A 115,343-nucleotide genomic window follows, 5' to 3' on the forward strand; every position below is an offset into this window, starting at 1 on the left:
GACTCCACCGGCAGGTTGAAGTGCTGCATCACGCCGGGCAGGTCACAGAAACGTACGTCGACGAACTTCACGTCCTCGTTCTTGAGGTATCGCAGCAGTTCCTCGGGGTTGGCGAACACACATCCTCCTGGCACGTCCAGTTGGTGGCTAGGCTCCTGGCGACGCTATGGCCAGGGGGTTGCCCGGCCGTGTCTCCTTTGTTTCTGCCGTGTTACGTCCCTCGCGGAGCGTCATGACCGCCGCTCAGCGAGCGTCACGCACGCGTGGACCGGCGGCGACCTGTGCCGTTGTCGTGGCCATTGCAGCCAATGGTCGGAATTGGCGCGTCCGCCACGGGAGACGCTCCGCCCGCGGACCGGTGGCCCGAGAGATCTTGGAGGATTGGCGCCCCCGGAGGGGCCACAACTCTCCAAGATCTGGGGGCCGGGTCCCCGCTCACCGCCGGCGGCGGTCGGGAGGCGGGCTGAGACGGCTCGGCACCACGGCTGGCCGGTGGGGCTCACCGACGGCTTGGCTACCCTTGACCGCTGTGACCAACCCGCCTGCTCAGCGCCCGGTACCGCCCGCGACCGACCCCGCCTTCAAGCCGGCCGACCTGGGCCGCCGGTTCGGCGCGCTGGTCATCGACTGGGTGCTCTGCCTGCTGGTGTCGAACTTCTTCGCCGACCCGGTACGCGACGGGTGGGCCCCGGTGCTGGTGCTGATCCTCGTGTACGGGTTCTTCCTCGGCCTCTTCGCCCAGACCCCCGGCATGTACCTCACCCGGATCCGCTGCCTCTCCTGGACCGACGGCGGCCGGATCGGGGTGCCCCGTGCGCTGCTGCGCGGCGTGCTGCTCGCCCTGGTCGTACCCGCCCTGATCATGGATCAGCACCGCCGCGGCCTGCACGACCGCGTCACCAACGCCGTCATGACCCCCGCCTGACCATCCCACCCTGCGGGCGCCCGCGGGCCCCGCCCCGCCAGCTCACCCCCGCCCGCTCACCCCGCCCGCGATCTTGCACTTTCTGCCCTGGCAAAAGGCGTGAATGCCCCACCCGCGCGGCCAGAACCGCAAGATCGCGCAGGTGGTAGGCGGCACGCGCATGCGGTGGGCGGCACGCGCACGTGGGGGCGGGGGCGGCGGCGTCCGGGGCGGTTGCCGGGGGCGCGGTCCGGCGGGGATCCGGCGGGGAGATGCGAAAAAGGCCGGGCGCTTCGGCCCGGCCTTTCGTTTGGTGCGTCGTGCGGGGTCAGCGGCCCCGGGTCTGGCGGAAGGCGCCGCGAGCCGGGCGCATGTTCTTCGGGATCGCGCCCTTGGGCAGCTGCGGCCGGGCGGTGAGCGCCTTGAGCCGCTTGTCCAGCGCGTTGACGTCCTTACCGCTGAGGTTGCGGGGCAGCCGCATCAGCGTCATCCGCAGCTTGCGGATGGGCAGCTCGTCCTCGGACTGGCCGATCACGTAGTCGTAGAGCGGCGCCGAACCGATCACCTTGGCCAGCCGGCGCTTCTCCTGGCCGAGCAGGCCGCGTACCCGCTGCGGGTTGCCCTCGGCGAGCAGGATCACGCCCGGTCGGCCGATGACCAGGTGGACCATGTCCATCTGGGTGGTGGAGCTGACCGCCGGCGTGACCCGCCAGTCGCCCCGCATGCTCTCCATGATCTGGGCGGCGGCACCGGGCTGCCCCTCGGCGGCGTTCATCATCGCCCGGTTGGACCGCAGGTTGAGCACGATCAGCAGGGCGAGCAGGATGAACAGGATGCCGATCGGGACCCAGATCCAACCCCAGAAGATCACCGCCACCACGGTGAGCGCGAGCGGGATCAGCACCGCGGCGGCGGCCAGGGGCGCGAACCACCGGTCCTGCTTCGCGGTGAACTGGAACACCATCCCGATCTGCTTCAGCCGTTGGCCGAACGAGACCTTCTCCTGGGGCTTTGCCATACCGGGAAGTCTAGTGGGCCGCGCCCGTCCTGTTGATCCGCGTCCGGGGGTGCCGGCCGGCTGAGTATCTGATGGCTGCTCGGTGCCGGTGAGCGCGCCAGCGTGCACGTCTCACGCTCATCGCGAAGCTGGACGTGGCCAACCGGGTGAGGCCGCCGCGCTGGCCCACCGGCTCAACCTGCTCGGCGACCGCCGCAGGCTGACGTGGGTCGTCGAGGCGGCTACCGCGCGAACGGGGAGCGCGGCAGCGGGGGCCGTGGGGCGCCTCGGACAGGCGCCCTACCCGCCTGGCTCCACGCCGACAATCACCATCGTCATCACACCGTACTCGGCGGCCCACCTGCCAGCCGCGTTCCCAACCTCTCTGGTCAGTACACCTGGCCAGTGATCGGTAGCACGGTCGAGGAGACGCCGTGGCCGAGAACAAGGACGCACGTGCCGAGCGGCAGACGCGCAATCTGGCCCGGTAGGTGGCCCGCGACCCGCTCAGCGACGCGGGCTTGCGCCCCATTCGCACGGAGTGAGGGACGTCGGTTCGGTAACTTGCCGTTGCGGGGCCCCCCGGGCGTGGTGACCGTGGACACGGTGGGCGAGTGCACCTGCTACCAACCGTCGTTTGTAGGGAGATCTGCCATGTTCCTCGAGGTCATCATCCCCTGCTCGATGATCGGTAGGCCGATCGTTTCCGACGCGGCCGCCCGATGAGCGACCTCAGGCCAACGAGCAGTGACGGAGGGAGTCCGCGGCCGATCACGAACAAGTGGGGGCGGACCGTAGCGCTGTCCTTCCGGCCGGACGACGACGTCGCCGACCTGGTGGCGCAGTGGATCGCGGATTGTGATCGGGCCTACGCCCGTCACTCCGAGGCCACTGTCGGCGAATCGACCCGTAAACGGGATCTGACTGTGCCATGGGTGGCGGACTCCCGCACGTTCGCGATCGTTGCGCCGCCTATCGTCGACGGCCAGTCCCTCGCTGACCTGGTGGCCGATCAGGCGACATTTGTCGAGGAGTACAGAGACGCGGACCTGCCGGTTCGTTCGGTTGCGGTCATCGGTGCGACAGCTCCGGCTGATTTCGGCTTTTACCTCGGCCGAAACGGGTTCCCCGTCCGAGTGTATTCGGCGTCAACGTCCAGCGGATTGGTCCGACCAAGGACGGACGCGACGTTTCCGCGAGGTGGTTTCGTCGTCGAGGCCGGCGGTCATTTCGAGGTCTTCGGCGAGCTGACCCGCTCACAAGCCGACATCATCACTCGAGAGCTGGTTCAGTCACATCAGCTCGGCTGGCGCTACAACGCGAGCAGTACGGCAGAGGGGAGTAGTTTACCGCTTGGCGACCGGGCCGGGACGCTAGCGTTGATCACCGCCCTTTATACGGCCACTGTCGATCAGCTCGCGCAGGACCGCACCCGGCTCGATCTCACGCGACTCATCGCGGGGGCCAGGCGACACGAGCGCCCGGACATCGTGGTCCGTGCCGTGGTGGACCGGCTGCGCGCCGAGTCGAAGCTTGACCCGGTCCGCTACGTCGCCGACCAGGTGGGCGAGCGCGGCTCCGTACCACCGCACGTCCGGCGCCTGTACACCGCGATCGGCCACCACAACGCCGCTGGCGTACGGCCGGTGCGGTTTGCCACGGGACAACCGTTGCTGTCCGACGACGCTACTCGGCTACCAACTCGGCTTGTTGTACCGTCCGCCGAGGCGCGCTCCTCGGCCCTCGGCATTGTCGCGTCCTGGCTAGCCGAAGCGGCCTTCGACCGTTCCGGCAACGCCGAGGCCCCGCGATTGCCCGTGGCTCGGGTCGGCGGGTCCTGGGCCCGGCATGCCGCGATGGTCAAGGAGGAACTGCGACGGCTGATCTCAGGGAACCTCCGGGCGTTGGGTGTGCGTTCCGTTGAGGCCGAACGCCTGGTCGACCAGATCATGTCTCCTAGCCGGCCCGGCAGCGCCGGGGACAAGACCTTCGTGGAAGTAACGGAACAGAACACACCGCCGGCGGTGGGGTTTGGCCGGACCGTCACGGCGACTGGTCTGACGGCCGGCGTTCATACCGACGGGGTGGCTCTGGCGTTGTTTCGCGAAGCCGTCCGGCGTGAGCTGTCGCCGGGGGAGCCGGCGCAGACACCCAATCGGGCTGACCACCGCGCCGAGGCGGCGCGCGCGCATGACCTGAATCCAGACGACCGGCTGCTGTTGAACGAGATCGTGCGGACTTCCGGACCTGTTATCGCCGCTGAGTATGCGAAACTGCTGGCGATGCAGTCCGTGCGTCCTCGGACGCAAGGGCACGCTCTCACCCCGGAGAGTTTGAAAGAAAGGCTCGACAACCTGCGGTCCTCGGCCGCCGGCGGTCTGGACGTGCCGGATCCGACCGATCAGCGGGCCGCGGCTGCATCGCTCGTCACTGCTCTGCACTCCGGCCTTCCTCCCGCGTCGGCCGAGGCGATCCGGGCCGGCTGGGCACCCGTGAATTCGCTCACCGAGCTGGTGCGCATCGTGGGCCGTCCTGCGCGTCCCAGGTCTGAGAGCGACGCCTCTTCGAACGGTCCGAGGGTCGGGTTGGTAGGGCTGCACATGCCCGATGATCTCGTGCACGTCATGGCCGTGATCGCCACCACGGGCGGGGTCCGGTGGGTGCATCCATCGTCCACCACGCTCTACCCCGCCGGTGAACTGCCCGACGACGTCCGCGGCGCCCAGGCCGCCGAGGCGGTCCTGATCGAGATTGACGGCACGGTCCAGCCGCCTGCGCAGCCCGTTTCCGCTGAACCCACCAGCACCAACACATCGCCCGAACCGCAGCCGCGCCTGCAAGCCGTCGCTCTCGGCGGCGATGTGCTCCGAATGCTCGAGGACCTCCCCGCCGACGCGGACGAGCGAGACCGAGACCGGATATCCGCCGCACTGCAGTTCGGGAACTCAGTAGCCGCCCATCTGAGGGCGGAGCAAGCGGGGCAGAAGGCCGCCGCAGCCGATACGCCCGGCCACACAGCCGGAGACAGGTCGGTGGCCACCCTAGTAGAGCTCATGGCCTTGCTGCACGTGCAGCTGACCGCGATGCTCGGAGACCAAGCCAACCCGGGCGGCTCGACACCTCCCGCCCTCGCGGTGGCGGCGGGGCAACCGATGAGCAACCTATGGGAGGCCACGGGGCCGGACCTGCGCGATTTTTTCATCCGCCACGCCCCGGTCGTCCGGAATCTGTACGAGGCCAGCTTCGATGCCTTGTTCCCCAACTTCCGCGCGGACTTGGCAGCGGAACGCGAGCTGCCCGCTGGTGACGAGGTGAACCTGTGGACCGTTCCCCTCCTCGACCACACCACTGGTCTGCCCGTCGCTACTGCCGGGCAGATGGTGGAGGAACTGCTGCACCCTGATCCCTCCAGACACCGCCTTGACGCAGGCACTGGGGGCTTCACTCGGCCCGAATCGGCGGGCACGACACCGCCACCCGGGCACCTTTTGCTCCAAATCCGCGAACCACGCAGGCGGAACGCCCCGCCGGCGCGCGACATCACACCACCCCGGTCGCACCGACGAGTCGTTATGTCCGACAGCACGGCACTGCCATCGCCGAACTTCGGATATGACCGGCGTCCCGAACTGTCCGGCCGGAGGTCCCAGTCCGGCCCCTCGTCTTCCGGGCTGGCTCTGCCGGACAGCGGCGGGTTGGGCGGTCCGAGCCAGCTTCCGCCGCCGATGGCGCCGCGGACCCCAGTCGAGGCGCCGCTAAGCGTGCCGATCGCCCTGGTTCATTTGAATACCGTGGCGAATCTGTTGGCGGGTGGATCAGAGGTCGCAGACACCGAACGTGAACGTCGGTGGGCGGAGCGGGTCGTCGCCGACGAGATCGCCGCGCTGTTCGCTTCCGACCTTGCCGGCGGTACGGTTCCCGCCAGCGCGCTCGGTGCGTTGGCCGAGGTCGAGCCGGTGGCTGCGATGGGCGGCTACTTCCGGCTGGTGACACACCTCGTTTCGGCTGCGGCTGAGATCGCCCGCGACGGTCGCCCCAGCGTGCCCGTCGATTTGTTGCCGGCTGTCCCAGCTGGTCAGCTGTTCGCGGCGTTGCCGGAGGTGGCGGCCCGGTTCGTGGCCTCCCATGAACAGAGCATCCGGGACCGGATCATCGGTCATCTTGCCGCCGCGGCCAGGGGAGGAACCGCGGATCCGTCGGGCGAGCGCCTCGCGCAGAATCCGACGGCCACCGTCGGTGATCTGGTGGGCGTGTTCCTCGGCCGACCGGTACCCGAGATCGATCTGCGAAGCGCCCTGGGACTGCCTGGCCCGGCTGTTCCGGCGGCGGCAGCGGAGCCGGCCTCTGTGCCAGTCCAATTGCTGACGACCGGTCCGGGTGGCGTGACGGATGTACTGGAGCACGGCAACGCCGAAGAAATCGTGCGAGAATTCGGGCCGGACAGCGACGCGGCGGTCCGGATTGGGGAACTCGCACGGTCGGCCGACGGCCGCGAACATCAGCGGCGGTTGCTGGCCGCGGCACGGCGCGCACAGGCCGGTGAACTCGGGGCGCCCGGTGAAGCGGCGCTGATCGTTCTCGGCGCGTTGCGAGATCTGGCGGTGGAGCAGCCCACTCCCCATGCCTTCCGGTCGCTTCTCACGGCCGCCGAGGCCAGCACGGTCCTGGACGCCGTCGGCCGGGACATGGCCAGTCACCGCACACCAACGGCAGCGGCGGAAGCGCTCTCCATCCTGCACCGTGTCTCGGACCGGCTCAGCCGCAACGGTGCCGCAGGTTCGGTTGGGCACCCCGCCCTGGCACGGCTGGAAACGTCATTACCACCGCTGTTGGAATATTTGACAACGACAGCCGGCGACGGTGTCGTGGTGGGCGATCCGGCATCGCCCGACCCAGCGTCGCGGGGCACCCCTTTGGCTGTCCCGCGCCCGCCGGGTGCGCTTCTCGGCGGCATGCAGAGATCCAACCGATCACAGTCGCGATGGTTACCGCCATCCTCATCGAACCAGAACCCGCCATTGGTGGCGCCTCAGCCGCCCGCCCCTGTCAACTGGCAGCAGAGAATCACGGTTCACCTCAATCGAATACTGGAAACGCCGCCCAGAAACGTAACGCAGTTTCCAAGGTCAATCGGCCCCGACTGGTTCAGGATCACCGAGCCGGAAGCTCCGCCTCCATTCCTGCAGGGAGTCGAAATTCCGCCGCCTATGTACGTGGCGGATTTCCTTCGGCGCCTCGATATGCTGAATCCAAGAAGCTTCCCTCCTTCCTTCAGTAATCTTGCCGCCGCGTCAACCTGGCAGAATCAAGGTGCAGGAAGGCACACCGCAGAACAAAGCTGGGTCAAGAATTTGGTGGCCAGGCGGAACTTGGGTGCGGACGCAGTTTCTCGTCGCTCCGACGTGCCCAAGGTCGTTCATTCCATCTGGCTTGGCGATCCCCTTACCAGAGCTCGGGAGTCAACTAGCGAGTTCATGGACACCGTACAGGTACGCGCTCAACGAATGGCAGCCGTCGGTATCGTCACAGTCTTGTGGACCGACATACCGAGGGAATCGATCCAACGAGCGATCGCTAACCCAGGTGCGGCCAACTCGCATCTTCAGCGGCAAGTTGTGGAGATGGTCGAGTGGGGAATCCGCTCCAATGTCATATTCGTCAGCATCACCGAAGTTTCTGCTAGATTCCCCATGCGGCTTCAGCGTCACTTCCAGATGGAACTGGCGAAGCAGAGCGGATTGGGATGGGGGGCCGCATCTGATATTGCGCGCCACGAAATACTCTACCGGTTCGGCGGTGTCTATATAGACGGAGATAACCCGCTTCCGAGTCATCCGACGGCCGCCATCGAATTTTACAACGAGATTCAATCGCTCGCACAAGACGCTGGTCTCGGAATGAGAGTCATCGCCCACCTCAACACCGTCAATAACGACCTCTTCATGGCTACAGCCGGGCATCCGTTTACTCGTCTATACCTGGAAGCAATAGAGCGAAACTACGAACGAGTCCAGGTGGAATTGATTCCGCGCGAAGCGCACGAGCATGATCCCGACCCGAAGGTAAATTTCGACCGCGCCGTTAGGCGACGGTCCATCATGCACAGGGTGGGTCCAGAAGTGATGGTAGGGCTTATTGTTGAACTCGGTCTAGAACTTGCCGACCTGCCCAACATCACCACGATTGATCTTGATTTTGGAAACGCCTGGGTTCCTGATGTAACCTTCACAGCGAGGCGTCACTTCGGCGACGATGAAGTGCTGCAGGTGGCGCGCAGGGTGACAGCCACACTGGTTCGTGGCCTATACAACATTCCTGGGCTGCTTCAACTGACGGCTGTTGCAACCACCGTCAACGGCCTACCCGATCCGCCGGGTGCATGGCGGGCGATCATCGGAGTAATTCTTCGGCACCCGCAGCTTGTCCGTCTTGTTCGATCTGTGGCGTACCAATGGACCGAAGTCGCGCACGATCTCGTGCGGACGACTGCGTCCGTCGTCATACCTGCGGATGTGGTTCAGCTGCTGAATCCAACAGGAGGCGCGCGCGATCATAATCAGTTGACGGTTATGGATGTCAGTCCAACGACGAGAGCCGCAGTACTCGCTCGGCAAGCCCAAACATCTATGGCAAGCCCACATCCCGCGAATATCGGCGGCCCCGTGCTCACGCTGCCGCGCCGGACGCCCGGGGGCCCCGCCGTCGCCGGACAATTCGGCCGGTCCAATGCTGGCACCCCGCGCGGAAGGGACCAACGCGGTCAGCACCCGTTCGCGCCCTATCCGCCGGATATGTTCGGTGGAAATACCGAAGCGTTTCCGGTCGAGATCGACGACGGGATGGCCCGTGGTCTGGACGCCGCGATACTTGATCGAAGACGACAGGTCATTGCCGCGGGTAACGACCCGGCCCGCGATCAGATCCTTCAGGATCTGCTCCATTACCGGAGCAGCTGGGAACATGGACCGGATGCCGACCGCACCCCGACCGCCTTTCAGGCCGGAGTTCCGGACCCGGAAAATACGTTGGCTGCGCCCCGGCCGGAGGCAACCGCGCGGTCAGTGCCGTCATCGGGTTCACTGCGGGGGGCGCTCGCGGCAGCCATACGGGAGGACGCCCGTTCTGCGAACCTGCCGTCTACGCAAATCGACAGCGCCGCGAGGTGGTGGGTGCGAACGCGCGAACCGGTCGGCGATTCACTGGAGCGGCTGCTCGCTGCGGTCGACGACATCGGGAGGGATGCTGAAGGTCCAATCCTGGCGCCCGGATCCAGGGCGACGATTCTGTCGGGCATCTTCACTCTGCTGAGCGCTGATCCTTCGGGTGAGAGCAAGGTGGGCAAGGACATGCTCGAGAAGATCGAGCGGCTCAGGACCACCCTCGACGCCAGGACGCAGGCAGCCGCAGACATTCCCTCGGCGAGGGCGCACGACGCGTTGGGTCATATCGCGGCCCTCTTGGATGCGATGACGGAAGCAACCAGCCGCGCCCCGAGCATTGGCGGTGACATCGGCCGGAGGGATCAGCGTCCGTCGCTTGCCCCAGCGCGCTTCGACGCTTCACCGGCGGCCTCAGGACGAGATCGGGCTGCGCGATTTGCTGCGGGTCGGCGTGCGTTCCACCGTCCTCGGCCGGTCGCGGGCAGGTCGCCGGAGGAACTACATGCGATCGCCGACGATATCGCCCTGCGACAGCGAGGGCCTACTGACTGCGTCGCGCTAGCCGCCGACTACGGAGAGAGGCTGTATGGGCGTCGGCCTGGATTCGCTGCCTCCGATGAGGCGCCTTGGCCAGCTCGCCCTTCGGCTCCTTCCCACGCCGACGCCAGAAGACGCATGCTTAGCGACGGATTCTGGACCCATGTCAGTGGTTCCGAGGCCGTCGAGTCGGCTGTGTCCGGGATCGGACTCGGAGGCTCGGCTTTCGTGATCGCCACAAGGCCCGGCGACGACTACGACCATGCGCTCGTACTGCACGCAACGTCGGCCGGATCACGGTGGGTCGACCTTCAGGCGGACCGGAACGACAGGGTTCTTGCCCCGGGCGACCGGCCGGTGGCCGTCGCCGAGTCCATCGAGTTGCATGTAGCGCTCACCGATTCGACCGGTCGGGCACTGCCATGGCCGGACGGCGTTGCCACATCGTCCTGGTCGACGGCTAGTGCACTCCTCGATCCGCCGTCGAACCGCGCGGTCGGAACGTTCCGGTCACGGTTCAGGGAGCGGCCGAGTGACTCGTTCTTTCGACACCTGACCGACCGCGCCAGGCGGGTTCAGGAGGCCCGCGACCGCTCCGGTCGGCAGCCCGTCGCTGAGCGGCAGTTCGGTCTTGACCTGTTCGGGTTCCGGGATCCTTCTCCCACACCGGCGATCCTCCGTGGCGTCCGTCTGGCCGATGAGCGCACAGAACTGCTGAGCAGCTGGTTCCGGCGGCTCGACGTGAACGCCAGCGTCGCGACGCTTCCCCTCGAACCGACGCCGATCTGGGTCGAGGAAGATTTCGACAGCGAGCGGTGGTGGCCGGACCACCAGCCGCTGCAGCCGCTTCCCCCCCTCCCATCGCCCCTCGAGATGCCGCTTTTCATCCACGTCATCTGGCTCGGTAGTCCGGTCACCGAGACGAATCCGGCGACTGCCGTCGTCCGTCGCAATGTGGAGGATCTGAGCCGGACGGCGGCGGCAGAGGGATTCACGGTCATTCTTTGGACCGATGTCCCACGAGAACGTTTCCGGGAACGCACCGGCGAGGTGGCAGAGATGGGCCGGTGGATGAGGCGGCACGGCATAGTCGGGCTGCGGCCGGACGAGGTCTTCCACGAAGACGAGCAGATGACGCTTGCGGCGGAATATCGGTTGGAGGCCGGCCGAGGAACCGCGGCGGGCTACGCCGCTGCCAGCGACATTCTGAGACTGGAACTCAGTAGGTTCGGCGGGATCTACACCGATGGCGACAACCCGGTCCACAGCTTGACCGGGCTGAGGGAACTGCTGCGACCGCCAGGCTTCGGCGTGCACGCAAACCCACCGGGCCTGAACAACTCCGCCCTTTTCATGCCCCGTGGCCATCCCTTCATGACGCGCTATCTCGAAATGATCTCGAGCAACTACCGGCTCCGCCAGGACGAGCTCTATCCCGAAGCGCACTTTGTCGGCAATTCGCTCGCGGATCATCACGCTCACTACATCCAGGTCAGCGAGCAATCATATCGGCGTCGCTCGACCATGGAGCGTACCGGCCCAATCACTCTCGCATCGGTTGCCATGTCGTTAGGCATCCCGAATGACCAAATCCCTCGTATCCCCTCAACCTCGCTAGCCGTAGGAGCAGCGAACACCTGGCAGAGCGTCGTCCCCCGGCGTTTGCACCCGGAGCAGGCCACCCACGCGCTGGAGAACGCAGTCAGCGGTCTGGTCTGGGGACTGACGAATCGTCGTGGTGACCTTGACCTGGTCTCCGTGGCGCCGCTCATTCAAGGCTTGCAGGACCCGGACGCCGGTTGGGAGGGGGCCGTTCGGTTCATCCACAGCGTCCCGCGGCTACGTCTGCAGGTGCGGACAGTCACATACGCCTATCTGGAGCGCCCTGAAGAACTCGCGCTCTTTCAGCCCGCCGAGGTGACGGAGCTTCGTCTGCCCGATCCCGTGCGGGCCTTGCTGGGGCTCCCGCCGCACGGAACTCTGTCTGAATCCTCGGGCGTATGGCGCCGAGCTGCTTTCGGAGTGCCGGTCCCGTCGGACACCTGGTCCTACCTGACCGTCCCGTTTGTTTCGCGGCAGCGGAATCTCACCCAGCCGACATCCGAGATGCACGCGCTGGTCGAGCATCTCCGCGGTCTCGGGCGGCTCTGGACGAACATCGAGGTATGGATTGAAGGCGGCGGGTCGAGGGAGGGCAGCCCCGCTGGCATGGACCGGGCTAATTCGGTACGGAACGGCCTCATGCGTCTTGCCGGAGAGTTACCGATCACCTGGCATGAACCGACCAACCGGGGAGGGGGGGACAGCGCAGGTCCCCGCCCTCTGCCTGGTGACGAGAGCCGCAGTGTCGTGGTCTGGTGGACGGCGACCCTAAATATGCCGTCGGACAACGACGCAGTGTCCTTGATGTCTTTCGGAGCCGACCCGGATGCCGAGGATATGGTCGACCATCCTGTGCCCACGCAAGTCAGCAATCTTCATCGACTGGCGCAGGATTCGTTCGAACAGAACTTGACCGGTCGCGAAACCCTGGTCAATTTTTTGCGCACAAGATTCCCGTACGGTGTCGTACTAGACCGAGGTGCTTCCGGTGAGCCCACGTTCGATGTGAACGGGTTTGTCAATGACGCCCTTGACGGCCGAATTCCGGGCGTGCGTTCCACCGGAACGTGGGCGGCAGTGCGGGCCTCTGTCGAGCTGGCCGGCAGGGACGGCGTCGTACTGTTCGAGCCGGATCAGTTTCGGCCAGCCGGCGTTCTGCATGCCGCTGAGGGAACTGAAACGGAGGGCATTGAAATATGGCAAATCTCATTCTCGCCGGAGGGTCCGACCCTGGAGCGACTCAGCGAGGTCGACCCACCTCCGCGTCGCGTGATGGTCGTCGACCGCTGTTCCAATGTGAGGAGCTGAACATGTCGCCCTGCTGCGCCTGCTGCCGGGTATCTCCCGGCCGCCGAGAGGCCGATCTGGATCAGGAGCCCGACGCGCGGTGGGCGGCAGGGGTTAGGCGCGGGGGAGGTAGACGCGGTAGCCGTCGACGGTGACCAGGTCGAGGCTGCCGGGGGTCGCGCGCATCCGGTCGTCCAGTCGGGACGCCAGCGGTGAGCCGGTGGGCGCGACCCAGGCCGGGGCCGGGGACGCCGCCACCGCCCGCCGGTACGCGGGGTAGCGGTCGAAGCCGGGCCGCAGCGCGTCGTCGACCACCGCGCAGACGATGTCCTCGCCGCTGGCGAAGGTGAGCCGGTTGCAGGTCCAGTAGCCGGCGTAGACGTGGCGGACGCCGAGACCGCGCAGCGTGGCGACCAGGTCGGTGTGCCGGGCCTCGGCCGCGCGTGTTTCGGGAGCGGTCCCGGCCGCCCGCCAGGTCGCGTACCCGGTGGTGAGGGCCGTCGCGGCCAGCACGAGGGCGGCCCCGACCGCCGCGACGCGGGCCGGGAGCGCCGGCCGCGACGCGACGCGCCCACGGCGAACCGCGCTCCACAGTGGCCAGAGCAGGGCGGGCAGCGAGACGAGCAGGCAGGACAGGTAGCGGGAACTCTCCACGGGGGTGCGCGCGGAGGCGCTGCTGGCGACGTACACGGCGAGGGTGGCGGCCGCCGCCAGCGTCAGGGCGAGCCGGAGCGCGCCGCCGACCCGACCGGCCGGCGCCGGCCCGTCAGCGGCGCCGACGGGTCGCCCGCCGTGGGGTGCGCGCAGCGCGCGCCCGGCGCTGACCGCGCCGGCCACGAGCAGCACCGGCAGGGCGATCGCCCACCAGAGCTGCCAGGTCGCGCAGTGCCCCGGCGAGCAGAAGCCGGTGCCCAGCGGTGGGCCGAGCAGCAGGCCGCCGTGCAGCCGGTCCGCCCAGCCGGCCGGCACGTCGGCGCCGCCCGCGGCCAGGACCGCGGTGAGCGGGTTGCGGCCGGTGGCGAGGCTGTGCCCGAGCAGCGGCGCGGCGCCGACCAGCGCGGCCGACCCGAGCGTCGCGCCGGCCCACCCGCGCAGCTCCCGCCAGCGAACGGTGAGCAGCACCGCCCCGACGGCGACCACGTACGGCAGCACCAGCGGGTCGACCCAGAGCATCAGCCCGGCGAGCAGCCCCCACGCCGCCCAGCGCGGCAGCCGCCTGCGGGGCCGGCCGGCGCACAGGTCGTACGCGAGCAGGGCGAGAGCCGCCCCGGCGGTGTTCATCTCCGGGTAGCCGCCCCCGGCGATCAGCTGGTTCTTGACGATCCGGTCCGACCCGAACGCGAGCAGCACCACCACGAACAGGGCGAACCAGCGGTCCCCGGTGAGCCGCACCGTCAGCCGCCAGGCGAGCACGACGAAGAGCGCGTACAGCGCCAGCGTGGGCAGGCGCAGCCCGAGCACCGACGGACCGGTGAGGGCGAGCACCGGCGCGGCCAGGTACGCCTCCAGCGTCCCCATGTAGGCCTGGCCGTAGAACCAGATCGGGAACTCCTGCCCCCGGGCGATGTGCAGCGCGGCCAACCCCATCGTGGCCTCGTCGCTGTTCGTCGGCGGCGCGTCCCACAGCAGCAGCGTGAGCCGGTAGCCGACCCCGGCCAGCACCGCGAGCAGGGTCAGCGCGCCGGCCAGCCGGGCACGCCCGGAGCCCGGCAGCGCGCGGGGCGCGTCGCGGGGCTCCTGGCGTACACCGACGGTCATGGCCTGATCATGGCACCCGGCCGGCGCCGGGCGGCGCAGCCTGCGCGGCGGGTCAGCCGGCGGTGACCACGCTGCCCTCGCGGGCGGCGAGGGCCTGCTGGTAGAGCCGACCGGCCCGGTAGGAGGAGCGCACCAGCGGCCCGCTCATCACCCCGGCGAAGCCGATCTGCTCGGCCTCCTCACGCAGCTCGACGAACTCCTCCGGCTTGACCCACCGCTCGACGGGGTGGTGCCGGGCGCTGGGACGCAGGTACTGCGTGATGGTGATCAGCTCGCAGCCGGCGTCGTGCAGGTCGCGCAGCGCCTGGGAGATCTCGGCCCGCTCCTCGCCCATGCCCAGGATGAGGTTGCTCTTGGTGACCAGACCGGCGGCGCGGGCCTGGCGGATCACGTCCAGCGACCGCTCGTAGCGGAAGCCCGGACGGATCCGCTTGAAGATCCGCGGCACCGTCTCGACGTTGTGCGCCAGCACCTCGGGGCGCGCGCCGAACACCTCGGCGAGCTGCTCCGGCACGGCGTTGAAGTCCGGGATCAGCAGCTCGACACCGCAGCCCGGCTGCAGTGCGTGGATCTGCCGGACCGTCTCGGCGTAGAGCCACGCGCCGCCGTCGGGCAGGTCGTCGCGGGCGACGCCGGTGACGGTGGCGTAGCGCAGGCCCATCGTCACCACGGACTCGGCGACCCGGCGCGGCTCGTCGGCGTCGAACTCGGCGGGCTTGCCGGTGTCGATCTGACAGAAATCGCACCGGCGGGTGCACTGGTCACCGCCGATGAGGAAGGTCGCCTCCCGGTCCTCCCAACATTCGTAGATGTTGGGGCAGCCGGCCTCCTGACAGACGGTGTGCAGCCCCTCCCGCGAGACGAGCCCGCGCAGCTGGGTGTACTCCGGCCCCATGCTGGCCTTGACCTTGATCCATGGCGGTTTGCGCTCGATCGGCGTCTCGGCATTGCGGGCCTCGATCCGCAGCATGCGCCGCCCCTCGGGGGCGGGCGTCGCGGTACGCGCGGCCTGGCCGGTCGTCGGCGCGGAGTGCTCGATCGTCACGAAACCGAGCCTACGCCGCACGGTGGCCGTCGATGTAGGTCGGGCGACCGGCGTCACGCCCCGGAGCCTTGTGACGCCGCACACCGCGCCCTCGAAAAACGTCGTCACATTCCATCGGTGTCGGTGCTAGCGTTCCCGGCAACAGCGACGACGGAGCCGAGTAGCGGCCCGACCCGCCAGAGCAGAGAACCGCCGGTTGGTGCGAGGCGGTCTGGCGCCGGGCCCGCGAAGACCCTCCCGAGCTGCGGGAAGAACGGCGTCCGCGCCCAGTAGAGCCCGCCGGCTGGCCCCCGTCACGGGCGACGAACGAGGCTCCCGCTCCGGCGGGGGCGAAGGTGTGGTGGCACCGCGAGGTTCCCGCTCGCCCGCACCTCTTTGGGGCAGGAGTGATGCTCCGCCGCACGCGGCGGAGGCGTTGCGATTGATCAAGGAGGTAGCCGCGATGCAACGCATCCTGTCCGCCCAGCTCACCACCCGCGTCGGCGAGACCGTCCGGGTCGCGGGTTGGGTCCACCGCCGCCGGCTGTTGAAGTCGGTGGCCTTCCTGATCGTCCGGGACGCCGCCGGACTGACCCAGGTGGTGGTCACCGACCCGGCGGTCCGCGGTCAGGTCGAGGCGCTCACCGAGGAGAGCACCGTCGAGGTCGTCGGCACGGTGACGGCGAACGCCACGGCGCCCGCCGGGGTCGAGCTGACCGCCCCGACGGTACGGCTGCTCGGCGCGCCCGCCGAGCCGCCACCGTTCGACCTGTACCGGCCGGCGCTCACCGCGAGCCTGCCGACCCAGCTCGACCACGCGCCCGTGGCCCTGCGACACCCCACCCGGTCGGGTGCGCTGCGGATCTCGGCGGCGGCCGTCGCCGGGTTCCGGGCCGCGCTGGACGCGGACGGGTTCGTCGAGGTCCACACACCGAAGGTGGTCAGCTCGTCCACCGAGTCCGGGGCGAACGTGTTCGCGCTGGACTGGTTCGGCCGCCCGGCCTACCTGGCGCAGTCGCCGCAGTTCTACAAGCAGCTGATGGTGGGCGTGTTCGAGCGCGTGTACGAGGTGGGTCCCGTGTTCCGGGCCGAGCCCCATGACACCGCCCGGCACCTGGCGCAGTACACGTCGCTCGACGTCGAGCTGGGCTTCGTCGCCGACCACCGGGAGGTGATGGCCGTCCTGCGCGACGTGTTGGCCGGGATGCTGTCCACCGTTGCGGACCGGGCCGGGGCCGCGGTGGCCACGCTCGGGGTCGACCTGCCGGTCGTGCCGGCGCGGATCCCGCAGCTGCACTTCACCGAGGCGCTGAAGGTCGCCGGTGCGCCGGCCTACGAGCCCGACCTGGCCCCCGCGCACGAGCGGGCGCTGGGGGAGTGGGCCCGCCGGGAGCACGGGTCGGACTTCCTCTTCGTCACCGGCTACCCCATGGCGAAGCGGCCGTTCTACACCCACCCGGACCCGGACCGGCCCGGGTACAGCAACGGGTTCGACCTGTTGTTCCGCGGGCTGGAGCTGGTGACCGGGGGGCAGCGCCTGCACCGGCACGCCGACTACCTGGCGGCGCTCGCCGAGCGCGGCGAGCCGGTCGAGCCGTACGCCGGTTACCTCGACGCGTTCCGCCACGGGATGCCGCCGCACGGCGGCTTCGCGATCGGGCTGGAACGCTTCGTCTCCCGCCTGACCGGGGCGGCGAACGTCCGCGAGGTCACCGCCTTCCCGCGCGACCTGCACCGCCTGACCCCGTAATCGCGTCCTCCGCCGGTCCTCCGCCGGTCACGAGCTGAACGACCGAAAGGGTGTCAGCCGCGGCCGCGGTCCACAGTCGCAGCGCGCCAGCCGTGGCGGGTGGTGTGGGGGTGGCTGGTGGCGTGCGGTGGCGGGTGGCGGGTGGCGGGTGCGGTGCGGTCGGCGCTGTCGACCTGCCCCAGATCTGGGACAGGTCGACAGCGAGCCGGAGGGAACGGGGTGCGGCGGCTGGCCGCCGGCGATGAAAGGCGGCGCCGGGGCGGCCGACGACCCGGCGCCGAGGGGCGCGGGCGGCAGCGGACGTCGGGGTCAGGCGGGGCCGAGGAGGTCCCAGCGGTTGCCGGCGATGTCGCGGAAGACGGCGACCCGCCCGTACGGCTCGGTGCGGGGCGGACGCACGAACTCCACGTCCGCGTCCCGCATCCGTCGGTAGGTGGCCTCGAAGTCGTCCACCTGGAGGAAGAAGCCCACCCGACCGGCGACCTGGCGGCCGACCACGGCGGCCTGGTCGTCGCCGTCGGCGCGGGCGAGCAGCAACCCGGTCTGCCCGCCCGGCGGCCGGACCACGACCCACCGCTTCGGGCGGCCGTCGGTGGTCAGCGAGGGCTCGTCCTCGACCAGGTCGAAGCCGAGCACCTCGGTGAAGAAGGCGATCGCCGGGTCGTACTCGGCGACCACGAGCGTGACGAGGTCGATCCGCATCCGGGTCAGTCGGTGACGGTGACCAGGGTCGACAGGCGCCGCTCCACGACCGGCAGCACGTCGGCCACGGTGACCGGGCGGCCCAGCTCGGCGGTGAGGGACGTCACCCCGGCGTCGCGGATGCCGCACGGCACGATGCGGTCGTAGAAGCCGAGGTCGCAGTCGCAGTTGATGGCGAAGCCGTGCAGGGTGACCCCGCGGGCGACGCGGATGCCGATCGCGGCGACCTTGCGGGCGGGGCCGCGGTCGTCCTCCGGCACCCAGACGCCGCTGCGGCCCTCGACGCGGCCGGCGGTCAGCCCGAACTCGGCGCACACGTCGATGAGCATCTGCTCGGTGCGCCGCACGTACGCGACCACGTCGACCGGGTCGGGCAGCCGCACGATCGGGTAGCCGACCAGCTGCCCCGGGCCGTGCCAGGTGATCTTGCCGCCGCGGTCCACGTCGACGACCGGCGTGCCGTCGTTCGGCCGGTCCCACGGCTCGGTGCGCTTGCCGGCCGTGTAGACGCTCGGGTGCTCCAGCAGCAGGACGGTGTCGCCCTGCTCGCCGGCTACCACCGACTCGTGCAGCCGGCGCTGCTCGTCCCAGGCGGCCTGGTAGTCGAGGAGTCCGGCGCGGACGGCCGTGAGGCCGGAGATCATCGTGCTCACACCGTTCAGCGTAGTCCCGGAAAGGGCTGGCGGCGCTGGTGAGCCGCCTCACCGGACCCGCCCGGCGTCGTCGTGCGGCCCGGGCGCGGCGGCGGGGTCAGGCCGGCGGAACCCGCCACAGCCAGACGTCGTCCACCCGCTGCGGCTCGCCCAGCAGGGCGGTCGCGGTGCGGCGCACCGCCTCCTCGTCCACGTCGAACTTCGCCCCGTGCACCCGGTCCGGGAGCACGACCGCCTCGACCTGCCAGTAGGCCAGGTCGGCGCGGACCTCCCGCACCGTCCCGTCGGTGATGATCGGCACCAGCCCGGTCTTGCCGGCCTGGTCCATGAGCGCGCTGAGGGTGCGCGGCACCGGCCCGATCCGGCCGCGACCGTCCGGCCCGCCCGGGCCGAGGAAGAACCCGGCGGGGATGCGGAACTCGCCCTGCCGGTGCGCCAAGGCGTACGCCTGCCAGCGCTGGCCGTCCGGGTAGATGTCCACGGTCACCGGCACGGGCGTGAGCACGCCGCCGGGCGAGACGTGCTCCCGCCAGGTGCCGGCGGTGATGAACCGCGGAATGGGTTCCCGCTCGCTGGTCAGCAGCGGGGTGGGCAGCAGCGGCACGAGCGCGACCGCGAAACCGAGCGCCCAGGCCAGCTCCGTCGAGCGGTGCCGGGGCGGCCGGGTGCGCAGCCCGTCGACGGTGTACGCGAGCAGCAGCCCGATCACCGGCGCCACCACCAGGGCCAGCCGGGCGGGCAGGGCGGCGTTCACCACCGGCAGGTGGCCGAGCAGGTCGAACGGCATCGGCACGTCGGTGCGGTCCCCGTCGACCTTGGCCACCGGGCCCCAGGAGAGCACGGTGAAGACGACGGCGAGCACGCCCAGCCCCCAGAGCGTGGCCCGGCGGGGCGGATCGGCCCGCCGCCAGAGCGTCACGAAGCAGAGCACGGTGAGCAGCAGCAGTGGAATCCCGAAGAAGGAGTTCTCCTCGGTCGGGTTGGGGGCGAGCGAGGTGCCCAGTCCCGCTTGCCCGGCCAGCGAGCGCCGGGGGAACGCGCCGAACGCGGCGATGTCCTCGGAGTGGATCACCGGGTCGAAGCCGGTGCCGTGGAAGCGCTGCGGGCCGGCGAAGTGCAGCCACAGCGGGTACGCCAGCAGCGCGCCGGCGACCACCGCCGTCACCGCGAGCCCGCGCAGGAAGTTCGGCAGGGCGGCCCGGGCCTCGGCCCGCCGGGCCGGGTGCAGCGCCCAGACGGCCACGAAGACGCCGAGGGCGAGGGCGGTGAAGAACAGCCCCTCGGCCGCGATGGAGAAGGCGACCGCCACGAGGACGCCGAGCACGATGCCGTCGCGCAGCCAGTGCCCGGGCCGGCGCAGCGCGAACAGCCGCCAGATCAGCAACGGCACGAGCCAGCCGGCGGTCCAGTTCAGGTGGGCGTTGGCGTGCGACACCATGCCGGGGGAGTACGCGATGAACAGGCCGCCCACGGCGGCCGCGAGGCGGCTGCGGACGAACTGCCGGGAGAGCAGCCAGTACCAGGCGACCGCGGTGGCGGCCAGGTTGAGGGTGAGGATCACCAGGAACGTCACCGGCGGCCCGACGAGGTACGTCAGCGGCGCGAAGACCACCGCGTACACGGTGATCGAGGTGTTGACGGCGAGGTTGACCCCGTCCGGGACGTTGATCAGGTGGGTGAAGAACGGGTTCTCCCCGTGCGTGAGCGCGTTGCCGCCGAAGGCCAGCAGCCACTCGAAGAGCGCCTGGTCACTGGAGTTGACGGTGACCGTGCGGACGTTCGGGTCCCGCCACAGCCCGCTGGTGACCCAGACGGCCAGCGCGAGCGCGGCCAGCACCACGAGCAGGTCGGCGCGGCGGTCGCGGCCGGCGCGCGGCGGCGAGGCGGGTACGGGCCCGGTGGCCAGGGACGGGGAGGTCGGCACGCAGCGGACGTTACCAACCGGAACTGGACGTGCCGGTCATACGTGCAAGGAGCGCGTCGTCCCTCGTGTCGGCGCGCGGAGCGGAGATCGGGCGTGGGCGCCGCTTCCGCGGCGGACACAACGTCGACGGTGAATATGTGACCGTGGCCCATGTCACATCTCCGACACCTCGACGTAACGTCGCGGCAACTCGAAGGTGACTCAGTTCACACTCCGCCCCCGGGAGGCCGCCGTGCGTCGCTCCTCGTCCCTGCTCACCCGGCTGACCGGTGTGGTCGCCGGGCTCGTCCTGGCCCTGGCCGGGGCCGTCACCCTCGCCGCCCCCGCCCAGGCGGCCACCCTCACCCAGGTCACCAGCTTCGGCTCCAACCCGGGCAACCTCGCGATGTACGCCTACCGGCCGGACAACCTGCCGGCCAACTCCCCGGCCGTGGTGCTGCTGCACGGCTGCACCCAGAACGCCTCCGGCTACTTCGCCAACTCCGGCTGGCAGAAGTACGCCGACCAGTGGAAGTTCGCGCTCATCGTGGCCGAGCAGAAGTCCGGCAACAACGCGAACGCCTGCTTCAACTTCTTCGAGACCGGTGACACCGCCCGGGGCCAGGGCGAGGCGCTGTCCATCAAGCAGATGGTCGACCACGCCAAGGCGAACTTCGGCGTCGACGGCGGCCGGGTCTACGTCAGCGGCCTCTCCGCGGGCGGGGCGATGAGCGCGGTCATGCTCGCCACCTACCCGGACGTCTTCGCCGCCGGGTCGATCATCGCCGGCATCCCGTACCGCTGCGCCACCAGCATGGTCAACGCGTTCAGCTGCATGACCCCCGGCAGCGACAAGACCCCCGCCGCCTGGGGCGACCTGGTGCGCGGCGCCTACTCCGGCTACAACGGCCCCCGGCCGCGCGTCGCGATCTGGCACGGCACCTCGGACTACACCGTCGCCCCGCTCAACGCCACCGAGTCGCGGGACCAGTGGACCAACGTGCGCGGCCTCTCGCAGACCCCGACCGGCACCTCGTCGCTGCCCGGCGGCACCAGCCTGGAGGTGTACGGCAACGACGAGGTCCGCCTCTACCGGGTGTCCGGCATGGGCCACGGCACGCCCGTCGACCCGGGCAGCGGCGCCGACCAGTGCGGCACCGCCGGGGCGTACTTTCTGGACACCATCTGCTCGACGTACCGCGACGCGGTCTTCTTCGGCCTGAACGGCGGCGGCACCGACCCGACGCCGACCCCGACGGTGACGCCCACCCCGACCCCGACGCCCACGCCGACCGTGCCGGCGACCTGCGTCACCGCCAGCAACTACGCGCACGTCAGCGCCGGTCGGGCCTACCAGTCCGGCGGCTACGCGTACGCCAACGGCTCGAACCAGCGGATGGGCCTCTACAACACCTTCTACACCAGCTCCCTGAAGCAGACCGGCCCCAACTACTGGGTCATCGGCTGCTGACCCACCCCACCCAGCCCCCACCCCACTCCGACCAGCGCGTGATCATGAAGTTGTTGCCCCGACACGCCGATGTGGACGGCGACAACTTCATGATCAACGGGGCGAAGCGGGGCGGGGCGCGGGGGTCAGGTGGAGAGGGCGGCTTGGAGGGCGCTTCGGAGGTCGGGGTGCTGGTAGCGGTAGCCGGCGCGGGTCAGGGCGCCGGGCAGCACGCGGGAACTGGACAGGGCCTCCTGGGAGAAGCCGCCGAGGACGACCTTCAACGCGAGCGCGGGGATCGGCATGAACGCCGGCCGGTGCATCTGCCGAGCCAACTCCCGGGTGAACTCGGCGTTGGTCACCGGGACCGGCCCGACCATGTTGACGGGGCCGGCCACGTCGTCCCGCTCCAGCAGGAACGCCGACGCGCCCAGGAAGTCGGCCATCGACATGCACGGCCACCACTGCCGACCGCTGCCCAGCTTGCCCGAGACGCCCAACCGCATCGGCAGCAGCTGCGGCTTGAGCATCCCGCCCGCGCGGTCCAGCGGCAGGCCGGTGCGCAGCCGCACCACCCGGACGTCGGCGTCCTCCGCCGGCCGCGTCGCCGCCTCCCACACCCGGCACACGTCGGCCAGGAAACCCTCGCCCGCCGGGGCGTCCTCCTCGACCGCCCGGTCGCCGGTGTCGCCGTACCAGCCGACGGCCGACGAGTTGAGCAGCACCCGCGGCCGGTCCTCCGCCGGCAGCCCGGCGATCGTGATGGCCAGCGTGGTGGTGGTGTCCACGCGACTCGACCGGATCACCTTCCGGTACTCGTCGTTCCACCGCCGGTCACCCACCCCCGCCCCGGCCAGGTTGACCACCGCGTCGGCCCGCGCCACCACCGCCGGGTCGAGCTGCGCCGCCGACGGGTTCCACTGGCACTCGTCGTCAGCGCGCGGCGGACGGCGGACCAGCCGGGTGACCTGGTGCCCGTCGGCCGTGAACCGGTCCACCAGCCGGGTACCGAGGAAGCCGGACGCACCGGCCATGAGGATGCGCATGCCCATATCTTGGAGTACGGATGCGGAGCAGGCCGCGTTGAATCCCGACTCCGGTCACCCCGCCGACGCCGGGCGCAGGTCGGCCAGCAGCTGCTCGACCTCCGCCACCGCGTCCGCCGGCAGCGGGCCACGCGCGAGGGTCGCGGCGTTCTCGCGTACCTGCTCGACCGTCCGGGCCCCGGGGATGGGCACGGTCCGCGGGCTGCGGGCCAGCAGCCAACCCAGCGCACCCTGGGCGAGGGTACGGCCGTCGGAGGTGAGCGCCGCCCGGATCCGCTCGACCTGGGCCGACCACTGCGGAGTCGGCCGCCCGTCGGTGAACCAGACCAGCCAGTCCGGCGCCATCCCGCGTACGTCGTCGCGGCCCACCGCCCGCCGTGACCCGGTGAGCAGGCCCATCGCGAGGGGGCCCCGGTTCAGGCTGGCCAGGTCGTAGGCGTCGCAGACCGCCAGCATCGCCGCGTTGTCGCGCAGCACCGACTGGTCGTGCTGGATCGCGGCGCAGTGCGTCCCGGCCTTCGCGAACGCCTCGGCCGCGTCGGGGTGGTCGGTGCTCCAGCCGTACGCCCGGATCGTGCCCTTGGCGACGAGATCCTCCAGCGTGTCGACCAGGTCGAGCGCGGCGGACGCCGGCAGCTCGTTGATGTGCAGCTGGAACAGGTCGACGTAGTCGGTGCCCAGCCGACGCAGCGACTGCCCCAGGCTGCGCACCGCGTACGCCGGGCTGGCGTCGGTGCCGGTCCACCGGCGGGTCGCCTCGTCGGAGACGTTGCCGAACTTCGTCGCGATCACCGCGCGGTCCCGGCGGCCGGCGAGCGCCCGACCGAGGATGCGCTCGCTGTGCCCGGCCCCGTAGTTGCTGGCCGTGTCGAAGAGGGTCACGCCGGCGTCGAGCGCGGCGTGGATCGCCCGGACGGACTCGTCGTCGTCGACCTCGCCCCAGCCGAACGGCTGCCCGCCGTCACCCCACAGCGGCCCGCCGATCGCCCAGCACCCCATGCCGATCGCGCTGACCTCGATGCCGCTGCGCCCCAGCGTTCGTGTCGTCGTCATGCGTCCAGCGTCCCTGTTCGAGTGCGCGCGAAGTCAAGCCCTGGTCAGGCGACGGCGCTCAGGCGGGGCAGGAAGGCGCCCAGTGGGTCGAGAGCCTCCTGCCGAACGACGTACCGGGTGACACCCCAGCGGCGGCGATGCCCGGCCACCGCCGCGACGATCTCGTCCTCGGTGCCGATCAGCACGAACGGGGTGGCGAGCAGTTCCGTGACGGTCAGGCCGGTGTCGGCGGCCGTCTCGGCGGCGGCGGCCTCCGCGTCGTCGGTCACCACGACCTTCTGCACCAGCGCCTCCAGCTCCGGCGGCTCGGCGCGGCCCTCGGCGCCGGCCGCGACCTGGGCGAGCTGCGCCTCGATCTCCGCCTCCCGCCAGCGCACCTCGTGGGAGTGGCCGTCGGGCAGCGTACGGCCCAGGCCGGCCAGCCCGACGACGTCGGCGTGGGCGCCGGCCCAGCGCAGCAGGGTGGAGTTCGCGGTGCCGACGGTCAGTGGGATCCGCCGCCGCACCGGGCGGGGGTTCTCCAGCCGGGCACCGTGGACGACCAGGTCGGGCGTGTCCACGGTGACCTCCTCGCCGTCGAGCAGGGCGCGGGTGGCCTCGGCGACGGCGATGCAGCGGCGCACCCGGCCGGCCACGTCCGGTCGTTCCCGCCCGACGGCCCGCCACTCGGCGGGGGTGTGTCCGGCGCCGATGCCGAGCCGGGCGCGCCCGCCGGAGACCAGATCGAGGGTCGCCACGTCGGCGGCGAGGAGCATCGGCTCGCGGACACCGGCGTTCGACACGTACGAGCCCAGCCCGATGGTGCTGGTCACCGCCGCGGCGGCGGCCAGGGCCACGAACGGCGTGGCGACCGCCCCGGGATGGTCCGCGGCGAACAGGGCGTCGAAGCCGGCGGACTCGGCGCGGCGGGCCAGGTCCGCCCAGTCGGCGGCGTCGGACGGGTGGGCCTGGAGCGAGAAGGTGATCACGAGAGCCAGCCTGCCGGGTGTCGCCCCGCGCGGCCAACGATCCACGGCCGGTTCTGCTACCGGCAGAGCCCTGACCGGCGCGCCCCCGCCGGTGGGGCGTGGCGCCGCCGTCCGGGCGGGCCGGTGAGTGCGATGCGGGGGCGGTCAGGCGGGCCGGGTGCCACCGCCCCGGCCCGGCCCCCGCTCCTCCGGCTGGTCGTGCCAGGCGGCGCGGAACTCCACCTCGTGCGCCTCGTGGGTCGCCTTCTCCCGGAAGACCGCCTCGCGCAGCGCCCGCCGCGAGTCCGCCATCACCACCACCTCCACGGCCACCAACCCGACGCAGATCAGGGTGAGCAGCGCCAGCGCGGCGAGGGCCGGCAGGATGGCGCCCAGCGGAATGGCGGCGCCGAGCACCACCACCACGCCCACCCGCGTCCAGGAGAGCGTGCGCAGGGTACGCAGCTGGAACAGGATGCCGCCGCCGAAGTAGCAGGCGACGCCACCGAACAGCAGCGGAACGCCGGGTCCGTGGGTGGGTTCGCGCAGGCCGACGTGTGTGTCGGCGACCTGCCGGACGATCTCCTCGGCACCGAGGGCGAACAGGATGATCCCGGCGATCATCACCAGGTAGAGGTAGGCGTAGGCGTCCCGGGCCATGGCCACCCGGGGACGGCCCAGCGCTGCGTGCTGCGCGATCCGGGCGGCGGGGCCGATCACGTCGTAGTGAGCCCACCAGAGCGCGGCGGTGAAGACGATGCCGCACACCGCCGCCGCGACCGCCTCCCAGGTGACCGGTTGGCCGAGCAGGTTGCCGCCCACGCCGACCGAGATGATCGACTCGCCGAGCGCGATGATGAGGATCAGGTCGTACCGCTCGGTCCAGTGCTCGGCCGACTCGATCGTCCAGCCCCACGCGCCGGCGACCAGGCCGCTGCCGTACTGGAGCACGACGACGCTGAGCCAGAGCAGGTCGCGCACCATCATCGCGGTGTCGAGGTCTCCGATCCGGGGTGGGACCAGCGCGGCGGCCAGCAGGAGGATGGTGCTGAGCATCACCTCGGGGCAGTACCGCAGCAGCAGCCGGCGCTCGCCCGGCCGCTCCTGAGCGACGTGCCAGTAGAGCAGCAGGTGCACCCCGCGGATCACCAGATAGCTGATCGCGACCACCATCGGCCCGGCGGGCGTCTGCCTCGGGTCGGAGAACGCCTGCGGCAGGGAGAGCGCGAAGCAGAACAGCGCGGCCATCCCGACGACCATGAGCACGGGGACGAAGCCCTCACCGAGACGCACCCGGGCGGCGACCACGCTGTGGATCACCCAGCACCACCACAGCACCGCGAGGACCAGCATGGCGTGCAGCAGGCTGGAGCCGGTGATGTTCATCGCGGTGGCCCGCGTGATGATGAAGAACGAGAAGACGAAGACCAGGTCGAAGAAGATCTCGAACTTGTCGACCCGGGCGCCCGGCGCCACCGAGACAGCCGGGCCCAGCCGGTCGCGCCACCGGTGACCACCCACCGACCGAGTCTGGCAGCGGCCCGGGCGCCGCGGGGCCGGAATCGGCGCAGGCCAGGGGGCCTTCGGCGGCGTTCGGGGCGACGCGCCCCGCGGCCAGGGCCTTCGGCGGCGTGCGTTGGCGACGCGCCCGCGGCGATCAGGTCGTCGGTCGGCCCGTCCCGTAGCGCAGACCGTCCATCAGCAGGTCGAGCAGCCGGCCCGCCTGGTCTCGCTGGGCCGGCTCCCCGGCGGCCAGCGAGACCCCGCTCAGGCTGGCCAGCACGTCGGCCGCGGTCACGTCCGCTCGGACGCTGCCCGCCTGGGCGCCCGCCTCCAGCAGCAGGCCGAGGGCCGCGAGCAACCGGTCGCGGCTTCGCGCGAACGGGTTGGCGCCGGCGGCGATGACCAGCCGCAGCGCATCCGCCATGCCGCGCTTGGTGGCGAGATAGTCGACGAAGCGGTCCATCCACCCCCGCAGCGCCTGGTCCGGCGGGGACTCCTCCAGCAGCTCGGCCGCGGCGTCGCAGAGCTTGGCCAGCTCGTTGCGGTAGGCCGCCTCGACCAGCGCCTCGCGGGTGGGGAAGTGGCGGTAGAGGGTGCCGATGCCGACGCCGGCCTCACGTGCCACGGACTCCAGCGTTATCTCCGGCCCGCGTTGGGAAAACGCGCTTACCGCGGCGTCCAGCAGCCGCTGGCGGTTGCGTTGGGCGTCCGCGCGCAGCGGTCGGTGGCCGGTGTCCGGCACGTCGCCTCCTCGGACGTCAGGTCGGCCGTGGCCGGTTGGCAAACGGAGGGGCCTCCGGTTAGGGTCGCCTTAACGGAGGATCCTCCGCTTCTCATCGTAGCGGCCGGGCGGCCGCCCGCCGTCACCGACAAGGATGGATCATGACGAGCACACGCGTGAACACGCCCTTCTCCCGCGACACGACCGCCCGGGAGGTGGTCAAGGGCATCGACCTGGCGTGCCGCCGAGCCGTCGTCACCGGCGGCGCCTCCGGCATCGGCGTCGAGACGGCACGGGCCCTCGCCGAGGCCGGCGCCGACGTCACCCTCGCCGTCCGCAACCCGGACGCGGGTCAGGAGGCCGCCGCCGACATCACCGCCACCACCGGCAACGAGCACGTCCTGGTCGCCCCGCTGGACCTGGCCGACCTGACCTCCGTGAACGCCTTCGTCGCCAACTGGGACGGCCCGCTGCACATCCTGGTCAACAACGCCGGCATCATGGCGTCGCCGGAGATGCGTACGCCGCAGGGCTGGGAGATGCAGTTCGCCACCAACCACCTGGGCCACTTCGCGCTGACCACCGGGCTGCGCCCCGCCCTCGCCGCCGCCGGCGGCGCCCGGGTCGTCTCGGTCAGCTCCGCCGCCCACCTGCGCTCCCCGGTCGTCTTCGACGACATCCAGTTCGAGCGCCGCGAGTACGACCCGTGGCTGGCGTACGGGCAGTCCAAGACCGCCAACGTCCTCTTCGCCGTCGAGGCGACCCGGCGCTGGGCCGACGACGGCATCTTCACGAACTCGCTGATGCCGGGCGCGATCCGCACCAACCTCCAGCGCTACATCAGCGACGAGGAGCTGGACCGGATGCGGGCCGCCAGCGGCGGCGGCGCCGCGTACTGGAAGACCACCGAGCAGGGCGCCGCGACCTCGGTGCTGGTCGCCACGTCGCCGCTGCTCGACAGCATCGGCGGGCGGTACTTCGAGGACTGCCAGGAGGCCGGCCCCAACCAGCCGGGCACCCGCTCCGGCTACGCGCCGTACGCCCTGGACCCGGAGGCCGCCGAACGCCTCTGGCAGGTCTCCGAAACCCTTCTCCGCGCCTGACGCCCGCCCGCCCCGCGCCCTGGCGCCCCGGCGCATCACCGTCGAGGTGCGGGGCCCGACGCCGATCGGGCCGGGGGTGGAACGCGCGAGGGCGCCCCGGCGAACCGGGGCGCCCTCGCGGCGTGTTCAGCGGATCAGGACAGGCCCAGCTCCGCCTCGAAGTTGCCGGCCTCCAGCCGCTCCTTGACCGCGACCAGGAAACGGGCCGCGTCGGCGCCGTCGATCAGCCGGTGGTCGTAGGAGAGGGCCAGGTAGACCATCGACCGGACGGCGATGACCTCACCCAGCTCCGGGTCGTTGACCACGACCGGACGCTTCACCACGGCACCCGTGCCGAGCATCGCCGACTGCGGCGACGGCACGATCGGGGTGTCGAAGAGCGCGCCGCGGCTGCCCGTGTTGGTCAGCGTGAAGGTCGCGCCGGCGATCTCGTCCGGGCTGATCTTGTTGGTCCGGGTGCGCTCGGCCAGGTCGGCGATCCGCTTCGCGATGCCACCCAGGTTCAGGTCGCCCGCGTTGTGGATGACCGGCACCAGCAGGCCGCGCTCGGTGTCGACCGCGATGCCCAGGTGCTCGGCGTCCGGGTAGGTGATCGTCCCGCCCGCCAGGTCCATCCGCGCGTTGACGATCGGGTAGGTCTGCAGCGCCTCGATCGCCGCCAGGGCGAAGAACGGCAGGAACGACAGCTTCACGCCGTGGCGCTGCTGGAAGGCGTCCTTCGCCTGCGCCCGCAGCTTGGCGACCTTGGTGACGTCCACCTCGATCACCGTGGTGAGCTGCGCCATCTCATGCAGCGACTCCTGCATCCGCTTGGCGATCGCCGCGCGGATCCGGGGGAGCTTCTCGGTGCTGCCACGCTTGGCGCTCGGCTGCGGCTTGGCGGCCGGCTTGCTCGGCGCCGCGGCGGCGGCCGGGGCGGGAGCGGCCGGGGCCGGGGCGGCCTTGGCCGCCTTCGCCTTCTCCGCCGCGTCGAGGACGTCCTGCTTGCGGATCCGGCCACCCACGCCGGTGCCGTTGACCGTGGAGAGGTCGACGCCGTGCTCGCTCGCCAGCTTCCGGACGAGCGGGGTCACGTAGCCGGCCGCCTCCTCGCCGCCACCCTGCGCGGGTGCCGTCGGGCGCTGCGGCGCGGGCGCGGCTGCCGCCGGCACCGCGCGCTGCTCCGCCTGCACGGGCTGCGCCGAGGTCTCCGCCTCCGCCGACGGCTCGTTGTACGACATGCCGGGGGTCGGCTCGGTCGGCTTCGCCGCGGCCTGCGGCGCCGGGGCGGGCTTCGCCTCGGGCTGCGGAGCGGGCGCGGCCTGCGGCGCCGGGGTGGGCTCGGGCTTCGCCTCGGCCGGAGCCGCACCGGCGGTGCCGATGATCGCCAGCTCGGCGCCGACCGGCGCGGTCTCGTCCTCGGCGACCTTGATCTCCAGGACGGTGCCGGCGACCGGCGACGGGATCTCCGTGTCCACCTTGTCGGTGGAGACCTCCAGCAGCGGCTCGTCCACCTCGACGGTCTCGCCGACCTGCTTCAGCCAGCGGGTCACCGTGCCCTCGGTGACGCTCTCGCCGAGCGCCGGCAGGGTGACCGGGGTGCCGCCGCCCGACGGCGCCGGGGCGGCCTGGGCCTGCGGGGCCGGGGCCTGCTCCGGCTCGGGGCCGGTGCCCTCGGCGGCGGCCGTCGGCTCCGGGGTGGGCGCGGCGACCGGCTGCTCGGCCTGCTGCTGCGGCGCGGCGCCACCGGCGTCCTCGCCCTCGCCGGCGATGACGGCCAGCTCGCTGCCGACCTCGGCGGTCTCGTCCTCGCCCACCACGATCCGGGTCAGCACGCCCGCCGCGGGCGACGGGATCTCGGTGTCAACCTTGTCGGTGGACACCTCAAGCAAGGGCTCGTCGACCTCGACGGTCTCGCCCTCCTGCTTGAGCCACCGCGTGACGGTGCCCTCGGTGACGCTCTCGCCGAGCCGGGGCATGGTGACCGATACCGGCATGTTCTAAGACTCCTTCATTCCCCTGGTGCGATCTCGCCCGTCTGCCGCCGGACGCCGCGGAATCAGTTCTTGATCAGGCGTGCGAGTGCAGCGGCTTGCCGGCGAGGGCCAGGTGCGCCTCGCCCAGGGCCTCGTTCTGCGTCGGGTGGGCGTGCACGAGCTGCGCCACCTCGGCCGGGTAGGCCTCCCAGTTGTAGATGAGCTGCGCCTCACCGATCAGCTCACCGACCCGGGCGCCGATCATGTGCACGCCGACGACCGGGCCGTCCTCGACCCGGACCAGCTTCACGAAGCCGGTCGTCTTGAGGATCTGGCTCTTGCCGTTGCCGCCCAGGTTGTAGTTGTAGGTCTTCACCTTGTCGGCGCCGTACTGCTCCTTGGCCTTCGCCTCGGTCAGGCCGACGGACGCGAGCTCCGGGTCGCAGTAGGTGACCCGGGGGATGCCGGCCTCGTCGATCACGGCCGGGTTCAGGCCGGCGATCTCCTCGGCGACGAAGATGCCCTGCTGGAAGCCGCGGTGCGCGAGCTGCAGGCCGGGCACGATGTCGCCGACGGCGAACACGTTCGGCACGTTGGTGCGCAGCCGCTCGTCGGTGAGGACGTAGCCGCGGTCCATCGTCACGCCCTGCTCCTCGTAGCCGAGGTTGGCCGTGTTCGGGCCGCGGCCGACGGCCACCAGGAGCAGCTCGGCCTCGACGGTCTCGCCGCCGGCGATGGTCACCTTGACGCCGTTGTCGGTCTTCTCGACCTTCTCGAACGGCTTGCCGACCTTGAAGTTGATCTTCCGCTTGCGGAACGCGCGCTCCAGCGCCTTCGAGGACTCCTCGTCCTCGGCGGCGACCAGTCGGGGCAGCGCCTCGATGATCGTCACGTCCACGCCGAACGACTTCCACACGCTGGCGAACTCGACGCCGATGACGCCGCCGCCCAGCACGATCGCCGACGACGGGACCCGGTCCAGGACCAGCGCGTGGTCGCTGGTGATGACCCGCTCGCCGTCGATCTCCAGGCCCGGCAGGCTCTTGGCGTACGAGCCGGAGGCCAGCACGACGTTGCGGCCGGTGTAGCGCTTGCCGTCGACCTCGACGGTGTTCGGGGCGACCAGCTTGCCGGCCCCGGCCACGAACGTGATGTTCTTCGAGCCGTTCACCAGACCCTGCAGGCCCTTGTAGAGCCGGGAGATCACGCCGTCCTTGTACGAGTTGACCCCGGCCATGTCGACGCCGACCAGCTCGGCCTTGACGCCGAACTGCTCGGACTCGCGGGTCTGGTCGGCGATCTCGGCGGCGTGCAGCAGCGCCTTGGTCGGGATGCAACCGTTGTGCAGGCAGGTGCCGCCGAGCTTGCCCTTCTCGATGAGGGCGACAGAGAGGTCCAGCTGGGCGGCGCGTAGCGCGGTCGCGTAGCCGCCGCTCCCACCTCCGAGAATCACGATGTCGAAGGTTGCGTCGTTCGGCTCGCTCACGTCCAACTCCCAGGTCGCGTCAATGCATCGGGGGTCCGGAGGGGCCGCACGGGGCACACCCCACCTCGGTCATCTTGTCACCACCGGGCACAGGGCGCGTAGTGAGGTGCCCAACGACACGTCCCCGACACGTACTCTTGGCACCGTTGTCGATGAGGGATTGTGGGGGAGAGGTCCGTGGGGCTGTTCCGGCGGCGCAAGCAGGTGCGGGTCGCGAGCCACGACCGGGCCGCGGACCGCGCGGATTTGGAGCATCTTGAGAGCTTCGTCCGGACCCGGCGCGGCGTCGAGGCGTACATCGAGCCACGCACGACGGTCACCGAGACGACCGTGATGCTCATCGCCGACGACGGCGAGTGGACCCGCCGGCGGATCGACGGGCCGGACGGCGCCCGCCGGTTCGCGCACCGGATGGCGATCCCGGTCTACGACGTGCGCCTGATGGGCTACCCGCAGCGCATGCGCGACTTCAACGAGCGCCGCAAGCGCCGCCCCGAGCTCTACTGAGCCGCCCCTGATACGCGAGAAGAGTGGCCACCCCCGCGCGGGGGTGGCCACTCTTCGCCGTGAACGTGCGACGGGCTCAGCCGTTGGCGGCCACGTCGTCGATCAGGTGGAGCAGGGTGCGGACCGGGACGCCGGTGCCGCCCTTGGTCCAGTAGCCGGTCGGCTCACCGGAGTGGTAGCCCGGGCCGGCGATGTCGATGTGCGCCCAGGCCACGTCCTCGGCGACGAACTCACGCAGGAACACGCCGCCCTGCAGCATGTGCCCGGCCCGGTCCATCCCGGCGTTGACCTGGGAGATGTCCGCGACGTCGGAGTCCATGCCCTTGCGCACGTCGTCCGGCAGCGGCATCGGCCAGGCCGGCTCGCCGGTCGCGTCGCCGGCCGCGCGGACGCGCTCGCACAGCTCCGGGGTGCCCATCACACCGGCGATCCGCTTGCCCAGCGAGATCACCTGACCGCCGGTGAGGGTGGACGTCTCGAACAGGTAGTCGCAGCCGTCCGCGCAGGCCCGGGCCATGGCGTCGCCCAGGATCATGCGGCCCTCGGCGTCGGTGTTGAGCACCTCCACCCGCTTGCCGTTGAACATGGTGACGACGTCACCCGGCCGGTACGAGGTGCCCGACGGCATGTTCTCCGCCATCGGCAGGTAACCAGAGACCGCCACGGACGGCTTGAGCGCGGCAACGGCCAGCATCGCGGCACCCACCGCGGCGGCGCCGGCCATGTCGGACTTCATCTCCCACATGCCCTGGGCCGGCTTGATCGAGATGCCGCCGGTGTCGAACGTGATGCCCTTGCCCACCAGCGCCACCCGCTTGCCGGTGCCGCCGCCCTCCGGCGTGTAGGTGAGCTTCACCAGCCGTGGCGGGGCCTCCGAGCCCTGCCCGACCGCGGTGATGCCGCCGTAGCCGCCGGCCTTCAGCTCCGCCTCGTCGAGCACCTCGACCTCCAGCCCGGCCTCCCGGGCGGCGGCCGCGACGACCTCGGCGAACGCCGGCGGGCGAAGCTCGTTCGGCGCGGTGTTCACCCAGTCGCGGCTGAGCCGGACCGCGCCGGCCACCGCCTGGGCGCGGGCGATCTCGGCCTGCGCCGTGGCGTCGGAGGCGTCCGGCACGGAGACCAGCACCTCGGCCACCGGCTCCCGGCGGGTCGGCTGCGGCCGGGTCTTGTAGCCGGCGAAACGGTAGCCACCGAGCAGCGCGCCCTCCGCGACCGCGCGCAGTGCGGCCGCCGCGTCGGCGTCGTCCGGCAGCGGCAGGGCCAGCGCCACCCGCGGTGCGCCCGCGAGGGCCCGGACGGCGGCACCGGCGGCCCGGCGCAGCGTCTCCGGGCTCGGCGCGGCACCGGTCGGCTCGGCGCCCAGCCCGACCGCGACGACGAGCGGCGCGGTGACGGTGCCCAGCGTGGCCAGCTTGATCACCTCACCCGGCCCGCCGGTCGCGCCGAGCAGCGCCAGCGTCTCGGTCAGCTTGCCGTCGAACGCGGCGGCGATGCTCTCCGCGCCGCTGGACAGCAGCAGGGTGCCGGCGAGGCCGCTGGTGGCGTCCTGCGCTCCGGACTGGCTGTGCACGCCGATCACGATGGCGTCGACGGCGAGCTCGGCGGGGTCGGTGTCGACCAGGCTGAGGGTGGTGCGGGGCGATGTCACTGAAGCTACTCCGGGCGGGCCGGGCCGGCCGCGCGGACGCGTACCGGCGATGAAGGTCTCGGCGGCAACCTACCCGCCGGACGTCGGGGCTGTCCCGCCGACGGCTCCGACGGGTCCCGCCGATGCTAACCAGCGGCTCCGGCCCCGGTAAGTTGCCACCCATGACCGACGTGACCACCGACGCCGCCGCGACCCGGCTGCGCCGTTCCCCGCTGCACGAGCGGCACACCGCCGCCGGCGCCAAGTTCGCCCCCTTCGGAGGATGGGAGATGCCGCTGGAGTACGCGGGCGGCGGCGTGCTCCGGGAACACACGGCGGTCCGCACCGCGGTCGGCGTCTTCGACGTGTCGCACCTCGGCAAGGCGCGGGTGGCCGGGCCGGGAGCGGTCGAGTTCGTCAACGCCTGCCTCAGCAACGACCTGGGCCGTATCGGCCCCGGCCGCGCGCAGTACACCCTGGCCTGCGACGACGCCACCGGCGGTGTGGTGGACGACATCATCGCCTACCTGCACGCCGACGACCACGTCTTCCTCATCCCGAACGCCGCGAACACCGCCGAGGTCGTCCGCCGGCTGCGCGCCGCCGCGCCGGCGTCGATCACGGTCACCGACGAGCACGAGGCGTACGCGGTGCTCGCCGTCCAGGGCCCCCGCTCGGGGGAGCTGCTCGCCTCCCTCGGCCTGCCCACCGCGCACGAGTACATGAGCTTCTCCGCGGCCACCCTGGACGGCGCCGCCGGGCCGGTCGAGCTGACCGTCTGCCGGACCGGCTACACCGGTGAGCTGGGCTACGAGCTCGTCGTGCCCGCCGAGCACGCGGTCACCGTCTGGGACACGCTGTTCGCCGCCGGCGAGGCGTACGGGCTGCTGCCCTGCGGGCTGGCCGCCCGGGACACGTTGCGCACCGAGATGGGCTACCCGCTGCACGGTCAGGACCTGTCGCTGGACATCACCCCGGTGCAGGCCCGGTCGGGCTGGGCGGTCGGCTGGGACAAGCCGGCCTTCTGGGGCCGGGACGCGCTGCGCGCGGAGAAGGCGGCCGGTCCCCGGCGTACGCTGCGCGGCCTGGAGGCCGTCGACCGGGCGATCCCGCGTCCCGGCATGACCGTGCACGTCGGTGACGCCACGGTCGGCACGGTCACCAGCGGCACCTTCTCGCCGACCCGCAAGCAGGGCATCGCGCTGGCGCTGCTGGACACCGCCGCGAACCTCGCCGACGGGGATCTGGTCGAGGTCGACATCCGCGGCCGGCGCGCCCAGATGCGCGTCACCCGCCCCCCCTTCATCAACCCCTCGGTGAAGTAACCCCCCCGGCCCACCCGGCCCCCGCGCCGCCCCGTGATCAACAGGCGGGTGGGGGCCGGGGAGAGAGGGGCGGGGGTGGGCGGTCAGTTGTCGGCGTGGGGGCGTTGGCCGGCGTCGAGGACGGCCTGGGTCCAGCCACCCTCCACCACGCCGGTGCCGTCCAGCAGGGCCCAGTCGACGACGTCGGCGGCCTCGACCACCACCGGGGCGCCGATCCGCACGGTCGGGTCGGTGACCGCGTCGCTGGCACTCACCCCGACGATCCGCTCCGGGGTCTCCCAGGACGTGACGCCCGCCCAGACGTACTCGGGGCCGTCGTCGCCGGGCAGGCCGTACTTGACGACCAGCTGCGACTCCCGAGGCAGTCGGCCGTCGACGAAGCGGGCGCGGACCCCCTCCAGTCCCGCGCGCGCGGTGGCGATCGCCTTGCTCATCGCGTCGCCCGGGCGGGCGTAGCGCACGTCGGGCTGGATGCCGGCGAACAGGGTGGCGCACGCCGCCGCGTAGTAGCGGCCGTCCGGGCCGGGGTGCCCCGGCGGCGGGCGCAGGCTGAGGAACGAGTCGGCGTCGGGGTCGGTGGCCGGGTCCAGCTCCAGCCGCAGCAGCACCGGGGCCGTCGCGCCGTGCTGCTCCGGGTTGCCGTACGCCACGGCGATGTCGTGCCCGGTGACCGTGGCCAGCACCGGCAGCTGCACGAACGCCGGCACCTCCTCACCGGCGAGCCCGTCGGTCCACTCACGCAGCAGCCGCCGCGCGGTGCCCGTCATCACCGCGCCCCACGCCCGGGTCAGGTGGTCCGGCACACCCTGGGTCTGCAGCTCCAGCAGGCCGAAGCGGCGCAGCCCCTTCGTCGTGAACCACAGCCCGTCGGCGTCGGAGGAGTACGGCACCAGGATCCAGTCGACCAGCCGGATCCGGCCCTGTTCGTCGGGCAGGGAGCGCAGCGCGGCCTCCGGGGCGAGGAACTGCAGCCCGAACACGTCCACCACGTCCCCGTCGACCGACTCGGCGACCGCCGCCGCCACCGCCCGGGCCGCCCACTCGTGCGCGGGTGGCCACCCCGGCCGGTACTCCGCCTGCACCACGACCAGGTGGGTGGCGGCGGCCAGCCGGTCCAGCTGCGCCTCCGTGGCGCCGAACGCGGTCAGCAGGTCCGGCGGCAGCTCCGGAAACTCGCCGATCGGCCGGGTGTCCACGCTCATCAGCGGGCTGTCCAGCATCTGCCGGGCGAGCCCGTGCACCGGCTCGGCGAGCCGCCCGGCGAGCCCCGCCACGGCGCTCTTCGTGCTGACCCTCGGCAGACCCTTGACGGGCACCAGGTAGGTCGCGTTGAGCGACTCCGGGACCGGAACGGGCAGGAAGTCGTCCGTGATGAGCATGTGTCGTCCCCCGGGTGGCGGCTGCGCCGGTGCTGTCGAGCCGAACGCTACCCGGCGGGCCGGTGACCGTTCAGCCGGACAGCACCAGTCCCAGGTAGACCAGCGTGGTGACCACCTCGACGGTCGCGCCGAGAACGTCGCCGGTGATCCCGCCGAGCCGGCGTACGACATGGGCCAGCAGCGGCACCGCGACGGCGAGCGCGACGACGACGGTGAGCGGCCCCTGCCAGGGGCGGCCCGGAACGGCGGCGAGGGCGACCAGCGCGACGGCGATCGCGCCGACCACCGGCGTGAGCGGCGCGACGGTGCCCGCGACCAGTGTGCCCAGCCCGTCGGGCCGGGCCGCCGGCACGCCCCGCCGGCAGGCCAGCGTGACACCGAGCCGGCCGGCGGCGGTGGCGGTGACCACCGCCACGAGGACCGCCGGGCCGGGCCGCGTGACGAGGTCGGCGAGCGCCGCCGCCTGCACCAGCAGGACGACCACCAGCGCGACCACCCCGAACGGGCCGACGTCCGGCTTCTTCATGATCTCCAGCGCGGCGGGGCCGCTCCGGTAGGAGCCGAGCGCGTCCACGGTGTCGGCCAGGCCGTCCAGGTGCAGACCACGGGTGAGCAGGGCGGCGACGCCGACGGTCACGCCCGCGGCGACCAGCGGGGGAGCGGCCACGGCCAGGAGCAGGAGCACGCCGGCCAGGAGCGCGCCGAGCAGCGCGCCGACCACCGGCGCGAGCGTCATCGCCGTGCCGGCCACGGCCCGGTCGATCCGGCCCGCGCGGACCGGCAGCGTGGTGAACGTGGTGAGCGCCAGCCGTGCCCCGGCGGCGAGCGTCGGCTCAGCCGGCACGCGAGCCCGACGGGTCCGCCCGCTGCTCCTCCGGCTCGGTGCTGGTGGGGCCCGGCCCGGCCGGCTCCGGCTCGGCGAAGTCCGGCTCGTCGGTGGTGACCTGGTCCTCGCCCTCGTCGTCCGGCTCCCCGCCGGTCAGTGACGGGTGGGTCGGCAGGGCGGCGGCGAGCGCCAGCACCGAACGCAGCATCGGCAGCGCGACGAGAGCGTTCGCCCCCTCGCCCAGATCGAGCCGCAGGTCGAGCACCGGCGTGAGGCCCAGCACGTCGGCGGCCAGCTTCACGGCCGGGTCCCCGCCGTGGTCGGCGAGCAGGCACCAGTGCCGGGCCTGGCCGGCCAGGTCGCGGCTGATCAGGCCGGCGGCGAGCCCGACCGGCCCGTCCAGCATCACCGGCACGCGCCGGGCCGTCGCGCCGAGCAGCACGCCCGTGGCGATCGCGATGTCGCCGCCGCCCAGCTCGGCCAGCACCTCCTGGGCGCCCCGGGGCGAACGGCGGGTGCGGTGCAGCGCGTCGCGGACGGCGGCGCAGCGCCGCATCCAGGCCGCGTCGTCGATCTCACCGGAGTCGGTGACCACCCGGCCGAGCACCGCCGGCGGTTCCGCGCCGGCGGTGGCGGCGAGCACCGCCGCGGCGGCGGCCTCGGTGCCGGCGCCGCAGGCCGCCAGCACCAGCAGCTGTACGCCGGCCTCGGCCGCCTCCTCCGCCAGCCGCCAGCCGTAGCGCAGCGCCGACTCGACCTGCTCGCCGGTCAGCGCCGGCTCGGTCTCGATCGGTCCGGCCGTCGGCGCGTCCACCACCTGCAGGGTCGCCCCGCTCTCGGCGGCCAGTCGGGCCAGGGCTCCCCGGCCGGCGCGGGCCTGCCCGGCCCGACGTGCCGAGTCGCCGGGAACCGCGCCGGCGGCGGCTCCGCCGCCGTGGTCGCCGTTGAGCAGCAGGACGCGCACCGACGACCACGCGGCCGGGGTGGGGGTGCCCTGGGTGGCGGCGGCGAAGCCGACGACCCGCTCCAGCACGCCCAGCCCGGCACCGGGGACGTCGAGGGTGGTGAGCCGCTCGACGGCCTGCGGGCCGGCGTACTCGTCGGGCATCGGCAGCTCCATGCCGGGCTGGATCACCAGCCCGGTCGCGACCATCGGCAGCGCCATGGTCGGTGCGGCCCAGGAGGTGCTGCTCGCCGTCGGGGTCGCCGGCGGGGCGGGCGTCCGGACGTCGGGAAGGTTGACCAGCTCGGGCGTCGGTGCCGGCGCGGCGCCGTTGACCGCGGGCGGCGCGACGGCGGGGACCGGCGAGCCGGTGGTGCCGCGCGCGACGGGAACGGTCGTGGCAGCGCGCTTGAGCCAGGACGGCTGGCCGGCGACCACCAGGACGACCGCGTCGCAGGCGTCGGCGACCGCCCGGTTGGCGGCGCCGAGGGCGTCGGTGAAGGCCCGGCCCAGCGGGGTCGTCGGCACCAGGGACAGGCCGACCTCCGGGCTGACCACGACCAGCCGGGCCGGGCAGCCGCGGACCGCGGCGGCCAACTCGTCGATGGTCGCGGTGTCGTCGGCCGGTTGGTGCGCCGGGTCCAGCAGCACCGTCACCCAGCCGCCGAGGTCGTCGACGAGCAGGGTCTCGTTCGGCTCGGCGGAGGCGATGACGTCGGCCAGCCGGCGGGGGTCACCGGCGGTCTCCTCGGTCGTCCAGCTGCCCGGGCGCCGTTGCCGGTGCGCCGCGAGGCGGGCCGCCCACTCGGTGTCGTCCGGGTCGCCCTCCGGCGCGGTGGCCACGTAGCGGACGACCGGCGCGTCGCTGACCAGCGACTCGGCGAACTCGGACTTGCCGGACCGGATGCCGCCGAGCACCAGGACCGTGTTCCACCTGTCAACCGACATGCCCGTACCTTACGGCCGGGCGGGGGGTCGTCGCCTGCCGGCCCGGGCGGTCAGTCGCAGTGCTCGAACGGGCTCGCGTAGCTGTCCCCGCCTGCCGATCCGCCCCAGCGTACGCAGACCCCGGCGGCGCGGGCCCGCACCGGCCCGGCGTAGTAGTCGAACGAGCCGCTGTCGGTGGTACGCGCCTTGCCCTGGACCTCCAGGTACGCCGAGACGGCGGTGCGGGTGCCGACCGCGGTGTCCTTGAGGGTGACCGCGCAGTTGGTGCCGGTGCCCGCGTGGTAGAGCAGGTAGACCCGGCCGGTGCGCTGGCCGCCGCTGGTCAACGTCGCCGAGTCGATCACCTGGTAGCCGGAGCCGCACACCTGCGTCGCCGTGTACGGGTTGGTCTTTCCCGGCTTCGGGCTGCTGCTCGTCGGTGTCGGTCGGGCGCTGGTGCCGCCGGTGGGCCCGGTGCTCGGGGCGCCGCCGGCCGGTTCGCTCGGCCGGCCCGGCGTGCCGCCGGCGCCGGGGGTCGGCGGCCGGGTGCCGCCGGGGGTGGCGGTGGGCCGGTCTGCGGCGGTGGTCGCGTCGGGCTCCGGCGCCGGTGCCTGCGTCGCCTGCGTCGACTCGCCGGCCAGGGCCGGGGCGGGCCGGCCCGTCCCGTCGTCGCCGGTCCGCGTGGCGAGCACGGCGACCGTGGCGACGAGCGCCGCGAGGACGACGACGGCGGCCCCGACCAGCGTTCCGCGCCGGTGCCCGGCCGGTGCCCCCGCGCGCGGGTCCTCGCGGGTGTCCACCGGCCCGCCGGGCGACCACGGTGACACCGCGGGGTGACCGGCCGGCGCGGGAGGGCCGTCCACCCTGGCCGGATGCGCCGCCGGTCGCCCGGCGTCGCCGTGGGTGGCCGCCGCGACCGGCGCGCTGCCCGTGGAGTAGCTGACCGGAGCCGCGACGCCCCCGGGCGCGCGGGTCGACGGCGCCACGACGGACACCCCGGGCGGTGGCGCGACGGGACCGACCGGGTGGCCGGGCGGGGGCGTGGTGGGGCCGACCGGGTGGCCGGGCGGGGGCGTGACGGGGGCGGCGGGTCCGCTGTGCGTACCGCCGCTCGCCGGTGGTGGCGGCGCGGCCGCCGGGGCCGGCACCTGGTCGAGCCCGGCGGCGGGGGCCGGTGGGCCGGCCGGGGCCGGGCCGGCGAGCGCCCACGGCGGGCGGGCCGAGACGGGGATGGTGGCCAGGGTCGCGTCGCGGGCCTCGGCGGCGGCCCGCGCCAGCTCGGCGGCGCTGCCGAACCGGTCCGCCGGCCTCTTCGCCATGGCCCGGGCCACGAGATCGATCACCGCCGGCGGGGTGCCCGGCGGCAGCGGCGCCGGCTCGTCCTGGACGTGCCGCAGCGCCACCTCGAGGGGGTTCTCCCCGACGAACGGGGGCTGCCCGGCGAGGCAGAAGTAGGCGACGGCACCGAGCGCGTAGACGTCCGCGGCGCTCGAGACCGGCTGACCGGCGGCCTGCTCCGGTGACATGTACGACGCGGTGCCGAGCACCATGTTGGCCGCGGTGAGGTTGGCCATGGTCCGCGACCGGGCGATGCCGAAGTCGACGAGCACCACCCGACCGTCGGGCTTGACCAGCAGGTTGCCGGGCTTCACGTCGCGGTGCACGATGCCGGCGAGGTGGGCGGCGTGCAGCGCGTCGGCGGCCTGCGCCACGACCGACATGGTCGACGCGGCGTCCAACCGGCCGGCGCGGCCGATCCAGCCGGCCAGCGGCTCGCCGTCGACGTACTCCATCACCAGGTAGTCGACGCGGCTGCCGTCGGCGAGGACGGCCTGGCCGACGTCGTGCACGGCGACGACGCCGGGGTGCCGCAGGGCGGCCAGCATCCGTGCCTCGGCGCGGAACCGGGTGGTGAACTCGGGATCGGCGACCAGCGACGGCAGCAGGACCTTCACCGCCACTTCGCGTTCCAGCAGCACGTCCGTGCCCCGCCAGACCGCGCCCATCCCGCCTGTCGCCACCCGCTCGCCCAACCGGTACCGGTCGCCGAGCAGCACTCCCCGAGTCAGCACCGGGTCAACTTACCGGCAGGCGCCGACGGGTCGGTCAACCCCGGGGACGTGAGCGAGCGACCCGTCGTCGGCCGGGCCGACTACGCTTGCGGGGGTTCGTCCCACGGGGACTACGGCGGCGAGGGGAGACGCGGCATGGCGTGGAGCTGGCGGTACGAGGGCACGGACGGCCAGTCGGTGCAGGGACCGACGGAGTCGTTCGGCAGCCAGGCCGATGCCGAATCCTGGATCGGTCAGACCTGGCGCGAGCTCGCGGCGTCCGGCGTCACCTCGGTCGCGCTCGTCGAGGACGACCGGGTGGAATACCGGATGAGCCTGCTGCCCACGGCCGAGTGATGGCCTACGACCGCCCGGGCGGGGATTCGCTGCTGCTCGGCGTGCCCCGGGCGGCGTTCCGGCCCAGCCCCGTGTTCCTGGCACTGGTGGCGCTCTTCGCCACCACCGGGGTGCTGGCGTGGAACCAGATCGGCAACGTCCGGCTGGACGTCTTCGGGTTCGTGGTCTCCGGCTGGCTCGTCTCGCTCTGCCTGCACGAGTACGCGCACGCGATCGTGGCGTTCCGGGCCGGTGACCGCAGCGTCGCGCACCGGGGTTACCTGACGCTCAACCCCCTGAAGTACAGCCACCCGCTGCTGTCGATCGCGTTGCCGGTGCTGGTGGTGCTGCTCGGCGGCATCGGCCTGCCCGGCGGCGCGGTCTGGGTCGACCGGCACGCGATCCCGGGACGGCTGCGGCACAGCCTGGTCAGCCTCGCCGGTCCGGCCACCAACGTGCTGTTCACGCTGCTGCTCGTGCTGGCGCTGCGGGTGGGCACCGGCACCGGCGGGTCGATCGAGTTCTGGGCCGGTGTGGCGTTGCTGGCGTTCCTCCAGCTCACCGCGAGCCTGCTCAACCTGCTGCCGGTGCCCGGCCTGGACGGCGGCAACATGATCCAGCCGTGGCTGAACCCGCAGTGGCGCAAGATGTACGACCTGTTCGCCCCGTACGGCTTCATCCTGCTCTTCGCGCTGCTGTGGAACCCGCGGATCAGCGGCTGGTTCTTCGGCGCGGTCTTCGGCGTGGGCGACGCGCTGGGTCTGCCGTCGTGGCTCTACGCCACCGGGTTCGACCTGATCCGCTTCTGGCGGGGCTGACCCCGGTCCGGTCGGGCGCGTCAACGCGCCCGACCGGACCGGGACGGCTCACGGCCGCTGCGCCGGGCTCTCGGTCTTCGCCGGGTCCCGCTCGGTGATCGGGTCGATGATCTCGTCGATCGCCTTCAGCAGGTCCGCGTCGAGCTTCACACCCGCCGCCTTCACGTTGTCGTGCACCTGCTCCGGGCGGGTCGCACCGACGATGGCGGAAGAGACGTTCGGGTTCTGCAGCACCCACGCGATGGCCAACTGGGCCATGCTCAGCCCCGCCTGGTCGGCCAGCGGCCGCAGCCGCTGCACCCGGGTCAGCACGTCGTCGGTCAGGAACTTCGCGATGAAGCCCGCCCCCGACTTCTCGTCGGTGGCACGGGAGCCGGCCGGCGGCGGCTGACCCGGCAGGTACTTGCCGCTGAGCACACCCTGGGCCATCGGCGACCAGACGATCTGACCGACGCCCAACTCCTCGCTGGTCGGGACGACCTCGGTCTCGATGACCCGCCACAGCATCGAATACTGCGGCTGGTTGGAGACCAGCGGGATGCGCAGCTCACGGGCCAGCTGGTGGGCCTCGCGGATCTGCGACGCCTTCCACTCGGAGACGCCGATGTAGTGCGCCTTACCGGAGTGGACGACATCGGCGAATGCCTCCATCGTCTCCTCCAGCGGCGTGCTGTAGTCGTACCGGTGGGCCTGGTAGAGGTCCACGTAGTCGGTGCGCAGCCGGCGCAGCGAGCCGTTGATCGACTCCATGATGTGCTTGCGGGACAGGCCCCGGTCGTTGCGGCCCGGCCCGGTGGGCCAGTACACCTTGGTGAAGATCTCCAGCCCCTCGCGCCGCTCGTTCTGCAGCGCGCGGCCGAGCACCTCCTCGGCGCGGGTGCCGGCGTAGACGTCGGCGGTGTCGAAGGTGGTGATGCCGGCGTCGAGGGCGGCCCGCACACAGGCGAACGCCGCGTCCTCCTCGACCTGTGAGCCGTGCGTGATCCAGTTGCCGTACGAGATCTCACTGACCATCAGGCCGGAGCGGCCCAGGTGACGGAATTCCATGAGCCTGACCCTACGCCCGGCGACGCCGGACGGCCTGCCCGCGTCGGGCGGTCGTGGGCGGGTCCACCGCCGGTCGCGGTCGACCTCAGAGCACCGGCGTGGCGTCGGCGAGCAACTGGTCGATCTCCTCGACCAACTCGGCGCGGCTGTGGTGCACCGGGTCGATCAGGGGCCGGCCGCGCCGGTCGAGCGCACCCCATCGACCGTTGCCCGCCGTCACCAGGAACGCGACCGGGTGGATCACCAGCGCGGGATGCGCCGGCGGCACGATGACCGCGCCGGAACGGTCCACCACACCACGACGACCGCCGACATCCACCACGGCCAGACCCTCGTCGGTGAAGCCCTCCACGTATCGGCCGTCCGCCAGTTCGGTGCGCAGCGAGTGGTAACGGGTCGGCACCACGAGGCGGCCGGCGCGGTCCACCGCGCCCCAACCCTCCCGGCGCACCGCGGCCACCCCGCGCTGGAACGGGCGTACGTCGGCGAAGCCGGGCGGGACCACGACGTCGCCGGTGGGGTCGACGGCCTGCCAGCCCGCGGTGCCGTCCCGCACCACCCAGGCCAGCCCGTCGGAGAAGGGACGCGCCGCGAGGTACGACGGCTCGATCACCGTCGTGCCGGTGAGCGCGATCAACGACCACCGGTCGGTGTCCGGCCGGCGTACCCACGCCAGCCCCTCCTGGAAGTGCTGCGCCTCCGCGTACCGGGCCGGGATGACCAGGTCGCCGTTCGCGTCCGCGTACCCCCAGAGAGCGCCGTCGCGCGCGGGCGCCGGGGGCCGGACCGGCTCCAGGACCTCGTCGCGGCTTCGCGGGTACGGCCCGAAGCCCCGCTCCGCGGCCCGCTCGGCGACCGCGTCCAAGCCGATCCGGACCCGGGCGAGCAACTCCGGATCGCCCTCGCCCCGCAGGTCGAGCGCCCGCTCGAAGTGGTGGCAGGCCTCCATCAACCGGCCCTGGTCGTAACTGCACCGGGCGGTGTGCTCGTGCAGCGCGGCCCGCAACCGGTCGGGCAGCTCCGTCGACGTCGCGCGCGTGAAGAGCTGGTCGGCCTCCAGGAACTCGCCGCGCCAGCGCAGCACCTCCGCCAGGCGGGCCTGGGCGAGCGCGATCCGGCGCAGCTCGCCGGTCGCCTCCGCGTACGTGAGGGCCAGCCGGCCGTCGGCCAGCGCGTCGTCCAGGTCGCCGAGGATCCGCGACACGACCGCGCGGAGGCTGAGCAGCCGGGCCCGGGCCCGGTTGTCGGCGGACGCGTCCAGCTTCTCGCCCAACCGTCGCCGGATCGTCCGCAGCTCGTCCGGTTCGTCCGACACCTCGCGGAGCGTCGCCGGGTCCAGCTGCCAGCGGTAGCTCGCCAACACCTGCTCCGGGTCGCCGTGCTCGGCCGCGCGCGTCGGCGTCGGCGTCTCGGCCGCGGCCCCGTCCTCGGGCTCCGCCGCGTCCGTGGTCGCCGGCGGTGCGGACACCGGGCCAGCCGGTGGTGCGGACACCGGGCCGGTGGGCGGTGCGGACACCCCGGCGGCCGGCGGCGCGGACACCGGACCGGCGGGCGGTGCGGACACCGGAACGTCGGATCCGCGGGCCGCTGGCGTCTCGGCGGCCTCGGTGGTGGGCGTGCCGTCGTCCCACCCGGAGGAGGGTCGCACCGGCGGAGGAGCCGGCTCGGCAGACGTGTCGGCGGGTGTCGGTGACACCGGTCCGGCGGCGTCGCGCCGATCGGTGGGCGGTGCCGACACCGGCGCGGACTCGGCCGGCCAGGCGGCCGGTGACCGGCCCGTCGACTCTTCCCGCCAGGACGGGTCCGGTGTGGAGAGCGGCGGGGCGGAGACGGATCCGACGGGCGGCCCGGAGACCGGCGGGGCGGAGACGGGCAGGTCGGCGACGGGTTCGACGGGCGGCCCGGAGACCGGCGCGACCGTCCAGGTGGTGGGCGGCCCGGACACGGGCGGGGCCGGGGGAGCCGAGACCGGTGCGGCCAGGGCCGGGTCCGCCGGCTTCGGTGCCTCCAGGGTGGACGCCGCCGGTGCGTCCGGTGTCACGACCGGGTCGGGGTGCGGGGGCGGGAACGTGCCCGAACCGGGAGGCGCGGAGACGCCGGTGCCGGGGGCGAGCGACCGGTCGTCGTCGAGTGGATCCGCGTCCGGGACGACCTGGTCGTGTGCCGGGTGGTCGGTGCCGGGTGGCGACGCCTCCGGGCCGGCCGGCGGTGTGGCGACCGGCTCGGCCACGGGCTGCGGCGTCACCGGCGGAGCCGAGACGGGCCGGGCCGGCGACGGCACGGGAGCGTCCGTGGTGCCCGACCGAACGCCGTCGGGGCGGGTCGGCACGGCAGGCGAGGGAGACGCCGACGCGTCGGCCACGGGCACCCGCGGGGCGGGAAGCACCTGCTCGCCGGCGGCCGGCGGTGCCGACACGGGTTCGTTGGCGGCCGGCGGTGCCGACACGGGTTCGTTGGCGGCCGGCGGTGCCGACACGGGCTCGATAGCGGCCGGTGGTGCGGACACGGGTTCGTCGGCGGCGGGTGGAGCCGACACGGGCTCGCTGGCGGCGGGCGGTGCCGACACCGGTTCGTCGGCGGCCGGCGGGCCGGACACCGGACGGAGGCCGGATTCGGCGTCCGGCGCCGGCCGTGCGGCGGCGGAGGCCGGCGCCGGGTAGCTCGGTGGGGCGGAGACCGGATAGGCCGGTGGGGCGGAGACGGGGTGGGCCGGTGGCGCCGACACCGGGTCGGTCGACGGCCCGGAGACGGGTCGTGCCGGTGGTGCGGAGACCGGGTAGGCGGGTGGTGCGGAGACCGGGTAGGCGGGTGGTGCGGAGACCGGCGTCGACCCGTCCCGCTGGGGCGCGTCGCCGGCCACGTCCTCCCCGCCGGGGTCGGCCGCGTCCGACGGTCCGGCTCCGAACCAGGTGCCGCTCACACCGGCCCGGTCCGTCTCCGGTGGGAAGACCGGAGCGGGCGGATCCGACGGAGGTGGCGGGACGTACACCCGGGGGCGACCGGGGGTGATCGGGGGCGCCGACTCGGCGGACTCGGTGGGGCTGCCGGGCTGGTCGCCGGGCGGCGCGGAGGCCGGCGGCCGGTAGCTCGGCGGTGCCGACATCGGACGGTCGGCCGCGGAGACAGGTCCGCCGCGCGGGTCCGGCGGCGCGGACATCGGACGGTCGGCCGGGAGCGCGGTGCCGTCGCGTCGGTCCGGCGCGGGCGTCGCCCGGTCGGCCGGCGCGGTGGGCCGGTACGCCTCCGGCCGGGCCGTGCCGGGCTGGCCGGCAGGCGGCATCGGTGCGGGTCGGTGAGCGTCCGGTGCGCGGCCGTAGGCCTCCGGAGGAGGCGCGGTCGGGCGTTGACCGCCGGGCGAGACGGGGGACGGGTCGTCGGTGTGCGGGGGCGTGACCCGCGCCGGCCGGTACGGGGTGGGCGGGGCGGCGTCGCCGACCGGCGCGGCCGGGTAGCGCGGCGGTGGGTCGCCCGGGCGGGCCGGGTCCGGGTGTCCGGCGACGGCCGGGGGTGCCCCGGTCGGGGGTTCGGTCGGGGCGGGACGGAACTCCATGCGGAGCCGGGCGGCCGGCGGACCGGACACCGGCGACGGGTCGTCGGGCGACCGGCGCGCGGACTTGGTCGCCTCAGGGCGGGTCACCCCGGATCCGGGCGCGCCGGAGACGGGCGCGCCGGGGATGGGTGCGCCGGCCGCCGGGGACACCGGCGCCGCCGACGTCGGGACGGCCGGAGCCGGCGAGACCGGACCCGTCGCCGGGGACACCGGCCTGCCGGGGTGCGGACCGTGCCCGGCGGCCGGGGAGACCGGGCTGGGGAACGGGCCGTGTCCGGCGGCGGGGGAGACGGGGGCGCCGGGGTGCGGACCGTGTCCGGACGCCGGGGAGACCGGGCTGGGGAGGGGGCCGCGCCCGGGGGCGGGAGAGACCGGTGTGCCGGGGTGGGGACCGTGTCCGGCGGCGGGGGAGACCGGCGGGCCGGAGATGGGCGCGCCGGGGCCGGGCCGGCGGACGGTCGGCGGCTGCGGCTCCTCGTACCGCGGCGCGCGTTCCGGCCGCGCCCCGCTCCACGGCTCGTCGTGGTGGGACGGTGGCTCGGGTCGCGCACCCCGGGGGCCGCCGGGCTCGGCCGGGCGCTGCCGCTGCGGGCGCGGCTCGCTGTGGCGTGCGGCCTCGCGGCTCCGGTCGGGACGCACCGGGCCGGGCGGCGGCCACGGCAGCACGCCGTCGTGCTCCGGCTGGGGACGCTGCTCCCGGTACGCGTCGACGGGCGGGCGTCGGTCGGCGTACGGCTCGGTCCGGCCGGCCGACTCGCGGGGCGGCTGGCGGCGCGGGTCGGACCCGGGCCACTCCGGCCGCTGGCGCGGGTCGGCCTCGTGGCGACGGTCGGTGTCGTACCGCGGCTCGGACGCCTGCCGCGGGTGTCCGTTGTGGTCGGGGCGCCGGTCGTCCTCGTACCGCGAGTGTCCGGCGCGCTCCGACTCCGGCCGGCGTCCCCGGTCCTCGGCGTACCGCTGTCGGGCGGCGGGGTCGTGGTCGGCACGGTACGGCCGGTCGTCGTGGCGTGGCTGCCCGCCGCGTGGCCCGGGCAGGTCCCGACCGTCGGTGTACGGGTCGTCGGGCCGCCGGTCCCGCTCGGCCTGACCCCAGGGGTAGCGGGTGCGGCCGGGCGTCTCCGGCGGACGCCGGTCGTGGCCGGCGGAGGCCCGGTCGACACCGTCGCGCCGGCGGGTCGGTGGCTCCTCGTCCGGCTCGGACATCCACCCGGGCTCGGGGCGGGGGCCGGGCGAGACGGGCGACGCGGGCGGGTACGGCCGGCTCCGGCCGACCGGCTCGGACCGGGACGGGCGAGGCTCCTGGCGGTCGTGGCCCGGCTCGCGGTGCCAGCCGTTGTCCCGGGCGGCCCGGTTCTCGCCGCGGGAGCGGCGGTCGGCCCACTCGGTGCGGCCGTCGGGCACCGGGCGACGGGCGGGTGGGCGCTCCTCGGTCCAGGTGGGCTCGGCGTGCGGCCGGCGGTACGGCTCGTCGTCGTGGCGTTGCCCGGCCCGGCCGTCGTGGCGGCTGTCCCACTCCTCCTCGGGCAACGGCTCGTCGGCCCAGGACCGACCCACGTACGTGCCGTCGGGCCGGGTCGGGGCGAGCGGTGGGATGTCGGTGCGTCCGACGACGCTGGCCCGCCCGCGCGGTGGCGGTGACGGTGGGTGCTGGACGCCGATGTCTCCCGGGTAGCGCTGGCCGGGGAACTGGGGGTGCCACTCGTGGGTCGGTTCGAACACCCAGGACGGTTCGGCCGGGTCCGACCACCGGTCGGGATACCGGCTGCTCATCCGCCGTGCCCGTCGCCGCGCCGGGGACGGGTGTCGATGCCCGGGTGACGCCGTCGGAGGCCGCCCGCGAACGAGGGACCACCGGGCGTCGGGCCGCTGACGACCGCGCTCCGGTGGCCGGCTCGCGTCCGCTCGCTCACGGCGTGTCACCTCGTTGCCAAATTGTCGCGCTGGGCACCCGACCTGCCGGTAGAGTCGCCCGTTCCGGCAGGGCGTGGCTGCGGATGGAGGGTAACGGCGTGGGCTCGGTCACCGCCACTGTGGCACCGGCCACCGCCGCAAACGTTATCCTATCGTTTCGGACATTTAGGGCTATAGCCGTATCCGGTTTCCGACGATACTCCACCTACCGTCAGGCGGCCCTGGCCGGCGTCGTGACCAACGTGGTCTTCGGCTTCCTGCGCTGCTACGTGCTGCTCGCCGTGGCCGGCGCGGCGGGCTCCGCAGCCGGGTACGACCCCCGGCAGCTCGCCACCTTCGTCTGGGTTGGACAGGGCCTGCTCGCCGTGGTCCTGCTCTGGGGCTGGACCGAGCTGGCCGACCGGATCCGCACCGGTGACGTCACCGCGGATCTGCTCCGGCCCGTCCACCCGGTGACCGCGTACCTCGCCACCGACCTGGGCCGCGCCGGTTACGCCGCGCTGGCCCGGCTGCTGCCGCCCGTGCTGGTGGGCCCGCTCTTCTTCCCGGTGCACCTGCCCGCGCGCTGGCCGACGGTGCCGCTCTTCGTCGTCTCGGCCGCCGCCGCGGTCGTGCTCTGCTTCGCCTGCCGGTTCCTGGTCAACGCCACCGCCTACTGGCTGGAGGACGTCCGCGGACCGATGATCCTCTGGACGCTCGGCTCGGGCGTGCTGGCCGGGCTCTACTTCCCGCTGCGGTTCCTGCCGGAGTGGCTCTACCAGACACTGTGGATCGTCACCCCGTTCCCGAGCCTGTTGCAGACACCGCTCGACGTGCTCGTCGAACGCGATCCCACGCCGGTGCAGCTGGGGCTCGTCGCCGTCCAGGTGGGCTGGGCCCTGCTGCTGCTCGGGGCGTGCCGGTGGGTGCAGGGCCGCGCGGAGCGCCGGCTGGTGGTGCAGGGTGGGTGAGGGCGGGGCGGCCGGCCGGGGCGGGGCGCTGACCGCGTACCGGGCGTTGCTCGGCGCGCAGGCCCGGTCGCAGACCGCGTACCGCGCCTCGTTCGTGGCCGACCTGCTGGGCAACGTGGGCGCGACCGTGTTCGACGTGGTCACCGTGCTCGTGCTGTTCGGCGTGACCCGGGAACTGGGCGGGTTCACGCTGCGCGAGACGTTGGTGATGGTCGGCCTGTCCGCCTGCGCGTTCGCCACCGCCGACCTGCTCGTCGGCAACATCGAGCGGATACCCCGCTACGTGCGGACCGGCCTGCTCGACGCGGTCCTGCTGCGTCCGCTCGGTGCGTTGCCCCAGCTGCTGCTGATGGAGCTGCCGCTGCGTAAGGTCTCCCGGGCGCTGTTCGGGCTGGCCGTCTGGGTCGTCGCGCTGGTCTCCGCCGACCTGGTGTGGACGCCGGGCCGCGTCCTGCTGGCCGTGCTCGCCCCGGTCGCCGGGGTGGTCTTCTTCGGCGCGGTCTTCGTGGCCACCGCCACCGTCTCCTTCTTCTGGATCGAGTCGGGGGAGCTGGCCAACTCGGTGACCTACGGTGGGCGTGACTTCACCTCGTACCCGGTCACCGTCTACGGCGGCTGGTTCCGGGGCCTGTTCGCGTACGGCCTGGGCTTCGCCTTCGTCAGCTACCACCCGGCGCTGGCCCTGCTCGGCCGCGCCGACCCGCTCGGCCTGCCGGCCTGGGTGGGCTGGGCCGCGCCGGGCGTCGCGGTGGTCGCCGCCGCGGTGGCGGCCGCGGCCTGGCGCTTCGGCATCCGCCACTACCGGAGTACGGGGTCATGACGGTCATCGACGCGCGCGGGCTGCGCAAGGAGTTCACGGTACGGGTGAAGACCGGGCGGCTGCGCCGTGAGCGGCGGGTCCGCGCCGCCGTCGACGGGATCGACCTGCGGGTGGAGCGGGGCGAGATGCTCGGCTACATCGGGCCGAACGGCGCCGGCAAGTCCACCACGCTGAAGATGCTCACCGGTGTGCTCATGCCCACCGCCGGCGAGGTACGCGTCTGCGGGCTGCGCCCGGTCGCCCAGCGCACCCGCCTGGCCCTGCGCATCGGCGTGGTGTTCGGGCAGCGCTCACAGCTCTGGTGGGACCTGCCGCTGCGGGAGTCGTTCGACCTGCTCCGGCACGTCTACCGGGTGCCGGCCGCCGAGCACGCCGCTCGGCTGCGCCGCTGCCGCGACCTGCTCGACCTGGACGGCTTCCTCGACGTCCCGGTCCGGCAGCTCTCCCTCGGCCAGCGGATGCGGGGCGAGCTGACCGCCGCGCTGCTGCACGGCCCGGAGGTGCTCTTCCTCGACGAGCCGACGATCGGCCTGGACGTGGTGAGCCGACAGGCGGTCCGGGGCTTCCTCGCCGAACTGGGCCGGGCCGGTGACACGACGCTGGTCCTGACCACCCACGACCTGGCGGACATCGAGCGGCTGTGCCGGCGGCTGGTGGTGGTCGACCACGGCCGGGTGGTGCACGACGGCTCGATCGCGCAGCTGCACCACCGGTACGGCTCCCGCCGCCTGGTCGTCGCCGACCTGGACGCGCCGTTGGCGGAGCCACCGGTGCTGCCCGGGGCGCGGCTGCACCAGGTGACGGCGGACGGTCGGCGGCTCGCGTACGCGCTGGAGTCCGCCGGGGTGGCCGAGGTGGTCGCCGGGCTGGCCGGGCTGGCCAGCCTGCGGGACATCGCGGTCGTGGAGCCGGACATCGAGGAGGTCGTCGCGCGGCTGTACCGGTCGCCGGCGGAGACCGGGCCGCCGGACCAGGCGGCACGGGACCAGGCGGCAGGGGACCAGGCGGCACGGGAGCGGGCGGCGCAGGACGGGGCGTCGGCCGCGACGGCGTGAACGCCGGTCAGGGGTGCTCCAACACCAGCACCGCGAAGGTGCCCGGCTCCAGCGCCTCGTACCGGTGCGGGGCGTCAGCGGGAACATCGCGTAGTCGCCGGGGCCCAGCTCCACGAGGTCGGACTCGGGGCCGACCCGGAGCCGGCCGGCGGCCACGACGACGTGTTCGGCGCTGCGGGGGGCGTGGGCGTCCGCGGTCCGCACCGCCCCGGGCTCCAGTTCGATGAGGTACACGTCGCGGCGGACCTGGTCCGAGCCGGCGCTGAGCAGGGTGCCGGTGAAGTCGGCGTGCTCCGAGCGGACCTGCGGGCCCTCGCCGGCCCGGATCACGCGTACGGGCGCGCGCGGCGGCTCGACCAGCCGACTGAACGGAACGCCGAGCGCCCGGCCGAGCGACCACAGCGACTCGATGCCCGGGTCACCCCGAGCCGCCTCCCACTCGGCGAGCGTGGACTCGGCGATCCCGGACCGTTGGGCCAGCTCGGCCAGCGAGATGCCGACCCGGTGCCGTTCCCGGCGCAGCGCGGCGGCGATGACGGCCAGCGGTGGGGCCAGTTCCGGCGCCATTGTTCCCTCCGTCGGTCCGCGTGGTCGCCCACGCAGCGGTTCCTGGTGCCCGGAGGGGGAGGGCCGGCGTGGGGTCAGACCGGGTCGCCGAGGTTGACCCGAGGGGCGGGGGCGCGCATCCGGCGGAAGGTGATCGACCGCATGATCGCGTAGAGGTAGAGGGAGCCCATCCGCTGGTCGCTCTTGGGGAACCGCTCCCGGACGAGCTTGCCGATCTTGCGGGAGATCAGGATCGAGTCGACCACCACGCCCAGGGCCAGCGCGCCCCAGAGCAGGTTGGAGACCAGTCGCACCTCGGCGGGCATCGCCGCGTTCGACCCGATGAGCACGATCAGCGCGCCGCCGAAGAACCAGGTGCCGACCGTACGCCGGGAGTCGACGACGTTGCGCGCCAGCAGCCGCTCGGGCCCCCGGTCGCGCGGACCCCCCTCACGACGGAACTCGGCCGCCGCCTCGGCCCGCAGCTCACGGCGACGGACCCGGGCCTCTTCCTTGCTCAGCGGCTTGGCGGGGGCGCCGCCGCCGGGCCGGCGACCGGCGGCCGGCCGCTTCGGGGTCTCGCGTCCCTTCGCCGGGGTGTAGCCCCGGGAACGGGCGGAATCGGACGACTCGTCCGGCGTCACCGAGGTGACGGCCTCGTCGACGAGGTCGGTGGACTTGCGGCGAAACAGCGACGGCACCCGAAAAGGGTAGCCAACCGTTGGCGCCCGGTGCACATCGCGGTGCACCGGGCGCGAACGGCTCGGGATTACGGCCGCTCGACGTGGGCGCCCAGGTCGGCGAGCTTCGCCTCGAAGTCCTCGTAGCCGCGGTTGATCAGGTCGACGCCGTACACCCGGGAGGTGCCCTCGGCGGCGAGCGCCGCGATCAGGTGGCTGAAGCCGGCCCGCAGGTCCGGGATGACCAGGTCGGCCGCGTGCAGCTTGCTCGGGCCGGCGATCACCGCGGAGTGCTTGAAGTTGCGCCGGCCGAAGCGGCACGGGGTGCCGCCGAGGCAGTCCCGGTAGACCTGGATGTTGGCGCCCATCGAGTTCAGCGCCTCGGTGTAGCCCAGCCGCTGCTCGTAGACGGTCTCGTGGACGATCGACAGGCCCCGGGCCTGGGTGAGCGCCACCACGAGGGGCTGCTGCCAGTCGGTCATGAAGCCGGGGTGCACGTCGGTCTCCAGCGCCACCGACTTGAGCTCACCGCCCGGGTGCCAGAACCGGATGCCGCCCTCCTGGCCAGGCTGGCCGTTGCGCGGCGGCCGCAGGTCGGTGACCTCGTACTCGCCGCCGACCGAGCGGAAGATGTTCAGGAAGGTCATCATGTCGGCCTGCTGCGCGCCGAGCACCTCGACGTCGCCGCGGGTGGCGAGCGCGGCGGCGGCCCAGCTCGCGGCCTCGATCCGGTCCGGGATCGGCCGGTGGGTGTAGCCGTGCAGCTTCGGCACGCCCTGGATCTCGATCACCCGGTCGGTGTGCACCTTGATGATCGCGCCCATCTTCTGCAGGACGCAGATCAGGTCGAGGATCTCCGGCTCCACCGCCGCGTTGCGCAGCTCGGTGACGCCCTCGGCCATCACCGCGGTGAGCAGCACCTGCTCGGTGGCGCCCACGCTCGGGTACGGCAGCGCGAACTTCGTGCCCCGCAGGCCGTTGGGCGCGGACAGGTGCAGACCCTCCGGGCGCTTGTCGACCGTGGCGCCGAACTCGCGCAGCGCCTGGAGGTGGAAGTCGATCGGCCGCGGCCCGATGTGGCAGCCGCCCAGGTCCGGGATGAACGCGTGCCCGAGGCGGTGCAGCAGCGGGCCGCAGAACAGGATCGGAATCCGGCTCGACCCCGCGTGCACGTTGATCTGGTCGGTGCTGGCGCTCTCGACGTTGGCCGGGTCGAAGACGAGCTCGCCCTCTTCCTCACCGTCGGTGACCTTGACACCGTGCAGACCGAGCAGACCCCGGACCACCTCGACGTCGCGGATCTTCGGCACGTCGAACAGCCGGCTCGGGCTGTCGCCGAGCAGCGCGGCGACCATCGCCTTGGAGACCAGGTTCTTCGCGCCGCGCACGCGGATCCGCCCTTCCAGCGGAGTGCCTCCGTGCACGACCAGGACGTCGTCGGTCAACGCAACCTCCAGCGCGTCGATGCTGCTGTGTGATGGGTGGGGCCCGTCATGGTCACCGGTACCCGAGATGCGGCCGTGGTCAAACAGTCGCCTGCGTCGTTGCTCCGGCAGCATAGTCCTCGGGAGCGAACATGGAACCGGTCACACCACCCGCAGCGCCTTAATTCGGCGATCCGGTACTAATACGCACCAAGGTCGCTACGGAAAGTGATCAATTCGTGGTGGGTGCCGGAGTGTCCGCGCCCGGCAGGGCCAGCATCTGGTCCAGTGCCGCCCGCGCGTGCCGGGCGGTGTCCGGATCCACGGTGATCTGGTTGACCACCCGGCCGGCCACCAACTCCTCCAGGGCCCACACCAGGTGCGGCAGGTCGATCCGGTTCATCGTCGAGCAGTAGCAGACGGCCCGGTCGAGGAACATGATCTGCTTGTCCGGGTGGGCCAGCGCCAGCCGGCGGACCAGGTTGAGCTCGGTGCCCACCGCCCACGCCGAGCCGGCCGGGGCCGCCTCGATGGTCTTGATGATGAACTCCGTCGAGCCGACCAGGTCGGCGGCGGTGACGACCTCGTGCCGGCACTCCGGGTGGACCAGCACGTTCACCCCGGGCACCCGCTCGCGGACGTCGTTGACGCTGTCGAGGGTGAACCGGCCGTGCACCGAGCAGTGGCCCCGCCACAGGATCATCTTCGCGTCGCGCAGCTGCTCCGCGGTCAACCCGCCGTTGCGCTTGTGCGGGTCGTAGAGCACGCAGTCGTCGAGCGAGTAGCCCATCTCCAGCACCGCCGTGTTGCGGCCCAGGTGCTGGTCGGGGAGGAAGAGCACCTTCGACCCCTGCTCGAACGCCCAGTCCAGCGCGCGCTTGGCGTTGGACGAGGTGCAGACGACCCCGCCGCGGCGACCGACGAACCCCTTGATGTCCGCCGAGGAGTTCATGTACGTGACCGGCACCGTCTGCTCCGCGACGCCCAGTTCGGTGAGCACGTCCCAGGCCGCCTCGACCTGCCCGAGCACCGCCATGTCGGCCATCGAACAACCGGCGGCCAGGTCGGGCAGGATCACCTTCTGCGCGTCCGAGGTGAGGATGTCGGCGCTCTCGGCCATGAAGTGCACACCGCAGAAGACGATGTACTCCGCGTCCGGGCGGGCGGCGGCCTCCCGGGCCAGCTTGAACGAGTCGCCGGTCACGTCGGCGAACTGGATCACCTCGTCGCGCTGGTAGTGGTGGCCCAGCACGAACACCTTGCTGCCGAGCGCCGCCTTCGCCGCCGCCGCCCGGGCCACCAGGTCCGGGTCGCTGGGCGCCGGGAGGTCGCCCGGACACTCGACGCCACGCTCGGTCGACGGGTCGCTGCCCCGACCGAGCAGCAGCAGTGCCGTCGCGGTGTTGGAGGGTTCTACCCAGGTCGAAGTCACGCCCTCCATGGTCCCACAGCGCGGGCGCGTGGCAGCCGTCCGCGATGTGTGCTGCCACACTGCTCGGCATGCGCGTGCTGCTCTGCCCCGACAAGTTCGCCGGCACCCTGGCCGCCCCGGAGGTGGCCGCCGCCGTGGCGGACGGTTGGCGCACCGTCGCCGACGGTGACGACCTGCTGATCCGCCCACTCGCCGACGGCGGTCCCGGCTTCCTCGACATCCTCGCCGACGCCCTGGACGCCCGCCGCGTGCCGGTGCCCACCGTCGATCCGCTCGGCCGGCCCGCCGCCGGTGAGATCCTGCTCACCCGCGACGCCACCGCCTACCTGGAGAGCGCCCAGGCGTGTGGCCTGCACCTGCTCGGCGCCGACGAGCGGGACCCGAAGGCCGCCACCTCGTACGGGCTGGGGCTGCTGGTCGCCGCCGCGGTGGAGCACGGCGCCCGGACGGTGGTGATCGGGCTGGGCGGCTCCGCCACCAACGACGGGGGAGCGGGGATGCTCACCGCGCTCGGCGTCACCCCGCTGGACGAGGCCGGCCTGGCCCTGCCGTACGGGGGTGCGGCGCTTGCCGCCGTCGCCGCGCTCGACGGCGCGCCCCGGCTGCGCGACGCCCGGCTGGTGGCCGCCACCGACGTCGACAACCCGCTGCTGGGCCTGCACGGCGCGAGCAACGTGTTCGGCCCGCAGAAGGGTGCCGACCGGGCCGACGTGCTGCTGCTCGACGCCGCGCTGGAACGCTTCGCCGCCGTACTGGAGCGGGACCTGCCCGGCTGCCCGCCCTCGCTGGGCGCGTTGCCCGGTGGTGGGGCGGCCGGCGGCCTCGGCGCCGCGATCCTCGCCCTCGGTGGTCACTGCGAATCCGGTATCGGTCTGGTCACCCGGGCCATCGGGCTGGAGACCGCGCTGGACGGGGCGGATCTGGTGATCACCGGTGAGGGCTCCTTCGACCACCAGTCGCTGCGCGGGAAGGTGGTGGCGGGGGTGGCCGGCGCCGCCCGTGATCGCGGCGTGCCGTGCGTGGTGCTGGCCGGTCAGGTGAGCACCGGCCGGCGGGAGGCCGCCGCGGCCGGCGTGACCGACGCGTACAGCCTGGTGGAGCACTTCGGCGGCGAGGCCGGCGGCGGGCTGGCGGAGGCCCTCGCCCGGCCCGCGGACGGTCTGCGCGAGCTGGGCGCGCGCCTGGCCCGGCAATGGAGCAGGTGACCGCAGGTGTGACCCACGCCCCGTGGGGAAGCCCCGAGGTCACGTCGACGGGTCAGCCGGCCCGGAGCGGCCTACAATCAGAAATTGGACCACAGTGGGAATCGCCGGCCGACGCCTGACGTTGGTCGCGACGACCACACCACACGCGCGCAGGGAGAATTCCACGTGACCAGTCCAGCGCAGACCGAGTCGACCGAGGCCAAGGCCCCCACGTCCGTCGTCCTCACCGACGTCGCGGCGCAGAAGGTCAAGGCCCTGATCGAGCAGGAGGGCCGTGACGACCTGCGGCTCCGGGTCGCGGTGCAGCCGGGTGGCTGCTCCGGCCTCCGGTACCAGCTCTTCTTCGACGAGCGCTCCCTCGACGGTGACATCGTCACCGACTACGACGGTGTCGAGGTCGTCGTCGACCGGATGAGCGCCCCCTACCTGGCCGGTGCCACCATCGACTTCGCCGACCGCATCGACGCTCAGGGCTTCACCATCGACAACCCCAACGCGGGCAGCTCCTGCGCCTGCGGCGACTCGTTCAGCTGAGTCGACATACGCGTCACCATGACGGGGCCGTCCCGACCGGGGCGGCCCCGTCGTCGTACCAGCCGGTATCGCGCGGGTGACCGTCGTGCGACCGACCGGACACGGCCGGGTTGACGGCCCGGTAGGCTGACCGCGCCCTGCTCCCGACCCCGAGGGTTGACATGAAGATCGCGGTGACCGGATCCATCGCCACCGACCACCTGATGAGCTTCCCGGGTCGCTTCGCCGACCAGCTCATCGCCGATCAGCTGCACAACGTGTCGCTCTCCTTCCTGGTGGACGACCTGGTGCTGCGGCGCGGCGGCGTGGCGGCGAACATCGCCTTCGGCATGGGTCAGCTCGGCCTGAACCCGGTGCTGCTCGGCGCGGTCGGGGCCGACTTCGCCGACTACCGCTCCTGGCTGGAGCGCCACGGCGTGGACTGCGACTCGGTGCACGTCAGCGAGGTGGCGCACACCGCCCGCTTCGTCTGCACCACCGACACCGACATGTGCCAGATCGCCTCGTTCTACGCCGGCGCGATGAGTGAGGCGCGCAACATCGAGCTGGCCCCCGTCGCCGAGCGCCTCGGCGGGCTCGACCTGGTGCTGGTCGGCGCGAACGACCCCGAGGCGATGCTGCGGCACTCGGCCGAGTGCCGGGAGCGCGGCTATTCCTTCGCCGCCGACCCGTCCCAGCAGTTGGCCCGGATGGACGGCGAGGACGTGGTGTCGCTGATCGACGGCGCCGAGTACCTCATGACGAACGACTACGAGAAGTCGCTACTGCAGAGCAAGGCGGGGCTGAGCGACGCCCAGCTGCTGGAGCGCGTCAAGATCCGGGTCACCACGCTGGGCAAGCGCGGTGTGGAGATCGCCGGGCGCGACTTCGAGACGATCCACGTGCCGATCGCGCGGGAGACCCGCGCCGTCGACCCGACCGGCGTCGGCGACGGCTTCCGTGCCGGCTTCTTCACCGCGCTCTCCTGGGGCCTCGGCCTGGAGCGGGCCGCCCAGGTCGGCTCGCTGCTCGCCACGCTGGTGCTGGAGACCGTCGGCACCCAGGAGTACCAGGTCCGCCGTGACCTGTTCGTCAAGCGCCTCGCCGAGTCCTACGGCGACGTGGCCGCCGACGAGATCCGCCCCCACCTCCTGCCCTGACGCTCCCCACCCCGCGCCCGCGAAGTGCGCGATCGCCGGCTGGGCGGGCGGGTGGGGGCAGGTGGGGGTGATCAGTGTCGGCGGCGGACGTCGTAGGCGGGGCCGTCGGGCCCCGTCACCGTGCCCAGGAACTCCTGGCCGCGCATCCGGCACCACGCCGGGATGTCCACCGCCGCCGCCGGATCGTCGGCGAGCACCCGCACCACCGTGCCCACCGGCAGCTCGGGCAGCCGCCGGGCCACCGCGATCACCGGCAGCGGGCAGCGCTGGCCACGGCAGTCGAGCACCTCGTCGGGCAGCGTCACAGCCCCACCACCCCCGCCTCGGCGCGCAGGTCGGCCACGATCCCCGGCAGCTCGGCGAGGAACCGCTCGACGTCCGCCTCCGACGTCTCCCGGTGCAGCGAGACCCGTACGTTGCCGTGCGACAGCACCCCCATCGCCTCCAGCACGTGCGACGGGCGCAGCGTCGACGAGGTGCACGACGAGCCGGAGGACACCGCGAAGCCACGCCGGTCCAGCGCGTGCAGCAGCGCCTCCCCGTCCACGTACAGGCAGGAGAAGGTGACCAGGTGCGGCAGCCGGCGCTCCGGGTCGCCCACCACCTCCACGTCCGGCACGTCCGCCGCGACGCGCGCCCGGATCCGGTCCACCAGCGGCGCCAACCGGGCCGCCTCCGCCGTGGCCTCGGCCGCCACCGCGCGCAGGCTCGCCGCGGCCGCCACGACCGCGGGCAGGTTCAACGCCCCGGGCGTACGCCCCGACTCCCGCTCGTCGGCCGGATAGGGCGACTCCCACCGGGTGCCCTTGCGGACCACCAGCAGACCCACACCGGCCGGGCCACCCCACTTGTGGGCGCTGGCTGTCAGCAGCGACCAGCCCGCCGGCACCGGGCCCCGGCCGACCAGCTGCGCCGCGTCCACGTACAGCGGCACCCCGGCGTCGTCGCACGCGGCGGCCGCCCCGGCCACCGGCTGGACGGTGCCCACCTCGTGGCTCGCCGCGATCAGCGCCGCCAGCGCCACCCCCGGCGCGTCCACGGCCGCCGACCACGCGTCCGGGTCCAGTCCGCCGAGCCGGTCCACCGGCACGGAGGTCGCCTCGCCGCCGTCGGCGACGTGCCGCTCCGCCGCGTGCAGCACGGCGGAGTGTTCGATCGCCGAGTGCACGAACGTGCGGCCCGCCCGGCGGCGACCGGCCAGGCCGCCGAGCACGGCGGCGTGCGCGGCAGCCGTGCCGCTGGCGGTGAAGGACAGCTCGTCGGCGCGTACGCCCAGAGTCTCGGCGGTCGCGGCGCGGGCCGCGTCGAGAAGTTGGCGGGCCCGACGGGACTGGCTGTAGAGCTTGCCCGGGTCGGCCCAACCGTCGTCGAGAGCGGCCAGCAGCGCCTGCCGCGCGACCGGGTGCAGTGGCGTGGCGGTGGCCGCGTCCAGGTAGACCGGGGATGCGCTCACGACTACCTACGCTATCGCGAAAGACTCGGCCAAGATCCCCCGATGGGGGTGGACGGCCACCCCAACACGGTCGAGCCGGTCATGGTCGAGTAATCTGCGACCGTCGGTGACGCCTTTGCCGCCGGTGCTGTCGCTTCGCCCCGGCGGAGACCGACAGAATCAGACGAGACACCGCGGCGCGCTAGGGAGGCAGGACCAGGTGGTCGCAAGGAGTTCGGAGGTACGGCCGTCGGCCGTACGGCACAGCGCTTCCCCAGGAGCCGGCGGGCGCCGGCGGCGTGGTGCCGGTCGCCTCGCCGGGCTCGGTCTCGGCGGTGTGGCACTGCTGGTCCTGCTCACGGGTTGTGACGTCGGCGCGACGTTCGGCGGCTTCGGTTGGCCGCAGGGCGGCATCACTCCGCAGTCGCACCGGATGTACGACCTGTGGATCGCGTCCTGCATCGCGGCGCTCGCGGTCGGCGTGTTCGTCTGGGGCCTCATCTTCTGGTGCATCGTGCGCTACCGGAAGCGGGGCAACGAGCTGCCGGTGCAGACCCGGTACAACCTGCCGATGGAGTTCCTCTACACCATCGCGCCGGTGCTGATCGTCTCCGTGCTCTTCTACTACACGGCGGTCGTCCAGACCGACGTGAACAGGTTGACGAAGAACCCCGACGTGACCGTCGAGGTCGTCGCCTTCAAGTGGAACTGGCAGTTCAACTACCGGGACGGCGAGGGCACGGACGCCAACACCGTCGCCTCGACGCTCGGCACCAGCGAGGTCATCCCGATCCTGGTGCTGCCGACCAACCGGTCCATCCGGTTCGAGGAGACCAGCCGCGACGTCATCCACTCGTTCTGGGTGCCGGAGCTGCTGTTCAAGCGGGACGTCATGCCCGGCAAGATCCGGAACGTGTTCGAGGTGTCCAGCCTGGAGACCGAGGGCGCCTACGTCGGCCGCTGCGCCGAGCTCTGCGGCACGTACCACGCGTTCATGAACTTCGAGCTGCGCGTCGTGTCGCCGGAGAAGTACGACCAGTTCCTCGCGGCCAAGCAGGCCGGCCGCACCACGCAGGAGGCGCTGACCGCGATCGGCGAGGACCCGTACGCGGAGACCACCCGCCCGTTCGACACCCGGCGTACGACGAGCAACTTCAACCCGGACGACCTGCCGGTCAGCTCGGGGAAGTGAGGGAGCGGGCATGAAGACCGAGTGGCGTATCTTCCTTCTGATCGCCGGGTTCCTCGCCGGCGCGACCATCCTCTACGGTGCCTGGACGCACGGCGAGTCCGGCCACATCGAGTGGGTCGGCACGGTGGCCCTGCTGCTGTCCTTCCTGCTGTGCTCGATGTGCGGTGGCTTCTTCTGGTTCGTCTCCCGCCGCATCGACCTGCGACCGGAGGACCGCGCGGACGCCGAGATCGCCGACGGCGCGGGTGAGGTCGGCTTCTTCAGCCCGGGCAGCTACTGGCCCTTCGGGGTGGCGTTCGCCGCCGCCATCGCCGGCCTCGGCCTGGTGTTCTGGCAGCTCTGGCTGCTCGGTGTCGGCCTGGTGGCGGTCATCTTCGCCGCCTGCGGCCTGCTCTTCGAGTACTACTCCGGCACCCGGCGCACCGCCGAGCACTGAGCACGGCCGCACCACCGGACCACGACGACGGCCCGCCTCCTGCAGGAGGCGGGCCGTCGCGCGTCTGCGACCCGGGCTGGCGGCCCTCGCATCCCCGCCTCTGCGCCTCTGTACCGGTCCGGCCCGAGTGCCGGCGGGCGAGGAGGCGGTGCGGGCGCCCTGGACGCCGTACAGGGGTTGACCTGGGGTGGTGTTGCGCTGCGGGCCCGGTGGCGTGTTCGGGGCGTCTGGACAGCGCACACGCCCAGGACACCACGAGCGCGACGTCATCCGAGGTCACGTCCCAGCGTGGACGCCCGGTGACGGTGACCAGCGCGCCAGAGCCACGTGCCGCTGGGGCGTGGCGTGGGGCCTCAGGCGGCGCGGCGGTGGGTCGACGGGCGTCGGCGGCGGGCGGTGAGCTGCGGCGCGTGGAACGCGAACGTGGCGATCAACACGGCCGCCCCGCACCCGGTGCAGACGAGCTCGGGACAGTCGGTGCCGTGCCCGTCGACGCACGGCGGGGCCTCGAAGGGCTGAACGCCCTCGCAGTTGTCGCAGTGGAACTCGCGCTCCGACACGGGCGTCTCCTCTCGCTCCGGTCCGCCGACTGAAGCCGCGCACGACGGAGGTGAATCACTCCGATGTAGTTTCGCACGCGGGTCCGACAAGACCGCCTCGGCGGTGCGTTCCGGGCATCGTCCGCAGCCCCCGGGCTGGCCCCGTCCCTGGGCCTGGCGCCGTGCGGCGGGCGCAGCCGAGGGCGGGCCGCTGGGTCGGCGTGGGCGCGGCGTCAGAGCGAGCGGGCCACCTCGATCCAGCGGTCCAGGGTGGCCGTGGCGGCGCCGGAGTCGATCGACTCGGCGGCCCGGGCCATTCCGGCGCGCAGCGCGTCGGTCAGGTCGCCGTCGAGCGGGCCCTGCGTGGCCAGCGCCGCCGCCGCGTTGACCAGCACGGCGTCCCGGACCGGGCCGGGCTCACCGGCCAGTACGCGGCGCGCCACGCCGGCGTTGAACGCGGCGTCGCCGCCCCGCAGGTCGGCCAGGGTGGAGCGGGGTACCCCCAGGTCGGTGGCGTCGAGCACGGCCTCGCGGACGGTGCCGTTCTGCGCCACCCAGACGCGGGTCGGGGCGGCCGTCGTGAACTCGTCGAGCCCGTCCTCGCCGCGCATCACCAGCACCGAGTCCCCGCGGGCGGCGAACACGCCGGCCATCACGGGCGCCATGCGCGGGTCGAAGCAGCCGACGGCGCCGGCCCGGGGACGCGCCGGGTTGGTCAGCGGGCCGAGGAAGTTGAACACGGTGGGCACACCCAGCTCGCGACGGACCGGGCCGGTGTGCCGCATACCCGGGTGGAACCGGGCCGCGAAGCAGAAGCCGATGCCGGCCTCGGTGACGCAGCGGGCGACGGCCTCCGGGTCCAGGTCCAGCGGTAGGCCGAGGAACTCCAACAGGTCGGCGGTGCCGCAGGAGGAGGACGCGGCCCGGTTGCCGTGCTTGACCACGCGTACGCCGGCGCCGGCGACGACCAGCGCGGCCATGGTGGAGATGTTGACGGTGTGGGCCAGGTCGCCGCCGGTGCCCACCACGTCGAGCGCGGTGCCGCGCAGCTCCTCGGTGAGGGTGACCGGCACGGCGCGGCCCAGCATCGCCTCCACCAGGCCGGCCAGCTCGGCGGAGGTCTCGCCCTTGGCGCGCAACCCGACGGCGAAGCCGGCGATCTGCGCCGCGGTGGCCGAGCCGGCCATGATCTCGCCCATGGCCCACGCGGTGTCGGCGGTGGAGAGCTCCTCGCCACGCAGCAGCGCGTTGAGCAGGTGCGGCCAGGTCCGATCGCCCATCGCGGGCCTCCCGAGCGTGCGAAATGCGGGTGGGATGAACCGGCGCCGGTGGGTCCGGCGCCGTGGCGGTGCCGGAGCGGGGGACGTCAGGCGGGTGCGTGCGTCCGCAGCAGCTCGGCCACCGTGGTGCCGGTGGTCACCGGGTCGAGCGGGTGCACCAGGGTGGCGTCGACCTCGGCGTAGGCCGCGAGCCATCGGTCGGCGGCGCGGGCGATCACGAGGCAGGTCGGCGGCGCGTCGTCGCGGTCGTCCTTGATCTGGCGGGCGATGCCGATGCCGCCGCCCGGGCTGGCCTCGCCGTCGAGCAGCAGCAGGTCGATCTCGTAGTCGTCGACGAGGCGGATGACCTCCTGGTACGTCGACGCGTCGACGAACTCGACCTCCAGGTCGGGCGCGGGCCGGGTGCCGACGGCCAGCCGCATCCGGTCACGGACCTGCGGGTCGTCGCTGTAGAGCAGGACGGTGCACTGACGATCACTCATGACTCGACTGGCTCCCACCTCGTAGCTGCCCGGCTGATGCTACCGGTCGACGTGACGTACGTGACGTCCCGCCCGCCCGGTCGTCGGGGCGTACCCGTCGACGCCGGTCAGCTCGCGGATTCCGTGGCGCGCTGGCGGGCCTCCTGGCGGTCCAGCTCGCGGTCGATCCGGCGGGCCTCGCGTTCGGACTGCTTGACCCACTGCACGACCAGCACCGCGAGCATGGTCACGCTGACGAACTCGCCGCCGGCCCAGAGGATGCCGCCGGCGAGGACCTGGTCGTCCCACGGGTCGGCCCAGGACAGGTTCAGCGAGGGGTACCAGTCGCCGCCGAAGAGCGTGCTGCTCTGCATGATGGTGAGCCCGAGCACGGTGTGGAACGGCACGGAGAGCAGCATCAGCAGCGCCCGGGCCGGGTACGGCCACCGGCCGGGCAGCGGGTCGAGGCCGAGCAGCGGCCAGAAGAACACGCAGCCGGTCATGATGAAGTGCGCGTGCACCAGCTCGTGCGCCCAGGCGTGCTCGAGGGTGTAGCGGTACAGGTCGGTGAAGTACAGCACGAACGGGTTGACCACGAAGATGGCGAACGCCACCAGCGGGAAGCTGTAGACCCGGGCGAACCGGCTGTGCACGATCGCGAGCAGCCGCTTGCGGGGGCGCGCCGGCAGCGTACGCAGGGCCAACGTCATCGGCGCGCCCAGCGCCAGGAAGATCGGCGCGATCATCGACAGCACCATGTGCTGGACCATGTGCACGCTCAGCAGCGCGGTGTCGTACGCGTGCAGTCCGCTCACCGTGACCAGGGCGATGCCGCCGAGGCCGGGTCCGAGGAAGAACACCGTCCGCGCGACCGGCCAACGGTCGCCGCGCATCCGCAGCCGGTGTACGCCGTACAGGTAGAGCCCGGCGGCGAGCACCAGGCCGAGCGCCAGCCAACTGTCCAGCCGGGTCTCGGTCAGCAGCGCGCTGACGGTGAACGGCGGCGGGAGAGCCTCGCCGCCCGCGGCCAGGCTCGGACCGGCCCAGGTCGCGTGGGCCGTGCTCGGCGGGACCGCCGAGGTGGCGGCGAAGATCGGATCGACGTGCAGCACGCTTTTCAGGCTAGGCCAGGCGAACCGGACGACCACGATCGGGCCACCCTGACCGTTGGTTTGGCCCCCCGCTGATCGTGACCGCCGGTCAGGGGCAATAATGACCGCGTGACTGCGGCCCCAGCCATTGACAAGAGCCGGATCCACTCCCTGACCCGACCCAACATGGTCAGCGTCGGGACGATCGTGTGGCTCTCCAGCGAACTCATGTTCTTCGCGGCGCTGTTCGCGATGTACTTCTCGATCCGCGCGGCTGCGCCCGAGCAGTGGGCGGAGCACACCGAGGTCCTCAACATCCCGTACGCGACCACCTTCACGGTGATCCTGGTGTTGTCCTCGGTCACCTGCCAGCTCGGCGTCTTCGCGGCCGAGCGCGGCGATGTGCACTCGCTGCGGCGCTGGTTCACGATCACGTTCGTGATGGGCCTGATCTTCGTGCTCGGCCAGCTGAACGAGTACCGCACGCTGGTGCACGAGGGCGTCAAGATCAACGAAGACGGTTACGGGTCGATGTTCTACCTGACCACCGGCTTCCACGGTCTGCACGTGACCGGCGGTCTGATCGCCTTCATCATCTTCATGATCCGCACCACCATGGGCCGGTTCACCCCGGCGCAGGCGACCTCGGCGATCGTCGTGTCGTACTACTGGCACTTCGTCGATGTGGTGTGGATCGCTCTCTACGCCATGATCTACTGGCTTCAGTGATCTTGGCGCGTCACGAACCGCGCCGCTGCTCCGTCCCCTGAGACAAGGTCCAACCGGTTAAGGACACAGGTCATGACTTCTGACAACGACCGCCGACGCGGTCTGCTCGCGCGGTTGCGCGGGCGGCCCGCCGCGCGCAGCAGGGGCCGCCGCCGGCTGGGTGCCGCGGTCCGGCTGGTCGCCGCGCTGATGCTCGCGGGCGGCGCCTACACGGTCTTCGCCCCCGGTGCGCAGGCGCAGGACGACCCCACGCTGACCGGCGCCGCCGCCGAGGGCAAGGCCCTGTTCGACGTGAGCTGTGTGACCTGCCACGGTCGCAACGCGCAGGGTGTCGAGGGTCGCGGCCCGAGCCTGATCGGTGTCGGCGCGGCCTCGGTGGAGTTCCAGGTCAGCTCCGGCCGGATGCCGCTGGCGCGGCAGGAGGCCCAGGCGCACCGCAAGCCGCCGCTCTTCACCGACGAGCAGACCCGCCAGCTCGCCCAGTACATCCAGGAGCTCGGTGGCGGTCCGGTCGTGCCGAACGGCGACGACCTGCACTCCGAGGGCGACATCGCCGCCGGTGGTGAGCTGTTCCGGATCAACTGCTCGCAGTGCCACGCCTTCGGTGGCGGTGGCGGCGCGCTCTCCTCGGGCAAGTTCGCCCCGAGCCTGCGCCCGGCGAGTGACCGGCAGATCTACGCCGCCATGCTGAGCGGCCCGCAGAACATGCCGGTCTTCGGGGACAACCAGATCACCCCGGAGCAGAAGGCCGACATCATCGCCTACATCCAGGAGACGCTGAAGCACGACCAGGACCCGGGCGGCTTCAACCTGGGCCGTTACGGTCCGTCGACCGAGGGTCTGGCGATCTTCCTGGTCGGCATCGTCGCGCTGGTCTTCGCGAGCCTGTGGATCGCGGGCAAGTCGTGACCGAGCTGACCTTTCGATTCAGTGCTGCGGTGCCGCCGCTCGGCACCGCCGGTAACGAGGTGACGGCATGAGCACGCACACCGAGCACCAGACCCAGCAGGGCCGGGAACCGCTCGACGTGAACACCCCCGGGCTGACCCGTTTCGACATCGTCGAGGAGGGTGCCCGCCGGGACGACATCGAGATCGTCCACTACGAGCCCCAGGTCGCCCCGAACTCCAAGGCCGAGCGTCGGCTGGTCCGGCTGGTCGCCGGTCTCTTCCTGCTGACCGGCCTGCTGGCGACCGCGTTCCTGGTCATCTACATCTGGTGGCCGTGGGAGTACGAGGCCGGCCGCGGTGCCGACAAGCTCTTCACCCCGCTGCTCGGCGTCACCCTGGGCCTGGCCCTGCTGGGCGTCGGCTTCGGCATCCTCACCTGGGGCAAGAAGCTGCTGCCCAAGGAGGTGTCGATCCAGGACCGGCACGAGGGCGCGGTCTCCGCGGACGACCGGACCATCACCGGCCAGACCATGCTCTACATGGCCGACGAGCTGGGCGTGAAGCGCCGTCCGCTGCTCGGCATCTCGCTGCTGGCCGGTCTCGCGCCGGTCGCGGCCGTCGCCGCGGCGCCGCTGGTCGGTGGGCTGATCTCCAACCCGCACAAGAACAACCAGATGTTCACGACCGGGTTCGCCCCGGCCGAGGGCGGGCAGAAGATCCGGCTGGTCCGCGAGGACGGCCGTCCGATCCGCCCGGCGGACATCAGCGCGGGCGGCCAGCTGACCGTGTTCCCCGGCATCGAGCACGGCGTGAGCAACCGGCACGCCGACTCGCCGACGCTGCTGATCCACCTGCGGGACTCCGACGCGCAGGAGTCGCGCAAGGCCAACGAGCGGGTCGGCCACGGCGACTACATGTGGGGCAACTACGCGGCCTTCTCCAAGATCTGCACGCACGCGGGCTGCCCGGCCAGCCTCTACGAGCAGCAGACCAACCGGCTGCTCTGCCCGTGCCACCAGTCGCAGTTCCTGATCACCGACAACGCCCGGCCCGTCTTCGGTCCCGCCAGCCGGCGGCTGCCGCAGCTGCCGATCGAGGTGGACTCCGAGGGCTTCTTCGTGGCGAAGTCCGACTTCACCGAGACCGTCGGGCCAGACTTCTGGGAGCGGCCATGAAGCGTCGTAAGTTCGACCTGGCGGCGACGCCGGGCAAGGCCGCCGCGGGGGTGGACGACCGCTTCCAGGTGGCGACCCCGCTGCGCCGGCTGCTGAACAAGGTCTTCCCGGACCACTGGTCCTTCCTGCTCGGCGAGATCGCGCTCTTCTCGTTCATCGTGCTGCTGCTGACGGGGGTCTTCCTGACCTTCTTCTTCGAGCCGGCGATGACCGAGGTGATCTACAACGGCAGCTACGCCCCGCTGCGGGGCACGCCGATGTCCGCCGCGTACGCCTCCAGCCTGGACCTCTCCTTCGAGGTCCGCGGTGGTCTGATCATGCGGCAGATGCACCACTGGGCGGCGCTGCTGTTCATGGCCGCGATCGTCGTGCACATGCTGCGCGTCTTCTTCACCGGCGCCTTCCGCAAGCCGCGCGAGACCAACTGGATCATCGGCTCGCTGCTGTTCTGGGTCGGCTTCCTGGCCGGCTTCACCGGCTACTCGCTGCCGGATGACGGTCTCTCCGGCACCGGTCTGCGGATCGCCTCGGCGATCATGCTGTCCATCCCGGTGATCGGCTCCTGGCTCACCTCGTCGATCTTCGGTGGGGAGTTCCCCGGCACGATCATCATCAGCCGGTTCTTCATCGCCCACGTGCTGCTGATCCCGGGTCTGCTGCTCGCGCTGATCAGCGCCCACCTCGGCCTGGTCTTCAAGCAGAAGCACACCCAGTGGCCGGGCCCGGGTCGGACCAACGGCAACGTGGTCGGCGAGCGGATGTTCCCGCGGTACGCCATCAAGCAGGGCGGCTTCTTCATGATCGTCTTCGGCGTGATCGCGCTGATGGGCGGTCTGTTCCAGATCAACCCGATCTGGCTCTTCGGCCCGTACGAGGCGTGGGTCGTGTCCGCCGCCAGCCAGCCGGACTGGTACGTCATGTTCCTGGACGGCTCGACCCGGTTGATGCCGGCCTGGCAGATCAACATCCCGATCGGTGACGGTTACGTCATTCCGCCGCTGTTCTGGCCGACGGTCGTGCTCCCCGGCATCCTGGTCGGTCTGTCCACGCTGTACCCGTTCATGGAGGCCCGGCACCTCAAGGACCGCAAGAGCCACAACCTGCTCCAGCGGCCCCGCGACGTTCCGGCCCGCACCGCGGTCGGCGCGATGGCGGTCTCCTTCTACGTGGTGCTGACCCTCTCCGGCGCGAACGACGTCATCGCCGACAAGTTCCAGATCAGCCTGAACGCGATGACCTGGGCCGGCCGTATCGGTCTGCTCATCGTGCCGCCGCTGGCGTACTACGTCACCTACCGGCTCTGCCTGGGCCTGCAGCAGCACGACCGGGAGGTGCTCGCGCACGGCGTCGAGACCGGCATCATCCGGCGCCTGCCGGACGGCCGGTTCGTCGAGGTGCACCAGCCGCTCAGCGCGGCGGACGGGCACGACGGCCACGGCGAGCTGCCGTACGTCGGCTGGGTCGTCCCGAAGAAGATGAACCGGCTCGGCGCCCTCGGCCCGGCCATCCGGGGCTTCTTCTACCCGATCGAGAAGCCGGTCGAGGCACCGGTCTCGCCGGGGCACCCGCCGGTCGAGGCCCGACCGGAGCGTGAGGAGATCGGCAGCGGCGAGTCCCGCCGCTGACCCCCGCACCACCTCGACGTGGCGCCCGCCGGATCATCCGGCGGGCGCCACGTCCGTTTCCGGCGCTGAGTCGTCGAGGTCCGGCACCGCGGGTTCCGTGCGGCCGGACACGAGGGCGGGGACCGGGACGTACGCGTGGGCGGCGGGCCGGCCGGTCCGGAGCCGGACGGGCGGGCCCGGAGGCGACGGTCCCTCGCGGCGGGGGATCGCAGGAATAACCCCGGTGAGCCGGGTATCCGTGCGGTCCAACGTCTCAAGGGGGGGAAGCATGTTGGGTATCAAACGCCTCGGCCTGCTGGCCGCGCTGGTGCTGGTCGGCGTCGCGCCGGCCGCCGCGGCGCAGGCCGCGGCACAGCCGTCGACGCAGGACACCCAGTACCTGCAGGCGATCCATCAGGTCAACCTGTTCGAGATCACCACGGGTGAGCTGGCCCAGCAGAAGGGCCAGAACCAGCAGGTCAAGGACCTGGGCAAGATGTTCGTGACCGATCACACCCAGCTGGACCAGACGGTGCAGCAGACCGCGTCCCAGCTCAACGTGCAGCTGCCCAACGGGCCCACCGCGGACCAGCAGGCCGTGATCGACCGGCTGAACAACGCCAGCGGTGCGGAGTTCGACCGGGAGTGGGTGACGGCCCAGCTGGCCGGCCACCTGCAGGCCATCCAGGCCACCCAGACCGAGATCTCGCAGGGCTCGGAGCAGTCGGTGATCCAGCTGGCGCAGACCGCGCTGCCGACCCTCCAGGCGCACTATGACGAGCTCGTCCAGCTCGCCCAGCAGCTGGGCATCCCGGTCCCGCAGGCCAGCGCCAGCGGCACGCCGAGCCCCGGCGCGACCACCGAGTCGCCCGGCACCGAGTCGCCGGGTACGGAGTCGCCGGGCACCGAGGGCCCGGGTGGCGGCACCACCGAGTCGCCGGGCACCGAGGCTCCGGGTGGCGGCACCACCGAGTCGCCGGCTCCGAGCGAGAGCTGACGCCCAACCACAGCGGCGGCCGGTCCACCCCCCGGGGTGGGCCGGCCTCCGTGCGCCGGGGCTCAGTCGGCGTTGGCCAGGCCGATCGCGAACGCCTCCTCCAGGTCGTGCTGCGAGTACGCCCGGAACGCGATGTGCGACTCGGTGTTCAGCACGCCCGGCACCTTCGAGATGCTGCCGGCGATGACCTGGGCGATCTGCTCGAACTCGCGGACCCGGACCATGGCGATCAGGTCGACGTGCCCGGCGACCGAGTAGACCTCGCTGACACCGGGCAGGTTGGCCAGGGTCTCGGCCACCTCGGGGATCGAGTCGGTGGCGCAGTCGATCAGCACGATCGCGGTGATCACGGGACAGTTCTCCGTTCGTCGGCGTCGTCGCTCATGCTAGATCCTCGGTTACGGGCGGGCGGCCGGCACGGTGAGGTCGTCGCCGGCCCGCACCACCTCGCGCAGCCGTTCACCCGCGTGGACGGTGCCACCCGGCCAGACCACCGAGCGCTCCACCTCCCCGTGCACCTCGGCGCCGGCCCCCACCACCGATTCGCGGCAGCGGCCGGTGACCGTGGCGGTCGGGTCGACCAGGCCGGCGGCGCCCGCCGCGTGCAGGTTCGCCGCCAGGTAGTCGGCCGGGGTGCCGGTGTCGTAGAAGGTCCGGTGGAAGGGGACCACGGTCAGCGCGCCCTCCGCCTCGGCCGGCCGCCACACCGCGCGGACGAGGTCGCCGAAGCCGCTCGGAAGGTCCCGGACCCGCCGCCACGGCAGCAGCGAGAAGCCGGTGAAGACGTGCCCGTCGAAGGTGCCGAGCGCCGTCGGGTCGGCGGCCGGCTGGCCCAGCAGGCGTACCTCGTGGCCGTCCCAGCCGTCGAGCAGCGCGGCGATGTCCGGGCCCGGCGTCGCGGCCGGGTCGGCCAGGTAGGCGTCCGCGTTGCCGACCAGCACCGGGCGGCCGGCGATCCAGTCCCGCAGATTCGCGACGCCACCGGCGGTGCCGAGCGGGTCACCCGGCTCGACCGACAGGTGCGCCCGGTCACCCACGTGCGCGACCACCTGGTCGGCCAGGTAGCAGGCGTTCACCGCGACCCGCTCCGGCCCGACCAGGCCGAGCCCGGCCAGGCGGTCCAGCGCGCGATCGAGCAGCGGGATGTTGCCGACCGGGCAGAGCGCCTTGGGCAGGCGTTCGGTCAGCGGACGCAGCCGGGTGCCCTCACCCGCGGCGAGCACGACGGCGCAGACGTCGCCGAGGCCGGCCGCGGCCACGGTCACTCCTCCGTGCCAGGCACCGGCGGCGGGAACTGCCCGGCCAGCGGACCGATCCCGTAGTAGCCGAGCAGCCGCGCCGTCGGCCAGCTGAGCTGCGGCAGGTCGTCCAGCGGGTGCCAGGCGGCCTCGAAGACCTCCGCCCCGTCGACCGTCAGCTCGGTGGTCGACGCGGGCACCTCGGTCTCGAAGACCATGTCCACCCAGCCCTTGGCGTGCACCAGGGCGTTCGGCACGGCCGGGCGTAGCCGGGCGGGGGAGAGCCGGATGCCGGTCTCCTCGTGCAGTTCGCGGGCGGCGCCCACCACCGGCGCCTCGCCGCGCTGGAGCAACCCGGCGGGGAGCGTCCACCGGGTGCCGGGCGGCTGCCGCAGCAGCAGCAGGCGACCCGCCCCCTCGGCCTCGGCGTCCCGGACCAGGGTGACCGCGCCGACGATGTACTTCGGCACGGCCAGCCGGACGAGTCGGCGCCGCACGGGGATCGGCAACCGGTAGAAGAGCTGATAGGCGATGGCCCGGCCGGTGACGCGCGAGCGGGGGATCATGACTCCAGGCTAGTGGTCACGAGCCGTCCTCGTGCCGGGCGGGGGCCGACGGTCACTGCCGGTGATCGACCAGGTCGATGAGTTGGCGGACCACGGCATCCGGTTCGATGACCCGGTCGAAGACCGCGACCAGCAGCGTTTCCAGGTCGGGGTAGCCCAGCTCCTCGGCGAGCCGCAGCAGCGGGAGGTCGCTGGCCAGGCCACGGTTGTGTTGCCGCAGGGCGAGCCCGATCGTGGCCCGGCCGAGGCGAACCTTGTCACTGATCGTGATGCCCGGCGCGGTGTGCTCGGCGAACCAGCGGTTGATCTGCATCTGCGCGTGCGGCGACTTGACGAAGTCCAGCCACTCGCGACGCGGGCCGCGCGGCGCCGCCTCCGCCTCGAAGCCGTTCTCGGCGTCGCTCTCGGTGAAGATCTCCACCACGTCGCCGTCCTCCAACTCCGAGGAGAGCGGCGCGAGCCGGCCGTTGATCCGTGCGGCGAGACAATGGTCGCCGCGTTCGGTGCCCAGCTCGTAGGCCAGGTCGACCGGGGTGGCACCGGCCGGCAGCACGACCTGCCGCCCGTCGGCGAAGACCTGGATCTGCGCCTCGGCCAGGTCGCAGCGCAGTGACTCGAGGAACTGGGCCGGGTCGGACGCGTCCTGCTCCCAGTCGAGCACCCGGTGCAGCCACGCCAGCTGGTCGGCCCGGGCCGCCGCCCCGCCGCCCGCCCGGGGGAAGCGGTAGTCGGCGGCGATGCCGTACTCGGCGGAGCGGTGCATCTCCTCCGTGCGGATGAGCACCTCCACGGTGCGGTCCTTCGGGCCGCGGACGCTGGTGTGCAGGGATCGGTAGAGGTTGTTCTTCGGTGAGGCGATGTAGTCCTTGAAGCGGCCCGGCACCGGCCGCCACGTGCCGTGGATCGCGCCGAGGGCGGCGTAACAGTCGGTGGCCGGGCCGTCGACCACCACGGCGATGCGCGGCAGGTCGAACGGCGCGGTGTGCCCGCCGGCCACCGTGTCCTTCCAGATGGAGTAGAGGTGCCGGGGGCGCGGCGTCACCTCGGCGTCGACGCGGCTGCGGCGCAGGGCGACCTTCGCGCGGGAGACCACGTCCTCCAGATAGGCGTCCCAGCCCGGCCGGTCGTGCACGTGCCGGGCGATGCGGGCGTGTTCCTCCGGCTCCAGGTGCAGCAGCACCACGTCGTCCAGCTCGCGTTTCAGGGTTTGGATGCCCAGCCGGTCGCAGAGCGGGACCAGCACCTCCTGGGTCTTGCGGGCGATCCGCTCCCGGGAGGCCGCCGAGCGTACGCCGAGGGTGCGCATGTTGTGCAGCCGGTCGGCGAGCTTGATGATCAGAACCCGGACGTCCTTGCCGGCCGCGATGATCATTTTGCGGGTCGTCTCGGCCTCGGCCGCCTTGCCGTAGAACGCCTTGTCGAACTTGGTGACCCCGTCGACCAGGTGAGCGACCTCCGGCCCGAAATCCTCCGCGAGTGCCTGGAGCGTGTAGCGGGTGTCCTCCACCGTGTCGTGCAGCAGCGCCGCGACCAGGGTGGTGGTGTCCATCCCGAGGTCGGCGCAGATCTGGGCGACCGCCAGCGGATGCGTGATGTACGGCTCGCCGCTCTTGCGGAACTGGCCGCGGTGCATGTTCTCCGCGATCGTGTAGGCCCGCCGCAGCACCGACGGGTCGACGCCCGGGTGGATGGCGCGGTGGGCCCGGACCAGTTGACTGACCGGATCGGCCTCGGCGGTCGGCCACGCGAGCAGCGACCGTAACCGGCGGGTCAGGGGCAGCTCGCCCGGCTGGGCTGGAAGGGCGCCCCCCAGGGCGGCGCCGTGTCCGGCGTCGACGTCCACGAGGGACACCTCCTCACCCCGGCCCCCGCGGTGCCGGTGACCCGGCAACCGGGAGCAGGCCCACGAAACGGGCAGGACTGCACTTCTCTAACAGCCTAAGGGAGTCGACGTAGTCCGATCGGTCAGTTGGTCATGAGCGTTCGGTCGAGAGTTGGTGGGTCATGGAACCTTCGGCCTTGGCCAGAAGGTCCCGGAACCGGCCCGCACCCCGCACCGGGGACGCCCAACCGGAGGACATCTCGACGAGCCGGGTCTCGGGTCGCTCCAACCAGGACAGGATGCGTTCGGACTCCTCGGCCGAGGCTCGGGGCACCGGCCCGTGCCCGGCCGGCACCGTCTCGGCGGTGGCCCGGATCGCGGCCAGCGTCGGTCGCGGATGGACGCCCGGCGGGGACACCCCGGCGCCGGCCAACCGACCGTGCCGGACCAGGGCCAGCTCCCAGCCGCCCCGGGCGGCCGGCCGGGCCGCGGCCAACTCGGCGATCCCGGCGAGCGCGCCGAGCCGCTGCATGCGTACGGCCACCCGCAGCACCGCCGCCAGCCGGGACCGGACCACGGCGGCCTCCTCGTAGCGCTGGGCGGCGGAGAGCACCTCGATCCGGGTCAGCAGCGCGTCCACCACCACCTGCGGGTCGTCCGCGGCGGCGGTGCGGAACGGCCCGGCGGCGCGGTCCTCGTACTCCTCGGGGGTGATCCGGTGCTCGCACGGCGCCGGGCAGCGACCCAGCTCGGCCAGCGCGCAGGCCGGCGTGACGGTCCGCAGCGAGAGCTTGTGCGTGCACTGCCGCAGCGGCACCGCGTCGTGGAAGCCCGCCGCGGCCAGCTCGGCGGCCCGACGGGAGGTGAACGGTCCGAGGAACGACCGGTCGGCGGGGGAGACGTCGCGGACCACGGACAGCCGGGGGTAGTGCTCGTCGGTGAGCTTGAGCCAGACCATCCGCTCGGGGTATTTCGAGCGCCGGTTGTACGGCGGCGCGTGCGCGGCGATCAGCCGCAGCTCGCGGACCTCGGCCTCCAGCGAGTGCGCGCACTCCACCGCCTCGACCCGTTCCGCGGCGGCGAGCATCTCGGAGATCCGGGCCCGCTTCTCCGCCGCCGTGAAGTAGCTGCGGACGCGGGTGGCGATGTCGACCGAGGTGCCCACGTAGAGCGGGCGGTCGTCGGCGGCCCGGAAGATGTAGACCCCCGGCGCCTTCGGCAGCCCGTCGGCGAGGTGCCGCTTGCGCCGCTGCGTCGGGGTCACCGCCCGGGCGAACTCGATGGCGTCGCCGATGGTGTCCACCCGGTGCCCGCCCAGCCGGGCGATCAGCCCGTGCAGCACGTCGACGGTGGCCTTCGCGTCGTCGAGCGCCCGGTGGGTCGGCTGGGTGGCGGTGCGGAAGTGGGCCGCCAGGGTGCCCAGCTTTCGGTTGGGCACCTCGTCCCGGGTGAGCACCCGACGGGCCAGCGCGGCCGTGTCGAGCACCCGGGGATTGGGCCAGCGGTAACCGTGCTTCGCGCAGGCCGCCTTGAGGAAGCCCACGTCGTAGGGGGCGTTGTGGGCCACCAGCACGGCGTCGGCGATGAACTCCAGGAAGCTCGGCAACACCTGCTCGATCGGCGGCGCCGGCACCAGCATGGCCTGTGTGATGCCGGTCAGCACGGTGATGAACGGCGGGATCGGCTGCCCCGGGTTGACCAGCGTGGCGAGCACGCCCAGCTGCTCACCGCCGCGGACCTTGACCGCGCCGATCTCGGTGATCCCTCCGCCGTCCGGGGCGCCGCCGGTGGTCTCCAGGTCGACCACCACGAAGGTGGTCGCGTAGAGCGGCAGCGCCGGGTCGATCCCGGCGTCCCCGCCGGGGTCGAGACCAGCCAGCGTCTGCTGGACGTACTCCGCCTGTGCCATCCGCGGCACGCTAGCGCCACCGTCCGACACTCCCGTCTCAGCTGCCCCAGGGGTCACTACGAGGGCTAGGATGAGAGATCGGCTCACTCACCGGGCGGTGGGCCCGGTCGCGGTGGGAGACTTGCCACATGCCCCTCACCGAGCCGTACGACGACCACCTCCCGCCGGAGGACCAGGTCGCCGCCGGGCGCGACCCCGGTGAGGTCGGCGGGCCGGCTGCGGATGATCCGGGTCCCGGTGCGCCTGATCAGGGCTCCGACGCGCGTGCCGCGGGGTCGGATGTGCCTGATGTGGGGTCGGATGCGCGTGCCGCCGGATCGGATGTGCGTGCCGCCGGATCGGATGTGCGTGGTGCGGGGTCCGGCGAGTCGGGTCGGGACGGGCGCGCGGTGGCCGACGGCGGCGCGGCGGCCGAGCCGGAGCCCGTGCTGCCCGAGCCGGTGCGGCAGCGGATCGTGGCCCTGACCGCCGCGGTGCTGCCCGGTCTGCCCACCGACGAGGTGCCCGTGCCGCTGCGCCGGGTCGCCAAGTTCGCCCCCAACCGCCGTGCCCGCCTGGGCGCCCCCGTGATCGCCGCCCAACTCACCGCCGACCCGCTGTTCCGGCAGCGGGTGACCGCCCGGGTGCTCGCCGACGCGGGCGACCTGGGAGCGGCCGTGGTCGAGGGGACGGCTCCGGCCGCCGCCGACCCGGTCGAGGTGGCCGCGCTGGCCTACCTGGCCCGGCCGCGCGGGTGGCGGGAGCTGATCGACGCCAGCGGGGCCGCGGTCCGCGCCGAGGCGGACAGCGCGGTCGTCGCCGAGCTGGTCCGCGAGGCCGAGCAGCGGGCCACCCGCGCCGAGCACGACCGGGCGGTGGCGCGGGTCGAGGCCGAGAAGCTCCGTGACGAGCTGGCCCGCGTCCGCGAGGAGCTGGGTCAGCTGCGGGAGGAGTCGCGGCAGCTGACCCGCGCGCTGCGGGAGACCCAGGCCCGGGAGAAGCGGGCGAGCGACCTGCTCGCCACCGAACGCGGCCGGGCGGCCCGGGCGGCCGCCGACGCGGAGGCCGAGCTGCGCCGGGCGCGGGCCCGGCTCGCCGAGGCCGAGGCCGCCGCGGGCGTGGCCCGGGCCAGCGCCAAGGAGGCCCGCTCGGTCGACGACGCCCGGCTCTGGCTGCTGCTGGAGACCATCGGTCAGGCCGCCGTCGGGCTGCGCCGGGAGCTCGCCCTCGACCCGGTGGAGATGTTGCCGGCCGACTTCGTGGCCGACGCGTTCGCCGACCAGCCCGCCGCGACGGGCACGGGCGCCGCCGCGCGCGCCCGGGACACCGACGACCCCGCCCGGCTGGACCAGTTGCTCGCGCTGCCCCGGGCGCACCTCGTGGTGGACGGCTACAACGTCACCAAGCGCGGCTTCGGCGAGATGTCGCTGGAGCAGCAGCGCAAGCGGCTGATCACCGGCCTCGGCGGGATCGCGGCGCAGACCGGTGACGAGGTCACCGTGGTCTTCGACGGCGCCGAGCGGATCCACGGGCTGCCGCCCGCGCCGCGGGGCGTACGGGTGCTGTTCTCCCGCAAGGGCGAGACCGCCGACGAGCTGATCCGGCGCCTGGTGCGTGCCGAACCGTCGGGGCGTCCGGTGGTGGTGGTCTCCTCCGACCGGGAGGTCGCCGACGGGGTGCGTCGGCACGGCGCGTACCCGCTGGGCGCCGACTCGCTGCTGCGCCGCCTGGCGCGCTCCTGACGCCTCCCGCACGCCGCTCCAGCGGATCTTGGTAGGAAATGGCCCCTCCAGGGGCCTCTTCTCACCAAGATCAGTGTTGGTCGTGGCTGGGCGGATTTGTCGTACCCGACGATTAGCGTCTCCTCACCGACGGTGGTCGGGCGGCGACCATCGGGTTGCCCTCGCCGCCGCAGCTCGTCAGGAGGCGTTGATGCTCATCGACTGCGACCGGTGCGTCGCCCGGGGAGCCGGCTGTTCCGGCTGCCTGGTGACCGCGCTGCTCGACGACCGGTCCCCGGCCGACGACCTCGGCGCCGCCGAGCACCGGGCGATCGAGGTGTTCGTCCGGGCCGGCTTCGACGTGGCGGTGCTGCCCGCGCCACGTCGCCCCGCCGGCCGACCGCGCCCGTCCCGCCGGCCCCGGGTGGCCTGAGCGAGCCCGACGGTGCCGCTGGCAGCGTCAGGCCCGCAGACACCGCTGGTCTGAGCCGGCCCAATCGTGCTGAGCCGGCCCAATCGTGCTGAGCCGGCCCAATCGTGCCGCCCGCCGCGTCCGACCCCGCCGGCAGCGGGTGGCCTGAGCGGGCCCGACGGTGCCGCCGGCCGCGGCCGTCCCCGGCACTCGCGTTCCCGCCCGGCCGGCTCGGGTCGGCGGGTGGCCGGGGTCGGCCAGGCGCTGCCGCCGGGTTCGGGCGGGCGGGCCATAGGATGGGCGCTCTCAGCGGGAGGAGCGGCGGGATGAGGCGGAGACGGCACAGCGGTGGTGGTCGCCCGGCGACCGGGTCGCGCCGCGCCGTGGTCGTGCCGACCCGGCGCGGCGGGGTGGGGCGATGACTATCCGCGGCTGGGCACTGCTGACCCTGGCCGGCCTGTCCCTCGCGCTGGTCGTCGCCGCCGTGCTGCTGATCCCCTGGCACCGCCCGCCGGCCCCCCGGGCCGACCAGCTGGCCGCGCTGCGTGACCTTCCGTCCGACCAGGTGGCCCGGGGCCGCGAGTTCCGGTCCGCACTGCGCCCGGGTGGCTACTCCGCGCTCGCCGTGGGCCTGCTGATCGCCCTCGCTCTCGGGCTGACCCCACTGGGCAGTCGGCTGGTCGAGGTGGCGGGCCGGCCGTTCGGTGGTCACTGGGCCGCCCAGGCGGTTCTCGGCGGGTTGGCCGTCGTGCTCGTCGCGGACCTGGTCACCCTCCCGTTCGCCGCCTGGCGGCAGGCCGTGCTCACCCGCTACGGGTTGAGCACCAACGGTTGGGGTGGCTGGGCGGTGGACCTGCTCAAGTCGTACGCCGTGAGCGCGGTGATCGGCGCGGTGGCGCTGTTCGGCTTCTACGCCGTCATCCGGCTCGCACCGCGCTGGTGGTGGGCGTTCGGCGCGGCGGGCGCGGCCTGCCTGGTGGTGCTGCTCTCCTTCGTCCTGCCGGTGCTCGTGGAGCCGGTGTTCAACCGGTTCACCCCGATGGAGCCCGGGCCGCTGCGCACCGAGCTGATGTCCATGGCGGCCCGCGACGGGGTGCCGGTGCGCGACGTGCTGGTCGCCGACGCCTCGCGACGCACCCGGGCCGTCAACGCGTACGTGTCGGGTCTCGGGCCGACCCGGCGGGTGGTCGTCTACGACACCTTGCTGCGGGAGGCGTCGCCGGCGGAGGTGACCGCCGTGGTGGCGCACGAGCTGGGGCACGCGCGGGACCGCGACGTGGCGGTCGGCACGTTGACCGGGGCGCTGGGCGCCGCCGCCGCCGTGGTCGCGCTCTACCTGATCGGCTCCTGGGCGCCGTTGCTGCGGCTGGCCGGTGTCGACTCGGTGGCGCAGCCGCGCGCGTTCCCGTTGCTGGTCGCCCTGGTCACGGTGGTCGGTCTGGTCGCCACACCGGTCCAGGCGCTGATCTCGCGCCGGGTGGAGGCGCGCGCCGACGCGCACGCGTTGGCCCTGACCGGCGATCCCGCCGCGTTCGAGTCGATGCAGCGACGCCTCGGGTCGGTCAACCTCTCCGACCCCGACCCGCCCCGCTGGGAATACCTCTACTCGGCGACCCACCCGTCCACGGTCGAGCGGATGGCCGCCGCCCGCGCCCACGCCAGGGAGGCCGGCAGATGAGCCGGACGCTGCTGATCACCAACGACTTCCCGCCCCGCCCGGGGGGCATCCAGTCGTTCGTGCACAACCTCGCGCTGCACCAGCCCACCGGTTCCGTGGTGGTCTACGCGTCCCGCTGGCGGGGCGCGGACAAGTTCGACGCAGACCAGCCGTTCGAGGTGGTCCGGGATCGGACCACGGTGCTGCTGCCCACCCCACGGGTGGCGCGGCGGGCCGCCCGACTGGCTCGGGCGTACGACTGCGACACGGTGTGGTTCGGCGCGGCGGCCCCGCTCGGCCTGCTCGCCGCCGGTCTGCGGCGTCGGGCCGGCATCCGCCGGGTGGTGGCGCAGACGCACGGGCACGAGATCGGCTGGGCGGCCCTGCCCGGTGCCCGGGCGGCCCTGCGGCGGATCGCCCGGGGCGTCGACGTGACCACCTACCTGGGGGAATACACGCGCACCCGGTTGGCGCGGGCGGTCGACGGGCTGACCGAGCTGCGCCGGCTCGCGCCCGGGGTGGACGTGGAGACCTATCACCCGGCGGTCGACGGGGAGCCGGTGCGCGAGCGCCTCGGGCTGACCGGCCGACCGGTCGTCGTCTGCGTGTCCCGTCTGGTGCCGCGCAAGGGTCAGGACATGCTGATCCGGGCCCTGCCGGAGATCCGTCGTCGGGTGCCCGACGCGGCTCTGTTGATCGTCGGTGGCGGCCCTTACCGGACGGCGTTGGAGAAGCTCGCCCGCGATACCGGTGTGGAGCCGGACGTGGTCTTCACCGGGTCGGTGCCGCACGACGATTTGCCGGCTCACTACGCGGCCGGTGATGTCTACGCGATGCCGTGCCGCACCCGCAACCGTGGCCTGGACGTCGAAGGGCTGGGCATCGTCTACCTGGAGGCGTCTGCGACCGGCCTGCCAGTCGTCGCCGGCGACTCCGGCGGCGCCCCGGACGCGGTCCGCGAGGGCGAGACCGGCTACGTCGTCGGCGGCAGGGACGTCGCCCAGCTCGCCGACCGGGTGTCTCGGCTGCTCGCCGACCGCGACCTGGCGCGACAGTTCGGTGCCGCCGGGCGGGCGTGGGTGGAGCGGGAGTGGCGTTGGGAGACCCAGGCGCAGCGGATGGCGACGCTGCTCGCCGGCTGAACGATCCACACCGGGCCGTCACGAGCACCGACTCGCGGTCGCCCGCATCTCGGAGGCCGCTGCAACGGGTTCCCTGCTGCTGGGAGGCCACTGCTTCGGGGTTGTGGTGGCCTCGCCGGAGCGGGCGAGGCCACCAGCCACGGGAATCCACGCGATCGCGCGGATCGGAGGTCGGTCAGTTGACGGTGACGGTGACGGTGCCGATGAGGATCCGGTGGTCGGAGCAGGCGCCACCGCAGCTCTGGGAGATGCTCAACGAATCACCGTCGTAGCTGCCCACGATCTTGTCCTCCCGTACGAAGATCATGTCAATCTTCTTACCGGGCCCGCAGGGTCCGGCCGGGGTTCCGTCGTCCTGGGTGTTCTCGCCGTATCCGACGCAGCGCGAATCGCGATCGTCGAGCTCCCGGTGGAAGCCCTCGTTGTCGGGATTGTTGGCCGTGTTGACGCTGGACGAATACCACTTGTCGAGGCGGTTGTAGCTGGGCTGGGCGTTGAAGTCGCCCGCGATGATGACCGTGTCGCCGGCCGCGTTGTAGGCGTCCACCTGGGCGCGGACCGCGTCCAACTGTCGTTGGTTGATCGGACTGCCGCCGATGACCTCGCTCGAGGTGGTGATGTGGGTCGTGCAGAACCGCAGGTGCGGTCGGGCCTCGAGCGGAGCGCACAGCAGCTTCCGCTGCTCGACACGGCCGTCGTCCGGCAGCGTGAAGCTCTGGGACGGACCCATCGGGGCCTTGCTGAAGAGGGCGATGCCGGACTTCTCCCCGCCGCAGCCGGTGTCGTTGGTGCTCGCGAACCGCGAGTAGTTCTCCTCGTCCTCGCCCCAGCCCGTCGCGCGCAGATTCCACTGCACCGCCTTGTACTGGCTCCAGCAGAGTTCGTTCAGCGCCGCGAGGTTGGAGGACCTGTTCCGAATGGAATTGGAGATCACTTCGATCAGGCCGTTGCTCGTGGAGCCGCGATGCATCGTCCAGCCCGCCACGTTCCAGGTCCAGACGTTGTAGGTGGCGGTGACGGCGGCTGCCGCGCTGACGCCGGCGCTCGCCACCAGGACGGTGAGCACGGTCGCGAGAACCGTGCCGATTCTCAAGATTCGCATATTTACCCCCGTAACTGCGATGAGTTGCGGAAGTTTAACGCGTGGTTAGTTCCTGTGTGGACCCGGCTGTCGATACCGGGAAAAGGCCGCGTATGACGCGCGTTCCCGCCGTCCGGGCCACCACGGTGCCGGGCCGCGGACGGCCAGGATCTCAGGCGGCCCGGGTCTCGCGCTTCGGGGCGTACCGGGGAACGTACTCCTGGCCGGTCAACGCCTGGATCGCCGTCATCACCTCGTCGGTGAGGACGCGGACGTCGCGTGGTTCGTGGATGCGGCCGACGACCGGGACGGGCGGCCCGAAGCGCAGGGTCACCGGGTGCCGGCGGGGGAGGCGGGCGTCGATGGGGAGCACCTCCGCGGTGCCGAGCACGCCGACCGGGATGATCGGCACCCCCGCGTCCCGGGCCAGCCGGACCACTCCCGTGCGGCCGCGGTGCAGGCGTCCGTCCGGTGAGCGGGTGCCCTCGGGGTAGACGGCGACCAGGCCGCCGGCGCGCAGCACGGGGATCGCGGCGTCGAACGCGGCGAGCACGGCCCGACCGCCGGCGCGCTCCACCCGGATGGCGCCCATGCCGTTCACGACCTGCCGGCTGAGCCAGCCGCGCGGGCCCCGGCCGGAGAAGTACTCGGCCTTGGCCCAGAAGGCGACGTGGCGGGGCGTGACGGCGGCCAGGAACAGCTCGTCGGCCACGGAGAGGTGGTTGCCGGCGAGGATCGCGCCGCCGTGCCGGGGCAGGTGCTCCAGCCCTTCCACCCGTGGGCGCCAGCCGAGCCGCAGGGCGCGGCCGACGGTCAGCTTGGCGAGGTCGTAGAGCAGGGGCACGAGTCCTCCGGTGAGGTGGGGGTGGGGCCGAGGTGGGCGTCCAGCGCCGCCCGCAACAGGGCGTCGTCGTCGGCGGCGCCGGTCGCGAGCTGGAGGCTGCCCCACGCCCAGAGTTGGGCGATGCCGTGCAGGTTGGCCCAGAGCGCGCCGGCGAGGACTTCGGCGGCGGCGTCGGCCGGCCGGCGTACGCGTGCGACCAGGTCGACCAGCAGGGCGAACAGGGGCAGGCTGCTGTCGCGCAGACCGAGCCGGCCACTGTCGAGCAGGTCGTGTCGGAACATCAGCTCGAACATGCCGCGGTGGGCGGCGGCGTAGTCGAGGTAGGACCGGCCGAGCGCGACGAGTTGGTCGCGCGGGTCGGGTCCGGCGTCACGCACGGTGGCGGCGACCCGGGCGGCGAGTTCGGCGTAGCCCTCGCGGGCAATGGCGGAGAGCAGGTCGAGGTGGGTGGGGAAGTACCGCCGCGGCGCGCCGTGGGAGACGCCGGCCCGTCGGGCGATCTCCCGCAGGGACACGGCGGTCAGGCCCTCGCGGAGTACGAGGTCGACTCCGGCGGCGACCAGCCGGGACCGGACGTCGCCCGCGGGTTCGTTCACGGACACTGTCTACCAGGTGCCGTAGACAGTGTCTACGGCGTCAGCCGATGCGCTCCAGGATGCGCTCCGCCGGCGCCGGTCGACCGAAGTGCCAGCCCTGACCGGCGTCGCAGCCGATCGCGCGCAGCCGCTCGGCCTGCCCCGCCGTCTCGACCCCCTCGGCCGTGACCGTGAGGTCCAGCGCGTGCGCGAGCGACACCAGGGAGGCGAGGATGCGCTCGTCGGTCCGGCGCGCCGGCTCCGCCGTCGCGGCCCGCAGCCCGGCCACGAACTCGCCGGCCACCTTCAGCTCGGTCACCGGCAGGTCCCGCAGGTACGCGAGGTTGCTGTAGCCGGTGCCGAAGTCGTCGATGGCGATCCGGACGCCCAGGTCGGCGAGGATGCGCAGGGCCTTCACCGGCTCCTCGGTGGTGCTCATCATCGTGCTCTCGGTGATCTCCAGCTGGAGCCGCTCCGGCGGCAGCCCGGTGCGGTTCAGCAGCGCGCGTACCTCCTGGACCAGGTCGGGTCGGTGCACCTGGCGTACGGCCAGGTTGACGCTGACGAACGGGGCCGGCGCGCCGCGCCCGGACCAGCGCTCCGCCTCCCGGCACGCCTCGGCGAGAACCCAACCGCCGAGCGGCACGATCAGCCCGGTCTCCTCGGCGAGACCGATGAAGCTGTCCGGCCGCAGCACGCCCAGCTCGGGGTGGCGCCACCGGACCAGCGCCTCCACCCCGAGCAGACGCCCGTCGCGCAGCGAGGTGAGCGGCTGGTACTCCAGGTAGAACTCGCCCCGCTCCAGCGCCGCGGGGATGGCGGCGGAGAGCGCGTAGCGAGCCCGCTCACGTCGGTTGCGGTCGGCGTCGTAGACCTCCCAGCGGGCGCCGCCGGCGGCCTTGGCCCAGCGCAGGGTGGCGTCGGCGGCCCGCATCAGGTCGCCCGACGTGGTGCCGGCGACCTGCTGCTCGACGACCCCGACGCTCGCCGTGACGGAGAGCTCGTGACCGTCCACGAGGGCCGGTTCGCGGACCGCCGCGAGGACGGTGTCGGCGATCGCCACCACGTCGGCGGTGCCGGCGGTCCGCTCGACCAGAACGACGAACTCGTCCCCGCCGATCCGGGCCACCAGGTGCCCGTCGAGGGCCCGGCGCAGCCGGCCGGCGACCGTGGTCAGCAACTGGTCACCGGTCTGGTGCCCGAGGGAGTCGTTGACCGCCTTGAAGCGGTCCAGGTCCATGAGGCAGAGGCCGACGCGCTCCGCGCCCCGGCCGGGCTCGTTGAGCGCGGCGGCGAGGCGTTCGGTGAAGAGGACGCGGTTGGGCAGCTCGGTGAGCGAATCGTGGGTGGCCTGGTGGCGGAACCGCGCCTCGCTGGCCCGCAGGGCACGCTCCGCCTGCGAGCGGGCCACCATCACCGCCCGGCGGATCGACTCCTGCTCGTCGAGCGTACGGTCGCGCAGGGCGCGCGCGTAGCCGGTGGCCACCGCCGCGAGCAGTCGGGCCATCCGGTCCTCGACCTCGTCGGCGACCAGCCCCAGGTCGCGGACCAGCCGGAGCTGGACGACCTCGACGGTGCGGCCCAGCCCCTCGGCCGAGGCGATGTGGTTGGCGACCAGCTCGGCGCCGACCCGGTGACCGGGCCGCAGGTCGAACGGCTCGGCCCGCAGGGCGCCGGCCAACTGGTCGGTGAGCCGTTGCAGCAGGGACTCCAGCTGCGCCAGGGACATCGGCAGGTAGCTGGTGCCGGAGAGCGCCTTGGCCCAGGCCCGGGCGAACGTCCCGGGCCGGGTGCGGGGTGCCGGGGACGGCTCACCCACCGAGCCGCCCGACTCCACGAAGGAGGACGGTCCGCTCGGCGTCCTCCGCGCTGCGGCCGTCGTCGCCGGCCCGCGACGGCGGCACCTCGGGCACCACGTCGACCATCGCCTGCGCCGCGGTCCGGGAGGCGGCGACGTGGTGCCAGCCGCCGAGGTGGTGGTCGTACCCGTGGGCGACGCTCGGACGTTCGATGGTCTCGGGTGCCCAGTCCCGCCGCCGCATGCCACCCCCTCGTGCCGACACGCAGGCGCCGTCGCCCACGCACCACCGCGGTATTCTGCCCCGCGAGAGGCCGGGTGACCATAGCGCGGCGACACGAGGGCGTGCACGTCGGTCGATACGCGAGGTCCGCGCCGGCCGTCGGGCCGACGCGGACCTCGCGTCACGAACTCCCGCCCCGGCGGGCGGGGGCGGGTCAGAACTTCGGCGCGTCCGGCGCCTCGAGCAGGCCGAGCCGCAGCGCGGTCATCAGCGCCTGAGCGCGGTTGGCCGCACCCAGCTTCTCGTAGAGTTTCGAGATGTGCGTCTTGGCGGTGGACTCGCTGACGAAGAGCTGCTTGGCGATGCCGGCCACGCTCATGCCGTCGGCGAGCAGCCGCAGCACCTGCCCCTCGCGGGGGGAGAGCTGCGGACCGGACGGAGCGAGCCGCCGCTTCATCGCCTCGGCCAGGTCGGCCGCCGTGAACGCGCTGGGGGAGGAGGCGGCGTGCCGGGCGGCGGCCACCACCTCGTCGGCCGGGGCGGTCTTGGGCACGAAGGCGCTCGCGCCCGCCTCCAGGGCACCGAAGAGCTGGTCGTCGCCCGCGTACATGGTGAGCACCACGATGCCCATCGACGCGCTGGACTTGCGCAGCGCGCGGGTGGCCTCCAGACCGCTGCCGTCGGGGAGCCGGAGATCCATGATCACCACGTCCGGCTGAAGCGCGCCGGCCTGACGTACCCCCTCCGCCGCCGTCGCCGCCTCACCGACGACCTCGAACTGCCGGTCGCGCTCGAACGCGTGCCGCAGGCCCTTGCGGATCAGGTCATGATCGTCAACAAGGAGGACCTTGGTGCGGGTGGCCGGTGTCGGACTTGTGGTCATCCTCGGGTTACTCCCCTTCTGCTGCTGCGCTACCGCGCACGTTATCGCGCCGGGGCGAGGTGCCGAGAACCACCGCCACGGTCGTGCCGCTCGGTTGCCGGGGTCGGATCTCCAACCGGCCCCGGATACGTTCCGCCCTCTCGGCCATGATCGCAAGACCGTACCGCCCGTCGGGCCGCTGGTCAGCGATCCCCTGACCGTCATCCGACACTTCTATCTGGGCGTACGGCGGGTCGACCTCGCACGTGACCCACAAATTGGACGCGCCGGCGTGCTTGCGGGCGTTCGTCACCGCCTCCTGCGCGATGCGCAGCAACTCGGCCTCCGTGGCCGCGGGGAGCCGGGCGGTGGACTCGTCCAGCGAGAGGTGCACCCGCAGGCCGCCGGAGGCGCCGACGGTGCGCGCGTACTCGGCGATCGCGGCGGCCAGGCCACCGTGCCGGTCGACCTCGCTGCGCAGCTCGAACAGGCTCAGCCGCAGCTCGGTGATCACCCGGGTCACCTCGCCGCGCAGGGTGCGCAACGCCTCGGCGGTCTCCTCGGCGTCGTCGAAGACGGTGGCCAGGGCGTTGTCGATCCCGTAGCCCACCATCACCAGCTCCTGCGCCACGCCGTCGTGGATCTCCCGGGCCAGCCGCTGGCGCTCCTCGTTGGTGGCCAGCGAGCGCACCTCGTCGAAGAGCAGCGCGGCCTCCAGCCGCAGCGCGGCGGCGCCGGTCAGGCCGGTCACCCGGGACACGACGTCCGGCGGGTAGGCGTGCGCCGCGTCGGCCTCCAGCACGACCAGGCCGACCGTACGCACGCCGGCGACCAGCGGCACGATCAGCGCGGAGACCTCGCCGCCGGGGTGCGAGCGGGCCTGCGAGCGGGCGGCGCTCTGCGGCTGCTGACTGGCCCACGCGTCGGCGATCGCGGAGTCCGCGTCGAGCGTCGTCTCCCAGTCGACGCGGTCGACGCCGACCTGGGCGAGCACCACCAGCCGTCCGCCGCCACTGGCCGAGAGCACGGCGGCCCGGTCGCAGCGCGCGGCGGTGCGCAGCTCCTCCAGCAGGTGCTCGGAGATGCCACCCGGGTCGAGCGTGGCCCCCGGCAGTTGCCGGGCGACGGTGCGCAGCTGGGTCAGCAGTCGGGTCGCCTCGGCGTACGGCTGGGGCTTGCCCTCGCCCCGGACCTGCATGACCCGGTGCAGCGTGCGGGCGGCGTAGAGCCCCAGCGCGGCCAGGATCAGCCATTGGGCGCAGACCGCCAGGTAGCCCGGCTGGGTGAGCTGCCGCGCGCCGTCGACCTCGGTGAACGCGCCGCTGACCAGCAGGACGGCCGCGGCCACGCCGAGCAGCCCGGCGCCCTCCCGGAACCGGCGGCGCAGCGCGGTGACGGTGACCGGCACGGCCAGGTACGGCAGGACCGCCGACGCGCCGAGCCCGTCGATGGCCCCGCCGACGAGTGCCACCGCCGCCACCTGGCTCGCGGCGAGCCCCAACACCACCACCTCGGCGATCCGACTGAGCGGGCCGACCAGCCGGTGCTGCGACGCCAGCAGGGCGGGCAGCCCGGCGACCGCCAGCAGCGCGATCCACCACAGCTGGGTCACGTCGTGGGTGGCGAAGATGGTGAGGACGGCGACCAGCGCCAGCATCACCAGGCGCGCGGCGGCGGCGAGGGGATGTGGTTGGGGTTGGGTGGTTGTGGAGGCGGGCACGTGACGGATGGTAGTCAGCCCCGATAGATCTCGGCGATCTCCGCCGCGTACGTCTTGTGGACGACCTGGCGCTTGACCTTGAGCGACGGGGTCAGTTCGCCGGTCGCCTCGGTGAAGTCACGGGGCAGGATCCGGAAGACCTTGATCCCCTCGGCCTTGGAGACGCCCTGGTTGGCGGCGTCGATGGCCTTCTGGATCTCGGCCCGCAGGCCCTCGTGGTCGCTCAGCTCCTCCACCCGGGTGTCCGCGCCCAGCCCGGCGGTCTCCAGCCAGCGGGGCAGCGCCTCCTCGTCGATGGTGACCAGCGCGGCGACGAACGGCTGCCGGTCGCCGACGACGACGCACTGGCTGACCAGCGGGTGGGCCCGGACCTGGTCCTCCAGCACGGCCGGGGCGATGTTCTTGCCGCTGGCCGTCACGATGATCTCCTTCTTGCGGCCGGTGATGCTGAGGTAGCCGTCGGCGTCGAGCTGGCCCAGGTCGCCGCTGCGGAACCAGCCGTCCGGGGTCAGCGCCTCGGCGGTGGCCGCCTCGTTGTGCCAGTAGCCCTGGAAGATCAGGTCGCCGGCGATCAGGATCTCGCCGTCGTCGTCGATCCGGATGGTCACCCCGGGCAGCGGGCGTCCGACGCTGCCGACGCGCGTGGCGCCGGGCAGGTTCACCGAGGCCGCCGGCGAGGTCTCGGTCAGCCCGTACCCCTCCAACACGGTGACGCCGACGCCCCGGAAGAAGTGGCCGAGCCGGGCGCCGAGCGGCGCGCCGCCGGAGATGGCGTCCCGGCACCGCCCGCCGAGCGCCGCCCGCAGCTTGCGGTAGACGAGCCTGTCGAAGAGCGCGTGCTGGGCCCGCAGTCCGAAGGCGGGCCCGCCCGGGGTCTCCAACGCCTCGCTGTACGCGATCGCCACCTGCTCGGCCCGGGCGAAGATGCCGCCCTTGCCGTCGGCCTCGGCCTTCTGCTTGGCCGCGTTGTAGACCTTCTCGAACACCCGGGGCACGGAGAGCACGAACGTGGGCCGGAACTCCTGCAGCTCGGCGACCAGGTTCCTGGTGTCCGCGCAGTGCCGCATGGTGGCCCGCGCCTGCACGACGCCGATCTGGATGAGCCGGGCGAAGGCGTGCGCCAGCGGGAGGAAGAGCAGCGTCGAGGCGCCCGGGTGGAACAGGTTCGGCAGGACCGACACGGCGTTCGCGGCGTCCGCGTACATGTTCCGGTGGGTCAGCACGCAGCCCTTGGGTCGGCCGGTGGTGCCGCTGGTGTAGATGATGGTGGCGACGTCGCCGGAGCGCAGCCCCGCCCGGCGCCGCTCGATCTCATCCGGGCCGACCGAGGCGCCGGCCGCCACCAACTCGTCCACGCCGCCCAGGTCGATCTGCCAGACGTGCGTCAGCTCGGGCAGCCGGTCGTGGATGCCGGCGACCAGGGTCGCGTGCGCGTTCGACTCCACGACGCAGGCGACCGCGCCGGAGTCGGCGAGGATCCAGGCGGCCTGTTCGGTGCTGGAGGTCTCGTAGATCGGCACGGTGACCGCGCCGGCCGCCCAGACCGCGTAGTCGACCAGGGTCCACTCGTAGCGGGTGCGGCTCATCAGCCCGACCCGGTCGCCCGGCCGTACGCCGGCCGCGACCAGCCCGCGGGCCACCGCCGCGACCTCGTCCCGGAACTGCCGGCAGGTGACGTCCACCCAGGCGGGGCCGTCCGCGGTCGCGCCGGGGCGGACGAACTGCACCGCGTCGGGAGCCGCCTCGGCGTTGTCCCAGACCGGGTCGGTGAGGTTGGCCGAGTCGCCGACGGTGACGATCGGGGGGACGGAGAACTCGCGCACCTGCACTCCCTCGTGCTCGCACTGACCGGACCGGCCGCCACGGCGGGTCGGCTTTGTCGAAACCTACCCGTCCGGGCGTCGATGGCGGACAGGCAGGTTGCTTGTGACGCGCGGCGGGGGACGGGACGGGCCTGGCGGGCGGCGCGCCGGGTAGCCTCCCCCCATGGCGGACACCTCCACCCAGTCGATCACCATCGGCGCCCCACCGGAGCGGGTGGCGGCGGTCATCTGCGACTTCGCGAGCTACCCGGAGTGGACCGAGGCGATGCGCCGGGTGGAGGTGATCGAGGAGTACGAGGACGGCTACGCCAGCCAGGTGCGGTTCACCATCGACGCCGGGGTGATGGCCGACGAGTACGTGCTGGCCTACGCCTACGCCGAGGACCTGTCCCGGATCGAGTGGGACCTGGTGGCGCCGTCGAAGATGCAGAAGTCGCAGCGCGGCTCGTACGACCTGGTGGGCAACGCCGACGGCACGACCACGGTGACCTACACCCTCGAGGTGGAGCTGTCGGTCGGGATGCTGGGGATGTTTCGCCGCAAGGCGGAGAAAATGATCATGGATACCGCGTTGAAGCAGCTCAAGCGCCGGGTAGAAGCACCCGGTGCGGCGCAGTGACGCGTCCGGCGGCCCGGCCGCCACGGTAGAGGAGTCGACCATGGTGGCAACGGATCCGGGTTCGGCCCGGGAAGAGGCCGAGCGGCTGGTGGCGACGCTGCTCGCGACGGCGCGGATGGCGACCTCCGGCTCGGCGGCCGCGGGCCAGTGGGGCCCGATCGGTGGGATGGTGGCCAGTGTCTTCGGTCACAGCGCCGGGCCGGGTGGGTCGGCCCGTCCGGACGGGGGTGGTTTCGCCACCGGCGCGGCCGAATGCTGCATCTGCCCGGTGTGCCGGGGTATCGCCGCGTTGCGTGACCCGAGTCCGGAATTCGCGGAGCGACTCGCCACCGGTGCGGGCGATCTGGCCGCCGGAGTGGCCAGCCTGCTGCGGGCGTTCGCGTCCGCGAACCCGCCCGGGCCGCCCGCCGACCACGCCCCGGAGGGGCCCGGAACCCCCGCCGCCGGCGTCGACGACGACCTCGTCTGGCGCGATGCCACCCGCAGCGGGCATGATTCTCAGCCGGCACCGGAGCGGGACGTCTGGTCCGTCGCGACCAGGGCGGAGGAGAAGGCCGCCCCGGCCACCGCCGGACCGCCCGTCGAGGAAGCCGGGACGGCCGCACCGGCGACCGCCCGATCCGTGGTTCCCGCCTCGCGGGAACCCGCGGACGTCGGCGCGGACGCCGCGGGCGACGGCGCCTGACAGGGGACACCCCGCCACACCGCCACGGGCGGTGGGACGGGGCAGCACAGCACAGCAGAGGGGAGCGGCAGCGGTGACGCTGACCATCGGAGTCGACGTCGGTGGCACGAAGGTGGCCGGTGGTGTCGTCGACGACACCGGCACGGTGCTCGTGCAGACCCGACGGGACACTCCCGCCGATGACGTCGCCAAGACCCGCGACGTCATCACCGACCTGGTCAGCGAGCTGGCCGCCGGGCGCACGATCGAGGCGGTCGGCATCGGCGCGGCCGGCTGGATCGACGCGAGCCGTTCGATCGTGCAGTTCGCCCCCAACCTGGCCTGGCGGGACGAGCCGCTGCGCGATTACGTCAGCAACCAGGTCGGCCTGCCGGTGATCGTGGAGAACGACGGCAACGTCGCCGCCTGGGCGGAGTTCCGCTACGGCGCGGCCCGTGAGGCCGACGACTCGATGGTCATGTTCACCATCGGCACCGGCGTGGGCGGCGGCATCGTGCTCGGCGGCGAGCTGGTGCGCGGCGCCCACGGCATCGCCGCCGAGCTGGGCCACATGCTGACCGTGCCCGACGGCCACCAGTGCGGCTGCGGGCGGCTCGGCTGCATCGAGCAGTACGCCAGTGGCAGCGCCCTGGTCCGGTTCGCCCGCGCCGCCGCCCGGCAGGAGCCGCAGCGCGCCGCGGCGCTGCTGGAGCTGGCCGGCGGGGAGGCCGAGGCGATCACCGGCCCGATGGTGACCGCGGCGGCCAAGGGCGGGGACCCCGTCTCCGCCGAGGCGTTCGCCCAGGTCGGGCGCTGGCTCGGCACCAGCCTCGCGGACATGGCGCAGATGCTCGACCCGCAGGTGCTGGTCGTCGGCGGTGGCGTGATCGACGCCGGTGACCTGCTGATGGGCCCGGCGCGGCGGTCCTACACCGAGTCGCTCGCCCAGCGCAGCCGACTCCCGGTCGCCGAGATCCGCCCGGCCCAGCTGGGCAACCGGGCCGGCGTGATCGGCGCGGCCGACCTGGCTCGCCGGATCTGAGGCGTACGGCATGACGCAGAGCCCCGGTGTGCCGCTGCGCGTCGTCTCGTACAACATCCACAGCCAGCGGGATGACACGGCGGCGCTGGCCGAGGTCGTCCGGGGCGCGGCGCCCGACGTGGTGATCGTCCAGGAGGGGCCGCGGCGGTTCCGCTGGCGGCAGAAGTCCGCCGCGCTGGCGGAGTCGTTCGGGATGGTGGTGGCCGCCGGCGGGTTGCCGGCGCTGGGCAACCTGCTGCTCACCAGCCTGCGGGTACGGGTGCTCGCCACCCGCTGTCAGCGCTTCCCGCTCACCCCGGGACGGCACCTGCGCGGCGCCGCGTACGCCGACTGCGTGGTCGCCGGTGGCGCCCGCTTCACCCTGGCCGGGTCGCACCTCGCCACCGACCCCGTCGAACGCCCGGCGCAGGCCGCCCTGTTCAAGCGTGAGCTGGACGCGGCGACCAGCCCGGTGGTGGCCGGCGCCGACCTCAACGAGGGGCCGGACGGCCCGGCCTGGGCCACCGTCGCCCGGGGGCTCACCGACACGGCCGTCGCGGCGGACGCGGCCGACCGGCTGACCTACTCGTGCGCCGACCCCCGGCGGCGGATCGACGCGCTCTTCGTCGACCCGCGCGTCACGGTCGTCGACTACGACGTGGTCGACACGCCGCGGACCCGACGGGCCAGCGACCACTTCCCGGTCCTGGTGGACCTGCTGCTGCCGGTCACCGACTGAGCCGACCACGCGGACCGGGGCTGGACAACCGGCTCCGATGTGGAGAGGATTTCGCGGCGACCGGCACCCGTGCCGCACGAAGGAGATTGTCCCGGTGTCCACCTCCACCGACCGGCCAGAGCCGGAGGCGAGCCCGCTCGCCCTGAGCCGCGACGGCCGCCCGGTCTCCGACCGGGGCGACACGGTCTGCGTCATCGGCGCCGGGCCCAGCGGCCTGACCGCTCTGAAGAACCTCAAGGAGCACGGCTTCGGGGTCGACTGCTACGAGCGGGAGACCGGCGTGGGCGGGGCGTGGAACTGGCGACACGACCGCAGTCCGGTGTACGCCAGCACGCACCTCATCTCATCCCGTCCGTTCACCCAGTTCCCCGACTTCCCGATGCCGGACTCCTGGCCGGACTACCCGCACCACAGCCAGCTGCTCAGCTACTTCGAGCGGTACGCCGACCACTTCGACCTGCGCTCGCACATCTGGTTCGGCACCGAGGTCATCCGGGTCGAGCCGGTCGAGGGCGACCGGTGGGACGTCACCACCCGCAGCACCGGGGGCTACGGGCCGGAGCGCACCTCCCGCTACGCGGCCGTGGTGGTGGCCAACGGGCACAACTGGTCGCCGAAGCTGCCCCGCTACGAGGGGCTGGCGGAGTTCCGCGGCGAGGTCATGCACGCCTCGTCCTACAAGGACCCGGCGCAGCTGCGCGGCAAGCGGGTCCTCGTGGTGGGCGCCGGCAACACCGGCTGCGACATCGCCGTGGAGGCCGCCCAGCAGGCGTCGCAGTGCTGGCACTCCACCCGCCGCGGCTACTGGTACGCCCCGAAGTACGTCCTCGGCCGCCCCGCCGACCAGGTCAACGACGCCCTGCTCGCGCTGCGCGTGCCGCTGCGGGTGCGGCAGTGGCTCTACCACTGGACGCTGCGGCTCACCGTCGGCGACCTCACCCGGTTCGGTCTGCCCGCGCCGGACCACCGGGTCTACGAGACGCACCCCATCGCGAACAGCCAACTCGTCTACCACGTCGGGCACGGCGCGATCACGCCGGTGCCGGACGTCGCCCGCTTCGGCCCGTACGGGGTGGAGCTCACCGACGGGCGGCACATCGACCCCGAGCTGGTCGTCTTCGCCACCGGCTACCTGCCGCGCTTCGAGTTCCTCGATTCGAAGGTGCTCGGCGACGACTCCGGCACCGGCCGGCCCACCCTGTGGCTCAACGCGTTCGCGGCGGGCCACCCGACGCTGGCCGTGGTCGGCCTGCTCCAGCCCGACTCGGGCGTCTTCACCCTCGCGCACTGGCAGTCGGTGCTCTTCGCCCGGCTGCTCGACGCGCGCCGGACCCGTCCGGAGCGGGCCGCCGCGTTCGCCGCCGCCACCACGGCCCGGACGGGGGAGCGCTACTCCGGCCAGGTCAAGGAGAGCAGCCGGCACTGGTTCGAGGTCGGCCACGCCGACTACCTGCGCGCCGTCCAGCGCGCCCTCGACTCCCTGGAGGGCAAGTGAGCAGCGTGCGGATCATGCGGCAGCGGGAGTGGGCGCGGCCGGTGCGTCCGGCCCGCCGTGAGGTCCTCAGCGCCACCCCCGAGCTGGACGAGGGGCGCCCGCCGCTGCTGTTCGTGCCGGGTTTCGGGCACGGGGCGTGGGCGTTCGCCGAGCACTGGCTGGGGCACGCCGCGTCCCGCGGTTTCCCGGCGCACGCGGTGAGCCTGCGCGGCCACGGCGGCAGCGAACCGGCGCCGAAGGCGCCGCTGCGGGCGTACGTCCACGACGTGGTGCAGGTGGCCGCGGGCCTGCCCCGCCAGACGGTGCTGGTGGGGCACGGCGCCGGGGCGCTGGTGGTGGCGCACGCGTTGGCCCGCTACCCGGCGCGGGCCGCGGTGCTGGTGGCGCCGGTCTTCCACGGCTGGGGCGTCCTCGGTGGCGCGCTGCGCCGCAACCCGGCCGGCACCCTGCCGGCGCTGGTCGGCGGGCGGCTGCGGCTCAGCCGGGCCCAGCTGTTCAGCCGCGAGTTGCCCGACGCCGAGGCCCGGCGGCACGTGGCCCGGCTGGGCCGGGCGAGCCGGCGCGCCCAGTGGCAGGTGCTGACCGGGGCCGACCCGGAGCCGGCGGTCGGCCGACCGCCGGTGCTGGTGCTGGGCAGCCCGGACGACCGGGTGGTGCCGGCGGGTGCGCTCACCCGGGTGGCCCGCCGGTACGGCTCGGCGCCGTTGCTCTTCCCCGGCATGGGGCACGACCTGATGCTCGACGCACGCTGGCGGGAGCCGGTCGACGCCCTGCTCGACTGGTTGGAGAAGGAGCCGGCCGGCCGCTGAGCCCGCGCGGCCTCGGGCCGGCCGCCGACCCTCAGCCCCCCCGCGGCGGCCGGGTCGCCGGTCAGGGTTCGGTGGGGCGGCCGGTGGGGGTGCCGGAGCGGTCGGGCTGGCCGGGCACCGCCGGCGTCGCGGGGTCACCGCCGCTGGTCAGGCGCTCGACCAGCGCACCGGTCTCGTCCAGCGCCCGCAGGTAGGAGCGGGCCCAGGCGCGGATGTCGTGCTCGTGCAGGTGGGCGCGCATGGCCCGCATCCGGGCACGCACGTCGGCCGGTGCGGCGTGCAGCGACTCCAGCAGCCCCTGCTTGAGCCCTTCCAGGTCGTGCGGGTTCACCAGGTACGCCTGCGGCAGCTCGGCGGCGGCGCCGGCGAACTCGCTGAGCAGCAACGCCCCGGCGTCGTCGACCCGGGCGGCCACGTACTCCTTGGCCACCAGGTTCATCCCGTCGCGCAGCGGGGTCACCGCCATCACGTCGGCGACCCGGTAGAGGGCGGCCAGCTCGGCGCGGCCGAACGGCTGGGTGAGGTAGTGGATGGCGGGCTCGCCGACCCGTCCGAACTCGCCGTTGATCCGGCCGACCTCGCGCTCCACGCGCTCACGCAGGATCTGGTACTGGCCGACGCGTTCCCGGCTCGGCACCGCCACCTGCACCAGCACGGTGTCGCGGACCTTGACGTGCCCGCTCACGAGCAGCTCGCTGTACGCCTTGAGCCGCTGCTCGATGCCCTTCGTGTAGTCCATCCGGTCGACGCTGAGGATGACGTGCTCGGGGCTGCCGAGGTCCTGCCGCAGGCGGCGCGCGCGGGCGGCCACGTCCGGCCGGGCGGCCAGCGCGGCCATCTCGGCGGTGTCGATCGAGACCGGGAACGCCCCGATGCGGACCACTCGGCCGTCGATCCCGATCCGCCGGTCGGTGGCGGGCAGTTCGAGCACCTTCGCCACCAGTTGGGCGAAGTTGTGCGCCGCCTGGGCGCGCTGGAAGCCGACGAGGTCGGCGCCGAGCATCCCGCGCAGCAGTTCGGCCCGGCGGGGCAGTTGCATGAACAGCTCCGGCGGTGGGAACGGCACGTGCAGGAAGAAGCCGATCCGCAGGTCCGGCCGGATCGCCCGCAGCATGCCGGGCACGAGGTGCAGGTGGTAGTCCTGCACCCACACGACCGCGCCGGGTTCGGCGACCTCCGCGGTCGCCTCGGCGAACCGCTGGTTGACCCGCTGGTACGCCTCCCACCAGCGCCGATGGTGCTGCGGCTGCTCGACGGAGTCGTGGTAGAGCGGCCAGAGGGTCGCGTTGGCGAACCCCTCGTAGTGGTCGCGCAGGTCGTCGTGGTCGAGCGGCACGGTCCGCATGTGGACGCCGTCCACGTCGGGGAGGGTGGGCGCGGGGCCGGTGCCTCCGGCCCAGCCGACCCAGGTCGCGGGCGAGTGCCGCAGCAGCGGGTGCAGGGCGCTCACCAGGCCGCCGGGGCTTCGCCGCCACTCGCAGGCGCCGTCCGGGGCCACACTGTCGTCGATGGGTAGGCGGTTGGCCACCACCACGAGGGAACTCTGTCGCATCTCGGGCATTCCGATCAGCAGAGACTGACCGCCACGAGCCAGGAACAACCGGTCAGTCAACGGGGGAAGTGACGTACAGCGGTATTCCTACTGACAGTAAGTTACACCACTGTCACGTCGACGGTGGGCCATCGTCGTCCCGCTATGCGGTCAGCTGCCGGCCATCGACGGATGTGGGCGCGCTTCGGCGGCTGGGCATCGACGGGCGTCCGGGACGGGTCGGCGTCCCGTCGTCGACGGATCTGCGGGACGGGTCAGACGACCGCGCCGTCGTCCGGATCGCGGTCGTCGTCGTCGCCACCGGGGCGCAGGCGCCAGATCAGCGTGACGAAGCCGGCGAGGATGCCCGTGAAGCCCAGCAGGGTGACGACGGGCCGGTCGACGGGCAGCAGCGACGGGAACAGGAACAGCACGAAGCCGACCACCATGCCGAGCACGCCCACCACCGCGTACTTGGAGATGCGGGGCAGCGGCGGTGGTGGCGGCGGGACGTAGCGCTCGTCCTCGTCGTCGGGCAGGTCGGCGCCGAAGGTGTCCAGCCCGTCGAGCAGCGAGGGCTCGTCCTGCGACCGGTCCGTGCGACCCACCGACACGCCCGACAGGTCGGCCGCGTAGGGCAGGCGGCGGACGTCGGTCGCGGTCGGGGCGGCGTCGTCGGTCGCGGTGCGGGTCGTGGTGCCACCGGCCGGGGCGGGCGGGTCGTCGACGTCCTCCGCGGCGGGCCACGGGTTGTCGCCCACGGCGGGCGTCGTGTGGAAGCCGGCGACGATGCGGGCCCACTCGGCCTCGATGTCCGGCTCGTCGGCGCGCGCCTGCTCCACGCCGCCCTCGTCGGCGAGCTGGGTCAGGTAGTCGCGGGCGGTGGTCAGGTGGGAACGGTCGACGTAGAGCCGGTCGACCGGCCGCGCCGGCACCGTCGTCGTGCGGGTCACCGGGTTGAGGTCGGCCGACGGTTGGAGGTACGCGGCGATGCCGCCGGCGGCCAGCACGTCGAGCAGGTGTTCACCGACGCGCGGATCCACGTCGCCGGCGACGGCGTACTCGCTCGCGTCGAGCCCGTTGTCCCGCCGCCCCCGGCGGGCCCCACCCGCTGACACCGGACACCCTCCTCAACGCGCCTGCGGCGCGACCGCCCCGAGCCCCCTGCGGCGCGACACGCGCCGTGTTCTGAATCGTGACACGTCCGGACCCCGTTCCGGGAGTGCGTTGTGTCGCGTCTTCCAAAGTCAGGGGCCGTGCCGCTGGTCGCGGCGGGTGTCGTATGTCCGTTTGTGCGGAGGACGTCAGGAGGCGGTCATCCGGCGGCCGGTCAGGGGTGACCGGTCCAGGCGTCATTACCGGTGACCGTGATCCCGTCATCGGATCGACAGACGTGATCGATCGTCGCGTTGTGGGCGGTGCCCCGGCTCCGTACGCTTGCCCCCGACGGCCCGCCCGCCGGGTGACGTGACCGCCACTGGGAAAGGACGCCGGTGTTCTACTGGCTGATGAAGTACGTCCTCCTCGGCCCGCTGCTGCGCCTGCTCTTCCGTCCCCAGGTCGAGGGGTTGCAGAACGTGCCGGACACCGGCGCGGTCATCCTCGCCAGCAACCACCTGTCCTTCTCGGACTCGATCTTCACGCCGCTGATGGTCAAGCGGAAGGTCACCTTCGTCGCCAAGGCCGAATACTTCACCGGCAAGGGGATCAAGGGCTGGTTGACCAAGATGTTCTTCGTCGGCACCGGCACCATCCCGGTCGACCGCTCCGGCGGCCGCGCCGCCCGCGCCGCGCTGGACACCCAGCTCAAGGTGCTGCGGGCCGGCGGGATCGCGGGCATCTACCCGGAGGGCACCCGTTCCCCCGACGGGCGGCTCTACCGGGGCAAGACCGGCGTGGCCCGGCTGGCCCTGGAGAGCGGCGCGCCCGTGGTGCCGGTGGTGCAGCTCAACGCCGACGAGATCCAGCCGCCCGGCAAGCTGATCCCCAAGATCGCCCGGGTGCGGATCCGATTCGGGGAGCCACTGGACTTCTCCCGCTACCGCGGCCTGGCCGGTGACCGGTTCGTCGAGCGCGCGGTCACCGACGAGATCATGTACGAGCTGATGGAGCTCTCCGGCCGCGAGTACGTCGACGTCTACGCCCAGAAGCTCAAGACCCCACCCCCCACCCCGGTAGCCGCCTGACCACCCCGCCCCTCCCGCCCCCTCATCCGTTCCGCGATCTCGCACTTTCGGCCCCTGGCTCGGCGAGTTCGCGGCTTCTGTCGGGGGGATGTGCAAGATCGCCGCGATGGGTCTCGGGCCGGGCCGCGGGCTGAGGGCTGGGGTCAGGAGGCTAGGGCGGGGTCGATCGGGGCCACGGCGGGGAGACCGGCGAGGGCGAGCAGGCCGGGTGCCTCGTTGCGCGCCGCGAACGCCTGGACCTCGGCGCGCGGGCCCTGCGCGGCGACCCGGTCGCCCGCCCGTTCGAACTCGGCCACGGCGAACGCCACCGCCAGGATCCGGTCGGAGACGTCCGGGATGCGACCGTAGATCTCGCCGCCGGCCAGGTGCAGCTCGCCGGCGCGCCGGTGGTCGCCGTCGGCCGCCCCGACGGCCGCGGTCACCGTGCGCAGCGCCGCCTCGGACCAGGGCGTCCGGTGGCCCACCCGGTCCAGCATCGCGCGTACCCGCACGGCCGCGTCCCGGCCGGCGAGGCTGGCCGCGTACGCCGCCGCCGCGATCCACTCGCCGCTGGCCAGTGCGGGCACCGCCGACCAGGAGTCGGCCAGCTCGCCGATCAGCTCGGCGGCTTCCGACTTCCGCCCCTGCAGGGCCCGGCAGAGCGCGGCCATGCCGAGCATCGTCCAGTGCAGCCGGTGGAATCCGCTGCCCCGGGCGGTGTCGAGCGCGGCGTCGATGTCGTCGCGTGGGGCGGGTGTGTCGAGGGCCGCGACGGCCACCACCGGCCCGGCCGGGCCCGAGCCGGACACGGGCGTGACCGGGCCGGACGCGCCCGTGGCCGAGCCGGAAGAAGCCGCGGACGGGGCCGCCGCCGGCACCGGGTGGCCGCGCAGCACCAGCAGCACGGAGCGCAGGCCGCGGACCTGCATGTCCCAGCTGCCGGTGGGGGTGTCCACGAAGGCCTCCGCGGCGGCGAGCAGCCGAGCGAAGTCGCCCTCGAACCAGGCGCGCATCGCCTCGGCCGAGTAGCTGGTGGTCAGCGTCTGGCCGCTGGCGGTGCGGGCCGGGGCGGCGGAGAGCAGAGCGTCCGAGCGGAGCCAGTCACCCTCCTCCCGGATCGCGTACGCGAGGTTCTGCGTCGCCCGGGGCAGGGCGAGGAGCTGACCGGCGCGGCTGAACTCGACGATCGTGTGCAGCTCGTCCAGTCCGGCCCGGTCTCCGCCCTGGTAGCGGGCGGTGGCCGCGGTGATGCGGGCGTTGGTGCGCGTCTCGGTGAGCCCCAGCCGCTCGCCGATCTCCGCGGCCGTGTCCGCCGCCGCCACCGCCGGGTCGCGCTCGTAGTTGAGCATGTGCAGCCGGCCCAGCTCGGCGTACGCGTCGGCCTTCTGGGCGCTGTCCGGCAGCGGCTCGAACAGGCGCACCGCGCGGTCCAGGCAGACCAGCGCCGCCCCCCGGTCGGCGCGCAGCCAGGCGGCCTGGCCGAGCAGCGTCCAGGCGCGGGCCGCGCAGGCGTCGTCGCCGAGGGCGGCGAGTTGGTCGGCCAGCGTCTGCAACTGGTCGGGCCCGCCGCCGGAGAGGAACGCGTTGCCGTCCCGGTAGAACGAGATCTCCGTGCTCAGCAGCTCCAGCTGGAGCCGGCTCACCGGGTCCGACTCGTCGGCGAGGCCGAGGGCGCGGCCCGAGTGGCTGGCCGCGGCCTCCAGCCCGTGCAGGGCGTACGCCCGGCGGGCGGCCCGGTGCAGCGCGTGCCGCGCGGCGGCGGCGTAGCGGCGGGTCTCCATGCCCAGCGTGCGGGCGATCTCGTGGGCCGCCCAGCGGTGGTGGGCCAGCACCTCGGCGAGGTCGGTGTCCCGGCTGCGGGAGAGCGCGTCCAGCCAGTCCGCCGTCCGCTCGTGCCGGGCCACCCGTTCGGTGCGCGGCAGCCGCTGGTAGCAGACGTCGCGGACCAGGACGTGCCGGAACCGGTACTCCGGCTGACCGGCCATCGTGGAGTCCGCCTGCTCGTGCACGAAGTCGCGCTGTTCGAGGCGGCGCAGCGCGCGTTCCACCGCCTCCACCGGTTGCCCCAGCGCGGCGGCGACCGCGCCGGGCCAGAACTGCACGCCGACCACGGCGGCGGCCAGCAGCACCGCTCGGTCGGGGGCGTCGAGCAGGTCCACCCGGTTGGCGATGACCGCGTGGACGCTCTCCGGCATCGGCAGGTCGAGGTGCCGTTCCAGGGACCAGCCCCGGCCGGACTGGCGCAGCGCGCCCTGCTCGATGAGCATCCGCACGTACTCGTGCGCGTAGAGGGGGTTGCCGCCGGCTACTTCGATGAGCGGGTTGAGCAGGTCGGCGGAGAACGCGGCCTGACCGAACATGTGCGCGTAGAGCGAGGCGATGCCGGTGTCCCGCAGCGGCGGCAGCGTGATGGTGAGCGAGCCGGTGATGGTGCCGGCCCAGCTCGGGTCGCGGTCGACCAGCTCCGGGCGGGCGGTGCAGAGCAGCAGCAGCGGTACGTCCCGGGCGGCGGCGCCCAGCAGCTCGACGAAGCGCAGCATCGCGTCGTCGGCCCAGTGCAGATCCTCGAAGACGAGCACGGTGGGGCGGCGGGCGGCCAGGGCCAGCAGGAAACGCCGCCAGGCCGACTCCGCCTCCTCGGCCGGCATCGGCGTGCCGGTCAGGCCCACGAGCGGACGCAGCGCGTCGACCACCCGGTTGCGCTCGCCCGGGCCGACCAGCTCGGCGACGGCCCCGGCGAGCCGCTGCGCCGCGCCGGTGGCCGGGTCGGTGTCGAGGATGCCGGCCTCGGCCTTGACGATGTCGGCCAGCGCGGCGAACGTGACGTTCTCGCCGAACGGCGGGCACCGGCCGGTACGCCAGGTCAGCGGCTCGTCGACCAGCCGGTCGGCGTGCCGGTGCAGCTCCCGGACCAGCCGGCTCTTGCCGATGCCGGCCCGCCCGAAGACGGTCACGACCTGCGGCAGCCGGTCGCGCAGGGAGCGGTGCAGCGCGTTGACCAGCAACCCCAGCTCGTGCTCCCGGTCGATCAGGGGGGTCGTGTCGGGTTCCCGGTCGGTGGGCTGTTGGCGTCGTGGGGACAGCGCGAGCCAGACCTCGGTGGGGGTGGAGCGCCCACGCAGGGTGACCGGCGCCTGTTCCTGGTAGCGGATGGCGGCCCGGGTCAGCGCGTGGGTGGCGCCGCAGACCAGCACCCCGCCGGGCGGCGCCACCGACTGCATCCGCGACGCGGTGTTGACCACGTCGCCGGCCACGATCGCCTGCCCGCCGTCCCGGGCGGCGGCCACGTCGACCAGCGCCTCGCCGGTGGCCACCCCGACGCGGAAGCGCAGCTCGCTGGCGCCGGTGGGGGTGTAGCGGGTGAGGACACGTTGCAGCTCCAGGCCGGCGCGTACGCACCGCAGCGCGTCCGTCTCGGTGGACACCGGCGCACCGAACAGGGCCATCACCGCGTCGCCGATGTACTTCTCGACCACGCCGCCGTACTGGCCGACGACCCGCCGGGCGGCGGAGAAGAAGCCGGTCTGCAGGGCGCGGACCAGCTCCGGGTCGGCCCGTTCCACGTACGGGGTGAAGTCGATGAGGTCGACGAAGAGCACACTGACCCGCCGGCGGTCCTCCTGCGGGGTCACCCGGGGGCGGTCGGTGCCCGGCCGGGGCGCGCCGCAGGAGGTGCAGAACGCCACGTCGGTGGCGAGCGGACGCAGGCAGTGCGGGCACACCGCACCGAGCTCGGCGCCGCAGCCACCGCAGAAGCGGTCGCCGTCGGAGGCGGTCCGTCCACAGCGGTCACAGTGCGCGGCGATGACACCCTCCACTGCTCGGCCCGGTGGCGCCGGGCGACGCCGTCGGAAGCGAGTATCGCCGCCGGTCCCGCTGTCGGGTACCGGGCTGTTGGCTTGTGGACAGTCCTCCGAGCGGTCTCCGGGGCTACAGTCAGGCGGCGAATCGATCAGGACCGAAGGGGGAGAGGTCAATGGTGTACGTCAAGCTGGAGAGCGACTGGACCGACGGCAACGGGGTGAGCCACGCCGCGGGCGAGTCGGTCGACGTCGACGCGGCCACGCTCGCCGCGCTCCAGGCCGACGGGATCGTCAGCGAGCCGGCGGGCAGCAAGGACGGGCCGGACAAGTGGGCCGGGCCGGGCAGCCCGGAGAAGTGGGCCGGGCCGGGCAGCGCGGGTCGGTGATCCGCCGCCGGTGAGACGGCACGAGGCGGTCGGGGTGCCAAGCGGTCACCCCGGCCGCCTCGGCGGTTGTCGGGTCGGCTCGTCGGCCGGCTCAGCGGTCGTTCATGCCGGCGCGGCGGCGCAGCGCGGCCACGTCGGTCACCACGATGCGGCGCCCCTCGGTGCGCAGCCAGCCCCGGTTGGCGAACGACCCGATCGCCTGGTTGACGCTCTGCCGGGAGCCGCCGGCCATCTCCGCGAGCTGACTCTGGTTGAGCTCGATGGTGATCATCGGGGCCTGGCTCTCGCCGGCCAGCCGGACGAGGGTCTTGGCGACGCGGCCGGGCAGGTCCAGGAAGACGTGGTCGGCGTTCTGTTCGGTGAGCCGGCGGATGAGCCCGCCGAGCGAGCGCATCACCGCGTCGAGGATGCGCGGGTTGGAGTGCACCAGCTCCATGAACGCGCCCCGGGACAGCGCCAGGGCGGTGCAGTCCTCGATCGCCTCGGCGGACGCGGAGCGGGTGGACGCGTCGAGCAGGGAGACCTCGCCGAGCACGTCCGGCGGGCGGATCACCGAGAGCACGGCCCGCTCGCCGGTGGGGGCGGTGCGGAACACCGCGACGGCACCCCGGCGCAGCACGATGAGGGACTCGCCCGGGTCGTTCTCCACGAAGAGCAGCTGGCCCTTGCGGTAGGTGCGCGGGACCGCGGCGGCGATCACCCGCTGCCGCACCTCCGGCTCGAGCCCGGCGAACATCTCCACGCCCGTGAGCGCGTCACCCGGCTCCGGCAGGCGAACCTCCACGGCCCAACCCCTCCCCGGTCAAGGACCACAACTCGCACACCGGGTGAACCTGACGGCCCCTGACGTGGGTGAACTGACACCCGTACGGCGTCCGGTAGCGGTACACATCAGATCATGACGGGCTTGTCGCTTGCTGTACACCCCTCAAACCACTTCTGTGACAGTCCCGAGCTGCGCCGCCGGTGGCGTCCGGGGCCCCCGGCGTCGCGGCGGCGGCGGCGTGGGCGAGGATGGCGGTGATGGTCTACCGCTACTTCTACGACTGTGAGTTCATCGAGGACGGCCTCGTCATCGACCTCGTCTCGATCGGCGTGGTCGACGAGTACGGCCGCGAGTTCTACGCGGTCTCCACCGAGTTCGACGACTCCCGGGCGGTCCCCTGGGTGCGCCGCAACGTGCTGGACAAGCTGCCCTCCCCGGCCGACCGGGCCTGGCGTTCCCGGGAGCGCATCCGCGACGAGCTGTACGACTTCCTGGTCGAGCCGATCCGGGACCGCCCGAGCGAGCAGCTCGAACTGTGGGCCTGGTACGCCGCGTACGACCACGTGGTGTTGGCGCAGCTGTGGGGGGCGATGCCGGCGCTGCCCCGGGAGATCCCCCGGTTCACCAAGGAGCTGCGCCAGCTGTGGGACGACCGGGGTCGGCCGTCGCTGCCGGACGCCGATTCGGCGCGGCACGACGCCCTGGTCGACGCCCGCCACAACCTGGCCCGCTGGCGGGCGATGACGACCCGCTGAGCAGCGGGTCCGCACGACCTGGCGTGGCGCTGGGTGGTCCGGCGGGATCGGGTGTCGAGTTGATGCCCGTTCCACGGTTTGGCCCGTTCTGTCCGGGGCACCGCCTCCGTCGAGCCGACCGGCCGAGCGAGGGGAGCGCCATGAGCAAGGACCCGTCCCGCACCGAGGAGACCCGCCGGCGGGTCACGGGGCTGATCAGGGACGCGCGGATCTGCATGTTGACCACGATCGGCCTGGACGGCAGGCAGATGAGCCGGCCGATGGCTCTGCAGGACGCCGACTTCGACGGTGACCTGTGGTTCTTCGCGTACGCCGACTCGGCCAAGCTCCGCCAGATCCGGGTCAACCCGGAGGTGAACGTCGCCTTCTCCGACCAGCGCCGGCACTCCTGGGTCTCCATCTCCGGCACGGCGATCGAGGCGTACGACCGGGAGCGGGCGCGCCGACTGTGGAACCCGACGCTCACGACCTGGTTCCCGGACGGCCCGGACACCCCCGGGCTGGCTTTGATCAAGGTGCACGCCGGTTCGGCGGAGTACTGGGACTCGCCGGGCGGCACGGTGACGAACCTGCTCGGCTCGGCCCGGGCGCTCACCGGCCGCCCGTCGGGGCCCGGCGAGAACCGCGAGGTGCGGTACTGAGGGTGGCCGCCCGACGAACGGAACCGGGGCGCGCTGTCGCCGCACAGGCGGGGCGACTACAGTGCGCAGTGACGGCCCGCCCCGGGCCGGCAATGGCGCCGATGGTCTGATCCGACACCTATCCTGGGGCTTACCGGGCTTCACCAGATGCTCCAGGAGGATGAGCAGATCATGCGTATCGGCGTGCTCACCGGCGGCGGCGACTGCCCAGGTCTCAACGCGGTCATCCGGGCGGTCGTCCGCAAGGGCGTCGCCACTTACGGTCACGAATTCGTGGGCTTCCAGGATGGCTGGAAGGGCCCGCTGGAGGGGCTGTCCAAGCCGCTCGGCATCGCCGAGGTCCGTGGCATCCTGCCGCGCGGCGGCACCATCCTCGGCTCGTCCCGGACGAACCCCTTCAAGATCGAGGGTGGCGTCGAGCGGATCAAGGAGAACCTGGCCGCGCAGGGCGTGGACGCGCTGATCGCGATCGGCGGCGAGGACACCCTCGGCGTCGCCACCAAGCTCCACGAGCTGGGCGTCAACGTGGTCGGCGTGCCCAAGACGATCGACAACGACCTCGGTGCCACCGACTACACCTTCGGCTTCGACACCGCCGTCAACATCGCCATGGAGGCGATCGACCGGCTGCACACCACCGCGGAGAGCCACCACCGCACCCTGGTCGTCGAGGTCATGGGCCGGCACGCCGGCTGGATCGCCCTGCACGCCGGCCTGGCCGGCGGCGCCAACGTGATCCTGCTGCCGGAGCGGAACTTCGACGTCGAGCAGGTCGCCGGCTACGTCGAGAAGCGCTTCCAGCACCAGTACGCCCCGATCGTGGTCGTCGCCGAGGGCGCCCAGCCGCTGGAGGGCCAGATGGTCCTGCAGAACCAGGAGCTGGACGCGTTCGGCCACGTGCGGCTGGGCGGCATCGGCCAGTGGCTGGCCGAGCAGCTGGAGGCGAAGACCGGCAAGGAGGCCCGCACGGTCGTGCTCGGCCACATCCAGCGCGGTGGCACCCCGACCGCGTTCGACCGGGTCCTCGCCACTCGCCTCGGGCTCCAGGCGATCGACGCCGCGCACGAGGGCGACTGGGGCAAGATGGTCGCGATGCAGAGCACCGACATCGTCCGGGTGCCGCTGGCGGAGGCGACCCGCGAGCTGAAGACCGTGCCGCTGGAGCGGTACGCCGAGGCCGAGGTCTTCTTCGGCAGCTGATCGACCGATGCGGCGTCGCGGCCGGCCTCCGGGCCTGCCGCGGCGCCGTTCCGGCGAGGAAGGGGTACGGCGGGATGTCAGCCGGGGTCCACACGGTCGCGGTCATCGGTGCCGGCAAGATCGGTGAGCTGATGCTCTCCGGCCTGCTGCGCTCCGGCTGGCCGGCGGACCGCCTGCTCGCGACCGCCCGTCGCCAGATCCGGGCCGAGGAGCTGGCCACCCGCTACGGCGTGCGGGTGGTGGACAACCTGGTGGCCGTCGACGAGGCGGACGTGCTGGCCGTCGCGGTCAAGCCGCAGGACGCGGCGGTGCTGCTGGACGAGATCGGCCCCAAGGTGCCCGCCGACAAGCTGGTGATCTCCCTCTGCGCCGGCCTGCCGACCAGCTTCTTCAACCGCCGGCTGCCGGAGGGCACGCCGGTGGTCCGGGTCATGACCAACACCCCGGCCCTGGTCGACGAGGCGATGACCGCGATCTCCGCCGGCGTCCACGCCACCGGAGCGCACCTGGCCCTGGCCGAGGAGATGTTCAAGCCGCTGGGCGCGACCATCCGGGTGCCGGAGTCCCAGCAGGACGCGGTGACCGCGCTCTCCGGCTCCGGCCCAGCATACTTCTACCTGCTGGTCGAGGCCATGATCGACGCGGGCATCCTGCTCGGACTGCCCCGGCAGGTCGCGCACGAGCTGATCGTGCAGACCGCGATCGGCTCGGCCGTGATGCTGCGGGACTCCGGCGAGCACCCGGTGAAGCTGCGCGAGGCCGTCACCTCGCCCGCCGGCACCACCATCTCCGCCGTGCGTGAGCTGGAGAAGCACGGCGTACGCGCGGCGCTGCTCGCCGCGCTGGAGGCGGCCCGGGACCGGGCGCGGGAGCTGGCCGCCCAGAACGGGTAGCCCCGGTCAGCCGGGCTGCGTCGCCAGGTCCTCGGCGTCGGATGCCCGCTCGGCGGTCGGCTGTGTCGGGACGCGCGCGAACCGGGTCCAGGTGGAGACGACCCGCGCGGCGGCCTCCCAGGGCCCGGGGTGACCGACGGCGGGCGCGGTGACGATGACACCCCAGTGGCGCAGTCGCTCCAGGCTCTCGGCGAAGGCCGGGTGCCGGGCGAGCGCCGGCTCGGGGGCGGGCACGGCGACGACCGGCAGGCCGACGGCGGTCGCCTCGTTGAGCAGTCGCAGGGCGAGGCTGTCGTTGAACCCGTACGCCCACTTGTTGACCAGGTCGAAGCTGGCCGGTGCGACGGCGAAGGCGTCGGCCGGCGGCAGCGGGTGGAGGGCCTCGGCCCGCTCGTCCGGCCGGACCGGGTGGCGGGTGAGGTCGGCGAGCCGGGCGTGGTCCTCCCGGGCGGCCGCCTCCGGTGTGGTGATGACGTGGACCTGCCAGCAGAGGTTCTGGCAGGCGGTGATGAACGGTGCGAGTTCGGCGGCGGCTCCGGTGCCGCAGACGACGAGGTGCAGGACAGGAGATCGGGATTTTCCGGGCATTGCGCCTCCTATCGCAGGTCCCGCAGTCGAGGCTATCGATGCCGATCCGGACGCGAGCCGTTTTCCGGGTATCCGGCCGGACTGTCCGATGACGCGACCCGTTGGCTGAGTGCTCAATCAGTCGAACGGACCAGGAGCGGCCCGTGGAGTCCCTCGGACGGCCGCCGGTCCGGACCAGCCGCACCCCGACCGTGGACGCGGCCCGGGCGTCCACCGGCCGCGTCGGGGGACCCCGGTCGGGTGCCGGGGCGGCCATACTGGCCGGGTGTTCACACTCGCCCAGGCCCGGCACCTGGTGGCCACCCTGCGCCCGCGCGTCGACGAGCTGATCCGACTGCGCGCCGACCTGGCCGAGCTGCGGGCCGACCTGGCCGAGCACGGCGCGAGCCCGCTCGGCGGTCGGGCCGAGGTCAAGGGGCTGGAGGCGCGGCTGCACGCCGTCCTCGAGGAGCTGCACCAGCACGAGATCCAGGTCAAGGGCATCGCGCCGGTGCTGCTCGACTTCCCCGGCGAGCGCGACGGCCGTCCGGTGCTGTGGTGTTGGCTGGAGGGGGACTCGGACGTGCGCTGGTACCACCGGATGGAGTGCGGCTTCGCCGGCCGTCGGCCGGTGTGACCAGGCGCCGCCCGCTGCTTCTGGCGCGCGGGCTGCTGCCGTACCCCGGCCGGGTGTTCATGGCGGCGGGCGTGGCGCTGCTGTTCACCCTGCCGGCCCTCGACGCGACCCGGTACGCCGGCTGGCGCGCCGACCTGCGGACGGTGACCCTCGCGTCGGCGGTGGTCGCCGCGGCCGGCGCGTTCGTGCTCGCCGCCCGGTACGGGGCACACTCGCCCGCCGACGCGGCGCGTCTTCCCGGCCGGCTCGCCGTGGCGGTCGCCGGTGCCACGCTGCTCGCCGCGGCCTACCTGGGCGCGGCCCAGCTGCTGTACCGCCGGGTCGTGCCCCTGGCCGTCGACGGACCGGTGCACGGCCTGCCGACGCGCGGCCTGCTGCTGGCGGCGCTGGCCGGGGCGTTCGGCGTCGCCGTCGGCGCGCTGTGGCGGCGTCCGGCGGTCCTGGCCGCGCTCGCGGTGTCGCTCGTCGCGGCGGAGCTGACCCTGGCCGGGCCGGCTGGCGGACCGGTGTCGGCCGTCCGGTTCTGGCTGCTCGGCGTGGGCCAGCGGCACGACGTGCCCGGCTGCGTGAGCGCGGTGCCCGCCGAGTGCGTCACCTGGACCCACCGGTACTGGCCGGCGGGCCTGACCGTGGCGGCGACGGTGGCGGTCGCGGTGTTGGCGGCGGCCGTGGTGGCCGCCCGGGGGAGGGCCGAGCCCTCGGCCGAGCCGGACCTGGCCGCGCGGGATCCGGCCGCGCCGGCCCCGGTCGGGCCGGGCCGGGTCGACGCTTCACCCGGCTCTGACCCGGCTCCGGTCGGTGGTCGAGCCGAGCCCGACGCCGGTTCCACCCCGGACCGCGGTCCACGCCGGCCGCAGGCGCTCCGCTGGGCGCTCGCGGCCGGGCTCGTCGTCGTCGGGCTCGCGGCGACCCCGGCGCTGATCGCGACGGGCGCGCGGCACGCGACCGATGACCTCCCCGTGGGGGTCGGCCGGGCCGCGCCGACCGGATCACCGGTGGAGGTGTCGGTGACCGCGCCCGGTCGACTCGCGGTCTTCGCCGTGGGGTTGGTGGCCCTCCGCGACTGCCGCGCTGTGTCGTTGGACGGCACGCGGGTGGACCTCGCACCGGTGCTCGGGACCGTGAACTACGGCGACAGCGTCAACTACCGGTGGGTCGGCAGTTTCCGGCTGCCCGGGTCGGGGCGGTGGACGGTCCGGTGCGCCGGGGAGCCGGGCGAGTACCTGGTGGCGGAGGCGCCCCGGGTGGGTGGGCTGGTGGGTCGGCTGGTGGAGGCGCCCCGCCCGGTGGGCTGGCTGCTCGGCGCGCTGCCGGGCCTGCTGGTCGCGGCGCAGACCGCCCTCGCCGGCCGGCGGCACGGGTGGGCGGCTCGGGCGGTCAGCCGGCCGGCGCGCTGACCGCGAAGACGACCACGTTGTCGCGGTAGTGCCCCCGACGGCGGTCGAAGTCGCCGCCGCAGGTGATGAGGCGCAGCTCCGGGCCGGGCGTCGGGCCGTACACGGTCGCGGTGGGGAAGGCGTCCTTGCGGGTGCGCAGCGAGCCGGTGACCCGGAAGGTCAGCCGCTGGTCGCCCCGCCACACCTCGACCGGGTCGCCCGGTCGCAGCTCGTCGACGCGGGCGAACACGGCCGGGCCGCGCCGGGAGTCGAGGTGCCCCGCGAGCACCGCCGGGCCGGTGTCGCCCGGGGCCGGGCCGCCGCCGTACCAGCCGACGACGTCGAAGTCGGCCGGCGGCACCAGGGCACCCGCGCGGTCGAGCCCGAGGACGGTCAGCCGGCTGTCGACGCCGATCCGCGGCACCCGTACCCGGGTGGGTGCGCCGGTCGGCGCGGGGCGCGTGGCCGCCGGTCGGGCCGACGGGCTGGTGGCCGGCCCGGTCGACGCGCAGCCGTCGGCGCAGCCGGGCTGCCAGGTGGCGGCCGGCGGCGGCTCGGTGCCGGCCAGGCCGACACCGGTGCCGGCCGCCAGCCCGACCGCCGCGCCGAGCGCGATCAGCGCGGCGGCCGGCGCCCGGCGATCCCGGTGCCGCCGGATCGCCGGGCCGCGCGGCGCGGTCACCAGGTGGTTCGCCGCCGACGCAGCAGCACCAGCCCGACAGCCAGGGCGAGCACGGCCGACCCGCCGGCGAGCAGTGGGTACGTCGCGCGCCCGCCGGTCGCGACGCCACCGGCGCCGGTGTCGACCCCACCGGCCGGCACCACGGTGCCGCCCTCGGCGTCACGCCGCAGCTCGGTCGTGAGGCCGCCGTGCTCGGCGTCCAGCACGAGCAGCGAGTAGACGGCCCCGCCGGTCAGCCGGACCTCGGTCTGGGTGGCCGGGCCGCCGCTGCCGGACAGCCGCAGCCGCCACCGGCCGGGTTCGACCAGTTGGTAGTCGGTGGTCGTGGCGAACTGCACGCCGTCGGCGATGGTCGGCCCGTCGGCGGCGGCGACGTCGAGCACCGGTGCGCGGACCGACGCCTGGACGACCCGGACTTTGGCCTGCCCGTTCCGGGGTGCGCTGAGGTCGTCGTGGAGCACGCGGAGCCCGAGGTCGGCGTACCGGCCCACCCCGGCGACCGTGTACGCCTCGCCGCCGCTGACCGCGACCTCGGTGGTGAGCACCGGCGGGTCGCTGGCCGGCTCGCCCGCCTCGCGCATCGCCACGGCGTAGCGGCCGGCGGGCAGCGGCAGGTAGTCCGAGACGACGCCGTAGCCGACACCCGGGAAGACCTGCGGCTCGGCGCCGCCGGGTGCGGCCAGGTAGACGTCGACGCTCGGTGTGTCGGGGGAGAGGTGGGCGAGTCGGACGTAGCCGACGGTCGCCGCCGCGGCCGGTGTGGCCGTCGTGGTGACGAGGCCGGCGCCGAGCAGGAGTGCCGCGGCGGTCGCGAGCAGACGGCGTGGCGCGGTGTGGGACAGGTGCATGTCGCCTCCGGGGGGCCGGGTCAACGGGGTCCGTCCACCGCAGAGCGTCCCGTTAACGGGACTCGGATGCAACTGTCATCGACCCGACACGCCGAGAATCCGTCGCGACACGCTGCGTCACCCCGGCTCGCGGCCTCCGCGACGGTGGCGTGTGCGGGAGAGGGCGGGATCACCCGTCGGCGGATCGTCCGCCCGGTGCGGCTCAGGCGGGCGAGGCGGCGGCGTCGAGCGCGGCCCGGACCCGGTCGGCCCCGGCGGGCGCCTCCGTCGACCAGTCCTGCGGGTCGGCCGCGTAGACGAGCCCGTACGCCGGGGTGTCCGGCTGGTAGCGCCAGCCCTCGGCGAGCCGGCCGGCGTCCACCGCGTCGTAGCCGATGCGGTCCAGGAACTCGGTCACGGCCGCCCTCGCGTCCGGGTCGTCACCGGCGATGGGCAGGGCGGTGCGCTCGGGGTCGCCGGTGGTGCGGGGGAGGGTCGCCAGGTGCGCGAAGTTGATGTTGTTGAAGACCTTGACCACCCGGGCCGCCGACAGGTGCCGCTGGAGCAGTTCGCTGCTGGTGGTCTCGCCGGAGTCCAGCTCGGTGATGGCGCCGTCGCGCTGGGGGTAGTAGTTGTTGGTGTCGAGGACGACCTTGCCGGCCAGGGGCTCCACCGGCACGTCCCGGTACGCCTTGAGCGGGACGCTCACCACCACCAGGTCCCCAGCCCCGGCCGCCTCCTGCGGGGTCGCCGCCCGAGCCCGTGGCCCCAGCTCCGTGACCAGGTCCTGGAGTGTCTCCGGGCCGCGCGAGTTGCTGAGCACCACGTCGTAGCCCGCGGCGACCGCCAACCGGGCCACCGTGCCGCCGATGTGTCCACTACCGATGAATCCGACCGTCGTCATGCCCCTGCGAACCTCGTCCCCTGTGGCGCCATTCCCCGGCGGCGGGCTGAGTGAGCCAGCTCGCGGTGCCGCCGGTCGCCGCTCGCGGCCCGTTCACCGTATCGGCGGCACCGACGGCGAGGAGGCGGATCGGCGGCCGACCACTCTCCCGGCGGACGTGTGTCCGCCGGGAGGGCGGCGGGTGGCTCAGGCCGAGGCGGGGAGCACCTTCTCGATGCCGGCGCGCAGGTCCGCCGCGTCCGGCTCGACGGTCGGCGCGAACCGGGCCGCGACCGTCCCGTCCGGAGCGACGAGGAACTTCTCGAAGTACCAGCGGACGTCGCCGGTGTGGCCGTCGGCGTCCGGGGTCTCGACCAGGGTCGCGTAGAGCGGGTGCCGGTCGGGTCCGTTGACCTCGACCTTCTCGGTGAGCGGGAAGGTGACACCGTAGTTGACCTGGCAGAACTCGCTGATCTCGGCCGCCGTCCCCGGCTCCTGGCCGGCGAACTGGTTGCACGGCACGCCGAGCACCACCAGGCCACGGTCGGCGTACTCGTCGGCGAGGGCCTGGAGGCCGGCGTACTGGGGGGTGAGGCCGCAGCGCGAGGCGACGTTGACGACCAGCAGCGCCCGGCCGCGGTATCGGGCGAGGTCGGCAGGGCCCCCGGCGAGAGCACCGATCGTGATGTCGAAGACCGTCATTGGGCGAGGCTACCGCGCGCGGTGCGTTTCGGCGTCGACCAGGAATCGATACATGTACATCTTGACTAAGTGATGACGCTGTGAGTAGCGTCTCTCCATCAATCTGGAAAGTTTCCTAACTGTTTGAGGAGACGCCGCATGAAGAGATCGCTCCGCCGGGCCCTGTGGGCCGGCGCCGTGGTCGTGTTGACCGCGGCGATGGCGCCGGTCGCCACCGCGTTCGGCGCCGGAAGCGTGACGACCACGTTCACGAAGGTGCAGGACTGGGGCACCGGTCACGAGACCAAGGTGACGATCACCAACGGCTCGGACGCCACGGTCGGCACGTGGCGTATCGAGTTCGACCTGCCCTCGGGGACCAGCATCAGCAGCTCCTGGGACGCCGACGTGACCCGCACCGGCGACCACTACGTCGCGGTCAAGAAGAGCTGGGCCGGTGGCCTCGCCCCGGGCGCCTCGTTCAGTTGGGGCTACAACGGCACCGGTGCCTACAAGGCGCCGCTGAACTGCACCATCAACGGCGCGTCCTGCGGCGGCGGCACCCCGCCGACCACCACGCCGCCGACCACCACTCCGCCGACCACGACGCCCCCCACCACCCCGCCCCCGACCACGACGCCGCCGACCACCCCGCCGCCGAACACGGGCGCGAAGAAGGTCGTCGGCTACTTCGCCCAGTGGGGCGTGTACGCCCGCAACTACCACGTCAAGAACATCCACACGAGCGGCTCGGCGGCGAAGCTGACGCACATCCTCTACGCGTTCGGCAACACCACCGGCGGCCGCTGCACCATCGGTGACAGCTACGCCGACTACGAGAAGGCGTACACGGCGGCGGACAGCGTCGACGGTGTCGCGGACACCTGGGACCAGCCGCTGCGCGGCAGCTTCAACCAGCTGCGCAAGCTCAAGCAGATGTACCCGCACCTGAAGGTGATCTGGTCCTTCGGCGGTTGGACCTGGTCCGGTGGCTTCACCCAGGCCGCGCAGAACCCGACCGCCTTCGCCGAGAGCTGCTACAACCTGGTCGAGGACCCGCGCTGGGCCGACGTGTTCGACGGCATCGACATCGACTGGGAGTACCCGAACGCCTGCGGCCTGAGCTGTGACAGCAGCGGCCCGAACGCGTTCAAGAACCTGATCTCCGCGCTGCGGACGAAGTTCGGCGCCAACGCCCTCGTCACCGCCGCCATCACCGCCGACGGCAGCAACGGCGGCAAGATCGACGCCACCGACTACGCGGGCGCCGCCGGCAACCTCAACTGGATCATGCCGATGACATACGACTACTTCGGCGCGTTCGCCCCGCAGGGCCCCACCGCCCCGCACTCGCCGCTCACCTCCTACTCCGGCATCCCGCAGCAGGGCTTCTGGTCGGACGCGGCCATCCAGAAGCTCAAGAGCAAGGGCATCCCGGCCAGCAAGCTGCTGCTCGGCATCGGCTTCTACGGCCGGGGCTGGACGGGCGTCACCCAGGCCGCCCCGGGTGGCAGCGCGACCGGCGCCGCCCCGGGCACCTACGAGGCGGGCATCGAGGACTACAAGGTCCTCAAGAACACCTGCCCGGCCACCGGCACCGTCGGCGGCACGGCGTACGCCAAGTGCGGCAGCAACTGGTGGAGCTACGACACCCCCTCCACGATCAACGGCAAGATGACGTACGCGAAGAACCAGGGCCTCGGTGGCGCCTTCTTCTGGGAGCTCTCCGGTGACACCACCAACGGGGAGCTGATCGGCGCCGTCAAGGGCGGTCTCGGCTGAGCCGTAGGCGGACGCACCACCCACACGGCGGGGAGGGACACGCACCGTCCCTCCCCGCCCGCGCGTGCCCGACCACCGGCTGGGCCGCCGCCCGGGAGGCCCGAGCCCGGTCGCGCCCGCCGCCCGGGAGTCCCGACCCCGGGTCGGAACCGGGCACAACCGGGACACGCCGGTGCGGCGACGCGCCGGGGAGCCTTTCGCGTCGCTCAGGTCCATGTGACAGACTCGCCGCTCGGCAGGTCTCGATGTTCACCGGTCGAGGGGGAGGGGTTGAGGGACGTGACGCACCGGAGACTGACGGGCACCGTCGCCGCGCTCGTGGCCCTGCCGCTCGCTCTGACCGGCTGCGGCGCCTTCGGGGGCGCGGAGGACGAGTCCGCGGCCAAGCCCGAGCGGGCGCCCGCCGAGGAGGCCGCCACGAAGTCCCGGGAGCGGGTGCAGGCCTACCTGGATGCGATGACCGCCAAGGACGCGGCCGCCGGGCGCAGCCAGCTCTGCGCCGCGCTGCACGAGAGCTTCGACGCGGCGGCCACCGGCCCGAACGGCGACTTCGCCGACCACTTCGAGGTGCCGCAGGCGGCGATCACCGACATCCAGTCCGGGCCGCGCGGGCAGGAGGTCAGCGTCTCGGTCTCGGTGGCGGTGGGGTC

The 115,343-nt window shown here is 73.1% G+C and carries 93 protein-coding genes and 1 pseudogene (1 of these 94 running past the window's edge); 42 read left to right on the forward strand and 52 right to left on the reverse strand.

Annotated features, from left to right (window positions below; translation table 11 throughout):
* The first annotated feature begins 529 nt into the window (after positions 1–529).
* Positions 530–925, forward strand: coding sequence for an RDD family protein (locus tag ACIBTV_RS07725; protein WP_396703235.1), 396 nt, complete (start codon positions 530–532; stop codon positions 923–925).
* Between the two features lie 307 nt (positions 926–1,232).
* Here the strand turns inward: ACIBTV_RS07725 and ACIBTV_RS07730 are convergent, their stop codons facing one another.
* Positions 1,233–1,922, reverse strand: a complete 690-nt coding sequence (locus ACIBTV_RS07730; protein WP_396703236.1) for a DUF4191 domain-containing protein — start codon at positions 1,920–1,922, stop codon at positions 1,233–1,235.
* 701 nt (positions 1,923–2,623) lie between these two features.
* Here ACIBTV_RS07730 and ACIBTV_RS07735 point away from each other — a divergent pair.
* On the forward strand, positions 2,624–12,508 hold the full coding sequence (locus ACIBTV_RS07735; RefSeq protein ID WP_396703237.1) for a hypothetical protein: 9,885 nt from the start codon (positions 2,624–2,626) through the stop codon (positions 12,506–12,508).
* Positions 12,509–12,601: 93 nt separating this feature from the next.
* On the opposite strand, the gene ACIBTV_RS07740 is transcribed toward ACIBTV_RS07735, so the two are convergent.
* Entirely contained in the window at positions 12,602–14,245 is a 1,644-nt protein-coding gene (locus tag ACIBTV_RS07740; protein WP_396703238.1) for a hypothetical protein, read from the reverse strand.
* A gap of 52 nt (positions 14,246–14,297) precedes the next feature.
* Positions 14,298–15,347 (reverse strand): lipoyl synthase, encoded by a 1,050-nt coding sequence (gene lipA / locus ACIBTV_RS07745; protein WP_396703239.1) that lies wholly within the window; start codon positions 15,345–15,347, stop codon positions 14,298–14,300.
* 385 nt (positions 15,348–15,732) lie between these two features.
* On the opposite strand from lipA, the gene aspS reads away from it, so the two are divergent.
* A complete protein-coding gene (aspS, locus tag ACIBTV_RS07750; RefSeq protein WP_396703240.1) occupies positions 15,733–17,019 on the forward strand; it encodes an aspartate--tRNA(Asn) ligase in 1,287 nt (428 codons plus the stop codon).
* Positions 17,020–17,328: 309 nt separating this feature from the next.
* Here the strand turns inward: aspS and ACIBTV_RS07755 are convergent, their stop codons facing one another.
* The 3 genes from ACIBTV_RS07755 to ACIBTV_RS07765 all read right to left on the reverse strand — a co-directional run bounded on the left by ACIBTV_RS07755 (position 17,329) and on the right by ACIBTV_RS07765 (position 20,298).
* A complete protein-coding gene (locus ACIBTV_RS07755; RefSeq protein WP_396703241.1) occupies positions 17,329–17,721 on the reverse strand; it encodes a VOC family protein in 393 nt (130 codons plus the stop codon).
* 5 nt (positions 17,722–17,726) lie between these two features.
* Positions 17,727–18,365, reverse strand: a complete 639-nt coding sequence (lipB, locus tag ACIBTV_RS07760; RefSeq protein ID WP_396703495.1) for a lipoyl(octanoyl) transferase LipB — start codon at positions 18,363–18,365, stop codon at positions 17,727–17,729.
* A gap of 106 nt (positions 18,366–18,471) precedes the next feature.
* Complete coding sequence (locus tag ACIBTV_RS07765) at positions 18,472–20,298, reverse strand: DUF2079 domain-containing protein (RefSeq protein WP_396703242.1); 1,827 nt, start codon at positions 20,296–20,298, stop codon at positions 18,472–18,474.
* A gap of 232 nt (positions 20,299–20,530) precedes the next feature.
* Between ACIBTV_RS07765 and ACIBTV_RS07770 the strand changes: the two genes are divergently transcribed.
* Positions 20,531–21,748, forward strand: coding sequence for a PHB depolymerase family esterase (locus ACIBTV_RS07770; protein ID WP_396703243.1), 1,218 nt, complete (start codon positions 20,531–20,533; stop codon positions 21,746–21,748).
* Positions 21,749–21,873: 125 nt separating this feature from the next.
* Here ACIBTV_RS07770 and ACIBTV_RS07775 read toward each other — a convergent pair whose 3' ends face one another.
* The 5 genes from ACIBTV_RS07775 to ACIBTV_RS07795 form a co-directional block, all read right to left on the reverse strand.
* Positions 21,874–22,773 carry a TIGR01777 family oxidoreductase gene (locus tag ACIBTV_RS07775; RefSeq protein WP_396703244.1) on the reverse strand — a complete coding sequence of 300 codons (900 nt, stop codon included), beginning with the start codon at positions 22,771–22,773 and terminating at the stop codon, positions 21,874–21,876.
* 54 nt (positions 22,774–22,827) lie between these two features.
* Positions 22,828–23,826 carry an aldo/keto reductase gene (locus ACIBTV_RS07780; RefSeq protein ID WP_396703245.1) on the reverse strand — a complete coding sequence of 333 codons (999 nt, stop codon included), beginning with the start codon at positions 23,824–23,826 and terminating at the stop codon, positions 22,828–22,830.
* Positions 23,827–23,870: 44 nt separating this feature from the next.
* Complete coding sequence (locus ACIBTV_RS07785; RefSeq protein ID WP_396703246.1) at positions 23,871–24,794, reverse strand: LLM class flavin-dependent oxidoreductase; 924 nt, start codon at positions 24,792–24,794, stop codon at positions 23,871–23,873.
* A gap of 144 nt (positions 24,795–24,938) precedes the next feature.
* Complete coding sequence (locus tag ACIBTV_RS07790) at positions 24,939–26,294, reverse strand: low temperature requirement protein A (protein ID WP_396703247.1); 1,356 nt, start codon at positions 26,292–26,294, stop codon at positions 24,939–24,941.
* A gap of 136 nt (positions 26,295–26,430) precedes the next feature.
* Complete coding sequence (locus ACIBTV_RS07795; RefSeq protein WP_396703248.1) at positions 26,431–27,018, reverse strand: TetR/AcrR family transcriptional regulator; 588 nt, start codon at positions 27,016–27,018, stop codon at positions 26,431–26,433.
* 137 nt (positions 27,019–27,155) lie between these two features.
* Between ACIBTV_RS07795 and ACIBTV_RS07800 the strand changes: the two genes are divergently transcribed.
* A complete protein-coding gene (locus tag ACIBTV_RS07800; protein ID WP_396703496.1) occupies positions 27,156–28,100 on the forward strand; it encodes an SDR family NAD(P)-dependent oxidoreductase in 945 nt (314 codons plus the stop codon).
* A 134-nt stretch (positions 28,101–28,234) separates the two neighbouring features.
* On the opposite strand, the gene sucB is transcribed toward ACIBTV_RS07800, so the two are convergent.
* Positions 28,235–30,076, reverse strand: coding sequence for a 2-oxoglutarate dehydrogenase, E2 component, dihydrolipoamide succinyltransferase (gene sucB / locus ACIBTV_RS07805; RefSeq protein WP_396703249.1), 1,842 nt, complete (start codon positions 30,074–30,076; stop codon positions 28,235–28,237).
* 73 nt (positions 30,077–30,149) lie between these two features.
* Entirely contained in the window at positions 30,150–31,541 is a 1,392-nt protein-coding gene (gene lpdA / locus ACIBTV_RS07810) for a dihydrolipoyl dehydrogenase (RefSeq protein WP_091596415.1), read from the reverse strand.
* Between the two features lie 177 nt (positions 31,542–31,718).
* Between lpdA and ACIBTV_RS07815 the strand changes: the two genes are divergently transcribed.
* Complete coding sequence (locus tag ACIBTV_RS07815) at positions 31,719–32,048, forward strand: hypothetical protein (RefSeq protein WP_396703250.1); 330 nt, start codon at positions 31,719–31,721, stop codon at positions 32,046–32,048.
* Positions 32,049–32,124: 76 nt separating this feature from the next.
* Here the strand turns inward: ACIBTV_RS07815 and ACIBTV_RS07820 are convergent, their stop codons facing one another.
* A complete protein-coding gene (locus tag ACIBTV_RS07820) occupies positions 32,125–33,696 on the reverse strand; it encodes a leucyl aminopeptidase (RefSeq protein ID WP_396703251.1) in 1,572 nt (523 codons plus the stop codon).
* A 161-nt stretch (positions 33,697–33,857) separates the two neighbouring features.
* On the opposite strand from ACIBTV_RS07820, the gene gcvT reads away from it, so the two are divergent.
* The gene (gene gcvT, locus ACIBTV_RS07825; protein WP_396703252.1) at positions 33,858–35,000 is read left to right on the forward strand and encodes a glycine cleavage system aminomethyltransferase GcvT; all 1,143 of its coding nucleotides are present in this window, start codon (positions 33,858–33,860) and stop codon (positions 34,998–35,000) included.
* Positions 35,001–35,083: 83 nt separating this feature from the next.
* Here the strand turns inward: gcvT and ACIBTV_RS07830 are convergent, their stop codons facing one another.
* From ACIBTV_RS07830 to ACIBTV_RS07845, 4 genes are all read right to left on the reverse strand, one after another.
* Entirely contained in the window at positions 35,084–36,379 is a 1,296-nt protein-coding gene (locus ACIBTV_RS07830) for a DUF2314 domain-containing protein (RefSeq protein WP_396703253.1), read from the reverse strand.
* Between the two features lie 70 nt (positions 36,380–36,449).
* Positions 36,450–37,223, reverse strand: coding sequence for an adenosylcobinamide-GDP ribazoletransferase (locus ACIBTV_RS07835; RefSeq protein WP_396703254.1), 774 nt, complete (start codon positions 37,221–37,223; stop codon positions 36,450–36,452).
* The gene (locus ACIBTV_RS07840) at positions 37,213–39,096 is read right to left on the reverse strand and encodes a bifunctional adenosylcobinamide kinase/adenosylcobinamide-phosphate guanylyltransferase (RefSeq protein WP_396703255.1); all 1,884 of its coding nucleotides are present in this window, start codon (positions 39,094–39,096) and stop codon (positions 37,213–37,215) included. The genes ACIBTV_RS07835 and ACIBTV_RS07840 overlap by 11 nt, the downstream gene beginning before the upstream one ends.
* Before the next feature lie 50 nt (positions 39,097–39,146).
* A complete protein-coding gene (locus ACIBTV_RS07845; RefSeq protein ID WP_396703256.1) occupies positions 39,147–41,147 on the reverse strand; it encodes a protein kinase in 2,001 nt (666 codons plus the stop codon).
* Between the two features lie 135 nt (positions 41,148–41,282).
* Between ACIBTV_RS07845 and ACIBTV_RS07850 the strand changes: the two genes are divergently transcribed.
* Together ACIBTV_RS07850 and ACIBTV_RS07855 are read left to right on the forward strand one after the other, a co-directional pair.
* On the forward strand, positions 41,283–41,483 hold the full coding sequence (locus ACIBTV_RS07850) for a hypothetical protein (protein WP_396703257.1): 201 nt from the start codon (positions 41,283–41,285) through the stop codon (positions 41,481–41,483).
* Entirely contained in the window at positions 41,483–42,280 is a 798-nt protein-coding gene (locus ACIBTV_RS07855) for a site-2 protease family protein (RefSeq protein WP_396703258.1), read from the forward strand. The genes ACIBTV_RS07850 and ACIBTV_RS07855 overlap by 1 nt, the downstream gene beginning before the upstream one ends.
* Before the next feature lie 48 nt (positions 42,281–42,328).
* Here ACIBTV_RS07855 and ACIBTV_RS07860 read toward each other — a convergent pair whose 3' ends face one another.
* Positions 42,329–43,327, reverse strand: coding sequence for an aldo/keto reductase family protein (locus tag ACIBTV_RS07860; protein WP_396703259.1), 999 nt, complete (start codon positions 43,325–43,327; stop codon positions 42,329–42,331).
* 85 nt (positions 43,328–43,412) lie between these two features.
* On the reverse strand, positions 43,413–48,647 hold the full coding sequence (locus ACIBTV_RS07865; RefSeq protein ID WP_396703260.1) for a WG repeat-containing protein: 5,235 nt from the start codon (positions 48,645–48,647) through the stop codon (positions 43,413–43,415).
* 374 nt (positions 48,648–49,021) lie between these two features.
* Here ACIBTV_RS07865 and ACIBTV_RS07870 point away from each other — a divergent pair, with 374 nt between their 5' ends.
* From ACIBTV_RS07870 to ACIBTV_RS07880, 3 genes are read left to right on the forward strand one after another with little or no spacing between them, the layout of a single operon-like run.
* Entirely contained in the window at positions 49,022–49,738 is a 717-nt protein-coding gene (locus ACIBTV_RS07870) for an ABC transporter permease (RefSeq protein WP_396703261.1), read from the forward strand.
* Positions 49,731–50,558 carry an ABC transporter permease gene (locus ACIBTV_RS07875; protein ID WP_396703262.1) on the forward strand — a complete coding sequence of 276 codons (828 nt, stop codon included), beginning with the start codon at positions 49,731–49,733 and terminating at the stop codon, positions 50,556–50,558. Before ACIBTV_RS07870 ends, ACIBTV_RS07875 begins: the two co-directional genes overlap by 8 nt.
* Complete coding sequence (locus ACIBTV_RS07880) at positions 50,555–51,613, forward strand: ATP-binding cassette domain-containing protein (RefSeq protein WP_396703263.1); 1,059 nt, start codon at positions 50,555–50,557, stop codon at positions 51,611–51,613. The genes ACIBTV_RS07875 and ACIBTV_RS07880 overlap by 4 nt, the downstream gene beginning before the upstream one ends.
* Before the next feature lie 423 nt (positions 51,614–52,036).
* On the opposite strand, the pseudogene ACIBTV_RS07885 reads toward ACIBTV_RS07880, so the two are convergent.
* The 4 genes and pseudogenes from ACIBTV_RS07885 to nadA form a co-directional block, all read right to left on the reverse strand.
* Positions 52,037–52,180 (reverse strand): annotated as a pseudogene (locus ACIBTV_RS07885) (helix-turn-helix domain-containing protein); the annotation flags it as partial.
* A 74-nt stretch (positions 52,181–52,254) separates the two neighbouring features.
* Positions 52,255–52,860 (reverse strand): DUF3043 domain-containing protein, encoded by a 606-nt coding sequence (locus tag ACIBTV_RS07890; protein ID WP_396703264.1) that lies wholly within the window; start codon positions 52,858–52,860, stop codon positions 52,255–52,257.
* A gap of 68 nt (positions 52,861–52,928) precedes the next feature.
* Positions 52,929–54,284 (reverse strand): UDP-N-acetylglucosamine 1-carboxyvinyltransferase, encoded by a 1,356-nt coding sequence (gene murA / locus ACIBTV_RS07895; RefSeq protein ID WP_396703265.1) that lies wholly within the window; start codon positions 54,282–54,284, stop codon positions 52,929–52,931.
* Positions 54,285–54,495: 211 nt separating this feature from the next.
* Positions 54,496–55,695, reverse strand: coding sequence for a quinolinate synthase NadA (nadA, locus tag ACIBTV_RS07900; RefSeq protein WP_396703266.1), 1,200 nt, complete (start codon positions 55,693–55,695; stop codon positions 54,496–54,498).
* Between the two features lie 44 nt (positions 55,696–55,739).
* Between nadA and ACIBTV_RS07905 the strand changes: the two genes are divergently transcribed.
* The 3 genes from ACIBTV_RS07905 to ACIBTV_RS07915 all read left to right on the forward strand — a co-directional run bounded on the left by ACIBTV_RS07905 (position 55,740) and on the right by ACIBTV_RS07915 (position 58,573).
* Positions 55,740–56,900, forward strand: coding sequence for a glycerate kinase (locus ACIBTV_RS07905; protein WP_396703267.1), 1,161 nt, complete (start codon positions 55,740–55,742; stop codon positions 56,898–56,900).
* Positions 56,901–57,065: 165 nt separating this feature from the next.
* Positions 57,066–57,434, forward strand: coding sequence for an iron-sulfur cluster insertion protein ErpA (erpA, locus tag ACIBTV_RS07910; protein WP_091596461.1), 369 nt, complete (start codon positions 57,066–57,068; stop codon positions 57,432–57,434).
* Positions 57,435–57,595: 161 nt separating this feature from the next.
* The gene (locus ACIBTV_RS07915; RefSeq protein ID WP_396703268.1) at positions 57,596–58,573 is read left to right on the forward strand and encodes a carbohydrate kinase family protein; all 978 of its coding nucleotides are present in this window, start codon (positions 57,596–57,598) and stop codon (positions 58,571–58,573) included.
* A 71-nt stretch (positions 58,574–58,644) separates the two neighbouring features.
* Here ACIBTV_RS07915 and ACIBTV_RS07920 read toward each other — a convergent pair whose 3' ends face one another.
* Entirely contained in the window at positions 58,645–58,878 is a 234-nt protein-coding gene (locus tag ACIBTV_RS07920) for a sulfurtransferase TusA family protein (RefSeq protein ID WP_091596467.1), read from the reverse strand.
* Entirely contained in the window at positions 58,875–60,026 is a 1,152-nt protein-coding gene (locus ACIBTV_RS07925; protein WP_396703270.1) for a cysteine desulfurase family protein, read from the reverse strand. Before ACIBTV_RS07925 ends, ACIBTV_RS07920 begins: the two co-directional genes overlap by 4 nt.
* A gap of 199 nt (positions 60,027–60,225) precedes the next feature.
* Between ACIBTV_RS07925 and coxB the strand changes: the two genes are divergently transcribed.
* Together coxB and ACIBTV_RS07935 are read left to right on the forward strand one after the other, a co-directional pair.
* Positions 60,226–61,197, forward strand: coding sequence for a cytochrome c oxidase subunit II (coxB, locus tag ACIBTV_RS07930; RefSeq protein WP_396703271.1), 972 nt, complete (start codon positions 60,226–60,228; stop codon positions 61,195–61,197).
* A 10-nt stretch (positions 61,198–61,207) separates the two neighbouring features.
* Positions 61,208–61,633 carry a cytochrome c oxidase subunit 4 gene (locus ACIBTV_RS07935; RefSeq protein ID WP_396703273.1) on the forward strand — a complete coding sequence of 142 codons (426 nt, stop codon included), beginning with the start codon at positions 61,208–61,210 and terminating at the stop codon, positions 61,631–61,633.
* Between the two features lie 353 nt (positions 61,634–61,986).
* Here the strand turns inward: ACIBTV_RS07935 and ACIBTV_RS07940 are convergent, their stop codons facing one another.
* The 4 genes from ACIBTV_RS07940 to ACIBTV_RS07955 form a co-directional block, all read right to left on the reverse strand.
* Positions 61,987–62,193, reverse strand: coding sequence for a hypothetical protein (locus ACIBTV_RS07940; RefSeq protein ID WP_396703275.1), 207 nt, complete (start codon positions 62,191–62,193; stop codon positions 61,987–61,989).
* Positions 62,194–62,405: 212 nt separating this feature from the next.
* A complete protein-coding gene (gene trpD / locus ACIBTV_RS07945) occupies positions 62,406–63,452 on the reverse strand; it encodes an anthranilate phosphoribosyltransferase (protein ID WP_396703276.1) in 1,047 nt (348 codons plus the stop codon).
* Positions 63,453–63,538: 86 nt separating this feature from the next.
* Positions 63,539–63,934 (reverse strand): hypothetical protein, encoded by a 396-nt coding sequence (locus tag ACIBTV_RS07950; protein WP_396703277.1) that lies wholly within the window; start codon positions 63,932–63,934, stop codon positions 63,539–63,541.
* Positions 63,935–64,041: 107 nt separating this feature from the next.
* The gene (locus ACIBTV_RS07955; RefSeq protein WP_396703278.1) at positions 64,042–65,025 is read right to left on the reverse strand and encodes a cytochrome c oxidase assembly protein; all 984 of its coding nucleotides are present in this window, start codon (positions 65,023–65,025) and stop codon (positions 64,042–64,044) included.
* Positions 65,026–65,133: 108 nt separating this feature from the next.
* Between ACIBTV_RS07955 and ACIBTV_RS07960 the strand changes: the two genes are divergently transcribed.
* From ACIBTV_RS07960 to ACIBTV_RS07980, 5 genes are all read left to right on the forward strand, one after another.
* Positions 65,134–65,733 carry a heme-copper oxidase subunit III gene (locus ACIBTV_RS07960; protein ID WP_091596491.1) on the forward strand — a complete coding sequence of 200 codons (600 nt, stop codon included), beginning with the start codon at positions 65,134–65,136 and terminating at the stop codon, positions 65,731–65,733.
* A gap of 72 nt (positions 65,734–65,805) precedes the next feature.
* Positions 65,806–66,642, forward strand: a complete 837-nt coding sequence (locus tag ACIBTV_RS07965) for a cytochrome c (protein ID WP_091596494.1) — start codon at positions 65,806–65,808, stop codon at positions 66,640–66,642.
* 67 nt (positions 66,643–66,709) lie between these two features.
* On the forward strand, positions 66,710–67,798 hold the full coding sequence (locus ACIBTV_RS07970) for a ubiquinol-cytochrome c reductase iron-sulfur subunit (protein WP_396703280.1): 1,089 nt from the start codon (positions 66,710–66,712) through the stop codon (positions 67,796–67,798).
* The gene (locus ACIBTV_RS07975) at positions 67,795–69,423 is read left to right on the forward strand and encodes a cytochrome b N-terminal domain-containing protein (RefSeq protein WP_091596500.1); all 1,629 of its coding nucleotides are present in this window, start codon (positions 67,795–67,797) and stop codon (positions 69,421–69,423) included. The genes ACIBTV_RS07970 and ACIBTV_RS07975 overlap by 4 nt, the downstream gene beginning before the upstream one ends.
* Positions 69,424–69,691: 268 nt before the next feature.
* Positions 69,692–70,399 carry a DUF4142 domain-containing protein gene (locus ACIBTV_RS07980; protein WP_091596503.1) on the forward strand — a complete coding sequence of 236 codons (708 nt, stop codon included), beginning with the start codon at positions 69,692–69,694 and terminating at the stop codon, positions 70,397–70,399.
* A gap of 62 nt (positions 70,400–70,461) precedes the next feature.
* Here ACIBTV_RS07980 and ACIBTV_RS07985 read toward each other — a convergent pair whose 3' ends face one another.
* From ACIBTV_RS07985 to ACIBTV_RS08005, 5 genes are all read right to left on the reverse strand, one after another.
* Positions 70,462–70,749, reverse strand: coding sequence for an Lrp/AsnC family transcriptional regulator (locus ACIBTV_RS07985; protein ID WP_013287689.1), 288 nt, complete (start codon positions 70,747–70,749; stop codon positions 70,462–70,464).
* A gap of 48 nt (positions 70,750–70,797) precedes the next feature.
* Positions 70,798–71,658 carry a sugar phosphate nucleotidyltransferase gene (locus ACIBTV_RS07990; protein ID WP_396703282.1) on the reverse strand — a complete coding sequence of 287 codons (861 nt, stop codon included), beginning with the start codon at positions 71,656–71,658 and terminating at the stop codon, positions 70,798–70,800.
* Between the two features lie 2 nt (positions 71,659–71,660).
* The gene (locus ACIBTV_RS07995) at positions 71,661–72,203 is read right to left on the reverse strand and encodes an NUDIX hydrolase (protein WP_396703283.1); all 543 of its coding nucleotides are present in this window, start codon (positions 72,201–72,203) and stop codon (positions 71,661–71,663) included.
* Positions 72,204–72,255: 52 nt separating this feature from the next.
* A complete protein-coding gene (locus tag ACIBTV_RS08000) occupies positions 72,256–74,046 on the reverse strand; it encodes a RelA/SpoT family protein (RefSeq protein WP_396703497.1) in 1,791 nt (596 codons plus the stop codon).
* 130 nt (positions 74,047–74,176) lie between these two features.
* A complete protein-coding gene (locus ACIBTV_RS08005; protein ID WP_396703284.1) occupies positions 74,177–75,934 on the reverse strand; it encodes a DEDD exonuclease domain-containing protein in 1,758 nt (585 codons plus the stop codon).
* A 128-nt stretch (positions 75,935–76,062) separates the two neighbouring features.
* Between ACIBTV_RS08005 and ACIBTV_RS08010 the strand changes: the two genes are divergently transcribed.
* The 4 genes from ACIBTV_RS08010 to ACIBTV_RS08025 all read left to right on the forward strand — a co-directional run bounded on the left by ACIBTV_RS08010 (position 76,063) and on the right by ACIBTV_RS08025 (position 80,845).
* Positions 76,063–77,655 (forward strand): NYN domain-containing protein, encoded by a 1,593-nt coding sequence (locus tag ACIBTV_RS08010; protein WP_396703285.1) that lies wholly within the window; start codon positions 76,063–76,065, stop codon positions 77,653–77,655.
* Positions 77,656–77,845: 190 nt separating this feature from the next.
* On the forward strand, positions 77,846–78,067 hold the full coding sequence (locus ACIBTV_RS08015) for a hypothetical protein (RefSeq protein WP_396703286.1): 222 nt from the start codon (positions 77,846–77,848) through the stop codon (positions 78,065–78,067).
* 397 nt (positions 78,068–78,464) lie between these two features.
* Positions 78,465–79,724, forward strand: a complete 1,260-nt coding sequence (locus ACIBTV_RS08020) for a M48 family metallopeptidase (RefSeq protein ID WP_396703287.1) — start codon at positions 78,465–78,467, stop codon at positions 79,722–79,724.
* Complete coding sequence (locus ACIBTV_RS08025) at positions 79,721–80,845, forward strand: glycosyltransferase family 4 protein (RefSeq protein ID WP_396703288.1); 1,125 nt, start codon at positions 79,721–79,723, stop codon at positions 80,843–80,845. Before ACIBTV_RS08020 ends, ACIBTV_RS08025 begins: the two co-directional genes overlap by 4 nt.
* A gap of 175 nt (positions 80,846–81,020) precedes the next feature.
* On the opposite strand, the gene ACIBTV_RS08030 is transcribed toward ACIBTV_RS08025, so the two are convergent.
* The 8 genes from ACIBTV_RS08030 to ACIBTV_RS08065 all read right to left on the reverse strand — a co-directional run bounded on the left by ACIBTV_RS08030 (position 81,021) and on the right by ACIBTV_RS08065 (position 89,771).
* The gene (locus tag ACIBTV_RS08030; RefSeq protein WP_396703289.1) at positions 81,021–81,947 is read right to left on the reverse strand and encodes an endonuclease/exonuclease/phosphatase family protein; all 927 of its coding nucleotides are present in this window, start codon (positions 81,945–81,947) and stop codon (positions 81,021–81,023) included.
* Between the two features lie 151 nt (positions 81,948–82,098).
* Positions 82,099–82,770: a lysophospholipid acyltransferase family protein gene (locus tag ACIBTV_RS08035; RefSeq protein ID WP_396703290.1), complete on the reverse strand. Its 672-nt coding sequence runs from the start codon at positions 82,768–82,770 to the stop codon at positions 82,099–82,101.
* Entirely contained in the window at positions 82,740–83,366 is a 627-nt protein-coding gene (locus ACIBTV_RS08040; protein ID WP_396703291.1) for a TetR/AcrR family transcriptional regulator, read from the reverse strand. Before ACIBTV_RS08040 ends, ACIBTV_RS08035 begins: the two co-directional genes overlap by 31 nt.
* Positions 83,367–83,406: 40 nt before the next feature.
* The gene (locus tag ACIBTV_RS08045; RefSeq protein ID WP_396703498.1) at positions 83,407–85,074 is read right to left on the reverse strand and encodes a putative bifunctional diguanylate cyclase/phosphodiesterase; all 1,668 of its coding nucleotides are present in this window, start codon (positions 85,072–85,074) and stop codon (positions 83,407–83,409) included.
* Between the two features lie 82 nt (positions 85,075–85,156).
* Entirely contained in the window at positions 85,157–85,387 is a 231-nt protein-coding gene (locus ACIBTV_RS08050; protein WP_396703292.1) for a hypothetical protein, read from the reverse strand.
* A 193-nt stretch (positions 85,388–85,580) separates the two neighbouring features.
* Positions 85,581–86,249 carry a response regulator transcription factor gene (locus ACIBTV_RS08055; protein WP_007072219.1) on the reverse strand — a complete coding sequence of 223 codons (669 nt, stop codon included), beginning with the start codon at positions 86,247–86,249 and terminating at the stop codon, positions 85,581–85,583.
* Between the two features lie 7 nt (positions 86,250–86,256).
* A complete protein-coding gene (locus ACIBTV_RS08060; protein ID WP_396703293.1) occupies positions 86,257–87,948 on the reverse strand; it encodes a GAF domain-containing sensor histidine kinase in 1,692 nt (563 codons plus the stop codon).
* A 14-nt stretch (positions 87,949–87,962) separates the two neighbouring features.
* Positions 87,963–89,771: an AMP-dependent synthetase/ligase gene (locus tag ACIBTV_RS08065; protein ID WP_396703294.1), complete on the reverse strand. Its 1,809-nt coding sequence runs from the start codon at positions 89,769–89,771 to the stop codon at positions 87,963–87,965.
* A 163-nt stretch (positions 89,772–89,934) separates the two neighbouring features.
* Here ACIBTV_RS08065 and ACIBTV_RS08070 point away from each other — a divergent pair, with 163 nt between their 5' ends.
* The 6 genes from ACIBTV_RS08070 to ACIBTV_RS08095 all read left to right on the forward strand — a co-directional run bounded on the left by ACIBTV_RS08070 (position 89,935) and on the right by ACIBTV_RS08095 (position 95,118).
* Positions 89,935–90,390 (forward strand): SRPBCC family protein, encoded by a 456-nt coding sequence (locus tag ACIBTV_RS08070; protein WP_091596543.1) that lies wholly within the window; start codon positions 89,935–89,937, stop codon positions 90,388–90,390.
* Positions 90,391–90,430: 40 nt separating this feature from the next.
* On the forward strand, positions 90,431–91,075 hold the full coding sequence (locus ACIBTV_RS08075; protein ID WP_396703295.1) for a hypothetical protein: 645 nt from the start codon (positions 90,431–90,433) through the stop codon (positions 91,073–91,075).
* Positions 91,076–91,148: 73 nt separating this feature from the next.
* Positions 91,149–92,096: an ROK family glucokinase gene (locus ACIBTV_RS08080; RefSeq protein WP_396703296.1), complete on the forward strand. Its 948-nt coding sequence runs from the start codon at positions 91,149–91,151 to the stop codon at positions 92,094–92,096.
* Between the two features lie 10 nt (positions 92,097–92,106).
* A complete protein-coding gene (locus tag ACIBTV_RS08085) occupies positions 92,107–92,814 on the forward strand; it encodes an endonuclease/exonuclease/phosphatase family protein (RefSeq protein WP_396703297.1) in 708 nt (235 codons plus the stop codon).
* Between the two features lie 94 nt (positions 92,815–92,908).
* Entirely contained in the window at positions 92,909–94,309 is a 1,401-nt protein-coding gene (locus ACIBTV_RS08090; RefSeq protein WP_396703298.1) for a flavin-containing monooxygenase, read from the forward strand.
* 14 nt (positions 94,310–94,323) lie between these two features.
* Entirely contained in the window at positions 94,324–95,118 is a 795-nt protein-coding gene (locus ACIBTV_RS08095) for an alpha/beta hydrolase (RefSeq protein WP_396703500.1), read from the forward strand.
* A gap of 61 nt (positions 95,119–95,179) precedes the next feature.
* On the opposite strand, the gene ACIBTV_RS08100 is transcribed toward ACIBTV_RS08095, so the two are convergent.
* Both ACIBTV_RS08100 and ACIBTV_RS08105 read right to left on the reverse strand, forming a co-directional pair.
* Positions 95,180–96,670: a trehalose-6-phosphate synthase gene (locus ACIBTV_RS08100; RefSeq protein WP_396703501.1), complete on the reverse strand. Its 1,491-nt coding sequence runs from the start codon at positions 96,668–96,670 to the stop codon at positions 95,180–95,182.
* Positions 96,671–96,924: 254 nt separating this feature from the next.
* The gene (locus ACIBTV_RS08105) at positions 96,925–97,767 is read right to left on the reverse strand and encodes a DUF308 domain-containing protein (protein WP_396703300.1); all 843 of its coding nucleotides are present in this window, start codon (positions 97,765–97,767) and stop codon (positions 96,925–96,927) included.
* Between the two features lie 375 nt (positions 97,768–98,142).
* On the opposite strand from ACIBTV_RS08105, the gene ACIBTV_RS08110 reads away from it, so the two are divergent.
* The gene (locus ACIBTV_RS08110; protein WP_396703301.1) at positions 98,143–98,835 is read left to right on the forward strand and encodes a lysophospholipid acyltransferase family protein; all 693 of its coding nucleotides are present in this window, start codon (positions 98,143–98,145) and stop codon (positions 98,833–98,835) included.
* A 143-nt stretch (positions 98,836–98,978) separates the two neighbouring features.
* Here ACIBTV_RS08110 and ACIBTV_RS08115 read toward each other — a convergent pair whose 3' ends face one another.
* Entirely contained in the window at positions 98,979–102,632 is a 3,654-nt protein-coding gene (locus ACIBTV_RS08115; RefSeq protein WP_396703302.1) for an ATP-binding protein, read from the reverse strand.
* Between the two features lie 158 nt (positions 102,633–102,790).
* Here ACIBTV_RS08115 and ACIBTV_RS08120 point away from each other — a divergent pair, with 158 nt between their 5' ends.
* Entirely contained in the window at positions 102,791–103,003 is a 213-nt protein-coding gene (locus tag ACIBTV_RS08120) for a hypothetical protein (RefSeq protein WP_396703303.1), read from the forward strand.
* Between the two features lie 91 nt (positions 103,004–103,094).
* Here ACIBTV_RS08120 and ACIBTV_RS08125 read toward each other — a convergent pair whose 3' ends face one another.
* Entirely contained in the window at positions 103,095–103,787 is a 693-nt protein-coding gene (locus ACIBTV_RS08125) for a Crp/Fnr family transcriptional regulator (RefSeq protein WP_091596564.1), read from the reverse strand.
* Between the two features lie 239 nt (positions 103,788–104,026).
* Here ACIBTV_RS08125 and ACIBTV_RS08130 point away from each other — a divergent pair, with 239 nt between their 5' ends.
* From ACIBTV_RS08130 to proC, 4 genes are all read left to right on the forward strand, one after another.
* Positions 104,027–104,524 carry a polyadenylate-specific 3'-exoribonuclease AS gene (locus tag ACIBTV_RS08130; protein WP_396703502.1) on the forward strand — a complete coding sequence of 166 codons (498 nt, stop codon included), beginning with the start codon at positions 104,027–104,029 and terminating at the stop codon, positions 104,522–104,524.
* A gap of 140 nt (positions 104,525–104,664) precedes the next feature.
* Positions 104,665–105,165, forward strand: a complete 501-nt coding sequence (locus ACIBTV_RS08135; protein ID WP_396703304.1) for a pyridoxamine 5'-phosphate oxidase family protein — start codon at positions 104,665–104,667, stop codon at positions 105,163–105,165.
* 171 nt (positions 105,166–105,336) lie between these two features.
* Entirely contained in the window at positions 105,337–106,365 is a 1,029-nt protein-coding gene (locus ACIBTV_RS08140; RefSeq protein ID WP_091599621.1) for a 6-phosphofructokinase, read from the forward strand.
* A 74-nt stretch (positions 106,366–106,439) separates the two neighbouring features.
* Positions 106,440–107,258 carry a pyrroline-5-carboxylate reductase gene (gene proC / locus ACIBTV_RS08145; RefSeq protein WP_396703305.1) on the forward strand — a complete coding sequence of 273 codons (819 nt, stop codon included), beginning with the start codon at positions 106,440–106,442 and terminating at the stop codon, positions 107,256–107,258.
* Between the two features lie 6 nt (positions 107,259–107,264).
* Here the strand turns inward: proC and ACIBTV_RS08150 are convergent, their stop codons facing one another.
* Positions 107,265–107,846: a flavoprotein gene (locus tag ACIBTV_RS08150; RefSeq protein WP_396703306.1), complete on the reverse strand. Its 582-nt coding sequence runs from the start codon at positions 107,844–107,846 to the stop codon at positions 107,265–107,267.
* A gap of 265 nt (positions 107,847–108,111) precedes the next feature.
* Between ACIBTV_RS08150 and ACIBTV_RS08155 the strand changes: the two genes are divergently transcribed.
* Positions 108,112–108,462, forward strand: a complete 351-nt coding sequence (locus ACIBTV_RS08155) for a DUF2203 domain-containing protein (protein ID WP_396703307.1) — start codon at positions 108,112–108,114, stop codon at positions 108,460–108,462.
* Positions 108,459–109,859 (forward strand): hypothetical protein, encoded by a 1,401-nt coding sequence (locus ACIBTV_RS08160; RefSeq protein ID WP_396703308.1) that lies wholly within the window; start codon positions 108,459–108,461, stop codon positions 109,857–109,859. Before ACIBTV_RS08155 ends, ACIBTV_RS08160 begins: the two co-directional genes overlap by 4 nt.
* Here the strand turns inward: ACIBTV_RS08160 and ACIBTV_RS08165 are convergent.
* From ACIBTV_RS08165 to ACIBTV_RS08180, 4 genes are all read right to left on the reverse strand, one after another.
* On the reverse strand, positions 109,840–110,520 hold the full coding sequence (locus tag ACIBTV_RS08165) for a class F sortase (protein ID WP_396703309.1): 681 nt from the start codon (positions 110,518–110,520) through the stop codon (positions 109,840–109,842). The genes ACIBTV_RS08160 and ACIBTV_RS08165 overlap by 20 nt on opposite strands.
* Complete coding sequence (locus tag ACIBTV_RS08170) at positions 110,517–111,368, reverse strand: DUF4397 domain-containing protein (RefSeq protein ID WP_396703310.1); 852 nt, start codon at positions 111,366–111,368, stop codon at positions 110,517–110,519. Before ACIBTV_RS08170 ends, ACIBTV_RS08165 begins: the two co-directional genes overlap by 4 nt.
* A gap of 202 nt (positions 111,369–111,570) precedes the next feature.
* Positions 111,571–112,251, reverse strand: a complete 681-nt coding sequence (locus ACIBTV_RS08175; RefSeq protein WP_396703311.1) for an NADPH-dependent F420 reductase — start codon at positions 112,249–112,251, stop codon at positions 111,571–111,573.
* Between the two features lie 186 nt (positions 112,252–112,437).
* A complete protein-coding gene (locus ACIBTV_RS08180) occupies positions 112,438–112,932 on the reverse strand; it encodes a glutathione peroxidase (protein WP_396703312.1) in 495 nt (164 codons plus the stop codon).
* Between the two features lie 138 nt (positions 112,933–113,070).
* Here ACIBTV_RS08180 and ACIBTV_RS08185 point away from each other — a divergent pair, with 138 nt between their 5' ends.
* Positions 113,071–114,693: a glycosyl hydrolase family 18 protein gene (locus ACIBTV_RS08185; protein WP_396703313.1), complete on the forward strand. Its 1,623-nt coding sequence runs from the start codon at positions 113,071–113,073 to the stop codon at positions 114,691–114,693.
* Between the two features lie 270 nt (positions 114,694–114,963).
* Positions 114,964–115,343, forward strand: the 5' portion of a protein-coding gene (locus ACIBTV_RS08190) for a hypothetical protein (protein ID WP_396703314.1). The gene runs 124 nt beyond the window's last position; the window shows 380 of its 504 coding nt (coding positions 1–380); it begins with the start codon at positions 114,964–114,966; its stop codon lies beyond the right edge, outside the window.

This window comes from Micromonospora sp. NPDC049366, assembly GCF_044466625.1.
Taxonomy (GTDB): domain Bacteria; phylum Actinomycetota; class Actinomycetes; order Mycobacteriales; family Micromonosporaceae; genus Micromonospora.

Bases quoted from the DNA above. Each gene is read 5' to 3' on its own strand.
- ACIBTV_RS08055 (WP_007072219.1), bottom strand. From the start codon at position 86,249: ATGACCACAAGTCCGACACCGGCCACCCGCACCAAGGTCCTCCTTGTT.
- ACIBTV_RS07735 (WP_396703237.1), top strand. From the start codon at position 2,624: ATGAGCGACCTCAGGCCAACGAGCAGTGACGGAGGGAGTCCGCGGCCG.
- ACIBTV_RS08030 (WP_396703289.1), bottom strand. From the start codon at position 81,947: ATGCGAATCTTGAGAATCGGCACGGTTCTCGCGACCGTGCTCACCGTC.
- ACIBTV_RS08020 (WP_396703287.1), top strand. From the start codon at position 78,465: ATGACTATCCGCGGCTGGGCACTGCTGACCCTGGCCGGCCTGTCCCTC.
- ACIBTV_RS08140 (WP_091599621.1), top strand. From the start codon at position 105,337: ATGCGTATCGGCGTGCTCACCGGCGGCGGCGACTGCCCAGGTCTCAAC.
- lipB (WP_396703495.1), bottom strand. From the start codon at position 18,365: ATGATCTCCGGCCTCACGGCCGTCCGCGCCGGACTCCTCGACTACCAG.
- ACIBTV_RS07730 (WP_396703236.1), bottom strand. From the start codon at position 1,922: ATGGCAAAGCCCCAGGAGAAGGTCTCGTTCGGCCAACGGCTGAAGCAG.
- ACIBTV_RS07950 (WP_396703277.1), bottom strand. From the start codon at position 63,934: ATGAGTGATCGTCAGTGCACCGTCCTGCTCTACAGCGACGACCCGCAG.
- ACIBTV_RS08050 (WP_396703292.1), bottom strand. From the start codon at position 85,387: ATGCGGCGGCGGGACTGGGCACCCGAGACCATCGAACGTCCGAGCGTC.
- ACIBTV_RS08150 (WP_396703306.1), bottom strand. From the start codon at position 107,846: ATGCCCGGAAAATCCCGATCTCCTGTCCTGCACCTCGTCGTCTGCGGC.
- ACIBTV_RS07850 (WP_396703257.1), top strand. From the start codon at position 41,283: ATGGCGTGGAGCTGGCGGTACGAGGGCACGGACGGCCAGTCGGTGCAG.
- ACIBTV_RS08120 (WP_396703303.1), top strand. From the start codon at position 102,791: ATGGTGTACGTCAAGCTGGAGAGCGACTGGACCGACGGCAACGGGGTG.
- ACIBTV_RS08180 (WP_396703312.1), bottom strand. From the start codon at position 112,932: ATGACGGTCTTCGACATCACGATCGGTGCTCTCGCCGGGGGCCCTGCC.
- ACIBTV_RS07935 (WP_396703273.1), top strand. From the start codon at position 61,208: ATGAAGACCGAGTGGCGTATCTTCCTTCTGATCGCCGGGTTCCTCGCC.
- ACIBTV_RS08100 (WP_396703501.1), bottom strand. From the start codon at position 96,670: ATGCGACAGAGTTCCCTCGTGGTGGTGGCCAACCGCCTACCCATCGAC.
- ACIBTV_RS07840 (WP_396703255.1), bottom strand. From the start codon at position 39,096: ATGTCGGTTGACAGGTGGAACACGGTCCTGGTGCTCGGCGGCATCCGG.
- ACIBTV_RS07755 (WP_396703241.1), bottom strand. From the start codon at position 17,721: ATGCGGATCGACCTCGTCACGCTCGTGGTCGCCGAGTACGACCCGGCG.
- gcvT (WP_396703252.1), top strand. From the start codon at position 33,858: ATGACCGACGTGACCACCGACGCCGCCGCGACCCGGCTGCGCCGTTCC.
- ACIBTV_RS08185 (WP_396703313.1), top strand. From the start codon at position 113,071: ATGAAGAGATCGCTCCGCCGGGCCCTGTGGGCCGGCGCCGTGGTCGTG.
- ACIBTV_RS08005 (WP_396703284.1), bottom strand. From the start codon at position 75,934: ATGGCACAGGCGGAGTACGTCCAGCAGACGCTGGCTGGTCTCGACCCC.
- proC (WP_396703305.1), top strand. From the start codon at position 106,440: ATGTCAGCCGGGGTCCACACGGTCGCGGTCATCGGTGCCGGCAAGATC.
- ACIBTV_RS07865 (WP_396703260.1), bottom strand. From the start codon at position 48,647: ATGAGCAGCCGGTATCCCGACCGGTGGTCGGACCCGGCCGAACCGTCC.
- ACIBTV_RS07980 (WP_091596503.1), top strand. From the start codon at position 69,692: ATGTTGGGTATCAAACGCCTCGGCCTGCTGGCCGCGCTGGTGCTGGTC.
- ACIBTV_RS07970 (WP_396703280.1), top strand. From the start codon at position 66,710: ATGAGCACGCACACCGAGCACCAGACCCAGCAGGGCCGGGAACCGCTC.
- ACIBTV_RS07905 (WP_396703267.1), top strand. From the start codon at position 55,740: ATGTGTGCTGCCACACTGCTCGGCATGCGCGTGCTGCTCTGCCCCGAC.
- ACIBTV_RS08075 (WP_396703295.1), top strand. From the start codon at position 90,431: ATGGTGGCAACGGATCCGGGTTCGGCCCGGGAAGAGGCCGAGCGGCTG.
- ACIBTV_RS08130 (WP_396703502.1), top strand. From the start codon at position 104,027: ATGGTCTACCGCTACTTCTACGACTGTGAGTTCATCGAGGACGGCCTC.
- ACIBTV_RS08045 (WP_396703498.1), bottom strand. From the start codon at position 85,074: ATGTCCCTGGCGCAGCTGGAGTCCCTGCTGCAACGGCTCACCGACCAG.
- ACIBTV_RS07780 (WP_396703245.1), bottom strand. From the start codon at position 23,826: ATGACGACGACACGAACGCTGGGGCGCAGCGGCATCGAGGTCAGCGCG.
- ACIBTV_RS07880 (WP_396703263.1), top strand. From the start codon at position 50,555: ATGACGGTCATCGACGCGCGCGGGCTGCGCAAGGAGTTCACGGTACGG.
- ACIBTV_RS08025 (WP_396703288.1), top strand. From the start codon at position 79,721: ATGAGCCGGACGCTGCTGATCACCAACGACTTCCCGCCCCGCCCGGGG.
- ACIBTV_RS08070 (WP_091596543.1), top strand. From the start codon at position 89,935: ATGGCGGACACCTCCACCCAGTCGATCACCATCGGCGCCCCACCGGAG.
- trpD (WP_396703276.1), bottom strand. From the start codon at position 63,452: ATGGGCGATCGGACCTGGCCGCACCTGCTCAACGCGCTGCTGCGTGGC.
- ACIBTV_RS07965 (WP_091596494.1), top strand. From the start codon at position 65,806: ATGACTTCTGACAACGACCGCCGACGCGGTCTGCTCGCGCGGTTGCGC.
- ACIBTV_RS07830 (WP_396703253.1), bottom strand. From the start codon at position 36,379: ATGCTCATCACGGACGACTTCCTGCCCGTTCCGGTCCCGGAGTCGCTC.
- ACIBTV_RS08135 (WP_396703304.1), top strand. From the start codon at position 104,665: ATGAGCAAGGACCCGTCCCGCACCGAGGAGACCCGCCGGCGGGTCACG.
- sucB (WP_396703249.1), bottom strand. From the start codon at position 30,076: ATGCCGGTATCGGTCACCATGCCCCGGCTCGGCGAGAGCGTCACCGAG.
- ACIBTV_RS08095 (WP_396703500.1), top strand. From the start codon at position 94,324: ATGCGGCAGCGGGAGTGGGCGCGGCCGGTGCGTCCGGCCCGCCGTGAG.
- ACIBTV_RS07860 (WP_396703259.1), bottom strand. From the start codon at position 43,327: ATGGAATTCCGTCACCTGGGCCGCTCCGGCCTGATGGTCAGTGAGATC.
- ACIBTV_RS07855 (WP_396703258.1), top strand. From the start codon at position 41,483: ATGGCCTACGACCGCCCGGGCGGGGATTCGCTGCTGCTCGGCGTGCCC.
- ACIBTV_RS08175 (WP_396703311.1), bottom strand. From the start codon at position 112,251: ATGACGACGGTCGGATTCATCGGTAGTGGACACATCGGCGGCACGGTG.
- ACIBTV_RS08085 (WP_396703297.1), top strand. From the start codon at position 92,107: ATGACGCAGAGCCCCGGTGTGCCGCTGCGCGTCGTCTCGTACAACATC.
- ACIBTV_RS07975 (WP_091596500.1), top strand. From the start codon at position 67,795: ATGAAGCGTCGTAAGTTCGACCTGGCGGCGACGCCGGGCAAGGCCGCC.
- ACIBTV_RS07915 (WP_396703268.1), top strand. From the start codon at position 57,596: ATGAAGATCGCGGTGACCGGATCCATCGCCACCGACCACCTGATGAGC.
- ACIBTV_RS08010 (WP_396703285.1), top strand. From the start codon at position 76,063: ATGCCCCTCACCGAGCCGTACGACGACCACCTCCCGCCGGAGGACCAG.
- ACIBTV_RS07775 (WP_396703244.1), bottom strand. From the start codon at position 22,773: ATGCGCATCCTCATGGCCGGTGCGTCCGGCTTCCTCGGTACCCGGCTG.
- ACIBTV_RS08015 (WP_396703286.1), top strand. From the start codon at position 77,846: ATGCTCATCGACTGCGACCGGTGCGTCGCCCGGGGAGCCGGCTGTTCC.
- aspS (WP_396703240.1), top strand. From the start codon at position 15,733: ATGCAACGCATCCTGTCCGCCCAGCTCACCACCCGCGTCGGCGAGACC.
- ACIBTV_RS08170 (WP_396703310.1), bottom strand. From the start codon at position 111,368: ATGCACCTGTCCCACACCGCGCCACGCCGTCTGCTCGCGACCGCCGCG.
- ACIBTV_RS07740 (WP_396703238.1), bottom strand. From the start codon at position 14,245: ATGACCGTCGGTGTACGCCAGGAGCCCCGCGACGCGCCCCGCGCGCTG.
- ACIBTV_RS07995 (WP_396703283.1), bottom strand. From the start codon at position 72,203: ATGATCCCCCGCTCGCGCGTCACCGGCCGGGCCATCGCCTATCAGCTC.